The sequence below is a fragment of the Pseudoalteromonas sp. J2K-J031 genome (assembly GCF_058197095.2).
In genome coordinates, this window is record NZ_CM200279.1 from 1,361,545 (window position 1) to 1,476,887 (window position 115,343).

The following is a 115,343-nucleotide window of genomic DNA, read 5'->3' on the forward strand; positions in this document are numbered from 1 at the left end:
ATTCAACCTCAGACATAGAAACCCGAGTGGCCGCGATAGAAAACATGATCAAATCACGTAACTTGGTGCAAGTTGAATTACAGCAGCAGTTTCAAGTATTACAAGATGAAGTAAGCCAGCTTCGAGGTAGCACCGAAGAACAAGGCTATAAAATTGAAAAAATTCTACAGCGTCAACGAGAACTCTATCAAGAAATTGAAGAGCGTGTTTCTAATGTTTACGCAAAACCAGAACCACGCGATGTAGAGCCGGTTGGCGAAGAAGTGCCAATGATAAGCAGCAACTTATCTGAGAATGATGCTTATGACCGCGCTGTACAAATGATTATGAAAGATAAGCGCTATGATCAGGCTATTCCACAGTTTCAATCGTTCTTGCAACAATACCCACAATCCGTCTATGTCCCTAATGCACATTATTGGTTGGGTCAGTTACAATCGATGAAAAACGATCTTGATGCGGCTAAATCACATTTTGAAGCTGTGGTGAATGGATATCCTGACTCTAATAAACGACCAGATGCAATGTTAAAGCTTTCAGCCGTATTACAAAAACAAGGTAATGATGCAAAAGCTAAAACTATAATGCAGCAGCTTGTTGATCAATACCCAGATTCAACGGCAGCAAAATTAGCAAAAGATCGGATTTCTAAACCTTAACTTTTCAAATTAGACTGCTTTTTAGCTAAAGCGGTCTAAAATTAGTCAACCGAGTGTAAAAACTAAAGAAAAGTACAATTTTATATTGCACTCACCGTTTAAATAAGTATTATAAGCGCCCGCAGCCGCTCGTTAGTTCCTAACGGATAACTGCACCAAGATTAAAGAGATTTTCTTTAATTGGGTCATTAGCTCAGTTGGTAGAGCAGTGGACTTTTAATCCATTGGTCGATGGTTCAAGTCCATCATGACCCACCATCCTTTTAGAGGCAACTCGACAAAGGAAACCGAACGCTTTCATCGGGATATAAAACGAAACACTCAGAGCGGGTCATTAGCTCAGTTGGTAGAGCAGTGGACTTTTAATCCATTGGTCGATGGTTCAAGTCCATCATGACCCACCATCCTTTTAGAGGTAACTCGACAAAGGAAACCGAACGCTTTTATCGGGATATAAAACGAAACACTCAGAGCGGGTCATTAGCTCAGTTGGTAGAGCAGTGGACTTTTAATCCATTGGTCGATGGTTCAAGTCCATCATGACCCACCATCCTTTTAGAGGTAACTCGACAAAGGAAACCGAACGCTTTCATCGGGATATAAAACGAAACACTCAGAGCGGGTCATTAGCTCAGTTGGTAGAGCAGTGGACTTTTAATCCATTGGTCGATGGTTCAAGTCCATCATGACCCACCATCCTTTTAGAGGTAACTCGACAAAGGAAACCGAACGCTTTCATCGGGATATAAAACGAAACACTCAGAGCGGGTCATTAGCTCAGTTGGTAGAGCAGTGGACTTTTAATCCATTGGTCGATGGTTCAAGTCCATCATGACCCACCATCCTTTTAGAGGTAACTCGACAAAGGAAACCGAACGCTTTTATCGGGATATAAAACGAAACACTCAGAGCGGGTCATTAGCTCAGTTGGTAGAGCAGTGGACTTTTAATCCATTGGTCGATGGTTCAAGTCCATCATGACCCACCATCCTTTTAGAGGTAACTCGACAAAGGAAACCGAACGCTTTCATCGGGATATAAAACGAAACACTCAGAGCGGGTCATTAGCTCAGTTGGTAGAGCAGTGGACTTTTAATCCATTGGTCGATGGTTCAAGTCCATCATGACCCACCATCCTTTTAGAGGTAACTCGAAAAAGGAAACCGAGCGCTTTCATCGGGATATAAAACGAAACACTCAGAGCGGGTCATTAGCTCAGTTGGTAGAGCAGTGGACTTTTAATCCATTGGTCGATGGTTCAAGTCCATCATGACCCACCATTCTCTTAATAATCTTCATTTTTAAACTCTTCTTTATTATCTATCACAATACTGTCAATTAGTTTGTATTTTCCGTATAATTCGCAGCAATTTTTAACTGTGGACTTTGTGGTCGAGAATATGAGTCTAGCTGAACAGATTATGCCTGAGGATTATATATTTCCTCCAAAACCAACCCCGCTTTCAGGCACTGAAAAAGCTGAGTATAAAGCGCGGATAAAAGCACTCTTAATTGAAAAAAATGCGGTACTTGTTGCGCATTATTACACCGATCCTGAAATTCAAGCTTTAGCAGAAGAAACGGGTGGTTGTGTCGCCGATTCGCTCGAAATGGCCCGTTTTGGTAGCAAACATCCAGCAACTACTATTGTTGTTGCTGGGGTGCGCTTTATGGGAGAAACCGCCAAAGTACTTACTCCTGAAAAAACGGTGGTAATGCCAACACTTGCAGCGACCTGCTCGCTTGATATCGGCTGTCCTATCGACGAGTTTTCAGCATTTTGTGATCAATATCCAGATCGCAAAGTCGTAGTGTATGCCAATACTTCTACAGCGGTAAAAGCACGTGCCGATTGGATTGTTACATCAAGTTGTGCGCTTGAAATTGTTGAGCATTTAGATGAAATGGGCGAAAAAATCATTTGGGGACCAGATAAGCATTTAGGCGCGTATATTCAAAAGAATACAGGTGCTGATATGATTATGTGGAACGGTGCTTGTATCGTTCACGATGAATTCAAAACTAAAGCGTTAAAAGACATGAAAGCGCTGCATCCTGATGCAGCAGTGCTAGTTCATCCTGAATCACCACAAGAAATCGTTGATTTAGCTGATGCGGTGGGCTCTACCAGCCAGCTAATAAAAGCAGCGCAAAATATGGCGAATAAAAAATTCATCGTAGCAACCGATCGTGGCATTTTTTATAAAATGCAGCAACTGTGTCCAGATAAAGAGTTTTTTGCCGCACCAACTGCAGGAGAAGGGGCAACTTGTAAAACGTGCGCCCATTGCCCGTGGATGGCTATGAATGGCCTGAAAGCGATTGAAGAAGCATTAACGCAGCCGCAAGGTCGCGAAGTATTTGTTGATATGCAATTGCGTGAAGGCGCGTTACGTTCGCTTAATCGCATGCTCGATTTTGCCGCGACAATTACCTTGGCTAAAAATGGTTAACTGATTTAGCCGATAAGCTTGGTTTATTTCTTGATTCATACTTATCGTGCCTAATTGAGGTCAATTAATCACCGTTTAAACGCTGTAAACGAGAAAAACCTTGCAGCGTTTAAGTTGATTGCATACTATACCCACCGCACTGCAGCAGTGTTTTACAAAAAGAAATTAGCTTTTCAAAAACGGTGACGTGTCCGAGTGGCTGAAGGAGCACGCCTGGAAAGTGTGTATACGGCAACGTATCGAGAGTTCGAATCTCTCCGTCACCGCCATATTCTAAAAAAAGACGTCTTAGGGCGTCTTTTTTTACGCCTTAAGATTATCAAAATCAATGACTTATGTCCGCATGTATCTAGTGTTGTTCTACACCATCCGCGTTTTAGGTGTAGATTAAATAGTATGAAGATTCTTTAACCTATCTAATGACATACACTTTACATCCTGCCTTACGCTTAGAACCTCATCCATTTATGGCGATTTTTCAATGCTAAATTTCAACTTAATGTATTGAAATGTATGTATAAAAACTGAAAAGTGTATGTGGATTTTTGTGACTCAATTCGACCACTTAATCTATATACACTTTCGACTAAGGAGGTGCTCGTGGCAAGCTTAAACAAGTTGACTGCAAAACAAGTTCAAACTCTTAAAGCAGAACGTAATAAACCGATTCGCTGTTCAGATGGTGGTGGTTTGTACCTTTGCATCAGACCATCAGGCTCACGATATTGGGAGTTTAGGTACACCCGTCCAGTTTCCGGAAAGAAGACCTTTATGGGGATAGGGCCATACCCAGATATTTCACTGGCTAAAGCAAGAGAAAAGGCTCAAGAAATGCGTAGACTTCTGCTTGATGGAATTGATCCGCAAATAGATAAAATTGAAAAGAAAGCCCAAGTTAAACTCACTCAAGCTCAAACTTTGTTTCAAGTAGCCCTAGAATGGCGTGATTTTAAATCGAACCAACTTAAAGCAAAAACACTTCATGACAACTGGCGAAAACTCGAAATTCATGTATTTCCGAAGTTGGGCTCGATTCCGATAAAGTCGATTCGAGCGCCGTCAACAATTGACGTCTTAAGAGGTTTAGAGAGTCGAGGTAAGCTCGAAACTGTAAAACGATCCGCGCAATTGCTCAATGAAGTGATGAACTTTGCTCTAAACAGCGGTTATATCGAACATAACCCGTTGAGTGGAATCCGAGATGTTTTTAAAAAGCCGATTGTTGAGCATATGAAGGCGCTTAGCCCTGACGAAATCTCCGATTTAATGAGAGCTCTGGGCCACGCGAATTTATACATCACAACACGCTATCTTATCGAGTGGCAACTTCACACTATGACAAGGCCATCTGAGGCAGCGGGTGCTCGCTGGGATGAGATTGACTTCAACACCAAGACATGGATCATTCCAAGTACTCGAATGAAAATGAAACGTGAGCATAGAGTGCCACTGACCAGAGAGACGCTATCTATACTCGAAAATATCAAGCCTTTATCCTCGAACAGCCCATTTATCTTTCCCTCGAATCGGAGTCTTCGTCGTCATATTGATTCAGAGTCAATCAACAAAGCTTTGGGGCGAATTGGCTTCAAGAATAGAACAACTGCCCATGGATTTCGCTCATTAGCAAGCACAACGTTGAATGAATGGGCCGAAGACCCAGATTTGATTGAAGTCGCTTTAGCACATGTCGGTCGAGACAGAATACGAAACGCCTACAACCGAACTAATTATTTGGAGCGTCGCCGAGAAATGATGCAGAAGTGGAGTTCTTATATTTCAGATAACTCGATTGGTTCGTTCTCAGTTTTAAATGTTATGCAAGACAGATAAGTGCAAAAAGTGAGCATCTAAATGGTCTTCAGACAACACTGTTCTTTATAGAATAGTAATCATTCTAAACACAAGGAGATGATTATGACCGTTCGAATTATAAGAATGCCTGAGCTTAGTCAAAAAACTGGCTGCGCGCGTAGCACGATCTACGCCTTCATTTCACGAGGTGAATTTCCGAAGCCAATTCCGTTGGGAATGAGATCGGTTGGTTGGAAGGAGAGTGAGGTTGATGAGTGGATAGAAAAACGGCAGTCTTTACGAGATAGCCTATAATCGCGTGGTATCGCGCAAAATGAATTATGTATTGATGATAATTTTGACCCTATGCGCTTTGCTCTAGGGTCATTTTTTTACGCTGATTAGGGGAGAAGGTACTCGACCAAGTTTTACGATTATTGAAGGCCCAGCCCTAGTTTTGATTTTAATGATTGTTTACGTGATTCTGCTTTGGGTTCTAGCGCTGTACTCACAGAAGTAATTTCAACTTCTGGAGCATGGCCATCCACCGTTGCAGATGTCGTGGATAGATTGGGTTGGCTCATTTGAATTAACCCAAAGGTGGCCAGCATCCGCAGACGCTCAGCGCGTTCCCGTGGTGGCGTCTTTTCCAATTCTTTGAGCAGTTCAGGGTGGCTCCCTGGGGGAATGTTGACGACAACTCTCATAATCATGCCCCATAAAACCAGAAGCCTCGGACGTTCGCCAAAACAGATTGTTCCGGCACGATGATCTTGCTTCGTGAAAAAATCTCCTTTGCCGCTTCCTTATAAGCCATGGCTCCACCTCCGGCGATCAACACCAAGTCCGCATTGATGCTTTCGTCACGCATGGATTGGCGCATGGCTGTAAGAGCAACAGGCGCTACCTTTTTCATGGCAGCATTTAGATAAGGTGAAATATCGACCTTTTCTCCAAACAGCAGGACCTGCAAGTCGCCGGTTCTCATGGCTTTTTCAAGTCGATCCATACCTACTTTGGCACCGTGATCTTCCGAAATCAGCTTATCAATGGTTTCCAGTAGCACGGACATTGCCTGAAGACTGGTTCCTGATGAGCTGTAGCGAATTTCTCCGGCCTCAAGGGCAACCCAGTCAACAGAAAAAAAGCCGGGATCTATGACGACGACGCGACCTTCTTCAATCAAGCCCAAATCTCCACCTGTTTGAACCAGATCCATATAGGCACCGGCAGGCTGCGGCAGCACTTTGACGTCATGAACGGTGATGCTGCGCTTTGGCGTCACTTGATGGACACCTTTTAAACGCTTCACAAGGTCAGATTTACGTTGTGGTTCATGAAACTGGGAAACTGGTAATCCAGTGACAACCAAATCGATGGATTCTGTTTCAGTCATTAATAAGGCGGCATGAAAAAGCGCCTTATAGGTTTTTGTGGTCGGATATTCCGGGTGAAGCTCTCGTTCCCAGCCTTGAAGGCGTCCAGCAGGCACACCAGCGGCCCAACGCTCATTATCGACAGATACATACAAACAAGTTTCATCATCGCCTCCACTAATACGCTCCGGCATACGATCCGCAGGACCGGCCCCCGCAGGCAGAATAATAGTTTTCGGTTCACTGCCTGATTGGCCAATTGCCAACTTCAGGTTTGAGTAACCGATATCTACGCCTAGTACAAACATACTTATCTCCTGTGCACTCAAAGTGCTCTAACGGTTTTCAATCAACCGCACTGGTCACGCTTGGGCATGTCCAAGTGCTCTGGCGGTTCACTCAAATGTCATTATCAGGATTCGGTGTACTGGTGGTGGGCAGAAAGGTGACAAATCCTTTCATCTATCTGCCTATTGCATTTTCGCAAAAATATGAGAATAGGCTCTGTTTGGCGGCTGGTGACCTAGCCAAAAAAATCGAGACGCCAAACGTCGTTTGCATTTTGGCCTGAACTCGCCAAACGGTTTGTATCTTTATGGCGATACATCTTTTTAGATGTTTTTCAGTGAAATTGGCCTGTATCCCTTGTCAGGTATGGGATTGCGCGAGTTGATTTATATCGAGACGCCAAACAGTGATTGTTACGGCAGTTTTACGTTTGGCGTTTCGATCCAAAAGCCAAACGGATAGTGGTTTTGGCTTTTGGGGTTAATTGGATGGGGAAATTGGTTTGGTTGTAATCGTCAATGAACTATGGAAATCGGAAGTATCAAATTTATTGCAGCAAGAAACAGACAGGCTAAAAGCGCTCGCACGAGCTGAAGTTGATGACTTTTGGGTTAGCCATTACAAGGTTCGCGAGAATGTGCCCTTTAAAGATTGGGGGCTGCTTGGTGTACGTATTAGAGACTTTAAGTATGGCTTTGGCATAGAGTGGTATATCAACAGCTTTCACGGTCAAAGAGGCAAGCGAGTAGTCTTTAGTAAGGGACTGCGTATCTCAAAGACGAAGCTGAGATACTCATTTTTGGACTGCCAAGGTTTGGCCAAAGAATGGGAGTTAGCGCTGGCCATGGAGAAAGAAGAATTCTTCAGTGATGTTCGACGCCAGGTTGATAAGCTCAATATGCTGCGTCGCAGAGTGAATGCCTATTGAGCTTGTCGGGTTAGAATATCTAACCCAGCAAATTACAGGGAGTTAAATTCTTCCTTGCTCCTGTAACCACCAAGTTGGTGCCCAAGATGTGGCCCCAGTTGAGAGCCCTTGGTCACTGTTTTCTGGGTAGAGTTGCTTAAGTGTTTCTAAAACTTTTGAACTAGTTTGAGCGCCAGGGTGCATAGCTCGTAGCCAATAGCCGAAATAACTTTTAAAGTTAATATGCTCACCAATTTGGTAGCTACAATTATCCATTAAAGATCTATAGTAATGGCCAATGGCGACTAAAATATAGCCTAAATCCTCATACTGTTTGTTCTCGCCTTCACGACAAGAATATCCATGTTGTTTCAGTTTTTCTTTATCAATAGTCCATCTTGTCAATTGCTCAACATGTTTTAAATTTGAATCAGTATCGATGGCTGTGGATAGCAACCCCAAAAACTCATTAACTAACTCATCTCTGTGTTCTTTGTCTATGCAGTCAGCGAGCACTTTCTTGATGATTTCAGAGTATTTATCAATCAGACAAATATTAGCTTCGAGTTCAGAGCCTTGAATTTTATTTTGTTGAAGTAAATCGTTATAATCGCGAAATCCCAAATCTTGGGCGGTTTGAATCAACCACTGGCTGTGAGATTTTTCGGGAGAGGTTTTGTGGAGTTTTTTTGCTGTTTTTTTTGCGTGAGCAATTAAATTTTTTTTCTTAGCTAACATGGCGTTTTCCTCAATAGCCATTGATTAAAGTGCACCCCTCACCATATACGATGGCTGAAAAAAACGTTTAAATAAGGATAGTTGGTTCTCTGAAGAGATTTGCCTTTGGGGTGGGCTGGCATCCATAAAATACCTATGTAAATGATGCCTTGACGCAATGAGTTCTGTCAAGTAATTAATCTTGCCCCCTTAGGAAATCGAAAAGCTAACACCCTATATTCATACACACTAGGTATTTCCCTGCATGGCGGACTGGAGCATAAATCGCAACTACTTAACTCGCGGCAACTGGTCCCAGCGTGTTGTATAAGCGGGAGACAAATGCATTCGCTTCATCGACCAATCTTTCTTCGTACCTTGTCCAGCAAAGAAAACCTTTCCGGCACCGCTTTGGTTAATGGTGTCCAATACAGACATTAGCTGCTGGCTATTAGAGCGGGTCGATACTTCATCGAATAGCCCTGGTTGAAACATCCCAGGATCGTAAAAGTCAGACAGCATGACGCCCGCTTTGGCATAACGAAAACCATCCTTCCAAATCCGCTTGAGTAAGTGATTGGCCAGCTCGATAAAATCCCGCGTATCGCAACTGGGGATCAGCAACTCGCCCGATGCGGAGTTACTGTATTGCGGCTCGTTGTCCTTAAAGGGGCTGGTACGTATAAACACGGTCATCACTTTGGCTTGCTGCTGTTCTTTGCGTAGCTTCTCAGTGGCGCGGGTTGCGTATTCACATACGGCCTCACGTAACAATTCAAATTGCGTTACTTTTGCGCCAAATGAACGGCTACAGACGATTTGTTTCTTAGTTGGCGGGATCTCTTCAAGTTCAATGCACGACTCACCATTGAGCTCTCTGACGGTTCTCTCTAAAACCACTGAAAACTGGTCTCTGATGGCTCTAGGAGATGCATTGGCTAAGTCTAAGGCTGTGGTGATACCCAACGCATTTAATCGCTTAGAAAGCCGTCTACCAACGCCCCAAACATCATCAACCGGGACTAATGCGAGCAATCGACGTTGCCGATCTGGATTGGTCAGGTCTACAACCCCCTGAGTGGCGGGATATTTCTTGGCGGCATGGTTAGCCAGCTTGGCGAGTGTTTTAGTCGGTGCAATGCCTACACAGACGGTGATCCCAATCCAGTGGCCTATGCGCTCTCGCACTTGTTGCCCGAAGTCGACAAGGGATAGGACAGATTCAATACCGGTTAAATCCAAAAACGCTTCGTCAATAGAGTAAACCTCTAATCGTGGTGCCATCTCTTCCAAAGTACGCATCACTCGACTGCTTAAATCTGCATACAGCGCATAGTTTGACGAGAATGCCAAAATACCATGGCGCTGCATTTCAGCTTTGATCTGAAAGACGGGTACGCCCATTTTAATACCGAGTAACTTAGCTTCACGTGACCGTGCAACCACGCAGCCGTCGTTGTTGGACAGCACCACAACCGGCGTATCTTTTAAGTCAGGACGAAACAGCTTCTCACAACTGGCGTAAAAATTGTTGCAGTCCACCAAGGCAAATACAGGCATGGGATAGTCACGACTTACGGCGCATGTTTCGCACCACATTAGTGACCACACCAAAAATCTCTAACTCTGTCCCTTCAGGAATATGGATGGGTTCATATGCTTGGTTTCTTGGGATAAGCTTGACATAAGGTCTCAATTGAAGTTCTTTCACCGTAAATTCACCATGAATACCAGCAATCACAATGTCACCGTGTTCGGCTTGGACTGAGCGATCAACTACCAGAATGTCACCTGGGTGAATCCCGGCATCAATCATTGAATCGCCTTCAACACGGACAAAGAACGTCGCTGCTGGTCGCTTGATGCACAGCTCGTTAAGGTCGAGCGTTTGCTCAACATAATCCTGAGCTGGTGAGGGAAAACCAGCAGAAACACGTTCCATGAACAATGGAATACGTAGACGCTTTGCTTTGATGAAAGCAAGTGCGCCGCTACGGCCTATCAGCGAGACACTCATGACGAACCTCGAAAAATCATTATTAATACTGTATTTTTATACAGTATCTAGTGCTATGTTGATTTCTACAAGTAAAATTGTAGATAAAACTGGTGTTGTCCGAGTAAGACGTTGTGTTTTATGTGATTTATTTTTTGTAGTGAAAAGCTTGATGTGGGGATTGCTCGCCCTCGTCAAAGCCTGCAAGGCTTGGACAATACTGCTTCTGCCTACTGATCTTGTTTCTGTTACTGATCCTGTTACTGCTACTGGTTAACGCATGGGTCAAGTAACCGTCAGACAAGGCTTGTTGAACCCTTTGCAAAGGGTTTAAAAACAGTTAGTAAAATTCTGCTTCGTATTGAATTTACTGGCTTAAAGCGAAGTCATGAGCATCATTAAAATGCTAAGTCGAACTCAGTTCAAGCCTTTTGCAACCGTTTGAAAAGGAGTTGGCTAAGCCATACGTAAAGGGTATCGGTAAGGGTTACCTAAACGGTTTAGCTAAGACTTTCTGAAAGGCTTAGCCAAAGCCTTCATACATGGGTTCACCCAGTAGAAAGATTAAAAAAAACGCTGAGGTATCCAAGGTGCATTTTGTACAACCTGTGGCACAGTGAAATAACCCAAAGCGAACAATAGAATTGAAGAGGAACCATCAATGACAAGAGCCCCTGCGCCATTTCCGCTAGAGCGCCTCGCGGATATCCCAGAAAGACCAGAAGATTTTAGATTGCTGGAACGCATTCCTTTAACGCGTGAGCCGCAGACTTGGCCACTTGAACTTTCTCCTATGGTCGGTGATGAACAGCCAATGGTGCTGCTCGATACAGAGACAACCGGACTGTCTGCCGATGATGAGTCCATTATTGAGCTTGGTATGGTTAAGGTGCTTTACAGCCCATCAGCTAAGCGGATTGTGTCGATTGTTGATGTGATCAGCCTGTATGAAGATCCCGGCAAGCCAATCCCTGACCTGATTACCGAGTTAACCGGTATCACCGATGACATGGTGCAAGGCCAGCACATTGATGATTCACTGGTAGCGAGTTGGTTATCCGATGATCCGCTGGTGGTTGCACACAATGCACAGTTTGATCGTCCTTTCTTTGAAAAGCGGTTTGCGGCATTAGGCCATCTATCTTGGGCCTGTTCAGCCAGTGGCATAGATTGGAAGGCGCTGGGTTTTGAAAGTCGAAAACTTGAGTACCTGCTGCTTCGCTTAGGTTGGTTCTATGAAGGACACCGAGCTGCAACCGATTGTTTGGCGATGGCCTGGTTGTTTCAATTGTTGCCCGAGTCCGTTGCAAACTTGTTGTCTGAAGCAGACAGGCGAACTGTGTTAGTTCGTGCGTTTGGTGCGCCATTTGACGTAAAGGACTATTTAAAAGAGCGTGGTTACCGCTGGCATGACGGTGTTAAAGGTGCCAACAAACATTGGTGGCGCGAAATCAGCGAAGACGAGTTGCCGCAGGAACAAACTTACCTGGATGATTTGTATCATCGTGGTTCAGAACATGCCCACTATGACTACAAAGATGCCCGCAATCGATTTAAAGCTTTATCATAGCCCCTTGCATATTTGAAAACCTCTGGAAAATGGAAAGTGAACTTACGTTATACCCAAACTACTTGGTGTTGCAGCATGGCGGCAAGTGAGCGAGTCCCCATGAGCATAGATCTTCTATGTGATTGGGGTGAGCGAATGCAGGTAACACCGCTGCGGCTGCAAGTAGGAAGGGTATATAACCAACAAGAGGAATCTTTCCATGTACCAAGACACCTACATTGAATACTGGGGCGAAATCTTCGTCTCTGCCCGCATCATTGAATTTGGCATTACGTTCGAACGCTTTCTTAAAGATCCATGGAAGCACTTGATGTCCTGTGGCCAAGAGTCTGCACCGGACGCGATTGCTGAAGGGATGCTGCCATTGCTACCAGCCCAAGCAGAAGTTGCCAGGCGCATTCGAGAGAGTGAGCAACGAGCCCTGATGTCTACAGAGTCGGACAAAGGGGGATCTCATCGCGGTAACATCGTGGTGCCACTGGTTCGGGTAGCGCATTGAACTCGGCTATCACCAATGACACGAAACAAGGTCTTCATGCCCATACCTGAGCGGCAATTGCAATCAAGATCAAAAAGTTGCCGCTTAGTCTTCCCTACAAAATAATTTGTGATAGGATGATACCTAATAAAATTAATTAGGTTGAGGCCTATTCAGTGTTTTATGGCCATCTGGCCAGCTTCAACCGGTAGAGATTTCTATGTCATTGCGGATAAAGAGCAGCATTGAGTGATGCTTTTCAATGTGATTACGCGATGTCGGTCCGTACTTTATAAACAGAGTTTTAAGAATCTGGTTGAATTGGATAAACAAGACGCATGACAAATGATGGTCGGAAACAAAAGGTACCAGCGAGTTCACTCGCTAAAAAAAGTGCGAAAGGCAAGCCAGATAGGCTTTCGCAGATAGCGCAGTTGCCACAAGCAACCAGGGATCGTATTGCCCACATCGATTTCACCTTATTGTTTAAGGGAGAAGCGGTGCGGGCGGATTTAGTTGATCGCTTCAGCATTGCCGCTGCACAAGCAACGAAAGACTTCACAATGTACCGAGAGCTTGCACCAGGCAACATTGAGTATGACCAAAAGCTCAAATTGCATAAGCGTGGTGAAGCTTTTGCCCCATTGTTCGACTATGACGTTGTGAGAACACTGGCAACCATTAGCCAAGGGTACGGAGATGGCTTTACTGGCAAGGTAAAACCACCTCTTGCTTGTGAAGCGCCTTATCACCTTAACAAGCCGAGTTTATCGATAGTGGCGAAGGTCACCGAGGCCAAACACAAAGGCAAAGCCTTGAGTATCACCTATGTGTCGTTATCGAGCGGTGAAACCACGCGTGAAATTGTGCCGCATACGCTGGTGGACAATGGCCTGCGTTGGCACGTTCGTGGTTTTGACCGCAAACATGGTGAATTTCGAGACTTTGTACTGACCAGAATTAAAGCAGCGGTTGTGCTTGAAGATTCCACTTTATCTGAAACCGAGCTCGAAACCCAAGACCGGCAATGGAACCGATTTGTTGAGCTGGAGTTAGTGCCGCATCCACGTATTGAGCACAGCGAAGCGATTGAACTGGACTATGGCATGGCGGGTGGCGTTCTAAAGGTTGAGATTAGAGCTGCAACCGCTGGGTATTTGCTTCGCCAATGGCATGTGGATTGCTCAACTGAACACTCGTTAATGGGCCTAGAGTATCAACTTTGGTTGCGTAACAGCCAGGCTCTCTATGGTGTTGTTCACCTAGCAATTGCTCCAGGTTACAGATCATAGTTTTAGTCGGAGAAGGACCTTATGGCATCACCTAACAAGTATCAGCGACAAGCAATAGCTCATCACAAGGGACCATTATTAATTATTGCCGGTCCAGGTTCAGGTAAGACTTATACACTTGTTGAGCGAATTATCAATTTAATAAATCAACATGGAGCAGTGGCTGATAGGTTATTAGTTGTTACTTTTACCGAGAAAGCCGCACAAGAGCTTAAGACTCGAATCTCGAACCGAATTCTTGAGTTGGGGATGGATTTTAATGTAAACGAAATGTATTTAGGTACGTTTCATTCTATTTGTTTAAGAATACTAGAAGATCATCGAGAGTTTACGCGTCTAAAACGGTCTTTTGTATTGATGGATCAGTTTGACCAGCAGTATTTTCTGTATCAAAACTTGCGAGAGTTCAGAGATATTGAAGGTGTTGAACATATTAAAGGTGAGCATAAACTACCTGCTTGGGTAAAGTCAGAAAATTTGATGAGTTGGTTGAACAAGACGTCTGAGGAGGCTTTAGACGTTGAGGTGTTATGCCAATCACCAGACATTGCAATAAAGGCATTGGGCGATAGCTACCGCATATATCAAGCTCTGCTTAGTAAAAATAATGCATTAGATTTTTCATGTATTCAGCTCGAGACTTACCTTTTACTTCGCGAGAACCCAAGTCTACTGGGCGAGCTTCAAGAAAAGCTCGATTATCTAATGGTGGATGAATATCAAGACACAAACACCATACAAGAAAAGCTACTCTTTCTATTGATGGGACAGAAGAAAAATATTTGTGTTGTTGGAGATGATGACCAAGCACTCTATCGTTTTCGAGGCGCAACCGTAAGGAATATACTTGAGTTTCCGCAAAATTTCCCATCTGGCGATTGTCAACAAATTAGGTTATCCACTAACTATCGATCTCATCCAGAAATTGTAAACTTTTACGATACATACATGGGAGATAAACCGTGGCTTCGCGAGGGTATTAATTATCGCTACCCCAAAAATATAGTTGCGAGAGATGATAACTTTCCTGATGGACCTACTGTAATTAATGCAATCACTCCTGAAGGTGATGATTGGCATGAAGATGTATACCAACTCCTAATGCACTTAAGAGATAACGGAAAACTGAAAGATTGGAATCAGGTTGCTTTCCTATTCAGGTCAGTGAAAAGCGATAAAGTAAAAGCTTTAGCTCAATCGTTAGAAGATAAGGGAATACCAGTATATTCTCCTCGTGCAAATTTATTCTTTGAACGAGAGGAAATACGATTGGTTCTTGGGCTTTTTCATCTTGCATTCCCCATGGTTCTACCTGATCGTAAAAAACGTACAGAGGAAGGTAAGGCTATACCAATCTGGAAGTACTATGAGCAGCAGTGTATCGCTCCGCTTCTTAATGAATTGGCTAAGCCAGAACAAATTGAGCTGGTTAAATGGTGTAAGAAAAAAGCACATGAACACATTAATTTAACTAAAAACGCCGATAGTTCATTCTTGGGAATTTTTTATGACTTTTTGCAATTTCCATTATTTGCTAGATACCTTGATCAAGACAATGGACATGTGAGAGCTCAGAGAAACCTTGCTCAGTTTAGTCGGATGCTCGGAAAGTTTGAATATTTACATCGAGTTAGTGTATTAAATCCAAAGTACTTAGATGCTAACCTTCGAGATCTATTTGACAATTTCATCAGATTTTTACATGAGGGTGGGATTGATGAATACGAAGACATGTCAGAGTACGCACCTTCAGGTTGCGTTTCATTTCTAACGATACACCAGTCTAAAGGATTGGAGTTTCCAATTGTTTTCGTAGGTTCATTAGAGGCAACACCACGTAAGCAATATACTGAGCTAGATGAAATTATTGAAAATCAATATTTGGCCAAAAAGTCATTTGAGCCTTTGGAAGATACGAAGTATTTCGATTTTTGGCGACTCTATTACACTGCATTTTCGCGGCCTCAAAACTTACTGGTACTGACAGGACAAGAGAAATCTGGACATGGAAAAACTCCCTCTCATCATTTTACTGAATACACAGAGAAGTTAACGTATTGGCGATCAGTTAAATCTGAGCTTTCGTCTCTGCATTTTGAGTACGTGAAGGATGTTAACATAAAAAAAGAGTATGCCTTTACGTCACACATTACTTTATTCGAGACCTGTGCAGAACAATATAGGCTCTTTAAAGACCTTGAGTTTCAGCCTGTAAAGGCTAGTCCGATGTTATTCGGTACTTTGATTCATGAAACTCTAGAAGATATCCATAAAATGGCTATTAGAGGGCAGGAATCTCAGATTACGAGAGCGAATGTTCAATCTTGGTTGATGGATAACTATCAGAACTTGGCAAATAGAGAGCGAATGTATCTTGGTGAATCAACTTTAGGCGCAGCCCTTCAGCATGTAATGCGATATGTAGAAAGAAAAGGCGGCGATTGGTCAGAAATAAAAGAAACGGAAGTCGACATCTCATTAGTGAAAGGGCGTTATGTGCTTACTGGAAGCGTAGATTTAATAAAAGGCTCTGATGGAACCGTTGAATTGGTTGATTTTAAATCAGAGCGCAAACCCGATATGGAGCGAGATAAAGAGCGCATATTGCATCATAAAAGGCAGTTAGAAATATACGCTCATTTGGTTGAAGAACGTTATGGTTATCAAGTGAGTAAGATGCACCTTTATTTCACTGGTGAGACCAATGGGTTGCCTAACATATCATTTAATAAGGCTAGCGGAACAATTGATAAAACAGTTGCAGAGTTTGACCGTATTGTTGATCGAATTGAAAACAAAGATTTTTCATTGAAAGCAAGACCCGACAAGACGTGTGTCGACTGTAGTGCTAGGCCCTATTGCGATAAAAAGAATTGGAAATTTTGCAGCTAATAAAAAGACATTTTGATTATAGATTTGAGGCGAACATGAAAAACGAAGAACAAACTAATATTGAAAAATATGAATTTGAACCGATCAAAGGCTATCCAATGCTTAATTGGAAAGGTAAACGTCCTTTTCGGAGTACACAATATTTTCCGGCACAACTAAAAGAAGTCTATGGAAATGAAGATGAAAATGGTTGGATTAGTAAAATTTTCTGGGGTGATAACCTTCAGGTGATGAGTCATTTATTGAAATCTTTTAGGGGTAAAATTGATTTAATATATATTGACCCCCCATTTGACTCAAAAGCCGATTACAAGAAATCCATTAGAATAAAGGGTAAGTCTGTTAACAATGATCAATCTAGTTTTGAGGAAAAGCAATATACAGATATCTGGACTAATGATGAATATCTACAATTCATGTTTGAAAGGTTGACTCTCATTAGAGAGTTATTATCGGAAACTGGTTCACTCTATCTTCACTGTGATTGGCATAAATCACATTATTTAAGGCTAATTTGTGATGAGATATTTGGTGCTCAAAACTTCCGCAATGAAATTGTTTGGCAAAGGGGAAACCCACGAGTTAATGCGTCAGGTCACTTTTCGCACAATACTGACACGATACTATTTTACTCTAAGTCAGAAAATTATTACTTTGAAACTCAATATACGCCTTTGGGTGAAGATTATATTAAAAAATACTACTCGCAAACTTGTGAATTAACTGGGAAAAAGTTTATGCCTTCGCCACTGATAGGGCATGTTGGAACAAATAAAGAATATGAGTGGAAAGGTTTTGTCAGACCTTGGCGTTATCCAAAGCACAGGCTAGATGAACTTGACTCTATTGGTCGAATTTATTGGCCAACGTCTGGCGAAGGGGTTCCACGATTTAAGAAATACCTTGACGAAAGTATGGGCCGAGCAGTTCAGTCACTTTGGACAGATATTAGCTCGGTTAATTCACAAGCAAAAGAAGATACTCGTTATCCAACACAAAAGCCACTAGCACTATTGACAAGAATCATTGAAGCCTCATGTCCAATTAATGGCATTGTTTTTGACTGTTTTATGGGGTCAGGCTGTTCTGGTCAACTCCAACCGGACACTTTTCTAAAAGAGATTTCAAAATCTATCGGTGACTGATCAGCATTTGCCGAATGCAGTCGTTCTACATTGTAATATTTCATATATTCCGCCACATCATCACGCATATGTTGACGAGTTGGCTGTGGTACTTTTAACAACCAGTCATGCTTTAAACTACCAAAAAATCGCTCTACAACAGCATTGTCCCAACATGCTCCCACATCACCCATACTTGCTCGACAGCCCAATTGTTTTAATAAACGTCGATAACCTTTACTGGTATATTGCGAACCTCTATCGCTATGAAACACCAAGCCTTTAGGTGGTTTGCGCAAGTTGTAAGCCTTTATAAATGCTTTCTCAACTAAGCTTCGCGTCATTCGCTTAGATATGTTCCAGCCGACGATTCTGCGAGAATACAAATCCATTACCACTGCGAGATACAGCCAACCTTCGCCTGTTTTAAGATAGCTCACATCACCTGCCCAAACTTGGTTTGGCCCCACAGGATTAAAATTCATATTAAGCAAATTGTCAGCCACACTCTCACTGTGCTTACGCTTTGTGGTGACCTTATAAGCCAGACGTTGCGTCACATGCAGCTTCAGTCGCGCCATTAACTTAATGGTGCGATAACGTGTGATACTAAACCCTTCTTTGCGTAGCGCTTTAGCTAACTCTCGACTACCTAGGCTGTTCCGACTGGCCTTGAATAATGCTTTAGCTCGACGAAACAATGCGAGTGTATCGGCAGTGATAAGCTCACCAGGACTTTTAAGCCAAACGTAATACGCTGATGTACTGACCTGCATCACTTTGCACGCCATCGAAGTAGGATATTTCGACACAAGAGTCTTGATAAATGAGTACCTTACTTCATTTCTTTCGCAAAGAAGGCGCTGGCCTTTTTTAGGATTTCACGCTCCATTAATAAGCGTTTATTCTCTTTGCGTAACAGCATAAGTTCGGTGCGTTCATCGACAGATAAGGTATCACCTTGTGCCTGCTTTTTGTGTTTAGAAACCCAGCTGTAAAGGATTTTATCTGTGATACCTAAAGAAGCGGCTGCTTGAACTATTGTGTAACCTTGCTCAAGCACCAAAGCCACTGCTTCTTGTTTAAAATCGTTTGGATACTGCTTATTTATTCGTTTAGTCATATTCACCTCAATAATGGCATTATATTCCTTTATTAAAGTGTCCTGCTAATTCAACCACAACAGGCTCCACTCTTCATGCGGCCCTTTTAAAAGGTAGACGATTTATTGGCGCAGACATTAATTTAGGTGCAATACAGATAGCATCTAAAAGATTATCAATTGCGGGAGCTGACTTTGAATACAGAGTTGTAAATAACTACGAGGTTTTCAGAAATCCGTTAGAAGCTAAATCGCTTTTAATTGAAGCTTTAGAAATACAACCTCTAGATACAAATTCTGTATACGATGGTGAAAAAGACGGTTATAAAGTGAAGATAATGCCGGTTAACCGAATATCAACAAAAGAAGACCTAAATGAATTGTTAGCGAATTTTCCTTACAAGAAATTTGAGGAAAGAAAAGCTCAAAACCCGAACAAGCCTGTTGAAGAAATCATGTTAGTGTGTATGGGCCACGAGCCTGGCTTAGCAGCAGCCTTAGAAAATGAAAGTGGTTATAAGCTAAAGGTAGAAGTTGTTGATATTCTCCGTGATAAATCAGATCTCACTTTTAAATATGATTCAGAAGCAGTTCTAGAAATCCGTGATGGAAAACTCATTGTAGAAGCATTTTATCCTCGCAACCTTCTTCAAAAACTTAGTCAACAAAAAGAAAATGTTATCGACTGGCGTGAGATGGTTGAGTCAATCATGATTGACTGGAACTATGACGGTGCGGTTATGGAACCTGTAGTAATCGATATTCCAGAAAAAGATCAATTTGTACAAGGTCTTTATGATATACCTCAAGGCGCAAGTAACATAAAAATCAAGATTACTGATTTGTTATCTGAATCTTATGAAGAGGTAATTAATCATGGCTAAAAGTGCTCAGGATAATTTCGAGCTAAATAGCTCATTCTATCTACATCTGCATGAGTTTTATAAACAAAAACGTGGGTTAGTTCGTAAAAACTACACTCGGCTCAGTAAGGCGTTTCTTGACTATAATGATCCCTCTCGTCCTGGGAGTTTCCTTCGTGTTCCACAATTCGAAGCGCTTGAAATTTATGTTTTTCTTAAGGAGTTTTTAGAAAATAAACCTGTCTATCAACTTTTTGAAGATTGGTATTCAAGCAAGGGTAAGTTTGAAGGACGAGTGACAGGACTTGACTCCATTGATGGACAAATTCGTCAAGGCGACATGTTTTGGGAGATGTCCCAACAGGACTACAAAGGTATTTTCAAAAGCATGAAGGCCAGCAATGCTGGAAGGCTGTACCCAAATTACATTTTTGCGTTAACCATGGGGACTGGAAAAACCATTCTTATGGCAACCTGCATTTTTTATGATTTTTTGGCAGGTAATAAGAAAGGAAATGATGAACGTTTTATTCAAAACGCAATTATTTTCGCGCCGGATAAAACTGTTTTACAGGCGTTACGTGAGATTGAATCCTTTGACCACTCAAAGGTAATACCACCAGAGTATATGACTGTTGTTGCTGAGTTTAAGTTTCACTATCTTGAGGATGCGGGTGTATCACTAAACACTCTTGATGGTTCAAAGTTCAATATTATCGTATCTAATAGTCAAAAAATCATTCTTAAGCGTGACAGTAAAGGTAAATCTAACACCGATAAGCTGTTCAGTTCAGGTAAAGATATTTACCAAGGTCTTGGCGGCATTGGTGATGCAGTAGCTGGTCTTTTAGATATCGATCCTGAGTCATTGGCAGCAACTCCTGAATCAGAGGGTGACTTGGTTACCAACCAGCGCTTTGAGAAGCTTAAGAGATTGCCTCAGCTAGGCATTTTTGTTGATGAGGCGCACCATGCGTTTGGTGATCAATTAGCAAAGGACATGGGAGTTAAAAAAGCATCGAATTCATTACGTAAGACTATTGATGAGCTGGCCGTGAATCTTAAACATGCTGGTACTCGTGTAGTGGGCTGCTATAACTACACAGGTACACCATATGTGGGTAAAAGCGTCTTGCCTGAAGTTGTATACGCTTATGGATTACGTAACGCAATAGACAATAATTACTTAAAGCAAGTGCGCTTAAATGGCTATAGCAACACCCGACATGAAGATTTTCTAGAGATAGTAATTAATAATTTTCTTGATGAAATGGATCGTCTAAAGGAGTCAATATTAGACGAACATGGGCGAGAGGTAACTAAAGAATTTCGACCTGAGAATATGCTGCCAAAAATGGCTATTTTCGGCACAACTATTGAGGAAATAACATCCGAAGTACGCCCGGCAGTTGAAAGCATCTTGGCAAAGCGAGGGATTTCATCAAACAGAATATTAGTGAATGTTGGAGACGCCAAGCACACGACTGATGATGATATCAGAGAGTTCAATCGTCTTGATTCCCCTCATTCAGATAAACAGTTCATATTGCTAGTGAACAAAGGGCGTGAAGGTTGGAACTGCCGTTCACTATTCTCAGTGGCTTTATACAGAGAACCTAAGTCAAAAGTTTTCGTTTTACAAGCAACAATGCGTTGTCTTCGAGCAATTGGTAAGGCGCAATATACCGGCCATGTGTACTTGACGCAGGATAATTTAAAACTACTTGATAAAGAATTAGAGGCTAACTTCCGAGTTTCAGTTGACGACATTCGAGAACCAGATCCAAATAAAGAAGTTGTAAGAATACGAGTTCAGCAGCCTCCGATCAAAATTCCAATTAAGCGTGTAAGACGAACACATAAGTTAGTCGAGAAAGAAGAAATTGAGGAAGGCTATAAACTTGGACTTGATGAAGTAGAACTTGACGACTATCGCCTTATTCATGAAGTTCGAGACGGTATGAAGATGCCTGACGACCTTGGTGATAATAAGAGAGCGGTCAGAGACGACCTCTCATACTTAAAAGTACAACGAACTTTTTCCCGGATTTCTTTGGTTGCAGACATTGCGCGATATCTAAACAAACCTTGCGTTGAGATTGACAAAGTAATTGCATTAACAGAAGAAAATTTTGATGGAATCTTGTCACTAGTTAATAAATTTAACGAGGTGTTGTACGACCATGTTATTCCTCGCTTATTTAAGGCGATGTATGAGATTAACTCTGAAATCATTGAAGAAGAGTTCGAGGTTGAACTAGTCAAAGAACCACCAATTGACCCTGGTTATTACACTGTTACAGCTTCGAAGGATAAAATAATTCGTAAGTCAGACTCAGATGTAGCGAAGGTTGTAGATCGTAGCTTCCATCTGGATAATTACTGCTTTGATTCTAATCCAGAGAGACAGTTCTTCTGGGACATGTTACACAATGACAAAGTGGACAAGATTTGGTTTACGGGAATGCTGACACATGGTCAAAGCGATTTCGTCATTCATTATGTTGATTCTGATACTCAAAAAGTACGTAGTTATTACCCTGACTTCTTGATTAAGAAACAAGACGGGTCATATGTGATGATAGAGGTTAAAGGGGAACACATGATCGATTCGCAGAACGTCAAAGATAAAAAGGAAGCAGCTGAGCTAATGGGCGTTTCTGCTGGGATTGGTTATGAAATCATCGCTGGAAAATTGGCTGCGGAGGGGACCTATACCAGAGATTTCTTAATGTAAGGGATCTGTTAGGCGCAGATTTCTATAATCTCTCTAACTATTATAAATACAGTGAACCTTCACACTATCGTGTCGGAGGTTCACTATGTTCAAAAACCTATTTTTTCAAGCCAAAGCAATACCAGAGCTGTCATCTCAACTGGATGCAGACATTCCACGCTATCCGCCATTTCTGAAGGGGTTGCCTGCTGCGTCCCCCGAGGATTTGCAGTCCACACAAGACGAGCTAATTGCCAAGCTGCGCCAGGTACTTGGCTTTAACCTGCGTGATTTTCAAAGGCTAATTCAGCCCTGCATTGATCATCTGGCTGCTTATGTTCATTTGTTGCCAGCTTCTGAGCATCATCATCACAGTGGCGCTGGTGGTTTATTACGTCATTCGTTGGAAGTTGCTTTTTGGGCGGCACAAGCAGCTGAAGGGATCATTTTTGTTGCCAGTGGCACACCGGTTGAGAAAAAAGAGCTAGAGCCAAGGTGGCGTGTTGCAGCGGCTCTTGGCGGTTTGTTCCATGATATTGGTAAGCCAGTTTCAGACTTGTCCATCACAGACGAAGATGGACGCTATCAGTGGAACCCTTTTTTAGAAACCTTATCCCAGTGGACCACAAATAACAGCATTGAACGCTATTTCATTCGCTGGCGCGACGGACGGTGCAAGCGGCACGAGCAATTTTCAATTCTGGTGTTAAACCGGGTGATGACACCTGAGCTGCTCGCCTGGTTAACCCAGCCGGGCCCTGAGATTTTGCAAGCCATGCTGGAAGCAATTGGCAATACCGATCCCGAGCATGTCCTGTCTAAACTGGTCATTGAAGCTGACCAAACCAGTGTCCAGCGAGACCTGAAAGCTCAACGCATTTCCGTTGACGACAATGCCCTTGGTGTCCCAGTCGAACGCTATCTACTTGATGCCATGAGGCGATTACTTGCCAGTTCCCAGTGGCTGGTCCATCAGAGAGATGCCAGAGTCTGGATACGAAAATCGAATCAATCAACCAGTCTTTATCTGGTTTGGAAAAGCGCGGCTAAGGACATCATTGAGCTCTTGGCCAAAGACAAGATACCTGGCATCCCAAGAGATCCCGATACCCTTGCGGACATCCTCATTGAGCGAGGATTGGCCACTAAATCCGCCTCAAATGAGCGATACGAAAGCCTTGCCCCTGAAGTGCTGATCAAAGACGACAAGCCAATCTGGTTACCCATGCTGCATATTTCTGAGGCCGATTTATTGTTCAGCTCGAATGTACCAAGTGGTGTGACACTGTTTAACAAATCTGAGTGGGAAGCAACACAGAAAACACAAGAAGAGCCACAGAGTCGCTCCAGTGAGCATTCAGACTTGCCTGAAGAGTCATCATCAATCGAACATAGAAAATCGGATGAGTCACCATCGACAAACTCGTCCGAACAAGATGATGAACTTCGTCATGCCAGTGATGTTAATCACCTTGAGGAAAATGAAAACGTTCCGGGTGATGGATGTGAAAAGCCTAACAATTCATATGATGGCGCTATCTCAAATAACGTAAACCAGCACGATGCAGAAGCATTGAATCTCCCTGAATCTTTGGCGTGGCTCCCAGAGGCCAGCAGTGCGTTGGTTATGGTTGGTGAGCAAGTCCTGATCCGCTATCCCGATGCCGTAAGACATTGGTGTGCTCCCCGAAAACTGCTTGCTGAACTCAGTCGATTAGATTGGCTTGAATTAGATCCCGCAAACCCGACACGAAAGGCCAGAACTGTGACTACGAAAGGTGGCGTTCAGGAGCAAGGGTTGCTGCTGAAAGTATCGATTTCTAAAGGGCTAACTGCACTGATTGACCTTCCCAAACAAGACGCAGAACCGGCGGCAGCAATTCAGAACGGAAAGGCTTCACAGCGTCCGAGTCGAACTAAGACAACCAATGCCCAAGCAAAAGAGCCCGCCACAAGAGCGGAGCGTAAGCAAAAGCCGATTGCGCCCAATGCGAACTCAAGTACAGACCCCAAACACGAGGAGCGGCAACGGATGGTTAGTTTTGTGAAAGATTTGCCCATCTTACTGACCGATGGCGATTACCCGGGCGTGGATCATAGTGCCGATGGTCTTCGCGTCACAATTCAAACCTTACGCCAAGTCGCCAAGGAGCATGGCATTCCAGCCGGGCAATTGCTTCGGGGGATCTCGGCCAGTGACCAATGCCAGTTTGATGAGGGGGAAACGGTTCTGTTTACCGCTCACGCTGAACGTTAATCCATTTGAAATGAATCGGATTGCAAACGGTTATTTTGCGGAGCATGAATGAAAGAAAACGCATACGAGATGCCCTGGCGCACGAACTATGAAGCCATGGCAGCAGCAGGTTGGCTGATTGGTGCAACTGGGGCAATTGCCGCAGAAATGCTGACAGAGTTACCACCTGAACCATTTTGGTGGATGACAGGGATTTCCTCGGGCATGGCGTTGTATCGCCTGCCTGAGGCTTACCGTCTTTATAAGTTGCAGAAGGGGCTAAAAGGCAAACCTTTGGCTTTTATGGAGCTGTCGCATTTGCAAAAGGTGATGGCAAAACATCCTGATGAATTGTGGTTAGGATATGGCTTTGAGTGGGATCAACGTCATGCTCAACGCGCTTATGAAATATTAAAGCGGGATAAGCAAACCTTGCTTAACCAAGGTCACGGCAAACAAATGGGTTCGACCTGGATTCATGGTGTTGAGCCCAAAGAAGAAGATGTGTACCAGCCAGTTGGTCACACTGAGGGGCACACCTTAATTGTCGGTACGACCGGTGCGGGAAAAACACGATGCTTTGATACGATGATCACTCAGGCCATTTTGCGTAATGAAGCCGTGATTATTATTGACCCTAAGGGAGACAAGGAACTTAAGGATAATGCGCAGCGAGCCTGTATTGCCGCCGGTAGTCCTGAACGCTTTGTGTATTTTCATCCGGGTTTTCCAGAGCATTCAGTACGTCTTAATCCCCTGAGAAACTTTAATAGGGGCACTGAAATTGCCAGTCGTATTGCGGCATTAATCCCATCTGAAACCGGTGCTGATCCATTTAAAGCCTTTTGCCAAATGGCACTGAATAACATCGTGCAAGGTTTGTTGCTTACGTCACAACGCCCTGATCTGAAAACACTGAGGCGATTCTTGGAAGGTGGCCCAGAAGGCTTGGTAGTAAAAGCTGTCACGGCTTGGGGTGAGCAGGTATATCCGAACTTTAGTGTGGAGATTAAGCGCTTTACCGAAAAGGCCAACACCTTGGCTAAACAGGCCATGGCGATGCTGCTTTTCTACTACGAACGCATTCAGCCCGTTGCCGCCAATACTGATTTGGAAGGCCTTTTGAGCATGTTTGAGCATGACAGAACCCACTATTCCAAGATGGTGGCCTCATTGATGCCGGTGCTCAATATGCTCACATCAAGTGAATTAGGCCCATTGCTATCACCGATTGCAAACGATGTGGATGACAGCCGGTTAATTACGGATTCTGGCCGTATTATCAACAATGCCCAAGTGGCCTATATCGGATTGGATTCATTGACCGACGCCATGGTGGGCAGTGCCATTGGTTCGTTGCTTTTATCCGATCTCACCGCCGTGGCCGGTGACCGCTATAACTATGGTGTTGAAAATCGTCCCGTAAATATCTTCATCGATGAGGCGGCTGAAGTCGTCAACGATCCCTTCATTCAACTTCTCAACAAAGGCCGTGGCGCAAAAATGCGTTGTGTAATTGCTACACAAACCTTTGCTGACTTTGCAGCTCGAACAGGCAGTGAAGCTAAGGCTCGCCAGGTGTTAGGTAACATTAACAACTTGATAGCCCTTCGGGTGATGGACGCCGAAACACAGCAGTACATTACCGACAATCTGCCTAAGACTCGGTTGCAGTACATCATGCAAACTCAAGGTATGTCGTCCAACTCGGACAGCCCCGCGTTGTTTACCGGCAATCATGGCGAACGCTTGATGGAGGAAGAAGGCGATATGTTTCCACCGCAGTTATTAGGCCAGCTACCTAACCTGGAGTACATCGCCAAGCTTTCAGGTGGCCGTGTGATCAAAGGTCGCATTCCTATTTTAACCAGCTCTACACAGGCAGCATAAGGAGTCTGTATGCATCATTCTGTTTGTCTGAAAATGACAACACTTACCAGTAAAGAAATACTCGCTCAGTGGCAGCAACATAACCCTCAGTTCAAGGAAGCTTTAAGACTGCTTGAAACCGACTGGCCTCATGCTTTGGCTTCAGTACACTGTTTGGCGGACTATTTAACGGATGCGCTCACGTTAGATGGCCATTCCATCTTTGATTTGTGTCTGTGTAATGGCTTGGGCAGTTATGAAGAAGTCAGTTGTGATGATGACAGTGTACGTCTTTGGCATTTCATTGAGGCACTGACCTGGACTGCCGCTAGTGCTTTAACGGGGATTCGCCTGCGTGATCCTGACCATTTTGAGTGGGCCGCTGTGGATGGTGTGTATTTCTACTCCTGGATTCGTAATCGTCCAAATCGGATGGCGTATTTGGCTGAAGGACGCATCGATGTGCGTTATGTCAGTGGCCATACGACGACAAAGCGGCTTCAACAAGTGATTAAAGCCCGGATTATGACGCCAACCGTTGCAGCCATGCTGGCGCGAGTAGAAGAGGATGTTTGGCATGAGCAAGCATAAGTCGGTTTGGCTACTGTGTCTGGCGCTGATGCTGGAGATTATTGCCATTGGCGTGTTAGTGCCCGGTGATTGGACTGGCCTGGTCATTAGTAAAGAGAAGCAGATGATCCAAAACCAATTGGGCGCACAAACAAGTTATTGGATTGGTCAAACTAGCCATGGCTGGTATCAGTCATGGATTGTGGATACGCAGATGGAGCAATCTGTGCGAGATTTTCTAATCCCCACTGAAGAGCAACGACAGCGTTCTAAAGGGATGGAGAACATGGGAGGCTTTTGGTTTGTCTGGGTAGAAGACCGTATTCAAGCATTTTTTGATGTGTTGTACCAAGTGTTCACTCGATTTGCTTTACTGATGGTCTGGTTGCCCTTTGCGCTTATTCTCATGTTACCGGCGTTGTGGGACGGTTTGATGACCTGGAAGATTAAGAAGACAACCTTTGATTTTTCGAGCCCTATCATTCACCGCTACAGCATGATTATCCTGGGCTCAGGCGTCATCTTGCTGTTTATGGGATTGTTCGCCCCGCTGGCCATTCCACCGGTGGTGCTACCGTCGCTGATCATCGGCCTGGCATTGATGGCAGGGTTGGCGTTAAGCCACTTGCAGAAGAAGATATGAGGCCAGTTAGGCCTCATGAATGACGTTAACTCATTTTTTGTGGCTTGAGTGTTAGTTCAAAGCCACATGCGTGAGCATATTTTAGAAGAGTTGACCAACTTGGATTGGCATTACCTTTTTCTAAACGACTGACATTACTTTTTTGGGTATGCATTCTTTCAGCAACCTGTTCTTGAGTAAGCCCCGCCTTTGTTCTCATGGTAAGCAATTGGTCAATAAAGCTGAACTCACTTTCAAGCTTATCGTACTCATTCTTAACTTCAGCATTGGCTAAAGCACGTTGTGTTCAGTTTTTGCAGACTCATGATTTTTGAACCTCTTTTTGTCTATCTCTGGCAAGATTGAGCTCATTCTTGGGCGTCTTTTGAGATTTTTTTACAAAAGCGTGTAACGTATAAATACTCATTCCTATTAGGTTACACTGGGTCAATTTGTTCGATTGTCATCCATCGTTGTCCATTTTCTTCTTGTACCAATATGAGGCTATTTTTGAAGTCAAGAATAATTCCCTGACTAACAATATCACCTCGCTTCAAACTAGCTAGAAAATAGGCTTTATCTTTATAAATTTCGAACTTAGGATTCGCCCCATGTGCTAGCAAAAGTGCTGTTAGCTCAGGAGCACCTTTAACAGCCATAAAAACTGTTTCTGTGTAATTTATACTCAGTTCAGAACCATTCACAGTCTTTTGTATCCCAGCATTTGGATCTGCACCGTTTTCCAATAGTAGTCTGGCTAGTTGTAGTCTTTGGGCCAAATTATATTTGCGCCCTACTAATACTTCGTAAAGAAGAGGCTTTTGAGCAAATGAATAGTTAAGAACTATGGTGACAATGAATGGTTTGAATAACTCAAAAAACTTTAAAGATTTCTCGTAATCAGAATGGTAATGACCTGAAATGCCGACATAAAAAGCTTTGTTGCTCGGTCGCTTTCCTAATTTTAGTAGCTCTTCAACTATACCAATTTCTCCCCATGCCGCTGCTTCTTCTAGAGCGTCATTTCTTTCATATTTGGCTTCTTTGATAAACTCAGGGTTGGCTCCTTGTTGAAGAATAGATAGAGCAGATGTGAACTCCTTGTTAAGCATTAGACATTGGAATAAAGTTTGATGTTCACTATGTAAACTAGTCGAAAGTTGATATTCGCTTGTGATTACATACGCCAATGTGCAAAGGTTGTTTTCTAATGCTTTCTGAGCAATGATTTTTATTTCGGAATCAGAATATTTTCCATTTCGAATAGCATCCATTGTGGTGTTTATATTTTTATTGATAGTGGCGTCAAAAATTAACTGGTCTTGACTTTTTTTATTTGTAGTAGCACAGGACGTAACTAGCAATAAAAATGATAGACTTATAGCAGTTCTAGAAAAGATCATATGCATCCCTAAATATATAGTCCTTAAATGCCTAAATTAATGTTTTCTAAAAGACATTTCTAGGTGATTGGTTAAAAAGTTATCGTAAAAGATAACTTTGTCTCCTCTTTATGTCTATAACTGAATCATTTTGCCTTCATAACCCTCAAAACCTTCAAAAATTCGGCATCTAGCTGACCACCGAACCTGCCAATCCCAAGGCATTCTTCATTTCTCAATTCAAACAACGAGGAGTGACTATGGAACCTGTGAGTATTCCGTCCTATATCGATGATCCGCCGCACTTCCTGCTTTGGAGTGCCGATGAGATGGCTCCCATTCTGTTGGGGCTAGTGATCGGCATTTTTACCGGTAATGCCTTGGTTTTATGCCTGTTGGGGTTGGTGACAACCAAGCTCTATCGGCGTTTTCGTGATGGCCGCCCAGATGGTTTTATTCTTCACGCCATCTACTGGGCCGGACTGTTGCCAACCAAAGCCAAGACGATCCCTAACCCATTTATCAGGAGCTATCTGCCGTGAAGTTCGACGTATTTTTAAAATCATGGCAAGGCACGCAATTAGAGAACCGATGGCAACGGTTCCTGATTGCGGTGCTGGTGCTATCTAATTTGCTGCTTGCGGTAGCGGCATTTTCTCGCAATACCGTGGTAGCCATTCAACCACCAACTTTGTCTGAACCGGCTGAAGTGTCACGAAACCAAGCCACTCAACCTTACCTTGAATCCTGGGGACTCTACCTGGCTGAGCTTATGGGTAACGTGACGCCAGGTAATGTGTCTTTCATCCGGGTTGCCATTGAGCCGCTACTTTCTCCAGCGGTGTACCAGCAAGTGGTCGATGCACTGGAAATTCAGGCAAGGCAAATCCGAGAAGACCGAGTCACGCTCAAATTCCAACCCAGACAAGTGGAGTATGAGTATGAAACCGGGCATGTCTTTGTGACCGGCTATTCCTTGGTCTCTGGGCCATCTGGAGATGAACAGCGCCAAACTCGCACCTATGAGTTTGACATCGATATTGAGCAATACCGTCCAAAACTTAGCTGGATGGATACGTATGAGGGGCAAGCTAGAACGAAGCGCGTTCGTGAAAAGTTGACCCAAGAGCAAAACCGGAGGGTAAATGATGCGAACCAAAATTAGTCGATGGATGACACCAAGCTTAATCGCAATGAGCTTGAGTGGCGTCCTGTTATCTCAAGCGTCGTATGCAGACGTGGAATTGCCGATTGTGCCAGCCAGTGTGATGAAGCAGTCTGCTACTGCAAATCCACCGGTTCAAACCAATACGGTTTCAACGGATGTGCCAACAACGCTACTGATGACACCGGGGATTAATGAACTGATCCCTGTAGCACTTGGCCATCTGAACCGGATTGTGACGCCGTTTGAATCGCCTCAGGTGAGAACAACCAGTGATGCTCAGACGCAAATCAAGGGGAATGTTGTATATGTGGCCACGGACAAAGAATCACCGGTTTCACTTTACATCACTCCGCCTGGTCAGGAAGCTCCCGCATTATCTGTCACCTTAGTACCTCGTCGTATTCCACCGCGTGAAATCACCTTAGCTATTGATGGTCAGCAGTGGCCTATTAAGGGCGTCGTGAACCGAAAAGCCGCCACTTGGGAAACGGCTCAGCCATACGTCGATAGCTTACGTGATTTACTCAGACGCCTTGCACTAAATGAGTTACCACAAGGCTATGACATCCGTTTAGCTGGCCAAACTGACAAAAGCCCGAAATGTTTTCAGCCGGGCTTAAAGTTTGGTTTTAAGCAGGGGCAAATTGTGACGGGACATTACTTCACCGTCTATGTAGGACTGGTTGAAAGCTTTGCCGATGAGCCGATAGAAGCCAGAGAAATAGCCTGTCATGCACCAGATATAGTGGCAAGCGCCTACTGGCCTCGCAATATCTTGTTGCCGGGTGAAAAGACTGAGTTGTATGTGGTTGTTCGCAATCATCGTGAAGAAGCGGTGGAAAGTCAGCGACCATCGCTTCTTGTGGGAGGTGAATAACGATGAAAGCACAATGGGAGCAAATGAGCCCGAACATGAAGCGGGGTCTTTCGGTTGCTGGTATTGCTGGTGGTCTCATCCTTATGGTGATGGTGTTTTCACCTAATCCTGACGATGGCTCAAGTAGTCGGAACCGGCAGGAAACGATCCGGCACATTCTTACGGATACCAATACTCGTGATGTTGGGGTCGATAGTTTGGCTGCAAACGTAAAACTACTCAGTGAGCGCAATGAACAGTTACGTCGTGAAGTTGAGCGCTTGCGTCGTGACGTCGATTCAGGACGGCTAAGCCCAGGTTCGCCTTCTATACCAAGTGAGGTCAACGCGGAGCTGGCCCGCCTTAGAGCGGAACTTGATGATGTTCGCTCTGGAGGTGATGCAGCAGTTGAAGGCACAAATAGCCGCTTTGAAGTGCCTTTATCTGCCATGGAATTGCCTAAAGAAGAAAAGCCATTGCCGTCTAACCCAGACGACTATTTTGCCAATGCGCCACTTCCTGAACCGCTCTATCAGCAGCCAGCCAATGGCCAAGGTACACGAGCTCGGGATGTTCCATTGCCGCCAATCACGATTCGTATGATTGAGCCTGAAGTGGTTGTCGAACCAGACGTTGTTGTGCAAGAAGCGCCGCCTTTGTATCTACCGGCGGGCAGCATCATCTCGGGTACTTTGATCACGGGGTTGGATGCTCCTACTCACGAGTCCGCAAGACGCGAACCTTTTCCTGCATTGCTGAGGATTCAAAAGGAAGCCATTTTACCCAACCGATTTAGAGCGGATATCAAAGAGTGTTTCTTGATCGCCGCAGGTTACGGTGATTTGAGCTCAGAGCGTGCCTATTTGCGAGGCGAGACCATTTCATGTGTGAGAGAAGATGGTGGCGTCATTGAAACACGACTGGATTCTTATGCCGTGGGTGAAGACGGCAAAGCCGGTATTCGTGGCCGATTAGTGTCGAAACAAGGCCAACTGGTGGCTAAATCGATGATGGCCGGATTCCTACAGGGCTTGGCAGGCGCATTTGATGTGAATCCTGTACCAACGATTCAGACGGGTAATGCCGGTGATACTCAGCTGTACCAGCAAGTCATGAGCCAAGAAGCATTACAAGGCGCTGCGATTAAAGGCACAGGTAAAGCATTGGATCGAGTGGCCAAGTTCTATTTGGACATGGCTGAAAATATGTTCCCAGTTATAGAGGTAGACGCTGCAAGGAAAATTGAAGTCATAGTCACTCGTGGGGCCTCGTTGTCATTGGCCACTTCACAAGGGGTAGGTGCAAGAAGATGAAAAAATCCTGCATGTTGCTAACCGATCGAAGTCCGTTTCAGACAATAAGATGTGTATCCAGAGGAGAGTTAACCATGACGACATCAATGCAGAACAACCCAAAGCACCAGTCAAAACAGTGGTCTAAAGCTGGATTACTTTTATTGGCAGTCGGCTCAACCTTATTGTCTGGCTGTAGTTCATTGGGTCTTGGGAGTAGTGAATATGGATGCCCAGGTATGCCTGACGGTGTGCGCTGTTTATCCGCTCGTGAAGTCTATGAGCTTACCAGTAATGGCGCTGCACCCAAGACGATTGATGCTGTGGCGACTCGAATTGGTTCTCCCTCTGGGTATTCACAATCTGATTTAGAGACAGGACTGCTGAGCCATCCAGCATTACCTGAGACGCAGCAATCTGCACCTATTCGCATTCCTTCAAGGGTGATGCGAATTTGGATTGCGCCTTGGGAGGATGACCGTGGAGATCTGAATTTATCCAGCTACGTGTTTACCGAAATTGAACCGCGCCGGTGGGATATTGGGGTGTCAGCACCTCGAACGGTTTCGCCAGTGCTACGTCCACTTCAGACTCAAAGCGATTCAGCCTCAGCGGGAGCTGATGGTAAGCGCGATAACTTGAGTATCTACGGAGAAACTAACGAATGACAAATGCAGTTCGCACCATTCAAACTCAACGCCTAATGACCATTGGTGCGCTTGGTTTAATGGCGTTAATGATTTCGGAGCCCTCATTTGCGGGCACCGGTGGTGATGCTTTCACTGATGTGTGGGATACCCTAAAAGATTGGACCCAAGGTACTTTGGGACGGATCGTAGCTGGAGCCATGGTTCTGGTGGGTATTGTGGGCGGTATCGCTCGCCAAAGCTTGATGGCCTTTGCCTTGGGCATTGGTGGCGGTATGGGTCTCTACAACACACCAACAGTCGTTGAAAGTGTTATGTCTGCAACTTTACCTGTAGTTGCCAGCACTCAAGAAGTCATTGGCACAACAGTTCCAGCAATCAGCGCTGTTTTACTGGGCACCTGATAATATTGACGGCTTCTCTTGTGAAAGGGGAGCCGTCATCTCAGTCTATCGACAATGATTCTTCGATATCGCAGATCCTTGCCATGAGTACTAAAGGATCAAACGTCGATTCTTTGAAGCCAAATTTCTTGTAGAACGTTTGCGCACTACCATCAATAGCATGGACTAAGATTCCTGCTCCACCGACAGCGTTCATTGCTTGTACTGAGCGAATGATACAATCTTTTAAAAGACCTGCCGCAATGCCTTGACCTTGATAGGCGTTATCTACTCCAAGCCTGGCTAGAATCACCATGGGAATGGGATCTGGACTATTTCTTCTTAATGAACTGAAAGCTTGCTCTCTGGAAACTGATCCCATGGCAATGGCATAGTACCCGACCACTTGATGGGCGTCAGTGTCATTGACCACATACACCCTCGCGGTTCCCCGCTTTTGACTCTTTAACGCCTGTTTTCTTAACCAAGTATCGAGCTCTTCAATGCCACATTGAAAGGCATTAAGCTGGTGCTCATCAGTGAGGAGGGTTGGTGCACTTATTCCCAAGGCGCTTTCCTCTTAAACAGATCTTTCATACCTTCAAGAGTCTGTGGCTCTGCACGAAGTTCGTTATCAAACGCTTCAAAAGCCTTTGCTTCTAGAACAAAATCCCGCTGTTCTGCCAGTATACTATGCGCTTCATTGAGCGCTGCTTGCTGAATGAACACGGTTCTATCAACTTTTTTTAAACTTGCTGCGGCATCGATGATGTCTCTTACCGATGGCAGTACTCGCATGTTGATTGGGGCTGTCTTTGTAGCCATGACACCATCCTCTGTATATCTATTTAATACACAGTTTAAATGACTTTTCCGTGTAGTCAATGGATATACGAATTGTTGGGCATGAAACTTTGAGAGTAGGTCAGTTTGATTTCGAGGGGATGTCACTCTTTCTGGTTTAAAACATTGCAAAAATTAACACCTAAGGTATGAAAAAAAGGAGTCAGCTAAACCAGATGACTTGAGGGGAAGTCTGTAAGGCTGGCAGAATGAAAGCTATACCCTTACAAATAGTGCGTAACAACAAGTGGCACCCTAGCAAGGCATCCAATTCTTCAATCTATCTAACCGAGTCCACATAGGACAACTGCATAGACTGGAGCCTCGATTTACATTAACGAGGACTCCTCATGCGAAAACTATCTCCAATTATTCTGGCGCTTGCGCTGTCTCCTTTGGTTCAAGCTGAACCTGTGTCTGAAGTGTCGCCCGTTGGCAAAATTGACGGCATGGTTTCTTTACCTGTCACGGGTATGAAAGCGGTCGAAAGCAATGGCCGTATTGTTTTCATGTCAGACAGTGGCCGGTTCGTTATTGATGGCACGCTCTATGATGCCTGGTCGAAAAAGCCGCTTACTAACCTCGAAGAAATTCGTGAAGCTGGTAACACGCTGGACTTAAGTCGTCTTGGCTTAAAAATGGATGATTTGAACCCACTGACGCTGGGCGAAGGCAAAAAGAAAGTGGTGGTCTTTGTTGATCCACGATGCCCGCACTGCCATGAGCTTTTGAAACAAGCCTTACCGTTAACCAAAGAATACACCTTCCAAATTCTCCCTGTGCCAGTGCTTGGTCCTGATTCAGAGCGTCAGGTTCGCCAGCTTGGCTGTGCGCGTGACAAGAAAGCGGCCACAGATGCATTGCTGAATGGCCGGATTGGTAACCTAGAACAGGATGATGCCTGCAACTTGGAGCCAATGCAGCGTACTTTGGTGACGGCTCAAATTCTGGGCATTCAAGGTGTACCTTTCATCGTCGCCAATGATGGTCGCATCAGCCGAGGCCGTCCTTATGATCTTTCTGCTTGGTTGGAGGGGCGTTAATGAAAGCCTCTCTGTATTCAGGGCAACGCGCTTCAGAGCTGTTGCCAGTATTGGCCTATTCCGACGATGAGCAACTGTTTTTCATGGAAGACCAAAGCGTTGGCTTTGGCTTTCTATGTGACCCATTGCCAGGTGGTGATGAGTCTGTTGCAGACAGGGTTAATGTTCTTCTCAACAACGACTGGCCAAAAGACACTTTGCTGCAATTTGGCCTGTACGCATCCCCTGATATTCAAACCGACCTTCAGCGCATGATGGGCTTACGGCATCGTCAATCCGATCCATTGCTCAGGGCGTCGATACGCAAACGTGCGGATTTCCTCGATGGGGGCACGGTTCAACCGATAGAAGAATCGACCCAGACTCAGGTACGCAACTTTCAACTGATCGTCACCTGCAAATTGCCTTTGGAAAGTCCTATACCGACGGAGCGTGAGTTGAGTCGAGCATCCGCGCTTCGGGCTTCTTTCTCGCAAGCGCTGGCAACGGTTGGTTTTCGCGTCACGGAGATGACTGACCGAAACTGGCTCGCGGCATTAAGTGCTCAGCTTAACTGGGGAAAAGATGCTTCTTGGCGCAATCCATCACCAATCCGCAGTGAGGCAGATAAGCCACTTCGAGAGCAAGTGTTGGATTATGACCGGGCTATCAAAGTGGATAGTCAAGGTCTGATGCTGGGTGATTACCGAGTTAAAACCCTATCGTTTAAGCGCCTGCCTGAGCGGATCTGGTTTGGCCATGCCGCAAGTTTTGCGGGCGATATGATGACGGGCAGTCGCGGTTTACGCGGAAGCTTTTTGCTGAATGTCACCATTCACTTTCCTTCAGCCGAGGCCATGCGATCTCGTTTAGAGACGAAGCGTCAATGGGCGGTCAATCAGGCTTATGGCCCGATGCTCAAGTTTGTGCCGGTGCTGGCAGCCAAGAAAAAGGGGTTTGATGTTCTTTTTGAAGCCTTGCAAGAAGGTGATCGTCCTATTCGGGCAAATATGACCTTAACGCTGTTTTCACCAACAGAAGAGGCGTCCATCAGCTCTGTTTCAAATGCTCGAACTTATTTCAAAGAACTCGGGTTTGAGCTGATGGAAGACAAGTACTTCTGCTTGCCCATTTTTCTGAATGCCCTGCCATTTGGTGCCGACCGCCAGGCGATGAACGACTTGTTTCGATTCAAGACCATGGCGACACGACATGTGATCCCACTGTTGCCTTTGTTTGCAGATTGGAAAGGCACGGGCACGCCAGTGATTAACTTTGTTTCCCGTAATGGCCAGATCATGAGTGTGTCCCTTTATGACTCGGGCAGTAATTACAACTGTTGCATCGCGGCGCAATCGGGGTCGGGTAAGTCATTCCTGGTGAACGAAATCATCTCCTCCTACTTATCTGAAGGCGGCCAATGCTGGGTGATTGATGTTGGCCGCTCTTATGAAAAGCTGTGTGAAGTCTATGACGGTGAGTTCTTACAGTTCGGGCGTGACAGTGGCATTTGCTTAAATCCGTTTGAAATCGTTGAGGACTATGACGAAGAAGCGGATGTACTGGTTGGGCTATTGGCCGCAATGGCCGCACCTACGCAGTCATTAACCGATTTTCAGATGGCCAACCTAAAACGTCAGACCCGTGAACTTTGGGAGAAAAAAGGTCGTGCCATGTTGGTTGATGATGTGGCAGCGGCTTTGAAAAATCATGAAGACCGACGTGTGCAAGACGTGGGTGAGCAGCTCTATCCGTTTACGACACAGGGCGAATATGGCCGCTTCTTTAATGGCCACAACAATATTCGCTTCAAAAACCGATTCACTGTTTTGGAGTTAGAAGAGCTCAAGGGGCGCAAGCACCTACAACAAGTGGTGTTGCTTCAGCTTATCTACCAAATCCAACAAGAGATGTACTTAGGTGAGCGGGATCGTCGCAAGATTGTGTTCATTGACGAAGCTTGGGATCTGCTGACTCAAGGTGATGTCGGTAAGTTCATCGAGACGGGTTACCGTCGATTTCGAAAATATGGCGGCAGTGCTGTAACGGTAACGCAGTCGGTCAACGATTTGTATGACAGCCCTACAGGTAAAGCCATCGCTGAAAACTCGGCCAATATGTACCTGCTTGGCCAAAAAGCTGAAACCATCAACGCCCTCAAAAAAGAAGGCCGCTTGCCACTAGGTGAAGGCGGTTATGAGTACCTGAAAACGGTTCATACCGTCACGGGTGTCTATTCCGAAATTTTCTTTATTACTGAAATGGGCACCGGGATTGGCCGCCTCATCGTCGATCCGTTTCACAAGCTGTTGTACTCGTCCCGTGCAGAAGATGTAAACGCGATTAAACAGTTAACGCGCAAAGGCCTTTCTGTTGCTGATGCCATCTTTCAGTTGTTGAAGGAGCGAGGCTATGAATAAGACCACGCTTTGGCCATTTATGGCCTCTATTACCTTGTCTATTGCTGGTAGCGGTTTAATGACCAGTTGGCTCTTAATGAAAACACTCGAACCCATCCACAGCCAGTTGGCGTTAAGTACGCCCATTGCAGTCGTGGATTTTGGGGAGGCGGTGTTGTCACTGGGCCCCAATGCCAGCGAACAAGACATCGAATCCAGGTTGCTTCAGACCAATCAACAAATTGAAAAGTTAAAAGCAGCCGGTTTTATCGTGCTGGATGCCCAAGCGGTGGTGGGTGCTGATGATTCCATATTTGTGCCAGTAGGCTCAAAGGAGGTGTCTCATGCAGATACTCCGTAAAAGAATGCCTTGGCGGCCTTACCTCATCCGGCTGACCATTCTTGCGTTAATCATGGCCTTGGTAGGCACCTACGCCATGATGCGCTACCGAATAGGTATTGATACCCAGCAAGAGCGCTGCCTGCCTGATACCACGGTGTATCTAATTGACCTATGGAATAAAGAGCCCGTTAAGGATGGTTTGTATGCCTTCCACTCAAAAGGACTCGCTCCGTTATATAACGACGGTACTCGGATGCTGAAACGCCTAACAGGGATGCCTGGGGATGAAGTCAATGTGACGCCTGAGCATGTGCTGGTGAACGGTGCTGAAGTCTCTACCGGCATGGCATTAGCCCAGCGTCTTGGTGTGGCGGAATCACAATTTAGCCGCTCATTGACGCTGCAAGAAAACGAATATTGGTTTTCCGGCGAGGCTGCAACGAGTTTCGACTCCCGCTATTGGAATGCCGTTAAGCGCGAGCAGATTGTTGGTCGCGCTTGGCCGCTTTGGTAGGAGGTAGATGATGCAAAGACTATGTCTCTTATTTTTGTTGGTTGCTCCATTGTCTTGGGTTCAAGTGTCCTGGGCACAAGAGCCTTTTCTGTTGTCTGACGAAGACAAAAAGATCGTCGAAATGAGCCGCAGCATTTTACAAAGTGCTGTGGATGGTTCATCTGAATTTATAGAGCCTTTTGCACCGGTTGAACAATCTGCGTCGCTCAAACACAACGATGAATGGTTGATATTTGCGTCGTCCTCACTGGGGGATTCGTCGCTGAAGCAGCTTTTCAAAGAGGCCAGTGCTACCGGCGCTATTGTGTTGTTTCGGGGAATTCCTGAAGGAAAGACCTTGGGGGCGGCTATCCGTGATTGGCATACGCTGATGGTGGGACTTGATCCTGTTCCTCAGGTTCGAATCGATCCGAAAGCCTTTGTGCACTGGCGGGTGACTAGCGTGCCGGCCATTTTCCGCATAGAGGATGACAAGGTGACTGCAAGTGCACTAGGGGTTTACAGCAAGGACTGGTTGCAGCGTCAAATTGAAACAGGCAATACCGGTTCATTGGGTCAACGCGGTCCTATTCATTCCATTTTAGAACCGGATTTGATGCAAGTGGCGATGCAGCGTTTACAGTCGATTGACCTGGGCGCATTAAAGAAAAAAGCCATTGAGCGTTTCTGGTCTCGCCAAACATTTACTGAGTTACCCAAAGCCACGCAGTATCGGATAAGAATGGTTGATCCAACCATCGTCATGCAGCGGCCACTATTGGATGCCAATGGCCGAACATTGATCCCAGCAGGAACGCGTATTAACCCGCTCAAAGCCTTGCCGTTTACTCAGCAGCTTGTGGTGTTTAATGCGTCGAACGCTGAAGAAGTGGACGCAGTAGCGCATTGGCTTGAGACGCAAGATAGGACACTGCGCCGCATTACGCTTATCACCACGCAGCTCGACCGTGCACAAGGTTGGAATAGCCTCAATGCGCTCGAAAAGACATTGGACAGTCCGGTTTACCTTCTCAATGCCTCGCTAAAGCAGCGCTTTGATTTGCAAGTCACCCCATCGTTTGTGCAAGCAAAGGGACTCGCGTTTGAAATAGAAGAAATTCCAGCAAAGGAGCTTGTTCATGAAAAAGCTCAATAATACGTATCGTCTGTTGCGGACTCTCGTTGTCATGTTTGTCTTAAGCGCATCTATTCCTGCAAAAGCCGAATTGACCTGCCCAGATGCGGGGTTATTGTCCGGTAAGTTGCTGACGGATGTTTGCTGGTCATGCATTTTTCCTATCCGGGTTGCCGGTCTTCCTCTTGGCTCTGGCAATGTCCCAAGCGGCGCATCAAACAAGTCATTTTGCTTATGTGAAGACAACTTAGGTGTGCCAAGGCCAGGTATTGTTACCAGCATGTGGGAGCCAGCGCGTTTGATTGAACTGGTCAGAACGCCAGGTTGTTCGCCTTCACTGGGAGGGATTCGCTTACCGTTAGGTGATAGGCGATTGCAAGGTGGTCATGGTGAGGGTGAATACGATACCGGTGATCTTGCTTTCTACCATTACCATTATTACGCCTTTCCGCTTTTGGTCATGCTCGATTTGTTCATGGATGGCAATTGCAATGCCGATGGTTACATGGACTTTGACTTGATGTATTTGTCCGAATTGGACCCAACATGGCTGAACGATGAACTGGCCTTTTTTACTCAGCCTGAAGCGGCTGCCGTTGCCAATCCATTGGCTATATCTGCTTGTACCGCTGACGCTGCTTCATCAACGTTTGGTAAACCCATCGACCAGTTGTTTTGGTGTGCTGGCAGTTGGGGCCATCTCTACCCGTTATCTGGCCACACACTAGCCTTCGGCTCATTAGCAGAAAACACCAGCCATTTAGCGGCGCGAGCAATCGCGGCTCAACACAGGCGTGGTCTTGCAAGGCGAACAATGGGGAACAGTGCGCTATGCCGACCTGTTATCGAACCCATGCTGCCGAAATCCCAATACAAGATGAGTATGTTCTTCCCTGTACCTGAAACTGAAAGTGCACATGTCATCGGTGAAAGCACCATGAAATGGGGAGAGTGGCGAACAATCCCAGGTGCCGGTGAAGATGCACTCTACATTTTGTGGCGCTGGCAAGACTGCTGTAACTCGGGAGGTTAACTATGAAACCAACATTTTTTACCCGAGTGTTAGCGGGTATTTTATCTATCACTATGGCGTGCTTGCCCTTACATGGTGTGGCCGCTGATGTGCAGCGCCAATCCGGTCTAAGCGGACAACAGGAAGGTAAGCAATTGCTGCAAAACTGGACGATGCCCGCACTCAATGGCAATACATTGTCGGTGCCGAATGGCAGTGGTAATGAGTCCATTAACTTGCAAGAGCTTTTCCCTGGTATGGATCAGGGCTCATTGGATGTCTTAACGGGCGTTTATGGCTCTGATACCAGCATGAATCAATTGGGGACGCAGCGCCAAGAGAGCATGGCATCCGAAAGTGGCGCTACGGGTGAAGCGTTTCGTTCGCTACAGCAAATCAAAGACAGGTCGCGGCCAGATATGGTCAATGATCCGCTTTGGGCATTAACTGATGCGGTTCAAACTGACCCCAATCTATTAACCCAAAGCTTCCCCGGTTGTGAGTCTCAAGGTGAAGGCAGCCCAAATTACCAGCAATGTGACAGGCTCAATACAGCGGTTAACAGCTGCACTATTACTCACGATTACACGGCAGGCATCATTGAGCATGTTTCAGGACCAATGAACCTTCGCTCTTGTGGTGAGGGGTGTCTTGAAGTTTGGATAGGGCGAATTGGTGACAACTACTGGAGTGGACGTTGTAAAGTATTTGAACAGGCCATCACACTCAAAGTCGTGAATCCCGATGCGATTACCTCAGCCGTACTTGAGTACGCCAAATGGGATGACTACATGCAAGTGTGGCTTGGTGATCAGAAAGTCTGGTCTGGGCCGAACAATAACTTTCCACCAGAAACGGCAGGTCGTTGCGAGCTTAGTACCAGTTGGGAGCGCAATCCAAATACCGATCTCACTGCCAAGCTAAAAGCGGTAGAACCAGGTTTAGAAGTGCCGATAAAAATTCGCGTATCGGTTACGGGTAGTGGTGAGGGCTATGCACGCATAAAGGTGCGCTTTGATCCAACCAAGGTAGTGATGAATGATAGTTGGTCGCCACAATCCTGTATCGAACAAGCAGCGGATATCCCGACGAAGTTTTCAGACTACAGCATTCAATGCACGGATCAGCCTTCTTCAACCAACGGATGTACGGTGGTCAATGGTGTTTCAGTTTGTGAATCCTATTTTGCCCCAAGCCCAGTGACTGGCATATCGCCTTTGTGTCGGCGTGTACAAGTGAGTGTGGATGACGAAAGCTATAAGGGGATTGAAAATCAGGCCTGCCAAGTGCTTGAAGCGAATCCTTCCTGTGGATTCATGTCGTCAGAATGTGCCGAAACCAATGATAAAGGTGAATGCATTCGTTTTACCGATACCTATGACTGTGGATTGCAAACCAGCGATCCAAAGTGTGTGGTATCCAACCTTATGCCAAGTAGTTTTGAGGCCTGTGAGCCTACTCAGACGATTACGCCATTTATTGAAACCAAGCATGTACCGGATTACCAGGTGTGCGAGAAGATCAGCACGCTTACTCAGTGTCAGTTAGAGCGACGTGTATCCGCCCAAACACATCAACAAAGCTTGTCCATTGAGCGCGGTTGCTTTAGCTCTGAAACGCTCAGCTTTGTTCCACAGCACAGCAGTACTATGCAAACTGGAAACGCGACACTGAGGATTATTGATAATCAAAATACTGGGATAAAAATCACCGAGTCGCCATCCAAGGCAAATGGTTGGAAAACGACACTCTCACTGACGGGCAATAAGGAAACGGTGACTGAGACGAAACCGTCCATTAAATACCCTGAAATGACCTGTCCAAAAGGAACCTTGGTTGGCTCATTGTGTAAAGTCGTCAATGGGTCGATTATTTCGTGGCATGAACCTCAGGAAGTCACTCGTTCCAGATGTGAATCCGGCTGGAACAGAGTCGATTTTGATACCTGTAGCCGAGAAGTTCAGAAGTGTTTGGCTCCTGCGAAACTGAGCGCTTCATTGGCCTTCTCTGGCAAATACATAGAGCAAGACGTTGTTCATCAATCAAGTGATCCGGGCATAGACCAATGCTTGATGCAAACGGATCAGTTTACTGCGGTGCAGTGGCAGTGTTTGGATACGGGCACAAAACGAATCGACGGATTAACGGTTGGTAGTGGCGAGTTGGCGAAGCTTGGAAGTCTTTATCCGGCGGTTGTTTCGTCTCCTGCTCATTTAACCAGTCGCGGCAGTTCTGATGGACTGGGGCTCTCATGTTGGAGGGCAAGAGCGACCTACAATGCCTCGACTGCTCACCCAGAGTTCAACATGGGCAGCTCAGATAGCTGGGTAGATGCCAATGGTAATACGCAAACCATCGTCAATAACGGACAAAACACGACCACCAATTCGTGTGCCGCGCTAGAGCAAAACCCAGCCTGCCAGTCCGTCAGAACCGAATGCACTGAAGGCGGGGCTGGTCATGAAGGCTTCTGCTATATCCAAAGTTTGGTGTATGACTGCGGACAAAGCGTTGAAGTGCAAAACGCTCGAATGGAAACTCAATACAACTGTGAGGGGCCAGTTCGCTGTATGGGCACAGATTGTTTAGAGCCAGAGTCAATCAAGCAGGCTAACTTTGCAGAAGCCGCAGCGATGCTTAATGCGGCGCAGTTTATGACCAATGATATGTCATGTACGGGAGCTGATGGCCAAGATAACGTCGAGTGTACGGTCTTTAAAGGTAATGCTGGCCAGTGCAAAAAAGCCGTTGGCGGCATAGTGGATTGCTGTGAAAAGCCAAGTGGCGTGTCGTTATCGGATTACATCACGATGATAGTTGCGGTCAACAAGCTTGATACGGCAGTCATGGCCATGAATCCGTCTTCGGCAATCTATGGTTCGTGGAATACGCTCAGGGAGCCAATCACGAGCACTTGGAGTGCGGTCAAAGAGCCTTTTGTGTCTGCATGGGACTCTCTCATGGGGGCTGGGCCATCAACGGCTGCTGGCGCGGGAGCGGAGCAAGCTGCGACTGGCTTCATGCAGGTATTGACCAACAAAACGGCTGAATGGGTAGGTACGACCTTTGGTTCGGGGGCGCAATCGGCACTGTTTAGCAACGTTGGTGGCGCGGTTGGAGCCGATGGTGTCGTTTCGGGCGGTAACTTTGCCTTGGGTGGCGCTGCGGGTGCGGTTCTGAGTACGGTTATGACGGCCTACATGATTTATTCAGTCACCATGATCCTCATTCAGCTTATCTGGAAATGTGAGCAGAGTGAGTTTGAAATGAACGCCAAGCGGGTATTGAAGAGTTGCCACTATGTAGGCTCTTACTGCAAGTCTAAGTTTTTAGGTGCCTGTGTTGAAAAACGGCAGTCATATTGTTGCTTTACTTCGCCACTTTCACGGATCATTCAAGAACAAGTACGTCCTCAATTGGGCCTTGGTTGGGGCAGTGCCAAGTCACCAAACTGTGAAGGTTTGACCGCGAGTCAGTTAAACCAGGTAGATTGGAGCCAAGTCAATCTGGATGAATGGATAGGTATCTTGTCAATAACAGGCAACCTACCCGAAGTACCGTCACTGGATCTGGAAAGACTGACTGGCTCAGGAAGTACGCTTAACGTGGATGGAAACCGTCAAAGTGCCGCAGACAGAGCCATTGAACGGCTAAACGGAATGGATGCTCAGAAATTACGCCAGGAGGCGATGGAAGAAATTTCGGGAAATAATTGAGCATGCCCTTCTAAAATGGCTGCGCCAAAAATGTTCCATTTTGGTTACTTTAATGAACGTAATGTGCCTTAAGGTAACCAATTTGGCACTTTGTGGTGGTTGTGGTTTCCCTTCTAGGATAAATCGCAAAAGAACGATGTGGCCACTGATAGTACTCTTAACTTTTTACAATAAAACGAATTTGTTTATCTGTATAAGCTGGCTTTAGTAATTTGAATTTTTTTAAGTAAGCTAGAAATTTCTCACCATGGTATTCAGACAATGTTTTAGTCCCTACCGCGTTATTGCCTCCAAACTGACTACAGAAACGGTAAGATTGACCATTAATAGAATACTCTTTGACCCAATACCGTTCATGATAATTTTTGGACGCTTCCGTTGAAATCATGATCAACGGAAAAGATATACCAAAGTGTTCTTTGCTCCAGTCAAGGTTCATCAATAACTCCAAATGATCCGCTGTTTGACTGCAAAACCCGATAATGGCATCAATGTGTTCTTTAACTAATTTTCCAACTCGTAGCTCCACCATATCAACTTCCCCTTCATGTTTTAAAAATCTAAAAGCTTCAATATCAGGCTTTTCTGTTGTTAATGTTAATCTAACGATTCCTTTATTTTTCCAGCCTCTCAAGGCTCCAGACCAAATATTGGTTTTAAGGTTCGAATGCTCTCCAAATTGTTGAGCAGACCATTCTTCAGTTGAGACTCGGCCATCAGCATATTGAAAAACCTTCCAAGCTTGCTTTTGATTTATCAAGCATTGCCTAAACTCATCTTCACTTGGAATAAATACTAATTCTGGTTTTTCAGTCACCGTTCTGGATTCATAGAAATCAAGAAGCCTACAGATCACATTATCCGGTGTCTCAAATCCTATTACGTGTTTACCAAGGCGAAGGTAAGTTTCTTGCGATAGTTCAATTTGCATTGCTGACACTCATAAGTAATATTGCTTACAATTATTGTATTGATCATTACATTTTAAATCAACTGTATTTACAGTTGGGAAGTAACAGAGAGTTTTGGGATGATATCTGAATTGAAAAAGCCCCTTCGAGAGGGGTTGGTTGATGGGCCCAGTTGGCTAGTTGGAGGGGGTATCTGTTTCCTCTTCAGTGATATCGTCATCGGTTGAAGGCACCGCTTGTTCAACTTCTGCAGCAACGACACTTTCGTAATTTATTGCTAATTTTTCATACCGTGTAGTCACTTCTAGGTATTTCTTAATTATCGTCATTGCCCCGACTGCTATTTTCTTTCCTTGGTCGCAGCTGATACCAAATGCAGATGGTTTCAAAATACTCATTCCGACAATAATAAACTGCCAGCCTTGAGCGAGCTACTAGGTACTATTAGTTCAATTCAAAACGCTCTTGCCGTGGGGTATATCTACTCATAGAGATTGATTTATTGTGTTTTCGATCTAATACAAGTAAATTTGTGGTTAGTGGACTAGAATTTGTCGTGTTTTTGGAGTGGATGTGAACATTGTAGATGCTCTTGTTATCAAGAGGTTAATGCACGTTGGTGATGAAACTGTTCTGTCCATCTTAAAGTTTTCAGCGTATAACGGAGTGGCAACACTCGAAGAACTCGCACACCACGCCTCCAATCTAAAAATATCAAACGGTAAATCTCGAGCAACTCTCGAAAGCTTCTTAGATACTGCGAACTTCCAAGCACTCAGGGGCGAAGTACAAGCTGAGATTGATTCGTTCAAAAAAAAAGGTGTTGAGATTGTACTCTTCGGTACGAAAACCTATCCAATTTCGTTATACGGTCTCCCGAAACCTCCTCCTTTTCTTTACTGCAAAGGCAACCTGAATCTCTTAGAGAATAGGCTTTCATTAGCGGTTGTAGGCACTCGTGAAAACACCCCCAAGGGGGAAATCATAACGATTAAAACTATACAAAAATTTGCGACTTACGGCTTCACTATAGTCAGTGGACTTGCACTGGGTATCGATACTATTGCTCATCGTGCGGCATTAGACGCCAAAACACCAACAATTTCTGTTCTTGTCGATGTGGAGTCTATTTCTCCCGCAAGTAATCGGGAACTCGCTAAGGAAATTTTGGACGAGGGTGGACTTCTAGTTGCAGAGAATGCACCAGGGACTAAAGCAATACCTGCGTTCTTTGCTAAGCGAGACAGGATACAAGCAGGTTTATCTACTGCCGTCTTTGCTATTGAAACTTCGATAGATGGTGGGACGATGCACGCAGTCAAATCTGCTATCTCTATGATGCGTCCTGTCTTCGTTCCTGACGCACATAAAGCTATGTATCCAGATCTTACTATCAAGGCAATTTCAGGAACTCAACAGCTAGTTAACGAAGGAAGGGCGATACCCTACACGAGCGAATCTTATGAAGATATTCGTCTTCAATTAGAAGATATCGCGAGTTCATTTGGGGCGTTGAAAGCAAACGGTGGCCTGCTGTGATAAAGGTCATCGTCCTCGATCTTGATGACACGCTTATTGATACATCAAGCCTCGAACCACTTCGGTCAGCTGGCCGATGGAGAGACATACCCAGGTACTTTAATGGATGTGTCATCTATCAGGACGTTGTCGGCCTTGTTACAACGGCTCGGTCGGTTGGAATCAAGGTTGCTATCTTCTCGAATGCGCCTTCGAACTACGTTCAGGGTCTACTCAAACACTTCAGTATCACTGTTGATTATGTAGTAGCCTACCATGATGTAACGCACCATAAGCCGAGCCCTGAGGGCGTTATTCGTATTCTCGAGTACTTCGGTGTTAGCGCCGACGAGTCAATTTATTTAGGAGATAGTAACCTAGATCGAGATGCTGCTTCCAATGCAGGAGTTGAGTTTTTCTCAGTAGATTGGGGTTCAGCCTCGGAGATCGATTTGTCACATAAGGGAGTAATCAGTCTCTCCGAGCTTATTGGAAAAAATTCGATGCTGAGCTCTGCAACAACGGGACGTTCTGCGTTAATACAATCTGGAAATAAACTTCATCTGGGATTCTATTTAGATGGTATCAAACAGGAAGTTTGGTCTTTCAAAGATAACAAGAATCCTTCTGTACGCCGCTGGGTTAATAAGACTGTTGAGCTAGCTCCTTCATTCCCAGCCATAGATATTGTTGTCCGAGCGTTAGGCCATGCTGAGCTTAGGGCTGAAGATGGCGATAAAGCATTAGATACCTTGGGCAAATCGCTGGCTGTTGCTTTAGGGGCTTCTTACCAACCTAAGATATTAGAGAAAGATCACGTATTAGATAAATCGACTAATTGCACTGCAACACAAAGACTCCACCAGGTCAGAGGTGCCTATAAAGCCGATGTTGATTCAATAGAAGCTAATTCAAATCCGACATTTCTGATCGTTGACGACGTATTAACTTCGGGGGCTACAACTGATGAGATAACACGCTGTCTATCTCAAGCTTTTCCGAATTCAAGTATTTACATTTTTACGTTGGTTAAAACTCTCTATAGATTGGAGCTAGGCACTGACAGCCAAGAACAACAACACAATAACCAACTGTTTTCAGATTTGTACAGCCCAATCATCGACTCGCTCGCGGATGAAAATGAGCAATCTGGATATGGCAAGCTGAAGTCTAGTAGCAGGCTAGTCAGCAAGAAGTTTTCTGCTAACTACGCGAGAACCAACCATAACTTCATTTTCCATAATCTTCTCCAGTATTCGATCTCGTCTGAAGCAGCGTCTGGTCAGCTATTTGGTGCAATTCAAGTTCTTAAGAACATGCTCCAGAGAGGGAAGCCAACAATAGCCTCGCGGAAACTGAGGAAAGCATTTGGCATTGAACTGGAGCAGAACGTTCTTAATACACCAGTTCAGGCTCTTGTGTCAGATAAGCCAGTTTTTTGGAATAGATTGATTCGAGGCCACAAAGAGTCTGGAAACTACCCAGCGAAAAGGTTTTTTGATGAGCTGATACCGAAGTATTTCGGTGAGTACATTTTTGTAAAACAACTAATGCTCCCTGAAGTCCAGATTCACGATATGACTCAGGTCTACGTTGAACAATTCCAGAATCGACAGGTAGATTTTTACATTCCTCAAGTTGGTTTAATTATTGAGATAGACGGTCAGCAGCACCAAAATTCTCAGCATTTAGATGAAATGAGGGATGCGTTTACTGAAAGCCTGGGACTGAAGACTGTTCGATTCACTGTTCAAGAACTAGCATCTGAGAACCAGTCATTTATCAGTAAGATAAATTCGATTATTTCTCAAATTCAGATCGTTGATGGTCTAGAGCGAAATGGTGTCCTAACGCCTCCTAATGGTATTTCTTTATTGAATTACCAAGAGGCTTACGAGAATGGAGTCGATGTTACTGATTCGCGATTGAGGCTGACCTCGGCGTTGCGTTTCCAGATACTGTTATTAGAGCTTCTTGAACGCGGTCAGATCAGACTAGGGGAGTTGAAAAAACTATTCGTAGTCAATCGTGATGGAACTGATTTTGCTGAAGCGGCACTAGACGACCTGAACGATTTGTTATCGAATCTCTTTCGTCTCATAGGCATTGAAGAAAAGCGAATTGAGGTTGCGCTGTTCGAATCAGATGAGCTTCCGAGCGAACGGTCTGGTGAAAATATATTCATCGACTTCAGCTCACTGGAACGTTATGACGATTCCTTTCAAGTTAACCAAGACGTCATATATTCACGAACGGATTACTTCGATTTCTATCGATACTTCGAAGATTCTGATGCTGTTTCAATAGAAACCAGTCAATTGATTGACTATGACTTTTTTGAGCTTTCATGCAGAGATCCTATTGTCTATAAGCTAGACCTTAGCCCAGGCAGCGAGCAGCGAGAGTCTCTGAGATATTTCCTCAGCAACATGTTTCTACCATACCTAGAGGATGTAGATTTCAGGGAAGGTCAGGTTGGTATCATAGGATCTGCACTTTCGAGAAACGGCACAATAGGATTGTTGCCTACAGGTTCGGGTAAGTCGATTTGTTACCAGTTGTCTGCGATTCTACAACCAGCCGTTAGCTTTGTTGTATGTCCGATTAAGAGTTTGATGTATGACCAGAAAGCCGATTTGGATAGTATCGGCTTCACTCGAAGCAATTTTATTACCAGTGATTTGAAGGCTGGAGAGAAGGCCAAAGTTCAGAGAGATTTCGGACGTGGTAAGTACTTTTTCGTTTTCATATCGCCTGAGCGATTCCAAACCCATGCGTTTAGAAAAGAGATGTCGGCTATAGGACTAGATCTCTCATTTGCCTACGCGGTGATCGATGAAGCTCACTGTTTGTCTGAGTGGGGGCATGATTTCAGAACATCTTACCTGAACCTGGCAAATACAATCGAACGGTTTGCTCCCAGTGCAAGTTATATAGGCCTAACGGCAACAGCATCAGTTAACGTCTTAAAGGATATTCAAACAGAGTTTGATATCCCCGATGATTTTGTCCGTACCCCAATGGACTTCACTCGCGAGGAACTCTCATTCCACGTTATCGACGATAAAGGCCGTAAAGGTGATGCAGTCGTCGATCTTGTTTCTGAAATGGAGGGTAAATGGAATTCCGATGGGGAAGACGGCAATAAGGCGGGGATCATATTCACACCTACCGTCAACGGAGCTAAGGGTTGTCATAGCTTAGCGGGCCGAATTTCAACACTCTTGAAGATGGATGTTAGATATTTTTCGGGGTCGGCTCCGAAAATGGGTGGATTGCAGGGAGAGGCTTTCGATAGGTATAAGCGCCAAGTTCAAGACGAATTTAAAGAAAATAAATACCGCCTACTTACTGCCACTAAGGCATTCGGAATGGGCGTGAATAAGGGGAATATTGCCTATACGGTTCACTTCGGAATACCTGGGTCGATGGAGGCCTTGTATCAGGAAGCAGGCAGGGCTGGGCGAGATAAAAAACTTTTTAAGGAAGTACCCGCAGATTGCTATGTGCTTCTCACAAAAGAGCCCAATTCAGCTGTTCTCGACAAGATTTGGGACGCCAGCACGAATGTCAAAGATCTGAAGGAGTACGTGAAGTCATTGAGTCGCGATAGCGACCTGAACACAAATCTATTCCTGATGACAAACGGCTTGGACACAGTCAATGATGAGTTCAAGTTGATGGCAAACGTATACGAATTCTTTAAGTACAATCAGGAACACAACACGGTGACCATTACTGCCAGACAGTTTGGTACGGAAAAGTTTAAATTGGAAAAGGCTATCTACCGTCTTTCTCAATTAGGTATTGTCTCTGACTGGGTAATCGAAGATTTTTTTAATGGCACGCTCTATGTCGAGTTCCAGTGCCTATCAGAAGAAAGTTTGGAAAAGAAACTTGAGCATACCGTCAGAAAGTACGATCCTGAATTCAAGTTCGCGGATGTGTTTAGTAGTGATAACCAGTACTACAAAATTCTCTGCGACAAGCTGAGAAAAGGGTCTATCGATAAATCGCAATTTATCTTTCTTGTTCTTTTACTCTGGTCCTATGATCATTTTGTCTACAACCGTCGCCAGTCACAGAAGAACGTTTATGAACAATGTAGTTTATTCGCTGAAGGCAGGATGGATGACAAAGAATTTAAGGAAAAGCTAGAGGGTTATTTCAGGCACGACAAGTCGAGTCAACTTTTGCTCAATATGGCTGAGAATTCTGTGTCGGCGAATATGTGGCCATCAGTATTTTTTGAAACTGATGAAGATGATGGCACGGAACATCTAGTAGGCAGCGAGAAAATGACGATCCTACGAGGTCAGCTTTCTCGATTTCTAGAGTCATACAAAGATAATGCATTCTTGAACTACCTGAGTGGTGTGCTACGACTAGCTTCCGATGAGTTTGATGATGCAGATGGAGAGCGAAGAATGGCAGCGTCATTTGAACGGTTGATTAGTGATAATAGAGATGAAGCACTAGATTTGGTCCGAAAAACTATGCAGCTAAAGCCAATGTTCTCTGAACATGCACGAAGCCGCTTTGCTCGTTTGGTCCATGAGAAATTTGAAGATTTGGATGTTCTTGGGGAGGTAAATGAAGAGCTAGGGGATCCGTACTCCTATCACACTTTGTTAGCTCCACTTGCAAATAGACTTGAAAAACTTACCAGCCAATACAAGGGGATTAATTGGTGAATGACATACAGAAACTACACCGAGTAATCGATTCACTCGAAGAGCAATCGGCGCAAGTGGCCGAGTTTAATGGCCTGTTGAGCGCCGTCAACGATGCAAGAACTGCGATTGACGCAGCAAAATCGACGCTCGCAAATCTAGTTACTGAACAAGGTGAATTGGTTACAAAGAACTCTAAAAAATTTGAAGAGTTTGACGGTTGTCTGACGTCACTTAATGATCTTCTAGGCCAGATTAAAGATGATCAGTTGAAACTAAGTCGTGAGGTGGCAGCCTTGAAGTTTGTAACACCTGAACAGTTTGAACAAGGTCGCGCAGCAATTGATAGCTGCATTGCTAAACAATTTGCGGAATTGAGCAGCAAGTTAGAGGATGAGGCGGAGTCTCAGAAAAGATCGATAAGAGGGTTACGAACCATAGTTGTTTTAGCTATGTTGGTGTTGGCTGGAGGTGTTGGATTCCTTGCTATGAAGATTGTTCTTTAGTTTTCAAATTGTCATTCATTTTTAATTGTAATCAATAAGTTGGAATAAAGAATGGCGATTCGAGGTGTAAACCGTGTAATTATAGTTGGTAATGGTGATGACCTGTTGCGCCAACGCTCGCAATCCGTATCACTACTTCGCGCATCTACTCAGCGAATTCCACAAACTGACATCGTTTGATGATCTGTTAGTGATTTACTGACGTTGAATGTGGTGCTAAACGAGGCTGAATAAGGCCTCACTGGGTAACTTTGCGCTTACCAGACAGCGGCCTTTATTATTTTTGTATATGATAGTTTTTATTGCCTTGTAAGGCTTTAATTCGGTTGTCTCGTGTAATTTCCCATTCATCAACCGGGTCCATTCTTGCCCAAGCTTCAAATAGCTGAGTTTGTTGCCTGCTTAGTCTTAGGCCGTATTGGTCTCGCATGTAGAAATAAATTCTAGCAATATCACCCTGACGGTTAGCTGGTGGTTCTGCTCGACGGTCTTTGAAATTAACTTCGAAATCACATTGACCATAGGATCTTGGTTCGTTCGGAATCATGCCAAATCGAAAATTTGACCTATCCCCATTGAGCTCTCCTACAGATGGTACGAGGTTATGGAGATCTGAAACCATTTTAGAAAACTCAGGATCATTCTTTTCGCAGTTCCGACGTCCACCGTTTTGCCAGCATTGGCGTTGATGGCCAATTTCCCAGGCTGATACAACGTGCTCCCACTCTAAGCGTTCTCCTCGTTTCGCTTGCTTCCTTGGTTCATATCCGCAAGATCCAGCATCAATCGCACCATCATTGTTATAGCTACATCCACAGTAAAACGTACTCTGGTTGTCTTGGTAAATTTCTCGGGCAAATCGTTTTGCCTGGCTGAACGATGTTGGGTGTTCTGCAAATGCAGGGATAGCGAACAACGCTATTAAGAAGTTAATGCGCAAATTAGTTCTATTCATGTAAATTGGCCAAAAATAACAGTTTAATTCATTTTAACGATTTTGATAGAAAATACAGCAAGATGAAGAGCCCCTTCGTGAGGGGCTATGTTGAGGGGAGCCGAGCTGGCTAGTTGGAGGGAGTATCTGTTTCCTCTTCAGTAATATCGTCATTGGTTGACGGCACCGCTTGCTCAACTTCTGCTTCTTTACCCTTAGCTTGAGCTGATTTTCGTGCTCGAATTTCGATATCAATAATGCGTCGTGCAAGTTTGATAATGCGCTGTTGCCATGCGTAGTTGCCATCAACACGTTGCTTGTTGCTAAGCACGCTAGATAACCAGAGTGTGTCCATTGAGATCATCAACGCATCGAGTTTGCGCACTAAGCCAACAAACTGGCCAACCTGAGGCGAGCTGATTTTGGCGTTGAAGGTAATCGGATCGGTGTAGTCAGGTACTTCATCGATACCGTTGGACTCCATCAGTTTGTCCAAACGAGCTTGTTCTTTGTCTACCGCCTTAGCGCAATCCTCGATCAACTGGCTAATGATCTGTTCCACTTCATCGATTTCGTTCTCATCGCCAATGATGCGTAGGATGACATCGATTCCGTAAAGTGCACTGACCGTGCGCCTAAAAACACGGTCAACGACACGTTGCGCCTGTAAGCTGTTAATTGTGAATGATTGTTCAAAGATGGGTTTTGAGTAATTGGGTTTTGCTTGGGCCATAAGTTTGCTCCTGATATGACAATAATCAGTCCCTAGACTAATCCTCTGTGAGGTAATGGCCTTTCAGCTAGGTGGAAGAATTGAGCATCTTTCTAACTATCCTGTCTGGATAAGACGGTTACACTGACTATCAAATATTGCTGATCTGTTTCAGTGATATCTGCGCCTGAGAGCATGAGCTCAAAGGAAGCCCGCCGCTGAGTTTTCTCAGTGGTACTAAGAGGTAGCTAGCCTCCTTAAACAAATAGCCTGCATGTTTTTACATGCTCAACCATGCGTTCCTTGCGGTTCGCCTTTTCACCACCCAACTGGGGGAGTTTTCCCCAGTTGGGGGTGACTCCTTCACAACCTAATTAAGGAGTCACCAATGGAATATATCTTCGGATTTATTATCCAAGTCGCAGGCATTATGTTGCTTGCAAAACTGAGCTGGTCGCTTTTGCGATTGGTTGCTCGTCAAAGCGTGCGCCCGTTTCGATTTGTACTTACTCAAATCAAGCGATTGCTCACACCAACACCAAAACGTCGTCCAATGGCAGTGCCTAAAGCTCCTGGTATGCCCCGTTTGACATCTGCGTTTTACAAAGAGCCACATCAGTACGACATGGCTTTACTCGAAATACCAACCTATCTGCGCCGTCAGTCTTCTTTGCCCAGCCGGGTAGAAACGACTGTGTGCACAGAGTTCAACTAAGACGAGGAGAACATCATGAAAAACCAAGTAACACTCATAGGCTACGTTGGCTCTGAGCCAGAGACGCGAGCCTATCCATCAGGTGATTTGGTGACCAGCATTTCACTGGCCACTTCTGAGAAATGGCGCGACCGTCAATCCAATGAGCTCAAAGAGCATACGGAATGGCATCGGGTTGTTTTTCGAGATCGTGGTGGATTTAAGTTAGGGCTAAGAGCAAAAGATTTAATCCAAAAAGGAGCGAAGCTTTTTGTTCAAGGGCCTCAGCGCACGCGCTCATGGGAGAAAGATGGGATTAAGCATCGATTGACCGAAGTGGACGCGGACGAGTTTCTGCTTCTTGATAGTGTGAACAAAGCATCCGAGCCATCACCGGCAGATGATGCGGGCTCCCAAGGTAATTGGGCACAAACATATCCTGAACCAGATTTTTAACCGAGCGAAAACGCTTTAACCCAGCCGGGAGTACTTTCCCGTCAGGGGCAGACTCCCACTTTGATTGTCGGAGTCCATAATGGAAAAACCAAAGCTAATCCAACGCTTTGCTGAGCGCTTTAGTGTCGATCCAAACAAATTGTTCGATACCCTAAAAGCAACAGCATTCAAGCAACGTGACGGTAGTGCACCGACCAATGAGCAGATGATGGCGCTTTTGGTGGTTGCAGATCAGTACGGCTTGAACCCTTTCACCAAAGAGATTTTTGCGTTCCCTGATAAACAAGCTGGGATTATTCCAGTGGTAGGTGTCGATGGATGGTCTCGCATCATTAATCAACACGACCAGTTTGATGGCATGGAGTTTAAGACTTCAGAAAACAAAGTCTCACTGGATGGCGCGAAAGAATGCCCGGAATGGATGGAATGCATCATCTACCGGCGCGACCGTTCGCACCCAGTCAAAATCACTGAATACCTGGATGAAGTCTATCGACCGCCTTTTGAAGGTAACGGCAAAAATGGCCCTTACCGTGTAGATGGTCCATGGCAGACGCACACTAAGCGAATGCTAAGACATAAATCCATGATCCAGTGTTCCCGCATTGCGTTTGGCTTTGTGGGAATTTTCGATCAAGACGAAGCAGAGCGAATTATCGAAGGCCAAGCAACACACGTTGTTGAGCCATCGGTGATTCCACCCGAGCAAGTTGATGATCGAACCCGAGGGCTTGTTTACAAGCTTATCGAGCGGGCGGAAGCTTCAAACGCTTGGAATAGTGCATTGGAATATGCCAATGAACATTTTCAAGGTGTTGAGCTGACGTTTGCGAAACAAGAAATATTTAATGCACAGCAACAAGCAGCCAAAGCGCTCACACAGCCTTTAGCTTCTTAGCGCCACGCATTCATTTTACTAACCCTGGCGGGATTATTCTCCCGTCAGGGGGAAGGTCTCGTCTTTTTTTGGAGATCTTCCATGACTAAATCAGCCTCACTTTTTCGCTTGGTATTGGTTGTTGCCCTTGTCTTAGGTTCGATTCAAGCCGGTAAAGCGGCAATTGATTCGGTTCAAGCAAGTGTTGTTCAGCACCAAACAGCGTTAGCACAAGCAGCAAAGTAACCACTTAACCCTGAAGGGGAGTTCTCTCCTTCGGGGGAGTCTCCCCTCAAAGGAGGCAATATGAAGGTTATCGACCTATCACAACGTACTCCTGCATGGCACCAGTGGCGCATTGCAGGGGTTACGGCATCTGAAGCCCCAATTATTATGGGGCGTTCATCCTACAAAACACCTTGGCGATTATGGGCAGAAAAAACGGGATTCGTATTACCGGAAGACCTGTCTAATAATCCTAATGTGCTTCGCGGTATACGGTTGGAGCCTCAAGCAAGGCGAGCATTTGAGAATGCACATAATGACTTTCTTCTGCCGTTATGTGCAGAAGCCGATCATAACGCAATCTTTCGAGCCAGCTTTGATGGCATCAACGATGCGGGAGAACCCGTTGAACTGAAATGTCCTTGCCAGTCAGTTTTTGAGGATGTGCAAGCTCACCGAGAACAAAGCGAGGCGTACCAGTTGTATTGGGTGCAGGTACAGCATCAAATACTGGTCGCCAATAGCACGCGTGGTTGGTTGGTTTTCTATTTTGAGGATCAACTGATTGAGTTTGAAATACAACGAGACGCGGCGTTCTTAACTGAGTTGCAAGAAACAGCGCTTCAGTTTTGGGAGTTAGTACAGACCAAAAAAGAACCGTCAAAATGCCCAGAGCAAGATTGTTTTGTTCCCAAGGGTGAAGCTCAATACCGCTGGACATCGTTGTCTCGCCAGTATTGCTCAGCACATGCCGAAGTGGTCCGACTGGAAAATCACATCAAATCTTTGAAAGAAGAAATGCGAGACGCTCAGTCGAAATTGGTCGCTATGATGGGTAACTACGCTCATGCCGATTATGCTGGGGTCAAACTCAGCCGCTACATGATGGCGGGTACGGTGGACTATAAGCAATTGGCCACCGATAAATTAGGCGAGCTGGACGATCAGGTTTTAGCTGCTTACCGAAAAGCGCCACAAGAGCGGTTGCGTATCAGCACCAATAAGCCAGAGCAGCCCGTTGAAACACCAATCAAAATCAGCCTTGAGCAAGAGATCTTGGTTCTGCCAGGTGACTCGCCGAGCTCATTTTACTTTTAACGTTCACTTGGAGTCGATTTCGGCTCCTTTCTCATGCACTTACATCGAGTGCATCAGAAAGCAGTTTCACTCGTAGCCAATGCTGGGTACGAATGATAGAGCGAGCTGAACTCTTACATACACAGCCATACCACAATCAACACACCACCCGACGGGGACTTCATTCCCTGTTGGGGCATGGGGCCTCGTCAAAACTGATGAGGTTTACCATGACTGAACAATCCCCATTTTTGGTTCAAGTGAATCAAGCGTTTAATGTCCCGGCTCCTGATGCTTTCGTTCTGGAAGGATTTAGTGCCGACACTACCCATCCAAACATTCCCGTTCGCAAGGACGAGTATATTTTTAGAAAAGAAGACTTACGTGACGTATTGGCGTTTTTGTCTAACCCAGACGGTGACGGTTTGTATGTTACAGGCCCCACTGGATGCGGTAAGACCTCGCTAATTTGCCAAGTTGCTTCTCGATTGAATTGGCCTGTTCAGCAAATTACTGCGCACGGTCGATTGGAGTTGTCCGATCTTATCGGTCACCACACGCTGGTTAATGGCAACATGACCTTTGTGTATGGACCGCTGGCAATGGCTGTCAAGCATGGCCATTTGCTGATCATTAATGAAATGGATCTTGCTGAGCCTGCTGAACTGGCTGGGCTCAATGACATTTTGGAAGGTGCCCCGTTGGTCATCGCACAAAATGGCGGTGAGATCATCATGGCACATAACAAGTTTCGTTTTATCGCAACCGGCAACAGTGCGGGCAGCGGTGATCAAACGGGCTTGTATCAAGGTGTGCTTCAACAGAATTTGGCTTTTCTTGATCGCTTTAGAATCATCGAAGCGACCTATGCAGAGCCTTCTGTAGAGGAAGCCATTCTGGAGAACGTTGCGCCGGGCTTGCCTGAAGTCTTTCGCCAAAAAATGGTGAAGGTGGCTGGTGACATTCGTCGTCTTTTTATTGGGGGCGCGGATGGCGGTGCTGAGCTTAGTATCACCATGTCCACTCGGACCTTGGTGCGCTGGGCAAAGTTAACACTTGCTTTTAAAGGTGCTCCTAACGCAGTGGAGTATGCACTGGTTCGGTCTTTGACGGCTCGTGCTGAGTTGGAGCAACGTGAAGCCATTCACCGTATTGCCGCTGATGTCTTCGGTGATCACTGGGAGGATTGATGATGGAAAAGTGCTTTGCTCTTTACCGTTACAGTCATTCTGATGGGACAGCCAAAGAATGGGCCATTTATGTTGGATCAGATAACCAGGAGATTGAAGTTCGGTTTGGAAAAGCCGGTCAATTGTCGCAGCAGCGATTGATTGATTCGACTGATCCTAACGCTGAAGCAGACCGACGAATCAATGAGAAAATCAACAAGGGTTATCGATTGGTTGGACAAGTCGGCATTGATCATCAAGGGAGGCCATTTGAACTCTCAAATGCGCTAGATAGCGTCGCGTGCGCCAATAACGTCAGTTGGGAGTTTCGTACTCGCAAGGACGTCAATGGCCAAGTCTCGCTGGCTCAAAAAGCGTTGTTCGATATGGCAAAGCTGCTTGAAGCCTATGGCTTGGCTGTTATTGATGATAACCAGGTCAGGATTGGAGAATGGTCATTAGGGTTTTGCAAAAGCGGATTACCTAGTACCAATCAAATCAGCATGGTGTCGGGTGAAGGCGCTGGCATTGTTAACACTGATGATGGCCCGTGGCCATTGTTGCTGTTACTGGCCTTTAAGCGTCAATTACCACCACTGTGTTCGCTCACAGTAGCGAGTCCTGAAGGGATAGAAGTATCCGACCAACTGAAGTTGGAAAAAGATGTATTGCGGTTGCTAGGCAGTGATTTAGAGCGGGTTCGCCCGATAGCTGAAGCACTGGACTTAATGCCTGCGAAAATCGATCTCAACCAATCGTCGCCTGATTCGCAAAATTACTATTTCTGATAGTGATGTTGCCATTAGCGCGTCAATTACTACCACCCAAACGGGGGCCATTGCTCCTGTTGGGAGTGGTGCGTCCCCATCTCGCATGAGGATGCACTATGAGTATTCAAACCCTCGACAAACTTTTGATTTGTCACATCGACTGTTCCATCTGGAGCGGTAGAAAAAAACTAAGGCCTGAAGATTTCAGATTAGCCAATGGCAGCCAACTTCCACCGAAGGATGTTGCCAGCTTAGGGAGTAAAAAAATTTGCGACCCAGAGGCATTGGCGAACTTTGAAAGGCTTAAGAAAGAAGCGCAGCGCTTGTGTGAGCAAGTCGGTGTGCGGTTTTTAGGTGGCTATGCCGTCCCTGAGGGCCGAATTGATCAGATTGTTCCAGAGCTTGACCGGATCGGTCAGGAGTTTGCGCAGTGTAAGCAGTTGTTCTTGGACAACTATGATCAGGTGACGTTTGACTGGGTTGCAAAACACCCGGAATTTGCAGATGCAATCCGGCGTGCGCTGTCACCCATCGAAGACGTGGAACAACGGCTTCAGTTCGATTATGCCATCTATCGAATGAAACCGGCTGAACAAGCTGGTGGCTTAGATGACAAGGTCAATGGCATGGGACACACCCTCTTTAGGGAGGTGGCTCGTGATGCCAATGAACTGTTTGAGCGTTCCGTTGCAGGTAAGAATCAAATCAGCCAGCGAGCCCTTAATCCTCTCAAGCGATTAAGAGACAAGTTGGATGGTTTGTCATTCCTGGATCACCGAGTTCAGCCGATGGTTGAAGCGATGGACAATTTATTTGTTCGTCTGCCGAAGACCGGCCCTGTGACAGACAATCTCTATCACGAACTGATGGCGACCATTTTAATTTTGTCTGATCCAGACAAGATGAGAATGCACGGTGAAGGTCAATTGGATATCAGACAACTGATGCCCAAACCTGAACCTAAACCCGCACAGCCAGTATCTGCTCAGGCAGATAACTTACGTGCAATACCACAACCAACCGTCAGACCAAACCTTGGTTCGACTGTACCAAACTCATTTTATTTCTAATGTCCTTGAGGGCATGTTGCCCTGAAGGGCGCATGTCCTCTGAACTATGTAAGAGGAAATTATGCAATCAACTATCCATAACCCCAGCCAACTGAAACAGTTTGAACCACATTTTCGTGGTGTGACTGATGCTGTTGAAAGCGAATCGATACCAGAAGTGGCGTGTTGTCGAGCGTTAGTACAACGGTCGTACTCAACACATAGTATTTTGATCCCCAAGAACCCTGTGCTGATCGCAGATGCGGACGGGCAAGGTGTTTGGGTAACGGCCATGGTATTTGTTCCAAACATGGCATTGCAGCAAACCGCTTTTGAGCGGGCCTGGCTGCAATATCAACACGAGGTGTCTACTCAGTTACAAGACCAGTACGGTCTGACATTGGATGACATCCTGAGTTTAGACCAGCTTAAAACGTCATTTGAACAGCACGAGAGTCCAGCTCAATTGGTGGCTTGGTTAGGTCAAAAATACGACCTGGATAAGCTAAAAGCACAGGTTTAAACATCCACATTCCCAGCGGGGAAACGCTCCCGCTGAGGGAGTATTCCCCCTAATGATTAGGAGACTCCCATGAATCATCCATTAAAAAACGCACTGCCAATCGTTGCCGCCGCTTATGGCGAAAAGTTTGGTGTGAAGGTGCTTATTCAAGGACAAGATGCGTTTACCGATGGTGAGCGGATTGTGATCCCAACAGCAAACCCAGACGACCCACACTATCAACAGATAGCTTGGGGTTATCTGGCTCATGAAGCGGCGCATATTCGGCATACTAATTTTGACATGGTGCAGAAGGCGTCGTCCAAACCGATCCGTAAGGCACTTCTCAATATCATTGAGGACGTTCGCATTGAAAACGAATTGGCAAAGGATTACCCCGGAACCCGGCGCAGTATTTCGCAAGTGATTGAGTACATGGTGGACACTCAGCAAATGTGTGTACCTGAACAGCTTGAGCCTGCATCTAACTTGCAAGCCTGGTTGTTGTTCCGTTTGAGATGCCATTTTCTCGGTCAGAAAGCACTGACGCCTTTGTATCAAGCAGTTGATGAAAGAGTGAGACAACTCTTTCCTGCCGCAGCGATGAGCCGGTTAAGCGCCATGCTGACAGCAGTGCCTAGCTTAGGCTCTACAGGTGAAGTGCTGAAACTTGTCGATGCCATCGTTGCCATGTTGGAAGACGAATCTCGTCCACCACAGGATGAGTCGGATGCTGATAGCGGTAATGACATTGGACAAGCTGCGAGTAATGACAGCAGTAGTGACAGTCAAACCCCAGAAACAGACTCGTCTGCAACAGGGGATGCTGCTGAAACGGGTGATTCTGATAACTCTGCTCAAGCTGACAATTTGCGACAAGCCTTAGAGGCCAGTGCCGCTCAGTTTGAACCCGATACCTTTGCACAAGTGGCAGAAGTGTTGTCGGAACAAGCTGAAGGACATCAGGGTATCACTCCACTCAGTTTGCCCCAAGCAGAGCAAGCTATGTTGGGTGATGAGGCCATCTTGACCTTATCGGCGTCTGAGTCCGCTCAAATTCGAGCCCGACTTAGGGGCATGGTTCAGTCCAGTCAGGACAATCGGAATCATGCCAAAAGGCACGGTCTTCGAGTTGCAACCCATCGTCTTGCCGCTTCACAAGCCGGTGAGTCGAGATTGTTTATTCAAAGGCAACCTCGCATTGCGCCTAATGCTGCTGTGCACTTGCTGGTCGATATATCGGGTTCAATGGGTAAACCCATTGGCGAAGGTAATCGAAAGTACTTTCATGTTGCCAATGAAGCCGCTTTGGCTTTGGCCATGGCACTGGAAGGTATACCGGGTGTTGTACCTGCGGTCAGTTATTTTCCTGGTATTCATCAGGAAGTTTCTATCGCGTTATTGCCCAAGCAATCGGTTCGACATCGGGCCGCCTGTTTTGACCAAAAACCACGAGGTTGTACGCCTATGGCACAAGCAATGTGGTTTGCGGCAAACAGTTTGTTAGCGCAAAAACAGAAGCGAAAGCTAATGATAGTGCTAACGGATGGTGACCCAGATGATTGGGCTGCCACGCATGACATTGTTGACCGGTGCAGACGAAGTGGCTTTGAGCTTCTGGGAATAGGGATTCAAACACGCAGTGTTGAGAAATTCTTTCCTCAAAACATTGTGATTAACGATGTCAAAGATCTGAAGCGTGAGTTATTCGAAGTAACACAACAACTGTTAATTCAGTAACCACATCAACTTTACCACCCTGCGGGACGATTCCGTCCCCGTCAGGGCATGGGTTCGTCTCCGCTTTTTTTTGGAGACTCCTATGAAAAACAGAAAGTTCTTAGCTGGCGAAGAAGCCGGTACTTACATCGTTCCTGAGCAAGTGACTGAAGCGGATATTTTAGATATGGCGCTTAAGCTTGCCCGTGGTCGATTGAGTAAAGGTCGAAAAATTGAACAGCCATCGTCGGCGTTCTCATACCTGCAAACACTGATGCACGAGTATGAGCACGAGGTTTTTGGTGTGCTGTTTCTTGATACAAAGCATCGCGTCATTCGATTTGAAGAGCTGTTCAAAGGCACTTTAGATGCGGCGAGCGTGTATCCAAGGGAAGTAACAAAGCGAGCGCTAGAACTTAATGCAGCAGCAGTGATATTGGTTCATAACCATCCATCGGGTGATCCTGAGCCAAGTGAAGCTGATAAACGCATTACTCATCGACTCCGTGACGCCTTGTCACTTGTTGATATTCGAACGCTTGACCATGTTGTGGTCGCATCCGAGGGCTGCGTTTCGCTTGCCGAACGCGGTTATCTTTAATGAATGGGCGCATTGCCCATTCTCCTACATCACAAAAGCAGTCCCATCAACACACGTCATCACAGCTCGAATTTCTATTTGAGTTTGATGATGCCCCAGTCACTTGGTCTGACACGGAAATCTGGCAGTTACGCGAAGGCATTCTATTGGATGCAATCCGTGTATTGCTGGACGGTCGTGTCAGTACTCGATTGCGCAAGGATGTGTTGTCGTGGATTCAAAATGACGAAATAGCGCCATTTTGCTTTCGTGTTTGCGCGATGGCTGCGGTTGTCGATCCTGATGTGCTTCGTGAGTCCATCATGTGGCTATTAAGACGACATGGTATCCGGCTTGACTAACGCTCCTGCATTAACCGAACGGCTAATGCAGGACCTAAGCTGACTTTTACCACCTGTGGTAGGAGTCGGCATTTTACTTAAGGAGGTTATATGGCGTTACCTTTACAAATTGACACAGTAAGGCCATATCTCAATGGCCAATGGCTTCAAGTCTTGGCGGCATTGGTGCCAGAACTTGATGCCGCTATTGCTCGAAAAGGGCGTCATGTGGCTTGTCCTGTTCATGGCGGTCGTGATGGCTTTAGGCTGTTCAAAGATGCTGAATATACCGGAGGTGGCGTTTGTAACACCTGCGGTATCTTTCATGATGGCTTTGAGCTGTTGTCTTGGATTAATGGATGGAACTTTGCTCAGTCTATTGAAGCAATCGGCCAAGTTCTAGGTATTCAACCCGGACAAATACAAGCGCCTACTCGGCCAATACCGAGTAACGCTGTTGACTGGAAGACTAAAAAGCAGGTAGAGGACAAAGCGATTATCCAACGTTTGAATCAAACGTGGGGAGAAACGTTATCTCTTGCAGATACTCGTGCGCAACCTGTTTGGAACTACTTGCATCGTCGTGGCATTGTGACGCGGCTTCGTCCTGCATGGGATTCGGTGCTGAGGTTTCATCCAAGCTTGCCTTACCATGATGAAGATGGTCTGTTTATCTATAGCTACCCAGCGCTGCTAGGTAAAATCGTTACTCAGCAAGGGCGTTCGGCCACGTTTCATCGGATCTACCTAAGTGAAGATGGATTCAAAGCGCCGGTTGAAAAGCCTAAAAAGATGATGCCGATACCAAGTGACAGAACAATCACTGGTGGTGCTATTCCGATAGGTGAGCCTGGTGAGGTATTAGGTGTTTCTGAAGGCATCGAAACAGCTCTAGCGGTTACCAGAGCTACGGGACAAACATGTTGGTCGGTTGTGAATGCAACGCTACTGGCTAGGTTTGAACCACCAAGTAATGTGAAAATGCTGTACATCTGGGCAGATCACGATCTCTCTGAGACCGGCCTGAATGCAGCGAATGAACTCAAGAAAAAAGCCTGGCAGAAAGGCATTCTGACACAAGTCCTGATCCCTCCGATACCAACGTCACTTGGCGTGAAAAGTTGGGATTGGAATGACGTGCTTAATGTTTACGGTGCCATGGGCTTTCCGAAAGTTCATATCTGATCCAAGGGGCTTCGGCCCCTTTTTTTGCGCCTTGCATATTTGAAAAAACATGGAGAATGAAAAATAGATAACCAATAGGAAAACAAACATGATGGTTTTAACCCTGTTAACAAAGCAGATTGATGGTGAGTTTACGGTTTACTGGAAGACCGGCCTTCGAAGAGGTGGTGAGCTAAAGGTCGATTTAGGTGAGCAATACGACAAGCTACCTGAGCAGCAAAGTGAGCTTACGGCAAGTTAGCGTAACTCACCATCAAACATATGCTTGAGTCCAGAATTTAGTCTTTGCTTTGTGATTTGTAGTTCCAAGGCAAGTAAAGTTCTGGGTTTAATCGCAATTTGTCACTGTGCCGCTGTAGTTCTGTTAAATACTCTAGCGCATTGACGCCCGCATCTGCACAGGTGGCAATGAGTGAAGTCAGTACATCACCGATGTCCGCGCCCGCTTGTGTTTTTTTGAACATGGCGTTTTTTCTATCGCGTATGATGAGCTTTAATTGGTTTTCCATTGTGTTGTTGTCTAATTGGGCGCCTTCTATACAACAGAATGCACTGAGTCCAGCAAAGTGTTTTAGGTAATAGTTGATTGCTTTGCCCAAGCCACTATTTGCTTCAACTGTGCCTTTGTCTAAATGGGCTTGCCCCCAATTGGCAATACGGTACATCACCGGCAACGAATGTTGCTGGTGATAGGCTAACCGTTTATCTGCTGGCAAGCTCTGCGCTTGTACTGTGTTTTCGTGATGCCAAATTTTGCCATATTCTTCTATCACCCATGCGACTTCCTCTGGGAAGTGACTGTGTACATCATAAAATTGCCGTCGTGCATGGCTATTACACAAACTCGTTTTTACCATGACTTTGCTGGGTTTATTGGCTGAGAGTGCATCACTCATTAGTATCGGCTCGGCTAAATCGGCGGGTCTTTTTTGCAATATTTCATCTATAAACTCGCCCGCATGGCCTATGTTGGTTTGAAATAAAATGATGTTGTGCTGTGCGACTGTGGCAATTAATCCTGAGGTATAAACCCCTGTGCGCTCTCGCGTTTTGCCATCGCGCGATTTTTTCATCACTGCGGTTTGGTTTAAGATGCGGTTTTTGGTGTCATCTAAGTAGTAGTGCTCTGCTGTTGCAGCAAGCTCGGTTAAATATCTTTGCACTGGATAAACGGCGTTCGCTGCTTGCTCTATTTGGTCAAAAATGCTCGATGCACTAATAGATACACCTAATAAACCCTGCATACTGCCTTGGCGATAAAACGGCGAGCCTGCGTAGTATTTACTGATGCTCATTAAGGCACGGGCACTGTAACCATACTTTTGATGTAGTGCACCATCGGCAATCACCTCATCACTGACTGGCGCGGTAAAGTAGGCACCACAGGCATTACAGCGCAGTCGCTCCATCACGTGCTGTTCTGGTTTAAACGGGCTGTGTCCGGTAATTCTTAAAAAACAGCCTACACAGCGCGCTTTCCCCCATCTGATTAGAAACACCGCTATACTTCCAATGTTCCGGAAATGGTCGTTCGCCTTTTGGAGATGAAATATCCCGTCAAAAAACCTGACCTAGGGGAGCTGCGGACCCGATGTTGGTGGCTTTAGACCCCGTTTAGGAAAGTGATTTAATCCGTGCCCCATCCGGAAATTAACCTAGATGAGGTGCAACATGACTAAGCAAACAAAGAAATCTCAATCATTACCTGTCATTCATCCTAATTCCGCGGGTATTGATATTGGTGCCAGTTTTCATGTGGTGGCCATCCCACCCGATAAAACTGAAGAACCAGTCAAAACATTTAAAGCGTTTACGCCTGACCTCCACGATATGGCCAAGTGGTTAGTTAGCCATAATATTACTACCGTGGCCATGGAATCTACAGGCGTATATTGGGTACCCGTGTACGAAATCCTTGAGGAGTATGGGCTTGATGTTGTACTGTCAAATGCGCGAGATACAAGGTCGGTTCTGGGGCGAAAGACAGATGTGAATGATGCTCAATGGATACAGCGTCTACACGCTTGTGGACTGTTAAAAGCTAGTTTTCGGCCAACGACGTTAGTGATTGAGTTACGCAGTTATTTACGCGTGCGTGAACGGCTGCTCGATTATGCAGCGGCGCATATTCAACACATGCAAAAAGCCTTAACGTTTATGAATATCCAGTTGAATCTTGTGGTATCAGATATTACTGGCGTGACAGGAATGCGGATCATCCGTGCGATTGTTGACGGCGAACGCTCACCTTCTAAGTTAGCTTCTTGTCGAGATAATAGATGTAAATCAAGTGAAGAGACTATTGAGCATGCGCTTAAAGGAAATTATCAAGCCGAACATATTTTTGCACTTAAGCAAGCCCTTGTGATGTATGACGCATATCAAGTACAAGTGCATGAATGCGACATTGAAATTGAGGGCGTATTAGCCACAATGATAGTAGGCAAGGAAAAACCGACAGAGCCGCTACCCAAGCCGAAACACCGAACCAAACAACCGAATCAATTGCAATTTGATGTAAGAACATCCCTTTACCATTTGGTGGGAGCTGATTTGACTCAAATTCATGGGTTAGGTCCATACTTGGCGCTGAGAATGATTTCTGAATGTGGTACCGATATGACAAAATGGTCTACCGCTAAGCATTTTACATCTTGGTTGACATTGTGCCCTGGCTCCAAGATTAGCGGCGGCAAGAAGCTGTCATCACATTCCCGCAAAAGCAATAACCGTATCGTCGCTCACCTACGTTTGGCTGCTACGACTGTAGGCCGTTCATCGACAGCCTTAGGGGCATTTTACCGAAGATTATCCGCCAGAATAGGAAAAGCCAAAGCGGTCACCGCAACGGCAAGGAAGATAGCCATACTCTTTTACAATGCAATGCGTTATGGCATGCAATACAAAGATCCTGGTGCAGACCAATATGAAAAGGACTATCGAGATCGTGTTATAAAGAATTTAAAACGTAAGGCTGAAGAATTTGGTTGGGAATTAAAGCAAAAATCAGAATGTGTTTCTTAGGAAGTCGCTGGCTCAAATTTGTATAACTTACCTGTTGGGCATTCTGGGCAGTTATCACCTTTTTGTAAGTCTGCGTGTTTGTGGTGAATTACTTCTGGGTTTATTTGCGCTGCCTGAGCTTTGTTTTTTCGTCTATGCGGTTTGCTTTTTTTGCGCTTAGCTAGATTGGATTTTAAGCTTTCTGACGATTGAACGATGCCAGCCAGCTTTCTAAGCTTGCTGATGGTGATGTCGTTATCACTGAGTTTTTCTTGCATACTGGCTAGGGTCAATAACGCGCCTAACAACAATTCACAATCTTCTGGTGAAAGTGTTAATTGGTGCGCTTTGGCTTGAGTGATCCGTTCAATCAGAGCATCGAGTTCTTGGCTGCTGATATCAGTAAAAGTTTGCGTCATTATCTTGTTATTTTGCATGGGTATTTTGTTTAGTTGCCAGATCAGATCGCAGCTTGCTCAATTGGTTCAATTTATTTTATATTTTTTATCCACGGGTTTGGTTTCACCCTTTAATAGCTCTCTAAGCTCAGTGGCTAAGATGGACGATACGGTATTTGGTGACTTCGGCCAGTTTTGAAATCGTCCTTTAGATAAGCGTTTGGTCATCAGCCAATAGCCACTGCCATCGTAGGCCAATACGCGTAACATGGTTCGGCTTTTGTTAATAAACACAAAACGAATATCGGCACGTGGGTTTTGTTGCAGTGAATCGCGACAGACGGCAACAAAACCATCAATGCCTTTACGGAAATCTTGAGGCTGTGTGGCCAGCAATATGGCAGTTTGAGCAGAGAGTTGTAACATTAGTGTGCCTTTTAAAGAGATGCTGAAACGGTTAACGCTTGGGCAAGCACAGAGAGGACCAGGGCGCTGGCCTCGCCATTGAGGTGAATATTAGTCCCGTCGTTTAATATAATAGAGGCACTAGTAATGGCGGCATTTGCCTGTTGGGTGGTTGGCAATGCGATAAATGTATCCATGGGCTCAATGGTAGTTTGAGTATGTTTAAGCTCGGTGCGCCAGCGTTTAATGACAGAGCCACTTAAGCCTAGGGTAGTAACGACCTTGGAGACGGAATACTCTTGTGTAAGCTCAACGGCTTGCCTGCGCAATTCAACGGGGGTAAAAGTGCCTAACGTGTCTTTGTTGTGACGCCAGTGGTCAAATTGTGCTTTAATTTGCTCTAATGATGTTGTGGTATTCATTGATCACACCTTAGTTGTTTAGGTTGCAATCAAGTATGCCGGATGGTTTTTACTTATTTGCGCTATCTTGCCGTAAGGTCACGCAGCAAAAGCCAATTGCAGCTGAGCTTTATGCTATTCATCACCTACTGTCAGTGAAAGAGGTGATGGGGAGTAACCGAAGCGGAAATGGGCTTCAAATCCGGGTCAGTAAAGGAGCTATCAAAAAGTTACAGAAACAACGCTCAACTCAGCATTCACTTTACAGCCTGACCAGGTTCTTGCTCACCCGTTACCAGGAAGCACAGATCTCGGTAGAGAAGTGGGACGATTGGCTCTCACATTCCTTCGAAGAATACACCGTCGATAATGCTACAGTGAGAGAAATCGATGAGGTCATCAACGTTCCGAACATTGGACCTGTCGTGGTGACTCGTCATGCACTGGAACGGTTTGTGGAACGGCTTTCAGACGGTGTACCTAAGCATCCTTGGAAGGCTTTGTGCTCAATACTGCTATACGCGGTGCTAGAAAAAGCCAAATTGCCAGAAAAAGTTGCTTCCCGAAAGGCAAAAAAGTATGCACAAGAAGCCGAGTTTTGGCAGCATGTTGGGAGCACGATGTACTTTGTTATTGTTCCAGGCGGCTTAATTAAAACGTTAGTTACGGTTTTCGCAGGTAAGTGAAATAATGTTACATTAGTTAACCTCAGACCTGGTTAAGCCAACATTAGACTATTGCTCTCTAAAAGCTCAAGCTCCTTAGGCGTCAAATCCAATGATGGCTTTTATTCTTTTAAACAGTAGGCAATGAGTCCACCAAGCAAATTCAGCATAAAACCATGCATACTGCGATGCCGGGAATGTTCGATATCGGAAATATTCTTCAATTGGTCGTTCACTGTCTCAATAATGAATTGCTTTTTTAACATGGGCTTGTCCTACAGCGATATGAATTTTTTCTTTATGTTCTTTCGAACCGTTGTTATCAACTCAACACCCTTGTCTAGCAGTTCTCCAGACAGTGTTTTGCTGATGTAACCTTTGTCACAGTAGAGCTTGCCAATGTTTGATAAATAACTGAAAAAATCATCGACATCGCAGTAGGTTTCAACTAACTAATTCATGCTCATTCCTTTTGGTTTAATCACTCTTGGTCTAATGAACGGATCAGGGAACGAGCTTTTAGTTCCTTCGTTTTCTAAATTTCTTATCCGAAGTTTAGGCTAATAATGCTATGAATCAATCATAACATCTTCTAATTAGGTAGACAAAATCACCGTACCACTACATCAGAAAACAAGAACAAGCAGTAATAATAAAGGAGCTAAATGTTCCTTTTTTCATGATTGCTAATCGCAACTTCTTAACGACAATTAGCTATAACTCACTTGTGTTGGAATAGTGAGTATTTTTTTACCGAAGCGTTTTAACCAGAGGTAAAGAGTTAAAAATATTAAGACAACTACACCAATACTAATACTTGCTGTTATAGGGTCAGCGTTAATAGTTGCTATTTGATAAATAAATGTCGCACTTAAATATGCCAAGGCAAAACTCCATAAAGCAGCAAAACCAGCCCAGCGGCTACCAACTTCGTTCTTTATCGCCCCCATTGCCGCAGCGCATGGGGTATAAAGTAGAATAAACAGTAGGTATGAAAACGCACCTATTTTTCCTGCAAAAGCTGCTTGCATAACCGTGAATGTTGACTCCTCAACCCCTTGCTCTTGTGCAGCAACTTCAAGGGAGGTAACGTCACCAATATTTACACCTAAGGGGTCACCTGCTTTAATGCCAAGCAAATTTTCTTTTATTGAATCAGTAGCCTCTTGCCATATTTCTACAGGCGATGCGAGTTTAGCGCTTTCATCACTTTGAGTTGAATACAAACTATTAAAGGTGGCAACTAAGGCTTCTTTAGCAAATAAACCGGTAATAATACCAACGCTTGCTTGCCAGTTATCTTCTTTCACACCCATCGGCGCAAGCAAAGGCGTAACCACTTGAGCACTTTTACTCAATAATGACTCTTGCGAATCATGATGACCAAATTCGCCATCAGTACCTAACGAGTTAAAAAAGTTAAGTACACAAACTACAATTACAATTGTTTTACCTGCTCCTAAAATAAACGAGCGAGTGCGCTGCCAAACACGTTGAAGCAAAAACGACCACTTAGGCATTTCGTACAAGGGCAATTCCATTATGTTTACCGAATTATTACCCATTAATACAGTGTGCTTAAGTAAAAACCCAGTAAAGAGCGCTGCGGCAATACCAATTAAATAAAGTAAAAAGACTAAGTTCTGCCCTGACTCAGGAAAGAAAGCTGCAGCAAACAAGGCGTAAACAGGCAAGCGGGCACCACATGACATAAATGGTGACATCATTATTGTGGTAATACGTTCACGTTCATTATCAAGTATTCTGGCTGACATAACCGCAGGTACCGTACAACCAAAACCAACAATGAGCGGTACAAAGGCTTTACCTGGCAAACCGATTTTTTGCATCACACTGTCAACAACAAAAGCTGCTCGGGCTAAATAACCACTACTTTCAAGTAATGATAAGCCAACAAATAAACAGGCAATTACAGGTATGAAGGTAGCAACCGTTTGAATACCCAAACCAGCCCCTTCAATTAAGGCTAATAACCATTGAGGCAAGCCAAATTCAGTCAAAAATTTTTGCGGATAATCAACAAAAACAGCGCCAGCAATTACATCAAAAAAATCAATAAAAGCACTACCGACATTGATGGCAAGCATAAACAATAAGTACATTATGCCCAAAAAAATGGGGATACCTAACCAAGGGTGTAAAATGAAGTTATCAAGTTTATCGCTTAAGGTTTGTGGCTGGCTTTCATGATGTTGAGTACGCGCAATAGTTTGATGAATAAACTCATATCGCGACTGCATAATAGCCAGCGTATCTTTATCTGTTTGTTGGCAACCACTGTTATTGCAACTACTTAGCTCTAATGACAATAAAGACTTGGGCTGACATTGCTTGTTAGTTTCTAACTTAATTAATATGTCTTGCGGAATAATTAAATTTGCAGGTCTTTTTGCCGGTTGCGGTAACACGGATAATTTTTTCTCAACATTGGCAAGAGTGTTTTTATCTAAACTATTAGCAGTAAAGACCTGACAACCTAACTCTTTAGCCAAGCGTTTAGTATCAATGCCTAGCGCTTCATTGCGGTCAAATTTATTTAAAACCACAACAACTGGTAAACCTAATTCAAGGATTTGTGTGGTTAAATATAATTGACGTTTTAATTGAGTTGCATCTACAACATTAATAATACAGTCAATCGCTTGCTCAGCAATAAACTGTTGTGTAATTGATAAGTCTTTACCTTGCTGTGCTCTTGTCGTCAGTGAGCTTATCCCTGGTAAATCTGATAATAGCGTTGCCTGTTGATTAAATTGAAATGTTTGCTGTTTTACCACAACTGTTACGCCTGTTCAGTTACCTGTTTTTTGATTTGCACCACTTAAGTTATTAAAAAAAGTACTTTTACCAGAATTTGCAAAACCAACTAAGGCTAAATGTAAAGGTTTTGACATTAGACGATTTCTATCCCTATTTGCTGAGCAACATTTGGTGCTAAACACATTTTAGTACCGTGAAGATTAAACGCTAGAGGACCATTAAATGGTGCTTTATGCGCAAGCGATATTTCGGTTTTCAAAGCAAAACCTTGCTCTATTAATTTCGACGATAAGTCAAAATTGTCAGGTAAAGTACAAATGTAAGCTTTTTGAGAGCGCTGTAACTGAAAAAGTGTCATATTCTTACAAGGAAAATAAAAATGATTATCATTAAACTCTACTGGTTCAACAGGCTTTCAGCAATAGCAGAACGATTTCATATTGATCTATATCAGCTAAATGTTAGTTTCATAAATTAGGGCTGTTGATCTTTGTTTGAATTTTATACGTAGGTGGTAATTTCATATAAATTACTTCGCCAAAAACAAACCTTACCGAAATTACCATGGCCCGATTAATGTTCACTAATGAGTTGTGATCGAAGCTACAAGCTATCTAGCTTGAGCACTGACAAACGATGGAAGGGATTTTAATCGCTTGCGTGTCGGCTGCTCATAGGTCACCTCCCAGAGTCTTTATTTAAAAAACTCAGCTCATAAGAATGAATAAACAGCTCCTTTTCATAAAGCTATAAGCGACAGTTCTAAGAATAGTCGTGTATCGGTGATTAGATGCACGGGGTGAGGCAGAATTGCTCCCCCGTATTTTGCAGCAATGACAGATTATGATTTAGGGCGAAAAACTTGGATCACCGTATCATCGCAAGTTAGGAAGGGGCCTTCTAATAAATCAATGCAATAAGGGACAGCAGGAAAAACAGCATCTAAGCATTGTTTAATTGCTTTAGGTTTACCGGGTAAATTAATAATGAGGCTGTTATCGCGAATGCCGGCAGTCTGTCTAGATAAAATAGCAGTTGGGACATATTTTAAGCTTTCTTGGCGCATCAGTTCGCCAAAACCAGGCATCATTTTATCGCAAACAGCTTCGGTTGCTTCTGGTGTGACATCTCGTTTTGCTGGACCCGTCCCACCTGTTGTAATCACTAGAGCACATTTTTCATCATCGCAAAGTTCACATAGCGCTTGCTCGATTAAGGGCTGTTCATCTTCTACAAGTCGATAAACTGCTTGCCAAGGTGAGGAAAGGTAAGTGGTTAAGGTGTCCACAATTGCAGGGCCAGAGAGATCATCATATTGGCCACGGCTTGCTCTATCACTAACGGTTAAAATACCAATTTTAGTTACCATAAATACTCTTTTCAAAGCAAAAAAACGAGTCTAACAAATATTTTTGAGTATTGAACTCACCCTAAATGGGTAGTTGCTGCAAACAACTGCCAAAAGTGGGGTTAGTGTGTATCTAACTGTTCAATCAAACAATTTGTAATGGTTTTTGGGGTGACGTTTACCTACCTATAAATTGACTATTTAGTTCGTATTAAAGCTTGATTTAGATCAACAAACGAAATGGCGAAAAACTGATTGTCACTATATATTGTGTCTAAATTTTATTTTGTCACTATATATAGATTATGCTACGTACATTTGTTCCTCAGGTATGTTTTCAAGAAGTCCCGCAGGAAATTTCTTTAGGCTTTTTATGCACGGGCTGCCAGATAGGTTGCCGAGGTTGCCATAGCCCTCAGTTGTGGGATGAAAATAAAGGTGAACCGTTAACACTATTGACGTTTTCAAAGTGGTTGGTGCAATACCAAGGCCTTATCACTTGTGTCGTATTTTTTGGCGGTGAATGGGAAGAAGTATTGCTAATTCAGCTATTAAAAGAAGCTAAATTACAAGGGCTCAAAACATGCCTTTATACAGGCAGAAACGATGTCTCAATGTCGTTAAAAGCGCAGCTGACCTATCTCAAAACCGGGCCATATATTGATACGTTAGGTGGCCTCGAAACGCCGAATACAAACCAGCGATTTATAGAACTCTCGACTGGACAATTACTTAATGCACACTTTTTGAAGGAATAAACTATGTTGTTAACACCAGAACAATTAGAAAAAAAACACATTTTCATTGATAACTATGTTAATGCGAAGAATGCGGCTGATGGTTCGACTATGGATGCAAACGCTAATGTGACGTTAAAGAATATCGCAACATTAGAGTCGGAACTAATGAAAGATTACTTTATTCAGGTAAATAGAGCGCAAGTGAGTAAAAAAATCAAACAGTTGTATGGTGAAGCACTGAGTGAAGAGTATTTGCGTCAAATAAACCAACATGAAATTTATGTGCATGATGAAACGAGTCTAAAACCTTATTGTACCTCTATTACTATGTATCCATTTTTATTGGATGGTCTGACTAAGTTGGGGGGAGAATCAAAAGCCCCAAAACATTTAGAATCTTTTTGTGGCAGTTTTGTGAACTTAGTGTTTGCTATCAGTGCGCAATTTGCAGGCGCAATTGCGACAGTCGAGTTTTTGATGTATTTCGATTACTTTGCTCGTAAGGATTACGGTGAGGATTACCTCATCACCAGTCGAAAAAAGATTGAAAATCATTTGCAGCATGTTGTGTATGCTTTAAATCAGCCAGCGGCGGCGCGCGGCTATCAAAGTGTCTTTTGGAACATTTCGCTTTACGATCAACCCTATTTTGAAGCCATGTTTGGACATTTTGTGTTCCCAGACATGACATCGTCTATGTGGCAAACCGTCAAAGAACTACAGCGTTTTTTCCTCTGTTGGTTTAATGATGAGAGAAGTAAAGCGATTTTAACTTTTCCTGTGGTCACAGCAGCAATGTTGGTGACTGATAATAAACCAGTTGATCATGACTTTGCTGCTATGTGCGCAAAAAATTTGAGTGAAGGCGGGTCATTCTTTGTTTATCAATCCGAGAGTGCCGACTCGTTAGCATCGTGTTGTCGCTTAAGAAATGAAATTAATGACCATAGTTTTTCTTATAGTTTAGGTGCAGGAGGGGTCGCAACAGGCTCAATCAATGTTATTACCCTTAATATGAATCGGCTCGTCCAAGATGGCAGAGATTTGAGTGTCGAAATACAAAAAATACAAAAATACCAAATAGCGTATCGTCATTTGATGGAAGACTACCAATTAGCAGGTCTTTTACCTGTGTATGATGCGGGTTTTATTTCTTTTAATAAACAGTTTCTGACTATCGGCATTAATGGATTGGTCGAAGCGGCCGAGTTTTTAGGAATTAACATTAGTGCGAATGATGAATATACACATTGGGTAGACGCGCAATTAAAAGTCATTTACCAACAAAATCGTATAACAAGTAAAGAAACAGGGTTTTTATTTAATACAGAGTTTGTGCCAGCAGAAAACCTTGGGGTAAAAAATGCGAAATGGGATAGCAAAGATGACTATGTGGTGCCAAGAGACTGCTACAACAGTTATTTTTACCGTGTTGAAGATGAGGTTATAAATCACCTTGATAAATTTATCTTACATGGCAAGGCATTGACCCAATATTTAGATGGTGGCTCAGCTTTACATCTTAATTTAGAAGAGCATTTAAGTGAGCAGCATTACCTTCATCTTTTTAATGTTGCAGCTAAAACAGGGTGTAATTATTTTTGTATTAACGTCAAAACGACCATTTGTAATGACTGTGAACATATCGAGAAGCGAACACTTAATTGTTGCACTCGTTGTAGTTCGAGTAATGTTGATCATGCTACACGAGTAATAGGGTATTTAAAACGTGTCTCTGCCTTTAGTAAGGGAAGAAGAGAGGAGCATGCTGATCGGCATTACCACCGAAAGGCACGTGCGATAGCTTAAGACAAAAATGGCCACTTTTCATGTGGCCATTCTAATGATTAATAAATTAACTAGGATTTAGGTTAAAAGAGTTATTATCTAGCGTGCAGGTTGATCTTCTGCTTGAAATAAAATCTCGTTTTCTAGATGAATGTGGTCTTTTAAATCAAAATAGAGTTCGAGTAAATCTTTATAAAGTGTGATCCAGCTGTTACACGCATCTTTTGGAGGTGAAAACTCATTAGTGATAGTTCTTAGCAGTTCGAGTGCTTTTGCATGATCAATATGTTCTGACTCCATCACAGAAATCGGCCCTAGAGGGAACATCCCTTTTTCTAACATTGGAAATAAAATGAGCTCTTCCTTCATCATGTGTTCTTCAAGTTCAAACTGCATTTGCGCTAAATGTGATTCCAGCTCATGGGGAAAATCAGGGTGACTGGCGTGCGCGTTAGCTATTTTTTGTGATAAACGAATGGCATCTGATAATTGCACTCTATGCTTGGCATGATAGTTTTCTAGGATGTGGGCGATTAACTCTTGCTTCGATACAGCTTGCCACTGATTATGACGTGACATTGCATGTTCGTGTAGCAGAGAGTCTAATTTTTCGACTAGATTGAACAAGGTTATCTCACCCGAAATCTCAGTATCTTTTAATAACAGAGGCTGTTGAGCCGTAAAATCAATGTGGTAATTGTTAAATAGATCTGTTGCACCGGGTATATTCACAGCGAGCTCTTGAACAGCGTTGTGCATTATATTCATCGTGTGTCCTCTGTATTTATATTGTCGTTTTAATTTTATAGAGAACACTTAAATTAGATATGCCCATTTGTGGTTAGCCCTTGAGGCAACTTAGAGATAGATCGGATTACACGTCACTTAGTTTATGGGGAATGTTTTAAGATCTGTATTTATATAGATAAAAATTGCATTAATTAAGGCGTAGTGAGTTTTACTGGTTTAATTTTGTTCGCGATACAAATGGATATAGATTAAGCGCGGTGAGAGAGTGATCGCCTAGCAATCTGAGCACTCTTTGTTCGCAACAAGTTGCTCAGCAAAGCCGAATTCATTTATAGTTGCCTCACTCGGACGTGATTGTTGTTCATTTTAGTAATCGCGTCGGCTTTTTGTAGAATGACGATGCCACAAGCCTTAGACTAATATAAGAGAACAACAATTCGTTATAAACATCCTCGAAAGATCAACAGGTTCTAATGATAATCCTCAGCGCCTCCTTGTGGTTGAAACAACAAGGTGACTTGTGTACCTTGCTGTTTGCTTGGGTTGATGTTTAACTCTCCGCGTAGGTGCTTTGCTCTTTCTTGCATAATGGCCATGCCATAGTGGTTCATTTTTGTTGAACTCATTGCCATACCGACACCATCATCACTGACGTTCAATTGAAGTTGCTTGTCTGGTGTCATCATCAAATCAATCCAGACATTTTCTCCTTGGCTATGATGTACTGAATTTTGGCAGGCTTCGCGGGTGATTTGCAAAATATGAATTTCTTCCATGGGTGAAAGTGGGATTTGATTGATAGCAAAGTTGAGATGAAATTTAATGCTCGACTGTGCAGATAATTGTTCGATGGTTTTTTTCAATGCGGCTTGAAGTCCCTCACTGACCATTGAAAGTCGAAATGTGGTCAGTAATTCTCGCAATTGGCGATAAGCTGAATCTAAACCCATTTTGAGCTCATCGATGATCGGAGGTTGTAATTCAAACTTTTGTTTTTCGTGAGTTTTGGTCAAGCGAGTGACTTGAATTTTCAAATATGAAAGAGCCTGAGCAAGAGAGTCATGCAATTCTCGCGCAATGGCTGTGCGTTCGTTGAGTAATGCGATGCGTCGAGATTGATCGTGTTGGACTTCTAAATTCAGGGATAATGCTACTTGGTCAGCAACCGATTGTACGAGTTGGAGTTGCCAGGAATCGGCTTGATACTTATTGAGTCCGCGCAGGACTATGACACCATAGTTTTGCTCACCATAAACGAGTGGAAATTTCATTACAGTTGGTTGACTGAGCGAAACAAAAGCAGCGTTTCCTTCGCAATTGTCACAACTGCGTTCCCCGCAAGGCCCTATTTGATCGGATAAGGGTTTGACTTGTGCATAGGGGATCTCTCCTTCGGAGGTCATGGTACATAGTTCAATATCATCGACTTGGATAAGTTTGGACAAATCATCGATTATATGTTGAAAATCTGTCTTTTTCTCTTGTGTTTCTAATAATAGCCGTGCTGTTTTGAACAAAAAAGCTAATACTTGATTGTTGATTTCTAGCTCATGGGTTTGTTCTTTTACACGGCTTTCTAACTGGCCATACATTGAAGCAATCGCCTGGCTGGTATGATTGAATGTTGCACCCAGTAAAGCCAGCTCATCATCACCTTTTACATTGATCTGATGCGTAAAATTGCCTTTGCCAATAATATAAGCGGCGTGAGTGAGTTCGGCGAGGGGCTTTTCAACACGCAGAGTCAATAAATGGAGAATAAAAATTCCAAAGAGCAGGGTGATAAACAACGCTGCTATCTGAATCGTTCGTAATAACCTAATTTTTCCTTCGGCATGAGCTTGAACTGCAGAGACAAAATTATCTGCAAATGTGGCAAGCTCGATTATTTGTGCATTAAATTGATTGTGATTTTCAATAGGTAAATATAATAACGCGGGTTTTAAGTCTTGGTGCCAATGTGTCACCAACTTCAGCCATAAGGGTGCCAGTTCGGGGTCATTTTGGAGTTTAATAAAAATGGGGTCGTCTAACTTGTCCTCAAATTGCACAATCTGTTCATAGACGAGAGAGGCTTCTCCTTCAATCGCGTACATGCCAATTTCGTAGGTGTCCATGCGCAGCGTACCACTCACATTGATGGCTTTGGCATCCAGATCGGCCAATTCAGTCACCCAGTATGAGGCTAACAAGGTGCATATAGCTAAGCTGATCACACCAATAATCGACCCCTTGATATAAACCATTACCGAGCCATCGAAACGATTTTTAAGCTCTTTAAAACGCATACCCACAATAATTACCCGTATTTTTATGACTGCTAAACGATAACGCTTGAATGTTATCAACTCCAGTAATTTCGCCATATTTTAGGGGGAATTGCACTACCACTTATTAGGTATCTATAGATTTTTCAGTTAATTAGAGCAATTGAGTTATTGATCAAAATCAAGTTATTTTGTCTTAGGTCACTATATTTTGATAAGCAATGTAGCAGCCTGCCTAGTTAATGTGCCATTTGGCAGCGTGCATCAATCAAGCAGGATAGGAGAGTAAAAATATGAGCCATTTCTTAAATAAAATGCGCTTTTTTAAGACCAATAAGCAAAGTTTTGCTAGTGGTCACGGTGTCACCACTGATGAAAATCGCGATTGGGAAGACGGGTATCGCCGTCGCTGGCAACATGATAAAGTTGTTCGTTCAACACATGGTGTGAACTGTACAGGATCATGTAGTTGGAAAATTTATGTGAAAGACGGTTTAGTTACTTGGGAAACACAACAAACGGATTACCCACGTACCCGTCCAGACTTACCGAATCACGAACCACGTGGCTGTCCTCGTGGCGCAAGTTATTCTTGGTATATTTACAGTGCTAATCGTTTAAAACATCCTAAAGTACGTAAAGTGCTACTTCAGTTGTGGCGTGAAGCAAAAACAAGCTTTTCGGATCCTGTTAAAGCATGGGAATCAATCATCACGAACCCTGAAAAAGCCAAGAGTTACAAATCAAAACGGGGCTTGGGTGGTTTTGTCCGTGCAGACTGGGATGAAGTGAACGAAATCATCGCTGCTTCAAATGTTTATACCGCAAAAACATATGGGCCAGATCGAATTATGGGGTTTTCGCCGATCCCAGCTATGAGTATGGTTAGTTATGCGGCAGGTTCTCGTTACCTCTCTCTTATCGGTGGTAACTGTTTAAGTTTTTATGATTGGTATTGTGACCTTCCACCAGCATCACCACAGATTTGGGGTGAGCAAACAGATGTACCTGAATCAGCAGATTGGTATAACTCAAACTATATTATTGCTTGGGGTTCAAATGTACCTCAAACGAGAACTCCCGATGCTCATTTCTTCACAGAAGTACGTTATAAAGGGACTAAAACGGTCGTTATAACATCAGATTACTCAGAATGTTCAAAATTAGCCGATATGTGGTTAGCTCCTAAGCAAGGGACTGACGCAGCGTTAGCGATGGCATTTGGTCATGTAATTTTAAAAGAATTCCATATTGATAAGCCAAGTGAATACTTCACTGACTATGTGCGTCGTTACACCGACATGCCGATGTTAGTTGTTTTAGATAAAACGGAACAGGGCTATACCCAAGGTGCGTTTTTACGTGCAGCAGATCTTGCCGATAATTTAGGCCAAGACAACAATCCAAAATGGAAAACAATTGGTATTGATGAAAATGGGTCATTAGTCTCTCCAACTGGAGCCATCGGTTATCGTTGGGGTGAAAAAGGGAAATGGAACATTGAACAGCGTGATGGTAGCACGGGTAATGAAGTTAAATTAACCCTCAGTCTGAAAGAGCATGCCGATAAAGTTGAGTCGGTGCTCTTCCCATATTTTGGTGCGCAAGCTCATGAATTAGGGTACTTCCATCATACTAAACATGATGAAATCCAAAAACGAAATGTACCAGTTAAAACTATTACATTAAAAGATGGTTCTCAAGCATTGGTGGCAACTGTTTTTGATTTAATGATTGCGCACTACGGCGTTGATAATGGTTTAAATGACCCTGATGTCGCTAAAACGTTTTATGATGACGTGCCTTATACGCCAGCATGGCAAGAAAAAATCACTGGTGTGAATGCCGATCACGTGATTCAAATTGCGCGTGAGTTTGCGGATAATGCAAACAAAACCCGTGGCCGTAGTATGGTCATTGTTGGCGCTGCACTAAACCATTGGTACAACATGGATATGAATTACCGTGGTTTGATTAACATGTTGATGTTATGCGGTTGTGTTGGTCAATCTGGCGGTGGTTGGGCGCACTACGTAGGTCAAGAAAAATTACGCCCGCAATGTGGCTGGTTACCTTTAGCATTTGGATTGGACTGGCAGCGTCCGCCACGTCAAATGAATGGCACATCCTTTTTCTACAACCACTCTGATCAATGGCGTTATGAAAAGCTTGAAATGACAGAAGTACTGTCACCGCTGGCAGATAAAAGTAAATGGACAGGGTCAATTCTTGACTACAATACGCGCGCTGAACGTATGGGTTGGTTACCGTCTGCACCACAGCTAGGAATGAATCCACTGCAGTTATGTAAAGACGCAGAAAAAGCAGGCATGACAGCGAAGGATTATGCAGTACAGCAATTAAAATCAGGCGACCTAAAGTTTGCTTGTGAAGATCCGGATAACCCGAAAAATTTCCCACATAACATGTTTATTTGGCGCTCAAATCTGTTGGGTTCGTCAGGTAAAGGCCATGAATACATGCTGCGCCATTTCTTAGGGACTAAGCATGGTCTACAAGGTAAAGATCTTGGCGAAAGCGGGGATAAAAAACCTGAAGACGTGGTTTGGCATGACAAAGCACCTGAAGGCAAAGTTGATTTATGGGTCACATTGGATTTTCGGATGTCAACGACCTGTTTGTATTCAGATATCGTCCTACCAACAGCAACGTGGTATGAAAAAGATGATATGAATACCTCAGATATGCATCCATTTATTCACCCACTATCAAAAGCGGTCGACCCTGTATGGGAGTCTCGCTCTGACTGGGATATTTTTAAAGGGATTGCGAAAAAATTCTCTGAGCTGTGTGAGGGACACTTAGGTGTAGAGCAAGATCTTGTTACTGTTCCATTAATGCATGATACCCCATCTGAGCTGGCTCAGCCGGATGGTATTAAAATGTGGTGGAAAGGTGAATGTGACTTAATTCCGGGCTTAACGGCACCTAATATGGTCGTTGTAGAGCGTGATTATCCTAATACTTATAATCGTTTTACCTCGCTTGGTCCAATGTTAGACAAGCTTGGTAATGGCGGTAAAGGCATCAACTGGAATACGCAAAAAGAAGTCGATTTCTTAGGTGAACTTAATTACAAACACACAGAAGAAGGCCCGCATAAAGGCCGTCCGAAAATTGAAACGGCCATCGATGCAGCGGAAGTGATCTTAAGCCTTGCACCAGAAACAAATGGTCAAGTCGCGGTAAAAGCATGGGAAGCGCTGGGTGAATTTACCGGCCGTGACCATACTCACTTAGCCAAACCTAAAGAGGAAGAAAAAATTCGCTTTAGGGATATTCAAGCACAGCCACGTAAAATCATCAGCTCGCCAACCTGGTCTGGTCTTGAAGATGAACACGTGTCATACAACGCAGGCTACACAAATGTCCATGAGCTTATTCCTTGGCGAACAGTGACGGGTCGACAACAGTTCTACCAAGACCATCAATGGATGCGTGATTTTGGTGAAACGATGGTGTCTTACAAGCCGCCTGTCAATCTAAAAACAACCCAACCAATGCTGGGCAAAAAACCGAACGGTCATAAAGAGTTAACATTGAACTGGATCACACCACATCAAAAATGGGGTATCCACTCTACCTACTCTGACAACTTGTTAATGTTGACCCTCAGTCGTGGTGGTCCAATTGTATGGATTAGTGAAATCGACGCAAAAGAGGGAGGCATTAAAGACAATGACTGGATTGAGGTCTTTAACGTCAACGGTGCCATCGCGGCTCGTGCGGTTGTCTCGCAACGTGTACCGCAAGGCATGAGCATGATGTATCACGCACAAGAACGCATCGTTAACACCCCAGGATCTGAAGTATCAGGGACTCGGGGCGGGATCCATAACTCAGTGACTCGCGCCATTATGAAGCCAACCCACATGATCGGTGGTTATGCGCAGCAGTCTTATGGATTCAACTATTACGGCACAGTGGGCTGTAATCGTGATGAGTTCGTCATCGTTCGTAAAATGGACAAAGTTGATTGGTTAGATAACGAGTAGCCGAGGAAAATATTATGAAAGTACGTGCACAAATAGGCATGGTCTTAAACTTAGACAAATGCATCGGCTGCCACACCTGTTCTATCACTTGTAAGAATGTTTGGACAAGTAGAGAAGGGGTTGAATACGCCTGGTTTAACAACGTTGAAACAAAACCTGGTATTGGTTACCCAAAAGAGTGGGAAAATCAAGATAAATGGAATGGCGGCTGGCAGCGTAATAGCAATGGCACACTCGAGCCGCGCCAAGGGAACAAACGTCGGTTATTAGCAAACATTTTCGCTAATCCTGATTTACCAGAAATTGACGATTATTACGAACCGTTTGATTTTGATTATCAGCACTTGCATAACGCACCAGATAGTAAGCATCAGCCAGTTGCTCGCCCACGTTCATTGATCACTGGGCAGCGTATGGAAAAAATTAATTGGGGTCCTAACTGGGAAGAAATTCTTGGAACAGAGTTCTCAGAGCGTAAAAAAGACAAAAACTTTGATGATGTCGTTCAAAAAGATATTTATGGTCAATTTGAAAAGACGTTCATGATGTATTTGCCGCGTTTATGTGAGCACTGTATTAATCCTGCCTGTGTTGCAAGTTGCCCTTCTGGCGCAATTTACAAACGTGAAGAAGATGGCATTGTTTTGATAGATCAAGATAAATGCCGTGGTTGGCGGATGTGTGTATCGGGCTGCCCATACAAAAAAATCTATTACAACTGGAAAAGTGGTAAATCAGAAAAATGTATTTTCTGTTTCCCTCGCATCGAAGCCGGTCAACCGACTGTGTGTGCTGAAACGTGTGTAGGACGTATTCGTTACTTAGGTGTGCTGCTTTATGATGCCGATAAAGTAGAAGAAGTGGCCAATGTACCAAATGAGCAAGACTTATATCCTGCGCAGCTTAGTATGTTCCTCGATCCGAATGATCCGAAAGTTATTGCCGCTGCTAAAGCTGAAGGGATCCCTGAAACTTGGTTAGTTGCAGCAAGACAATCACCAGTTTATAAAATGGCGATGGAATGGAAAGTAGCTTTACCGCTTCACCCAGAATATAGAACCTTACCTATGGTTTGGTACATTCCACCTCTTTCACCGATTCAAACTGCGGTACAAGCGGGTCATGTTGGAATGGCAGGGGTGATCCCAGATCTGAAATCACTCAGAATCCCATTGCGCTACTTAGCAAATCTGCTAACTGCTGGGGATGAAGCTCCGGTTGTCAGAGCGTTGGAAAGAATGATTGCCATGCGTGCCTTCAAACGAGCGCAACAAGTCGAAGGAATGGAAGATCTTGAAGTGTTAAAACAGGTCGGCTTAAGCGCTGAGCAAGTGGAAGACATGTATCGATATATGGCAATTGCGAACTATGAAGACCGTTTTGTCATTCCAACAAGCCACAAAGCATATGCAGAAGATGCTTATGACATGAAAAATGGCTGTGGGTTTAGTTTTGGTAATGGATGTAGTGATGGCAATAACGGTGTGAATATATTTGGTTCTAAAAAGCAAACCGTTAAGCAAATCATCCCAGTATCGATGAAGGAGTAATGACTATGCATGTACTAAGCGTTTTATCACATCTGCTTGATTATCCGACAACTGAGTTTGTCGATGCAGAACATGAGTTACTTGCCATCGTTAATCAGAGCACATTAAGTGTTGAAACAAAGCAAGGGTTGTCGCGTTTTATTTCGAACCAATGCGCCAAAGATTTGATGGATTGGCAAGCTGAATACGATGGTTTATTTGAGCGCGGTCGCGCACTCGGCTTGTGGCTTTTTGAACACGTTCACGGCGAAAGCCGTGACCGTGGTCAAGCCATGGTTGATTTAATCGAGCAATACAAACAGGCGGGCTTAGAATTGTCGAAAAATGAGTTGCCTGATTACATTCCATTGTTTTTGGAGTTTTTAGCGACTCAAGGTGAGGCCAATGCTCAACATTGGTTAAGTGAAGTTGAGCATATTTTAGCCTTGTTACAATGTCGTTTAGAAAAACGAGAAAGTGAGTACGCCATTGTGTTCGTCACCTTACTTGAGATTGCACAAAGCAAGCTGGATTTAATTGCGCTTCGTGAGCAAATTAACGGTGAAAAACGCGATGACACTAAACAAGCCATCGACAAAGAGTGGGAAGAAGAAGCGGTCACTTTTGGTGCACCTGATGCACAAAATTGCCCGAGTTCAGTGAATCGTCCAACCGATGCACAACGTAAAGACCAGCATGTGCCAGTGACCTGGACTGATTTTAATCAGCAGGCCAGCTAAGGAGTAAAATATGAGTTACTTAAACACATTAATGTTCGGGATTTATCCCTATATTGCCCTCGCGATTTTTGTGATTGGTTCAATCATTCGCTATGACCGTGAGCAATACACTTGGAAAACAGGGTCAAGCCAATTACTTGAAAGTAAGCAGCTTAAGAAAGGTAGCCGAGCTTTCCATGTTGGCATCATCATGGTGCTTATGGGTCACTTTGTTGGCTTATTAACCCCAGCTGATCTGTGGCACATCGTTGGTATTGAAGCCAGCCATAAACAGTTGATCGCGATGGGATTAGGTGGAGTTTTTGGGGTGATTTGTTTTTATGGTTTGACCATATTAATCAAACGACGTTTATGCAACCCTCGCGTAAGAGCGACCAGCAGTACGATGGATATTGCAATCTTATTACTGCTTTATGTGCAACTTATCTTAGGTTTACTGTCGATTTTTGTTTCCGCAGGACATATGGATGGAGCGGAGATGCTAAAACTGATGAGTTGGGCGCAAAATATGGTGACATTTGATGGCACTGAAGCTGCTGCAGCAATTGCTGATGTTCATTGGATTTATAAGCTTCACGTCTTTTTAGGTATGACTTTGTTTGTAGTCTTCCCATTTAGCCGTTTAGTACATGTTGCCAGTGTACCAATTCAATATCTAAGCAGAAGCTACCAAGTGGTCCGTAGCAAGTAAATACAACATTAAACCCCGTTCTGCGGGGTTTAAGCCGAGGTTTATTATGATTACCGTCAATCAAACGACTATTAGCGAAGCGCAAATCCTGCAAGAGATGCAATACCATCCTGCCGAGGATCACCGCTCAGCCATGATTAATGCAGCTGAAAGCTTGATCATAGGTGAATTATTCAATCAAAGATTAGATGAACTTAAACTAAGTTGTTCTGTGTCCTCACAAAATAGCGAAGAGCAAAAACAAAATGCCATGCTCAATAAACTCATTGAACACGACGTGGCACTCCCACATGCCAGTGAGCAAGAATGCGAGCATTACTATAGCCAAAATCTCAGTAAATTTACGTCATCACCGTTGATTGCTGCACGGCATATTTTGATTCCAGCAACGATTGAGGATGAAAGTGCGCGGGCCAAAGCGTTAGAAACCGCCGAATCAATTTTGCAAGCATTGCAAGATGGAGGATCGTTCAGTGAACTGGCGGCTCAATTTTCAAAGTGTGATTCAGCAAAAATAAACGGCGAGTTAGGTCAGTTATCCAAAGGGCAAACGGTTGCTGAGTTTGAGCGTCAAGTATTTGCAGCTGAGATTGGATTGATGAAGCACCCAGTTGAAAGTCGATTTGGATTTCATATCGTCTCGGTAGATTACAAAGAACCGGGCGCTCAATTACCATTTGAGGCTGTAAAAGCACGAATAAAAGAATATTTAGAGAAAAAAGTAGAGCGAAAAGCAATTGCACAATATATCGAGCAATTAATTTCGAATGCAGAAATTGAGGGGTTTGATTTTAATGTCAGTAATAGCCCTTTAGTACAATAAATGAGGAAATAATAATGGGATGCTGTGGAGCATGTGGTGGACAAGATACAGTCCAAAACGAACAATTAAATGACACACAAAAACAAGAGGAACAAGAAAAAACATCTGAAACAACTTCAGATGACTCGATTAACCATTTTGTTCCATCAAGTGTTAATCAACCTAATACCTAAATTGTGATGCGCAAAAGCTCTGTATAATTTTCCCCAAAATTTTCAGAGCTTTTTTTATTTTTACGTGCTGATAACGACTGTTATTTTTCACAAAATCCAAGCTAAACATCCCTCCAACGCGCCTATTTTGATAGATAAAGTAGGTAGAAAAACCGCTATCCAGAGTGCATTGTTGGTAGAGGTTTATATTGCCTCGATTAATATGATCTAAATCAATAATGGATCGAGTCGACTCAGACAAAGTGTGCAAAATTAATGTTTATCTCAGGTAGGTAATTATGACGTTAGCTCGCAAGTTATTACAGATGCTTAAGGATGAGGGCGCAAAGCAAGTTTGGGGGATCCCCGGTGATTTTATTTTGCCATTTTTCAGAGAAATGGAGCAAAGTGACATCCTGCCAGTGTATTCACTTAGCCATGAGCCGAGTGTTGCCTTTGCTGCTGACGCCAGCGGACGATTAGAAGACGGCATTGGGGTGCTGGCAGTGACTTACGGAGCTGGGGCATTAAATACAGTGAATGCTGTCGCTCAGGCCTATGCAGAACGTTCACCTTTGGTTGTTCTTGCAGGTATGCCATCAGAAAGTGAATTAGATATGGGATTAAAGTTACATCACCAAGTCAAATCCATTGACAGTCAAGCCTTGATATTTAATGAAATCACCTGTGCGCAAGTTCGCCTTGATGATGTGAGTCACGCACTTGACAATATTGCCAAAGTATTAAATTACTGCAAAGAGATGTCTCAGCCTGTATTGATTGAAATCCCGAGAAATATGGCCACCGAGCTCTGTGATGAAGGACCTGCACGATTACCTATATTAGAAGTAGAGCATACTGCTACAGACAAATGCATCGAAGATTTTCAACAGATTTTGGCTGCAGCAACACGGCCAGTGGTCATTGTGGGTGTCGAAGTCAAACGCTACGATTTGGAAGGGATCTTTTGTGACTGGCTTAATCGACTAGGGATACCTTGTTTTTCAACGCTGATGGGCAAAGGGATTGCGGCCGAGCATGATAATTCACCTGTGTCTGGCACCTATTTAGGTGAAGCAGGAGATCCTGATATTGCAGCGATTGTTGAGCAATCAGACTTAGTTATTGTTGTTGGAGCTATCTTATCGGATAGCAATTTTGCAATCAGTGCACAAACCATCGCTGGTCGTCAGTCTGTATTTATTCAGCACCGTGAAGTCAACTTTGGTCATTATAGTTATCATGGGATTGCCTTAAAAACTATCTTGACTCAATTATGTCATGTTGCAGAGTCCAAAAAGTGGGCAATGCATCTCCCTCATCATCAGGCTAGCAAGCCAGTATTAATCCACGATCGTGACGTCATTGCACCCATGATGATTGCAACAATGTTAAATGAATGTTTTCAACGCTATGGAAAATTGCCTGTTGCTAGCGATGTTGGTGACTGTTTATTTGTGAGTCAAGGGTTGGCCCATACCTCAGTCGTTGCGCCTGGTTATTATGCGTCGATGGGTTTTGGTGTCCCTGCTGGATTTGGTATTCAGGCCACAACGGGACGCAGACCTATCATCCTTGTTGGTGATGGCGCGTTTCAGATGACAGGGATGGAGCTTGGGCACTGTCGTCGGTATGGTTTTACTCCCATAGTCGTATTGCTCAATAACCAAGGGTGGGAAATGATCCGAGCCTTTTCTCCTTACAGTCAAGCTGCTGATCTTGGTCATTGGCAGTTTGCACAAATGGCAGCAATCTTAGGGGGGAGAGGGTTGACAGCCTCAACGCCGAGTGAATTACAACATGCATTAAATTCTGCATTCGAAGATACCTCGCAGTTTTATTTGATTGATGTGCAAATCCCCAAAGGCGTGAGAACTCCAAGCTTAGACCACTTTGCTAAGGTATTGACACAAAAACAGAAAATGGCGAGAAGTTAGCTTTCTACCTATTAAGGGGTAGGGTAACTGCCCCATCGTTTGTATGGTTTAAGAAAGCAGGAGCGATTATTCTGAACATCATACGCTGAAGTGTTCCTTCCTAAACCGCAAAAGGCATGGAAAGTACACCGTGGTTTACCACCGGGTTTGCTCAGAAATGAGCTGGCCTCCCGATTTGGAAAGGCAAAAAATGCTACAAGATTCGTTTAACCGCAAATTTAATTATTTACGCTTATCGGTCACGGAAGTATGTAATTTTAAATGTAATTACTGCTTGCCGGATGGGTACGACTGTCACACGCGTCCCACTACGCTGACTTTAGCGCAAACTCAAACCTTGCTGCAGGCATTTGCTTTAGTCGGGACTCAGAAAGTACGCTTGACGGGGGGGGAGCCTACATTACGCAAAGAGTTGCCCGATATCGTAGCCTTGTGTAAACAAACCTCAGGGATCGATTCGATTGCGTTAACGTCGAATGGCTACCACTTAGCTCGAAAACTTCCGCGATTGGTTGATGCTGGACTAACAGCGCTTAATTTGAGTGCGGATAGTCTTAACCCTTACACTTTTAATCAAATCACTGGCTCTGATAGTTTAAATGAGGTCTTAGAGTGTATTGATGTCGCTCTAGCGCTTGGTCTTAAAAAAGTAAAATTAAATGCTGTGCTCCTTAAGCAATACAATGGTAAGCAGTTAAGTCAGTTTCTCCACTTTATTAAAGATAAGCCGGTCACGTTTCGCTTTATTGAATTAATGCGTACCTCCGATAATCAAACGTACTTTAATGATCAGCACTTATCTGGGCACAGTATTTATTCATCACTTGAGAACGCCGGATGGACATTACAGCCAAAGGTGGCTGATGCAGGACCTGCCTTGGAATTATCTCATCCAGATTATCTCGGTCAAATTGGTTTAATCATGCCTTATAGCAAAGATTTTTGTACCAGTTGTAATCGGTTACGTATCTCCGCTGATGGCAAATTGCATTTGTGTCTGTTTGGCGAAGCGAATGATGACTTAACACCTTGGTTAAATGATGGCGATGCTAAAGGCTTAGCTGGGTACCTGACAAACCGTGTCTTAACAAAGTGGCAAGGGCATCAATTAAATCAAGGCAATTCAGGTTTAACTAAGCATTTAGCGATGTTGGGTGGTTAATATGTTGCTTGGTATTATTTTAGCCGGTGGACAATCTCGCCGTATGGGGTCTGATAAAGCCTTATTGCCGTGGCAAGGAGGGACACTTTTAACTCATGCACAGCAATTACTAATAGACGTTGGTTGCGATCGTGTGTTGGTGAGTCGTAATGAGCCCGACTATATCGAAGACCATTTTCACGGACAGGGCCCATTAGCTGGGATCCACGCCTGTTTATCACACACAGTGTGCGACGAAGCTATCGTCATTCCAGTTGATATGCCTTTATTATCACAAGCGTGTTTGAATACGTTGATTAGTCAAGGCCGTTTGCTTAAAAACAGCTGTCATTATTCAGACTCTGTCATGCCGAGTTATTTGGCTCACTATCATGATTTGGAGGCTATCAGCAGACATCGACTAGAGCATGAACAACGTTCAATAACCGGGTTTATGCGAGCAATGAGTGCGACAATCATTGACCCTCCGCAGCACATAGATAAGCATTTTTTTATCAATACTAATACCTCTGAGCAATGGGCACACGCCCAGCAATTAAAGAACTTATAAGCAGGAGTATGCATGAGCCGGATGACGTTTGAACATTTTGTACCTTTAAATATTGCAATATTAACGGTTAATAATCGCCGTACATTGCAAGACGATACGACTGGTAATCTACTGAACGCTAAAGTGACTACTGTAGGACATGTCGTCAGTGAAAGAGTGGTTATTCCAGCGAATAAATATCAAATTCGCTCAGTGATTAGTGATTGGGTTGCGAGTGACAATATACAGGTCATTTTAATTTCTGGTGGCACTGGCTTAACAGAAGATGACATTACTCCTGAAGCGATAGAAGTTTTATTTGATAAACAGGTCGCTGGGTTTGGTGAGCTATTTCGTCAGCGTTCATTACAACAAATTGGCTACTCGACTTTGCAATCGAGAGCGTTGGCAGGTCTTGCAAACAAAACTTTGATTGTTGCAATGCCAGGTAGCCCCAAAGCATGTGATATTGCTTGGGATGAAATAATCAGTGCACAATTGGATGCACGCCAAGGACCTTGTAATTTTGTGCCACAACTTAAAGCATCGGACGGCGTGATGTGTCCATCAAGAGAGAAAGACGCATGCAATTAACTCATATAGACCAGCAAGGTCACGCAGCCATGGTTGATGTTGCTGACAAACCAATAACTGTACGCGAAGCCAAAGCTCAAGCATGTGTTGAAATGAAACCTGAAACACTCAAATTAGTGATGGAGAATCAACTAAAAAAAGGGGATGTGTTGGGGGTTGCTAGAATAGCGGGGATCCAAGCTGCAAAAAAAACAGCGGACTTGATCCCTTTGTGTCATCCACTTGCGCTCAGTAAGGTGTCGGTTGATTTTGAAGTTGACCAAGCAAACGCTCAGATTTGGGTTTTTAGCTACTGTAAATTAGCTGGTCAAACTGGGGTTGAAATGGAAGCATTGGCAGCAGCCTCGATTGCCTCACTTACCATTATCGATATGTGTAAAGCCGTTGATCAAGATATGGTCATAACAGCATTATGTGTGACACATAAATCAGGTGGAAAACGGGGAACTTATCAACGACATAAAATAGGAGAAGATAATGAATAAAATTCTATTTTTCGCTCAGTTACGTGAGCGACTTGAATGTGAAAACGTGCTAATCGATGTATCAGGCCTTTCTGTGAGCGAATTAAGAGAATTTCTTGCACAAAAAAATGAACATTGGAAAACCTGGATATTAGACAAAGACGTACTAGTGGCCATTAATCAGACATTGGCTGCGGGTGATAGTCGCATTGAAAGTGGTGATGAAATAGCGATGTTTCCACCGGTAACAGGAGGTTAGCTATGATCCGTGTTCAAGAGGACGATTTTGATTTAAACCATGAATATCAGTTATTGTTAAATGATGACAGTTGTTCTGGCGCGGTTGTCATGTTTGTTGGGCGAGTGCGAGACTTAAACCAAGGTCATCAAGTCGATCAGTTACATTTAGAGCATTATCCTGAAATGACAAGCAAGTATCTTACTCACCTAGAGCAACAAGCTAAAGAGCTGTGGCCATTAGAAGGTGTGACGATTATACATCGCGTTGGGCCTTTGAAAATTGAAGATAAAATAGTGATGGTCGCGGTATCGAGTGTGCATCGCGAATCGGCATTTGAAGCGGCTCAATATTTGATGGATTTGCTAAAAGCTAACGCCCCTTTTTGGAAAAAAGAGGTGATAGAGGGCGGAAAAAGTCGCTGGGTCAATGCGGATCACAAAGATAAAATTGCCGCTTTACAATGGTATTAATGAGTGACTTGGGACATAGCATGAGCGATATGCGTGTGAAACTGATCATGATTTTTGCAGTTTTATGTTTGCTCATCACTCCTTTGTCTCAAGCGGAGCCTGCTAGATTAACGATTGCGTGTGCTGCGAATTTTAGCGCGACCATGAATAAACTGGTTGAGTTATATTTAACTCAGTCACAGCAAAAGCTTGATATCCGCGTGTCGGTGGGATCCTCAGGCGCTTTAGCCAGCCAAATTCATCATGGTGCTCCATATGATCTCTTTTTTTCAGCAGATACAGATTTTATTGATCAGTTGCTTAAAGCTGGCAAGGGACGTGAACGTCATACCTACGCAGTCGGTGATATCGTGTTGTATTCACTGCAGCAACCGGATGGTGGGCTTTCGGATTGGTTAACTAAGATACCAGCAGCAACGGTTGCCATTGCTAACCCTCAACTTGCACCATATGGTCGAGCTGCTCAGTCAATTTTAGAGCACCAAGGGCTCACACCACGAAAACAAGTACAAGGAACTTCTGTATTACATGCATTTCAATTTGTTGAAACTGGGCATGCTGAATATGGCTTTATTGCGAGAAGTTTATTGCAACGAGAAGTAAAAGGGAGTTGGCATGCCATTCCGCCAGACTGGTATGAGCCAATATCACAAGACGTGATGTTAATAACCAATTCATCAAATGCACGAACCTTTTTTGATTTTATCAAAAGTGAACAAGCGCAATTATTAATACGCGCATCGGGCTATAGGTAAAAAACGATGTCAGCAAATGATTGGCAAGCCATTATTCTGACTGCGCAGTTAGCCAGTGCTACCACGTTTATTTTAATTGTACTCTGTTTGCCTGGAGCGTACTTTTTGTCGCGTAGTCGTAGTGTTATAAAACCTTTGCTTGAAACAATTGTGACTTTGCCATTAGTGTTGCCACCCACTGTGATGGGATATTACTTTTTAGTGTTATTTTCACCAAATGATGGGGTTGGTTTGTGGCTGCGTGAAGTCGTTGGGATAGAGCTGGTGTTTAGTTTTTCTGGGATTTTATTGGCATCAATGATTTATAGTTTACCTTTTACTTTTAGGCCGTTGCAAAGTGCATTTGAACAATTACCTGATGATTTGTATCAAGCCGCGGCCTTGTTGGGTTTTTCACCTTGGAAGCAATTTACATGTGTGATACTGCCAGCGATTAAACCTGCTTTATTAACCGCTATAACGCTAAGTTTTGCCCATACAATTGGTGAGTTTGGAGCCATTTTAATGATAGGTGGAAATATTCCTGGAGAAACACAAGTGTTATCGTTGGCATTATTTGAACACGTTGAAAGCTTAAACTTTAAAGCAGCTGAAAACTTAGCAATGGTGATGTTAGTATTTTCTTTTTGCGTTGTATTTGCTTGCCAATGGTGGCAAAAGCAAAGCGTTCAACATAACTACGGCAATAATCGCACATCATGAATGATATCTGTTTGTTTTCACTTGCCGAATATGTACAGCTATTAGTCGATAACAAGTACTTTGTGTCAGAGCGATAACGATGACCGATATCAATTTAGTATTAACTGCCCCAGTAAAACAACGCTTTCGTTGCCAATTACATCCAGATCAGATAGGGGTATTGCTTGCGCCAAGTGGTGCGGGCAAAACATCGTTATTTCAGGCTATTGGCGGCCTAAGTTCAGCTGAAGGTTGGATAAAAGTAGGAGATGGGCACATTGATCAAATCAAGTTGCGCCCTCACCAGCGTCAGATTGCCTATGTGACACAAGCCCCATTATTGTTTAGCCATTTAACTATTAATAAATTAATTGCGCTTGTTACTGCTCAGCAGCGTTATCCAGCAGATATTCATTGGGCAATCGCACCATTGAAGTTGCAAGATAAACTTGAGTGTTATGCGCACCATTTAAGCGGTGGTCAAAAGCAACGTGTCGCTTTATTGTTGGCCATGATAAAAGGAGCTCCGTTGTTATTACTTGATGAGGCACTCACAGGCCAAGATCAAGCGACTAAACAAGCCTGCATAGTGGTGATAAAAGAGTATTTAAAACGTCATCAGGGATCGGCTCTGATCGCTTGTCATCAGATAGAGGATGCCATTGCCCTTGGTGATGTCGCATTGTTGCAATGTGACGATAACCAAGAGAAATATTGGCAATCAATCCCAATAGCTCAAGGGATCCATCAGTATCAGCAGCAGTTGATTGAAACAAACTCGTGTAAAGAGCCACCCCAATCATTGGTAAATGCCAATGAGTTTTTATCAGTTTTGCATGCCACACCTTTGAGTCATCATCGCTCTTTGGGGCTTACGGAATACAAGGTGGCTGGGCAAACGTGTTTTACTGCACTTGCCCCAACGCTTGCGTGTGATCAAGCCGTTTCATTGGTATTAAAAGCAAATCGCGTTGGCCTGTCGAGAACTTTACAGCCAGAAACAAGCTTTGTTAATCAATGGCAGGTGATCATACTGGGTCAACGCAGTGTTGGTTGGGATGGTGAACAAGGGATATTGTTAGATGTTGCGCTTGTAGATACGTGCGATGAAACAAAAAATGACAATTCGGATAGGCTATCTGTGTGGATCACACGTTTGTCTTACAATCAATTGCAACCAAACATAGAGGAATACTGGTACTTAATTGGCAAAGCGGATGCATTAAGTGTCAATGCTAATTGACTAAATTATTCCTGACTAATCCCCGTTTTACGTTCTTACAAAGTTTGGCAAATCTTGAAATGTCATCGAAAGTTGGGATCTCGCCAATAGATAAGCGATGTTCCCAATAGGTTAAGTCAGTATCAACCAGCTCCATGAGCTTTTTAGGGCAGCCAATACAGGAACCTTTTGGGCCACAAAAAAATGTATCTGGTTCATACAAAGGGAGTTCCTGTTTCACTTGTTCAATAAGTAACCGCATGGCGGTTACTCTATCCGGTTTCCTTGAGTGCACTCCTCATGCACCTACGACAGGGCTTGATCAAAGGGTAAATAGGGAACTAAATCATTTTCTTGCCAGTTTGATCCATCGGCTTCTAATACTATATAGCCACAACTTGAAGAAAAAGTGCTTAATATGCCAGAGCCTTGTCCTTGCAATGGTTTAACCTGAGTACCTGATGAGCTCGTTTCAATGGACGCTCTTACGAATTCTAAGCGACCGGGCTTCTTAGAAATCGCGCTCACCAAAGGCAAGTACTGTAGTTGCGGAGCTTCGACCTGTTCGCCTGCTAATTTGCGAAGCGCAGGTAATGCCAGCTGGTGCAGCGTGACGACACTCGAAACGGGGTTGCCGGGTAAGCCGAAAAAGCGTTTTGGGTGGCCGTCTGAAGTACAGCTATGAAAATGACCATAGGCAAAGGGTTTACCTGGTTTGATAGCGACTTTCCAAAATTGCATGTTGCCAAGTTCATTGAGTATGGTTTTAGTATGATCCGCTTCTCCAACTGACACGCCACCAGAGGAAATGATGACATCGGCATTGGCTAATGCATTACTGAATGTTTGAGTTAATAGATCGGGGCAATCAGGCACGATACCAAAATCAATTACCTCAAATGCTAGGTTTTCAAGCATTGCGCGTATTGTAAAGCGGTTAGTATCATAGATTTGATTAGGCCCTTTAATATTACCGGGATCACATAATTCATCGCCAGTCGATAAAATAGCGACTTTTAATGGTTCGAATACACGAACACGACCAATTCCAATAGATGCAAGTAAACCAATATCGGTCGCTTTTAGTCTTGCACCTTGCATGAAGAGGGCTGTACCTGATTGAATATCTTCACCTTGTTTTCTGACGTTTTGAAACGGCTTGATCTCACTGGTAAAGCTGATGGTTGATCCCTGTTCTGTTTTTTCTTCGCTGGCCTGTTCTTGCATAATGACCGTATCAAAGCCATCAGGTACGGGGGCACCTGTCATAATCCTTATGCAACTTCCTCTTTGCCACTGGCCATTAAAAGGGTGACCAGCAAAGGCATTACCAATTAATTCAAAATGTTGGCAGTGAGTCACATCCTCAAATCGAATTGCATAGCCGTCCATACTTGAATTGTCATAACTTGGTACATCAAACGGGGCGATAATATCAGCAGCTACAATCCGTTGTGCAGCTTGGTGCAAGGGGACAGTCTCACTTGATACAAAAGGCACATTGTCATTTTTTAATGCACTTACAGCTTCATCAAAAGGTAAAAAAGATGCAGCAACCATAATTAGGCCTCTTTTTGTTTGTTGATCATCCAAACCGCGGCTTCAACACGTGAACGTAAATTGAGTTTTTTAAGTAAATGTTTAACGTGGACTTTGACGGTACCATCAGAAATATCGAGTTCTCTTGCGATAAGTTTGTTAGATAAGCCTTTGGCGATCAGTTTAAGAATTTCAAACTCTCGACTTGTTAACGAATTAAGGATATTGGCTTTTTGCGATACATCGGGTTTACGGATGGCTTGTGCTAACACACTGGTTAGTTTTTCACTCAGTACCATTTTTCCTAAAGCAGCTTGTTTTATTTTTTCTAAAATTTCTTCAGGATCCATGTCCTTGAGTAGATAACCATCAGCACCATAACTGATAGCAGTCAGGACATCTTCATCATTATCCGATACGGTGAGCATAATGATACGAGAGGTCACGTCATTCGCTCGCATTGTTTTAAGTGTCTCAAGGCCATCCATACCTTGCATATTGAGATCGAGAATAATTAAATCTGGATCTGTTTCAATCGCCAGTGCTAACCCTTCTTTACCACTGGCGGCTTCACCAATCACGGTCAGTTCATCTTCAAACTCAATTAACTGTTGTAAACCTTTACGAAGTAATGGGTGATCATCAATTAATAATATTGAAGTCGTTAGATCATTCATTGTGGGCTCTTTTATAAACACGTCAGTCATTTTATGAATGTTATCATAACGTTTAAAAAAGTAGCATTCACTATAAACACTGGCTGTTACTCCAAAAGACTTGATTCCAAATATTTATTTTTCAATTATTTCAATTGCTTAAAATCACGCTTACCTAGTTGGTGGTAGGTGTTTTGCTTTTTTTTCATTTGGTTTTACCCATCAATGTGAATTGTTGTTGTTGTTTTTTAAGCACATAGTGATGTTAATTAGAACTAAAAGGAGTGGCAGATGGCTGATCTTCAAAAGTGGGAACCCGAAAACGAAGCTTTTTGGGAATCCCAAGGCAAAAAAATCGCACAGCGGAATTTGTGGATTTCGATCCCAAGTTTACTCTGTGGATTTGCGGTTTGGCTTTATTGGGGAATTTTGACTGTACAAATGATGAATGCGGGATTTAAGTTTTCCGCCGATGAGTTATTTACCCTAACTGCAATTGCAGGTTTGTCTGGTGCAACGTTAAGGATCCCGAGTAGTTTCTTTATTCGTTTTTGTGGTGGACGAAATACAATTTTCTTTACTACGTCATTATTGCTGATCCCGGCATTTTTTACTGGTTTAGCATTACAAGATCCCACTACACCACTATGGCAATATCAACTTCTTGCGCTGCTTTCTGGTTTTGGTGGAGGTAATTTTGCTTCTTCGATGTCTAATATCAGTTTCTTTTATCCTAAGAAGCAACAAGGTTTAGCGCTGGGTCTAAATGCTGGTTTAGGGAACTTTGGTGTAACAAGCATGCAGATTCTGATCCCACTATTTATGACTTATAGTGTCTTTGGTGCATTGGGTGGGGATCCGGTGACGTTGGTCAGTACATCAGGTAGCTTGATAGGAAAAATACCTGCAGGATCAGAGACGTGGATTCAAAACGGCGGCTTCTTGTGGTTATTATTACTTGTCCCATTATTTTTTGCGACTTGGTTTGGGATGAGCAATATTCGAACACCTGAAGTCTCGCCAAATTTAGGTAGCCCAATTGGTGCCTTTGCAATGATTTCAGTGATGTTAACGATTGGTTTAGCTACTGCTGCAGCTGGGTTGTGGTTAATGCTCCCTGAAAAAGCAAACGGTTCGGGATTTGGTGTGCCAAAAGAGCTCGTACTCGTTCTTGTCGTAGCCAGTACGGTCTTTTTATTAAAAATGTTACCCGGCGCGATAGGTGATAGCCTAACTAAGCAGTATCAAATTTTTAATAATAAGCATACATGGGTCATGAGTGTTATTTATACCATGACATTTGGCTCATTTATTGGTTTTGCAGCTGCTTTTCCTTTAGCAATTAAAGTTATTTTTGGCTTTCAACATGTCGTTGTCGATGGTGTGATGACACATAATACACCTAACCCTAATGGACCAAGTGCGCTAATGTACGCATGGATGGCGCCGTTTATTGGTGCACTTATTCGCCCTGTTGGTGGTTGGATTGCTGATAAATTTGGTGGCGCATTCGTCACGCAAGTATGCTCGATTATTATGGTTGTCTCATCTTTAGGTGCAGCCTATTACATGCGTGAAGCTTATCAATCAGCGACACCAGAGGCATTCTTCATACCATTTTTTGTGTTGTTCTTAATTCTATTTGCTGCAACTGGGATTGGTAATGGTTCGACTTTCCGCACAATTGCGATGGTTTTCCCTAAAGAGCAAGCAGGTCCTGTACTTGGGTGGACATCAGCGATTGCGGCTTACGGCGCATTTTATATTCCAATGGTTTTTGGTCAGCAAATCAAAGCAACAACACCAGAAGTTGCGTTAATCGGTTTTGCAGCATTTTATGTCGTGTGTGTGTTCGTCAACTGGTGGTTTTATCTAAGAAAGGATGGCGAGTTCTACAACCCATAATAGTACAGTCCACTTATCAAGAGTCATAAACTACAGGTTATGGCTCTTTTTCCCATTATAAAAGAGAAGTCAATATGAGCAAGTTTCAAGAATTATTAGCCATGGCACGTTATCAAGCAGAGCCAGTAAAACTGTTGATGTTATTTACAAAATCTAGCATTGAAACCGCCTCAAAAGAGGTCAATAAAGGGTATATTCAACCGGTAATGTGCGTGGATAAATTACCTGAAGAGTTAAGCGATTTTGCCAGCTTATCTAAAGAAGCGGATGTGATAAATCCAGATTGGGATTTGATTTTTATTACCAGTATTAGTGCCAATGTAGATAGCAGTATTATTGACCAAAGTATGAAATCAATTGTCACTGATGTACAAACAGGTAAAAATACCTCTATGTATGTAGTATTAGATCGTGAAGATAACCTTGTTGAAATGGTGGGCAGTTAAGTTATTTATTTAAATAATTTCACTATCTAAATTCAAGAGTCAAATGGCAGCCTAGCTGCCATTATTTTTTCCTAGAAATAAACCGTGTGTTACCGCAACTACCAAGCAAATCCTAAGATCCCCAGCCACAAACAAATAAGCATGCTTTATAATTAATTTTCTTGGTCATGTATTGTCTATTGCTGATGCGACATAGTCTTGTAAGCTCGAATAGATTGTCGTCGGTAAGGAGCTATGCGGATCTTGAGTATCGAGCCAATTTTTAAATATCAAACACAGTTCGGTGTCCCCTTCAATGGTGAGTTGACGCCTAAAAAATAGAGTATCAGGATCCGATTGACCAGAAATGAGCTGTAGAAAACTGTCGCTTGAACCACTCAGTTTGCCATCAAAGCGAGTCATATTTTGTGTAATATAATTGGACTTTAATACTAAAACTTGAACTTTTTTCGATGAGTTATCTAATGAAATAAATAGATTAAGCGGAATGTTTTTGATTTCAATACAAATACATTTATCGATCAAAAATTCTAGTTCGCCATCATTAATTTGCGACTTAAATGTATGGTTTAAATGATGCTCGATGAGGCGTTTAATCAGTGAGCTTGGAGTCCCGTAAGTAAGGTTTTGTAACCATTTAGGGGTAAATAGAACACGTGTTTTGTGCTTAATAATATCGTTCAAACTATTCATTATTGTAGATTACCTGAGTTATCAAATTCTCTTAGTATTATTGAAAATTTTTTTCCAAGTTTAAATAATCAGGAGTGGGTATGGAGCTACTTTGCCCTGCAGGGAATTTACCCTCTTTGCGTAAAGCCATTGAGCATGGTGCCGATGCTGTTTATGTGGGTTTAAATAACGATACTAATGCTCGACATTTTAAAGGGCTCAATCTGAATGAAGCGCAACTCATTGAGGCCGCCAAATATTGTCATCAACATCAGCGAAAATTACATGTCGCGATCAATACCTTTGCCCACCCAAGCCAATTTCCGCGATGGCAGCGTGCTATCGATCAGGCCGTAAACAGTGGGGTCGATGTCTTGATTGTTGCAGATATTGCAGCTTTGGAGTATCTGGCTACCCATCACCCCAAACAAGCAATCCACTTGAGCGTTCAGGCCTCGGTAACCAATGCCAGTGCCATTGAATTTTATCAGCAACAATTTGGCATTCAACGGGTTGTTTTGCCAAGAGTGCTGAGTATTCAGCAAGTGAAACAATTATCACAGCATACTTCAATTGAGCTAGAGCTGTTTGCGTTTGGTAGCCTCTGTATTATGGCTGAGGGTCGCTGTTACTTGTCCTCTTACATGACAGGGGAATCACCCAATACGGCCGGAGTGTGCTCGCCAGCTAAGTTTGTTCGTTGGGAACAAGACAACGACATGCTCACATCACGGTTAAACGGTGTCTTAATTGACCGTTTTGCACCGACCGAACAAGCAGGGTACCCAACATTATGTAAAGGGCGATTTAAGGTAAATGATCATACTTATCACGCGCTTGAAGAGCCTACCAGCTTAAACACCTTGGCACTGTTACCGCAATTGCTCAACTTGAATATTGCCTCAGTAAAAATCGAAGGACGACAACGTAGCCCTGCTTATGTAGAGCAAGTGACAAAAGTGTGGCGACAAGCAATCGATAGTGCGAAACGTAACGTCACGAATTTTGAAGTGAATTCAGCTTGGAATGAGACCCTGTCCTCATTGTCCGAAGGTCAGCAGACCACTTTAGGCGCGTATCATCGCAAATGGAAATAGAAATAGGATTCAACATGTCATCATTTCGTACATCCCTAGGCCCAATGCTCTTTCTTTGGGACAAAGAGCGATTAGATTCATTTTATAAAAACGTTGCACAATCAGATGTCGACATTGTGTACTTGGGAGAAAGTGTTTGTGGCAAGCGTCGACTATCACGCTTGGATGATTATCTTCACTGGGCACAGTTGCTCGCACAAAGTGGCAAAGAAGTCGTACTTTCAACTTTGGTACTTTTAGAATCACCAATGCAGCTCAAAGAACTGAAGCGTTTATGTCAGGCTGATGTGGCCTTATTTGAAGCCAATGATCTAGCCGCTGTTCAGGTTCTTAGTGAGTTAAAGTTGCCATTTGTGATTGGGCCTGCGATTAATGTATATAATGGCTATACGTTAATGAAGCTGGCTAAAATGGGTGCCAAAAGATGGGTGATGCCCGTAGAGTTATCAAGAGATTGGTTAGTAGCCTTAAAAGCAGAGTTTAACTCTTTATGTGACTTACCGATGGAATTTGAAGTCTTTAGTTATGGCTACTTACCCTTAGCGTACAGTGCGCGATGTTTTACTGCTCGTTATTATGACTTAGCCAAAGATCAATGTAATTTAATTTGCCAAAATCATCCGCAAGGCCTGACAACACTGAGTCAAGACAATCAAGAATTATTTACTCTTAATGGTATTCAAACCATGTCTGGAAAGGTCTATAACTTGTGTGAAGATGTGACAGATTTGGCGAAAGAGAGTGATATTGCACGTATAAGTGCGCATCAATTTGAAGATTTGGCATGGATAGAGTGCTTTTCTTTACAGCAAAACAGCCGTCGGCCTGCAGATCATGTTAATGGTTTTTGGCATCAGATTGCAGGCATGCAGGTGGTGGATTAATTAGCAGAATTAACGTGTTGATTGACTGAACAGGTATAACATCAATATTAATGTGATGAACCAAAAACCACTGACAATTTTCCAAAAGACTAAACTACTGGCTTCTTGGGGCTCAGGATCAGGTTTTAAAAAAATGGGATTTGGCTTGGTGAGATCAGCGAGCATAGAATCAATGGTTTCATAGCGGCTTGTTAAATCAAAACTCACCCCTTTTTGTAATGCTTTATCAAACCAAACTGGAATGATAGGGTTGTGTTTTGATGCACTTTTATAGCGTAATTTATCGTAATCAAACATACTGGTGCATTCTTCTATTTTGTCACCATATGGAAGCTGACCAGTAAAAATTTCATAACAGATAGTCGCTAAGCTATAAATATCGCCTTGAATTGCTGCATTTTTACCCATTAAGTAATTAGGATCTGAATACGTGGCAGTGCCTAATGCCCCAAAATGTTCTATGGGTCGATACAGCTCTGCAACTCCGGCGACAAAAACGGATCCAAAATCGACTATTTTGATGGTGCCATCAGCTAATACCATGATGTTGCCTGGTTTAAGATCTTGATGAATAGCATCATTATTGTGAAATGCTTTTAACCCTTCGGCAATGGCTTCAACTATTGAAATAGCGTGCTTAGGTTTGACTGGTGCGTGTTGTTGCAACCAATGATCGAGGCTGTTGCCTGCTAGATGCTCCATTAAGTAATAAAGAGCAGTGCGAGGGCGGCTATGTTGAATAATTTTCACCACATGTGGTGAGTTAATTCGACTGCCTATCCATTGCTCTTTTAAAAACCGATCGATGTAATGTGTATCATCTTCAAAATTCTTTGAGGGGGTTTTCATCGCAAAACGCTGGCCACTATGTTCATCTTCGACCAGATATAATTGGCTCCGAGGAGAGGAAAATAGCTCGTCTATGACACGATAGCCATCGAGCTTCATACCAACCGTTAACGCAGGTGGAAATGGTAGGCGAAATAATTCATCCGTGAATTCATTTTCATCTTGATGTGCTAACGATTGTATCTTTAAAACAACACAGCTAATGTTATCATCACTGCCATTTTCTGCGGCTTGTGCACATAGCTTAGCTGTTATTTCGCTAGCTGGTTCATTTAAGTAAAGGGTTTGCAACAACTGTGCTGTCGGAATAAAATCATGCAGCCCGTCAGTACACAACAGATAGCGATCGCCTTCTTTTAGTTCAAAATTGCAATAATCAATGTGTAGATTATTGTCCATGCCCAGTGCACGAGACAAAAATGATTTTCCTTGCCCTAAATAGGTGACGTGATCAGAGGTCAGTTGTTCAAATTCACCCTCTCTTAATCGAAAAACACGACTGTCGCCAACATGAAAAAGGTGGCCATGAACGCCTTTTAAAATAAGGCAACTAAGGGTGGTCAAATATCCTTTGTTGTCTTGTTTGAACTCATGACTTTTACGATATAATCGCAGGTTGATTGCCGATAGGACTTGCTCGCCACAACGGCTAACAGACCAAGTATCCGGCGTTTTGACATATTCTGATAAAAACCGTTCAACGGCAGTCTCACTGGCTTCTTTACCGGCTTCTGCTGAACTGACGCCATCAGCAATGCAAAATGCCATTCCTTTCACTTTAGCCAGGTAGGGGTCGTTTGGAATTAAAAAGCCAGCGTAATCTTCATTAATCTCTTTGATCCCTTGCGTGGCTTTTGCGCCAGCATCAACCGTTGTATTGTGCATGTACCTGAAACTCCAAAGACTGATGAATCATAAAATAGTGCAAGATCTTGAGTGTATTATTCAACATAAAATGATGCTGATTGTATGAAAAATGAAATAGTTAGCATCTTTTACTTTTCTTTCTACCACTTTGTGGGTAGTTCAAAAAATCATAATTACTTGATATTTATATTAAAAATAAAATATATGTCCTGTAATAAGCGTTTTATATTTAGGGCGGGTTATTGGAGGTAGATTTCCACATTCTATCAGCAACTTAGGTATGATATTTACTTTCGTTATGACTTCTACTTTTACGTTATTGGGTTCGCTTGTATGTCAGAGAAAATTGCTCAACGTGCTTTGATCCTCGCTACTTTTTCTTTTGCTGCTAATTTTTCCGTATGGACCCTTTATGCAGCGTTAGTGATACCGATTACTGCTTTATGGCATTTGAACGTGTTAGAGGTCGCAGGCTTATTATCCGCGCCTATGTTAAGTGGTGCTTTATCTCGAATACCAGCAGGGATAATGGCAGACAAAGGTAATCCCAAAATATTATTTGTCTGTCAAATGCTGATATGCCTGCCACCGTTAGGTCTATTGTTTTTTATTGAAAATTACAGCCAGTTATTACTTCTGGGTTTTTGGCTTGGCTTAAGTGGTAGTGCATTTGTGTTTGGCAATCGATACGTCAATGATTTTTTCCCGCGCAATCGGCAGGGGACAGCCATGGGAGTGTTTGGCGTAGGTAATGCAGGAGCGGCGATTACGTTAGTGCTCGTACCTATATTACAAGAGCATTTTGGCTGGCATTCTGTCGGACCTATCTACTTGCTTGGCTTGCTTCTTGTCGCGTTGCTTTTTTTGTTTTTTGCGCCAAATAGACCGTCTCATGTGACAGATAAAGTGGTTCAACCGCTCTGTTGGTATGGATTATTTAAAGAGAGCCAGATCTGGCGTCTTGGCCTGTATTATTATTTTGTTTTTGGTTCATTTCTCGCCCTTTTGTTGTGGCTGCCTTATTACTATACCCAAGCCTATCAATTGCCCTTACCTCAAGCGATGGCTTTTACACTTTTTTTTGTAACGACTTCATCTGTTGTTAGAGCATTAGGCGGGTGGTTTGCTGATAAGTATGGCGGAAGAAGCGTTAATTGGAGTGTATTTTGGGTGTGTCTGGTGTGTTTGTTCTTTTTAAGTTACCCGCCAACGAGTATGACCATTCATGGTGTGGAACATGACGTACATCTAGATATAGCAATTAATGTGTGGGTTTTTTCAGTTTTAATCTGTGTTATTGGCCTAGCGCAAGGTTTTGGCAGAGCAAGTGTGTTCAAAATGATTCACGAGTACTACCCAGATAATATGGGGCGAGCGGGCGGAATTGTGTCTGCTATCGGCGCATTAGGTGGTTTTACATTACCCATACTATTTGGTATGGCGGTTGATATTTTGGGATTTTACAGCGCCAGTTTTATGCTGCTTTACGGTGTACTCGCGATTTGTATGATGGCTATGTACTTCGCTATCAGAGCAGAGCGTTATCACCGTAAGTTACAAGAAGCGGCCAGTTATAATTTTTTAGAGGACGATGATTTATGATGCAAATATTTGACGCCGAAAAGGAAGAGCGTTTAGCGCCTATTTTCCGTTTGGCTTTTAGGCCGTTATTTTTACTGGGTGGGCTGTTTAGCTGCATTGCAATTTTGCTTTGGGGAGCAGCATTAGGTGGCTCAATTGAATTTGCGCCGTACGGCAATATTTTGTTTTGGCACAGCCATGAAATGTTATTTGGTTTTGTCAGTGCCATTATTGTGGGTTTTCTATTAACCGCAGTACAAAATTGGACCGGGTTACCCAGTATAAGGGGGAAGAAACTCGTTATATTGACATCTTTGTGGCTGGCAGCACGGGCTGCGATGCTTTTTTCGGTTAGCCCGAGTTGGTTAGTAATCGCAATCGATTTACTCTTTTTACCTTTATCAGGTTATTGGCTGGCCAAACCTATCATAGCCACTGGACAAATGCGTAATTTATTTTTTGTGCCTATTTTAGTTTTGCTCAGTGCCATGAATTTGATTATGCATTTAGGGATCGTCTTAGCGATGCCTTCGCTTTATCAGCATGGTTTTTTGTCTGCGATATGGTTAATTACACTTTTAATGAGTGTTTTAGGTGGGCGAGTCATTCCATTTTTTACAGCTAATGGCACCAAAACCCGTAAAGTTGAACCATTACCTTGGCTTGAAAACGCAACTCTTGGTTCAACATGGTGTATTTTTGCAGTTTATGTGTCAGGGTTGATTTATTACATGCCCAATTGGCTAATAGCCAGTTTATTGCTTGCGTGTTCGCTGTTGCAAGCAATTCGGGTTGGACGCTGGAAGATACAACAAACGCTGAGTGTTCCGTTGTTGTGGAGTTTACATGTTGCTTACTGGTTTATTCCGATAGGGATTGGCTTGATTGGTATTTCTTATCTATCTGATCAGATCACGCTATCTACAGCATTTCATGCCTTAACAGTCGGTGCTATGGGTAATATGATCCTGAGTATGATGGCGCGGGTAAGTCTAGGTCATACGGGTCGACAATTAATGGTCAAAAGCATGATTATCGCTGCATTCGCTGCCATATTGGTTGCTGCGTTAATTAGAGTCTTTGCTATTATCTTTTATCCTGAATTAAGCTTTTCTTTTATTGTAATTTCAATGATTGCTTGGTGTGTCGCTTATGGCTTATTTACCCTCATTTATTTCCCTGTGTTAACTCAGCCTAGAGCGGATGGCCGACCGGGCTAAGTAAAAAAGCACTCATCTACGGATGTGTTAGGTAACTCTAAGGAGTTACCTGCTACCTCTTTTGCGTATTTATCCTTATTCTGGCAGTTGATGTAGATCAAATCACCGCTGACGATGCAATCTAGACTAGATATACAAAAATAACTTCAATTATGAACCAGAGATTGTGCAATAAAATCTATATTTTTGTTGCGTTTCTCGTATCAGCTTAAGTTTTGGTGTGTATTCTCGGTAAAGCTAAAAAGAGGCGAGCTATGAAAATTAATCCTTATTTACCTCTTGTTGTAAGTTGCTCAGGCTGTTGTTATGGCGGTGAATTGGCAGACGATATTGCCAGTATTTTAAAGCAACAAGGTAAAGTTGAACAAATCTCGATTGCGGCCATTGCGGCTCAATCTCCGATGCATATGTCTAGAGTTAAGCGAGCTCGGCATTTAATCGCATTTGATGGTTGCGCCCTGCAGTGTGTCAAAACGTGCTTAACAAGGAATGGGATAGATAAATTTATTCATTTTGACATCACTGATGTCATAAAAGAGTTTTCGCAGCCATTTCATAAAAGTAACTTACAGCGAGAATTGCAAGTGACTTCGATAATATGTCGGAATCTTGCACCTATTTTAACCTGTTTTGATAGACCGCAACCTAAGCAAAGTCAGACAAACATAATTGCCTTATTTCCATGTGCAGAATATGAAGGTGCTTGATTTTCTACTATTAAATTTTTTCTTAGATACAAGAGTGTTTCTCTACCGAGCAATATAGCCTAGTCATTTTAAGCAAATACAGCACAGCAATTAGAAATACACTTTTCTCTGGATCTTTGGATAGCATTTGTTGTGTATTGCTAGGCATTATCACTTTTTCGAAGAGCAATCGATACTGTAAAAAAACTGCAGGGCATAAAGACTCTGCAGTTCACTACAAAAACAATCACTAAAAATCACCACTTCCTAGTCTGTTGCTCTTATTGAGCAGATAGGACAATCGGATCTTTTGTTGATATCAAAAGTGTTGAATTGTAAATACCTAGCATCATAAAGTGTCATTGACACTTTTTCAGGGGGCAAACAGAGAAGGCTTTTCAAAGCCTCTGTAGCTTGTATGGTACCAATTGTTCCGACAACGGGTGATAGCACACCCGCTTCCATACAAGTTAATGATTGTTCACCAAACAAGCTTGTGATGCATGCATAACAAGGATCTTGCGCTCGCATTGGAAAATGGATGACTTGACCTTCCATTCTAATGGCGGAACCTGAAATCAACGGAGTTTGGTAACGCCAACATAATTCGTTAAGCAATAAGCGGGTCTCTAAATTATCGCTGCAATCAACGATCACATCTGCAAGTTCAATGATGTGAGTGTATTCTGCTGAAAATGCTTTATCGATAATATTTAATTGGATAGTGCTGTTGATTTGATTGAGCATTTTATGAGCGGAATGGGCTTTATTCACACCAACACTTTGCTCAGTGTGGAGAATTTGTCGCTGCAAATTGGTTATATCGACTTCATCATGATCAAAAAGAGTGAGAGTACCAATTCCTGCGGCAGCTAAATAGGGTAAAACTGCGCAACCGAGTCCGCCGGCACCAATAACAACAACATGACTTTCTAAAAAGCGTTCTTGACCTTCTTCCTGAACCAAAGGAAGTAAGATATGGCGGCAATATCGCATCGTGTTTTTATGATCTAATTCCATCTCATTTCAACTTAATTATGTCGTTTCAGTAAGGTTACAACAAATGTGGCACAGATGTTATACCTACAAAGTAAGCCCAGCACTTAGAATAGGTAGCAAGGTGTAAATATTGATTTAAATCAAATAAAACAAAAGGTATGACCTTTACGCTACCCTACGAGCAAGATCAATAAGTAGCTAGGGATAAATGATGAAGACACAACTTTCGACAATCGCCATTTTTGTTTTAACTGGGTTAAATAACCAAGCACATGCAACACTTCATGAAGGTTTTGATACGGCTTTATCTAATGGTACATTAAACGGTTTATTGCGATATCGGTATGAGCAAGTTGACCAAAATGGTATTGATAAGACTGCACACGCTTCTACGCTATTAACCCGTTTAACTTATACAACAGCGCCTGTAGGGGGCATTAAAGCTGTCTTTGAAGTCGATGATGTGACTAGTGTGGGAAATGAGCTTTATAATAGTACCGTCAATGGCAATACTTTGCGGCCAGTTGTAGCTGATCCTACAGGGACTGAAGTTAATCAGGCCAATTTACAGTTTAATCGTGATGCATTCACATTCACCCTTGGAAAACAACGTATTAATCTTGATGACCAACGTTTTATCGGTAGTGTTGCTTGGCGTCAAAATGAACAAACCTTCGATGGTTATCGGGCTGCATACCAAGTAAATGATGCACTCAAAGTAAACTACAGCTATGTATATAACGTTAATCGCATTTTTAGCGAAAAAAGCGCAGCAAGTGATTTGCACGGCAAATTGCATCTAGCAAATACGTCATATAAAGTGCATCCATCTCTAGCTCTGAGCGGTTTTGCCTATTTGCTAGATTTTGATCATGCAGCAGCTCTATCTACTCAAACACTAGGGATTAGATTATCTGGTAAATTGGTCAATGATCTGGCTTACACATTGAGTTATGCAAATCAGCAGGAACATGGTGACAATCCCAACGATTTTAATGCCGATTATTACCTTGCTGAGCTAAAGGGGAAGTGGGAAATGCTTGGATGGACTGTCGGTTATGAGTCTCTCGGTTCAGATAATGATGTTGGTTTTAGTACGCCTTTGGCTACAGGTCACAAGTTCCAAGGTTTTGCTGATAAATTCTTAAAAACGCCTGCTAATGGCGTGGCAGATTGGTATGTAGGTTTCAATGGGATGGTTTCCGGTATCAAGTTGGCAGTCACCTACCATCAATTTGATAGCGTTAAGAATCATCTTGATTATGGTAGTGAAATAGATTTTACAGCGGCTTACAACGTGACTGATAAGTGTAACGTTGTACTGAAATACGCCCAATATGATGCCAAAGAGTTAGCGACTGATACTGATAAAGTATGGTTTATGGTGACCCATAAATTCTAAGTTGCTTCATTTGCATCATTCTATGTTCCATAAAGCCTCAAAGAGGCTTTTTTTTGTTTCGGTTGATAATACTTATCTACTTCATCTGATTGTTATCTCTTAACAATGGAGCGTCACTATTAATCATCCCAACATAGAAGGTGAGGTGCTAGCTAGGTTCATATCTTTCAAATCTGAAATTACATTTTCTATCACTCTTGAGTTCACCTGACATTAAAAATAAGCAAAGGATACTCTTTTGTAGGTATGGAGGCTTGAGTGGCCTCAAGATTACTCGTTCAGGTTTAGAGCAAAGTGGGTAGATGAAAAATTGCATTCAGTTTGCTGTCACAATTAGCTTGATTTACATCAATTATTTTTATGATGTTCGCGCCACTATTGCTTGTGAAATACTACTTTGGAGAAAAACATGGCAAGTGAAAAATTCAATATTTTTTCCATGCATGGGAAAATGAAAGTGTTGCATTTGAGTTGGCTCGCATTTTTTATAACATTTGCGGTCTGGTTTAATTTTGCGCCACTATTACAAGCAGTCAAAACAACCCTTGGCTTAACCACTGAGCAAATAAAAACACTTTTGATCCTTAACGTGGCATTGACGATTCCTGCTCGGGTGATCATTGGTATGTTAACCGATAAATATGGCCCAAGATTAGTATATTCGAGTCTATTAGTTGTTTGTTCGATACCCTGTTTTATGTTTGCGTTCGCTGATAGCTTCATACAAGCGGCTATTGCACGTTTTTTGCTAGGTTTCATCGGTGCTGGTTTTGTAATTGGTATTCGCATGGTATCGGAATGGTTTCCTCATAATGAACTGGGCACAGCAGAAGGCATTTATGGTGGTTGGGGTAACTTCGGTTCAGCTGCGGCCGCATTTACACTACCAACGATAGCGTTGCTATTTGGTGGTGATGACGGTTGGCGATACGCTGTAGGTGTTACGGGTGTGATTAGTTTAGTTTTTGGTTTTATTTATTACGCCAATGTAACCAATACTCCAAAAGGTTCGACTTATTTTCGTCCTAAAAACTTAGGAGCAATGGAAGTCACTTCTAAAGGCGATTTTTTCTTACTTTTGGTCATGAAAATTCCAATGTATGCTGCGTTAGCATTACTTGCTTGGAAACTGTCACCATTAGGTGTCAATATGTTAGATGAAGTTGTGGTCCAACTTATCTATATAGCATTAGTACTGCTGTATTTATTTGAAGTTCAAAAAGCCTGGTCAGTTAATAAAGGGGTTTTTGAAAAAGAAGTTCCAGAATTACATCGCTACAGCTTCAAGCAGGTTGCTGTACTTGATATCCTCTATTTTACAAACTTTGGCTCTGAGTTAGCTGTTGTGTCAATGTTACCGTTATTTTTTGCAGAAACATTCTCACTGGATCCTGTCATGGCTGGGATGGTTGCTGGAGCGTATGCTTTTATGAATTTAGTCTCTCGTCCTGCAGGTGGTTGGATTTCAGATAAGTTTGGCCGTAAAACAACATTGCTTATTTTAACTGCTGGTTTATCAGTGGGTTATTTTTTCATGGGCATGGTTAACGCACAGTGGCCATTATGGCTTGCGGTTGCTACTGCGATGGGCTGTTCTTTCTTTGTTCAATCAGGAGAAGGGGCTGTGTTTGCTGTTGTTCCTCTAATAAAACGCCGTTTAACAGGACAAATAGCGGGTATGACGGGGGCTTATGGCAATGTTGGTGCTGTAACATTTTTAACAGTGCTGTCATTTGTTGATTACGCAACATTCTTTTATGTGATTGCAGGCACAGCTTTAATCGGTTTTGTTACTTTGTTTTTTATGGATGAACCAAGAGGACAAATAGCTGAAATACGTGAAGATGGAACAGTCGAACTGATTGATGTATCACATAGTAAAGCGTAAGGTTAAGTAATATATTCAAGCCAGTGCAATGTCACTGGCTTTTTTTGCCCAGCAAAGCTGGTAAACCGGATAGGCTGAAAGATACTTTATCACCTTGACTAAGGGGAAGATAATAATAATGGTAAGGGCTTCACTAGCCAACGCTGGGGTCTGCGACTAACTGTATTCTGTTTCGGCATTATAGGGGAGCTCGCGTGCAAAATAGCGCAACACCTTATATTAAGCACTATAATTCATTCAAAGGGGAAAACCATCAAAATCAATTTTATCTATGGCTCATTAGCTTTCTTTGCTGTTCATATCAGCTAGTCAGAAACACACACGATTTCTTAATCTATCTGGCCAATCGCTTTGACGGGGATCTTTAGCATGTTAGCTCTATGACAATTTCTGGAGCTGACAATGAGAACGCTTTTGTTACCTTGGTTCATCCGATGGGTGACCATTCCAATCATTATTTTCTTTCTCTTCATCTTGCCGGCCCATGCCAGTGATGATCCATTCTATCAGCGTGGTCAGGAAGGCTGGTTTTGGTATCAGGTCATTCCTGAACCTAAACAGCCTGGTGAGCTTACAAAGCCAGAATTTGGTGCGGAAGAGTCGAGTCAGAGCGAGATAAAGCCTTTCAGTGCTGCCTGGTTTCGTGAGCACATGCAGTCGTTCATGGACAAGGCAATTGATGAGCCGACGAATGAGAACGTCAGAGCCTATCTGTATCTCCAGCGAGTCATGATGGATAAGGGCTCACTATTTGCAGATGTTAGTCAGCAGGTGGTCATGGGCGATCCTGTTTTGGATGAAATCAGTCGCAGACCCTTGGCGACCTACGCTGCCAATCGGATGGACAGAGAAGCTGGCGCTCAACGGGATGTTGCTTTAGGTGAGGTAGCAAAACGGGCTGGCTTGTTCTTTTTCTATCGTTCAGATTGCCCTTACTGCCATGCTCAAGCGCCAATTATTAAATCAATGGCTTTGAACTACGGTTTCGAGGTGTTTGCTATCGCTGTCGATGGCTTGCCTTTACCTGGTGGAGAATTTCCTTATTACAAAGTCGATTCAGGACAAGCTCAATCACTGTCCGTTACGACTGTTCCAGCTGTGTTCTTAGTTGACCCGCCTAATGTCATCACTCCGATTGGCCAAGGCGCAATGAGCCTTGATGAGCTCAATAATCGAATCATTCTTGCAGCCCATCAAGCCGGTTGGATTGACGATCAAACTTACTATGCCACCAGACCTGTTCAACCCGGCGTGTCACTTGCGATGTCAGCCCAAGAGCTTAATGAAAAGATATTACAGGACCCTGAGTTCCTTGTTCGCTATCTGCGTGCAAAAGGAGGGTTATAACGATGAAAAAAGTATTCCAAGTATCGCTAATCGCCTGTGCGATTGGTTTTTCATCTATGAGCCAAGCAAGCTTGCAACAGGAGATGAACCAGTTGTTTGGTTCAATGACCAACAGCACAGCGCCTGGTGTATTCGAGAGTCAGCGGCGTGGCGTTATATCTGGCGGAAGCGTTGTTGTTCGTAACAGGATCATGAACGAGAACCTCGTCTCTATGGTGCCTCCGTCATTCCAAGCCGGTTGTGGTGGCATTGATATGTTCGCGGGAAGTTTGTCATTTGTTAACGCGGATCAGTTTGTTCAATTACTTCGCTCTGTTGCTGCAAACGCCAAGGGATACGCATTCCAATTAGCGCTCAGTGCTATGTGTGAGAAATGCTCTCAGCACATGGAGACACTGCAAAAGAAAATCCAGCAGTTGAACGAGTATTTTGGCAATTCCTGTCAAATGGCTCAGGGGGTCGTGAACGATACCCTGGCTGCTTTTGGTAAAAAGGGGCAAACAGAAGCCAGCATGTTGAGCTCACTTAAAGGGGCTGGAGACGTTTTTACCAGTTGGAGTGAATCCAATGGTAAGAACCCATATGAGAACGCTTCGAGTGTCGCGGCAACTGATGTGAACAAAACGATTAAAGGTAATTTGGTTTGGCGAGCACTGAAACGTCACTCGGCATCAAGCTGGTTTGCTTCGGGGGATGACCGTTTTCTTGAAGCGGTTATGTCGGTGACTGGTTCGATCATTGTTGGTGATCTTGCTAATGCCGCTGATGGCCAAGGTAAAGCCCCAAAACTGACCAGACTGAATGGCAATAAAGTGATTATTGAGCATCTAATTCATGGCGGTAACGTCGCTATGTACCGATGTGACACAGTGACACAAGACGGATGTCTGAATCCGACAATCACTAACGTGACCCTAACCGGGTTATCAACCCAGGTAGAAAATATACTTCTTGGTACAGGTTCCAGTAACGGTATTATTTTTAAGTTTGCTCGAAATACAGGGGCTGCTAGCACCACCGAAAAGGCTTTTATGACCTCGGCTCCCGCGAGCATTGGCGGCATGATTCGAACTCTTTCTGCATTAAATGAAGGGGCCGCTAGGTCGTTTGCTTCACGAGCGGCACCATTTATTGCTGTTGAGATGGCCCGAGCATTGGTTGAAGACATGCTCAATGCAGCTAGAAGTACCTCCGGTGTGGAAGATCATGCCTATGCGAAGTTATTAACGGAAGACCTTGAACGTGCACGTCGCCAAATCAATGAGGAGTACGCCGCGTTGCAGCGAAGATACGGCTCAGAGCAAGAGTTGCTGGCACATTTTAACCAGGTGATTCAGACCATTCGCAAACAGCGTTATTACACCGTTAAATCTACGGCGCTGGGGGAATAGGTCATGTGGGAAATCTATTCCATCGGGGATTCGGCTTTTTTAGAGCAGGTCCTGAACGCTGTCGCGATGATCACTGGTACAGGCGATTTTACTTCAATGGTTCGCATTGGCTTGCTCATTGGGGTATTGATAGTCTCTGTCCAGGCCTTAATGCAAGGCGGTCGTGGGATTAACTTTCAACACGTTTTAGTCTCATGGCTAGTCTTTGCAACCATGTTTGGACCCAGTACCCGAGTGAGCATTGAGGATGCGTACACGGGACAAGTTCGAGTGGTTGATAATGTGCCCATCGGTGTTGCTGCCGCAGGCAGTACGATTTCGACTGTTGGCTTTCAAATCACGCGATTGTTTGAAACGGCGTTCTCAACTCCCGCCATGACGGAATACGGCTTTGCATCCAGTTTACAGTCCCTGATTAAAGTGAGAAAACAGGTGATGGATCGCTCTGGGTTGGGTGATGCAAATCGTGTTGGTGGCTCAGATATCGAGCAATCGTGGTTTAACTACATCAAAGAATGCACCTTGATTGGCATCGACATCGGCCAAAAGAACCTAGATCAGGTGCTGAGTGATCCTAACCCGATGACTGCGATTAGGTTTGATTCGCGCATATATGGCACACGCATCATGCTCAGTGGTAGCAGTAGCGATCTGGACTGCACCGATGCCTATAGCCAACTGAAACTCATGACAGAATCAACCTTCATTCCAAGGCTTAAACAGGTTCTGTCAGCCTCATTGGGGACTTCGTCAGCAACGGATACTGATGACGTGATCCGAAATGCACTGAATAACCTTGGTTTGGCTTCAGTAAACACCCAAGAGTACATTACCGCGTCGGTGCTTTTGCCTATTTATGAGCAAAGCGTGACGGGCAAGTATATGGATGATCAAGCTTTCACAGCAGCCGTGATGGTTAACCAAGCGATTGAGCAGCGCAATACGCAATGGGCGGCGGAGCAGACCCTGTTCCAAAGTATCGTTCGTCCGATGATGACGTTTTTTGAGGGTTTCATTTACGCCATCACCCCATTGATGGCCTTTGTGATTGCTCTTGGCCAAATCGGGATGCGAATGGCCGGGAAGTACTTGTTAATCCTGCTTTGGATTCAACTTTGGATGCCTGTCATGGCCATCATTAACCTATATATCCATTTAACTGTTGCTGGGAAAATGTCGGCTCTTGATGCCTTTGCAGGTACAGAAGTGCCATCTTTTGCTGGGATGATGCAGATGGATTCAGTGCTGC

At 43.7% G+C, this 115,343-nt stretch carries 107 protein-coding genes, 9 tRNA genes, 2 pseudogenes and 1 riboswitch (2 of these 119 only partly in view); of the genes and pseudogenes, 88 read left to right on the top strand and 30 right to left on the bottom strand.

Annotation, left to right across the window (positions count from 1 at the left end; all coding sequences use genetic code 11):
- The 13 genes from ybgF to AC3KZC_RS06430 form a co-directional block, all read left to right on the top strand.
- On the top strand, positions 1-659 hold the 3' portion of the coding sequence (gene ybgF / locus AC3KZC_RS06370) for a tol-pal system protein YbgF (protein ID WP_490580334.1). 88 nt of this gene lie to the left of the window's left edge; 659 of the gene's 747 nt are visible here — the last part of the coding sequence; the start codon falls outside the window, past its left edge; it ends in the stop codon at positions 657-659.
- Positions 660-841: 182 nt separating this feature from the next.
- A tRNA-Lys gene (locus AC3KZC_RS06375) sits at positions 842-917 on the top strand.
- Between the two features lie 70 nt (positions 918-987).
- Positions 988-1,063 (top strand) — tRNA-Lys (locus AC3KZC_RS06380).
- Positions 1,064-1,133: 70 nt separating this feature from the next.
- Positions 1,134-1,209, top strand: a tRNA-Lys gene (locus AC3KZC_RS06385).
- Positions 1,210-1,279: 70 nt separating this feature from the next.
- Positions 1,280-1,355, top strand: a tRNA-Lys gene (locus AC3KZC_RS06390).
- A 70-nt stretch (positions 1,356-1,425) separates the two neighbouring features.
- Positions 1,426-1,501: transfer RNA gene (locus tag AC3KZC_RS06395), tRNA-Lys, on the top strand.
- A gap of 70 nt (positions 1,502-1,571) precedes the next feature.
- Positions 1,572-1,647, top strand: a tRNA-Lys gene (locus AC3KZC_RS06400).
- Between the two features lie 70 nt (positions 1,648-1,717).
- Positions 1,718-1,793 (top strand) — tRNA-Lys (locus AC3KZC_RS06405).
- A 70-nt stretch (positions 1,794-1,863) separates the two neighbouring features.
- Positions 1,864-1,939: transfer RNA gene (locus tag AC3KZC_RS06410), tRNA-Lys, on the top strand.
- Positions 1,940-2,059: 120 nt separating this feature from the next.
- Positions 2,060-3,112 carry a quinolinate synthase NadA gene (gene nadA / locus AC3KZC_RS06415; RefSeq protein WP_490580411.1) on the top strand — a complete coding sequence of 351 codons (1,053 nt, stop codon included), beginning with the start codon at positions 2,060-2,062 and terminating at the stop codon, positions 3,110-3,112.
- A 181-nt stretch (positions 3,113-3,293) separates the two neighbouring features.
- Positions 3,294-3,381: transfer RNA gene (locus tag AC3KZC_RS06420), tRNA-Ser, on the top strand.
- Between the two features lie 331 nt (positions 3,382-3,712).
- Positions 3,713-4,945, top strand: coding sequence for a tyrosine-type recombinase/integrase (locus AC3KZC_RS06425; protein ID WP_490580410.1), 1,233 nt, complete (start codon positions 3,713-3,715; stop codon positions 4,943-4,945).
- Positions 4,946-5,050: 105 nt separating this feature from the next.
- Complete coding sequence (locus AC3KZC_RS06430; protein WP_518525922.1) at positions 5,051-5,221, top strand: AlpA family phage regulatory protein; 171 nt, start codon at positions 5,051-5,053, stop codon at positions 5,219-5,221.
- A gap of 119 nt (positions 5,222-5,340) precedes the next feature.
- Here the strand turns inward: AC3KZC_RS06430 and AC3KZC_RS06435 are convergent, their stop codons facing one another.
- Entirely contained in the window at positions 5,341-5,613 is a 273-nt protein-coding gene (locus AC3KZC_RS06435; RefSeq protein WP_490580412.1) for a hypothetical protein, read from the bottom strand.
- Positions 5,614-5,615: 2 nt separating this feature from the next.
- The gene (locus AC3KZC_RS06440; protein ID WP_490580408.1) at positions 5,616-6,590 is read right to left on the bottom strand and encodes a ParM/StbA family protein; all 975 of its coding nucleotides are present in this window, start codon (positions 6,588-6,590) and stop codon (positions 5,616-5,618) included.
- Between the two features lie 482 nt (positions 6,591-7,072).
- Here AC3KZC_RS06440 and mobI point away from each other — a divergent pair, with 482 nt between their 5' ends.
- Positions 7,073-7,498 carry a conjugative transfer protein MobI(A/C) gene (gene mobI, locus AC3KZC_RS06445; RefSeq protein ID WP_518525917.1) on the top strand — a complete coding sequence of 142 codons (426 nt, stop codon included), beginning with the start codon at positions 7,073-7,075 and terminating at the stop codon, positions 7,496-7,498.
- A gap of 42 nt (positions 7,499-7,540) precedes the next feature.
- Here the strand turns inward: mobI and AC3KZC_RS06450 are convergent, their stop codons facing one another.
- The 3 genes from AC3KZC_RS06450 to umuD all read right to left on the bottom strand — a co-directional run bounded on the left by AC3KZC_RS06450 (position 7,541) and on the right by umuD (position 10,211).
- Complete coding sequence (locus AC3KZC_RS06450) at positions 7,541-8,215, bottom strand: hypothetical protein (RefSeq protein ID WP_490580406.1); 675 nt, start codon at positions 8,213-8,215, stop codon at positions 7,541-7,543.
- A 270-nt stretch (positions 8,216-8,485) separates the two neighbouring features.
- Positions 8,486-9,754, bottom strand: a complete 1,269-nt coding sequence (umuC, locus tag AC3KZC_RS06455) for a translesion error-prone DNA polymerase V subunit UmuC (protein WP_490580405.1) — start codon at positions 9,752-9,754, stop codon at positions 8,486-8,488.
- A 7-nt stretch (positions 9,755-9,761) separates the two neighbouring features.
- Positions 9,762-10,211 (bottom strand): translesion error-prone DNA polymerase V autoproteolytic subunit, encoded by a 450-nt coding sequence (gene umuD / locus AC3KZC_RS06460; protein WP_490580404.1) that lies wholly within the window; start codon positions 10,209-10,211, stop codon positions 9,762-9,764.
- On the opposite strand from umuD, the gene AC3KZC_RS06465 reads away from it, so the two are divergent.
- The 6 genes from AC3KZC_RS06465 (at position 10,210) to AC3KZC_RS06490 (ending at position 17,567) form a co-directional block, all read left to right on the top strand.
- The gene (locus AC3KZC_RS06465; protein WP_490580403.1) at positions 10,210-10,467 is read left to right on the top strand and encodes a hypothetical protein; all 258 of its coding nucleotides are present in this window, start codon (positions 10,210-10,212) and stop codon (positions 10,465-10,467) included. The genes umuD and AC3KZC_RS06465 overlap by 2 nt on opposite strands.
- A 384-nt stretch (positions 10,468-10,851) precedes the next feature.
- The gene (locus AC3KZC_RS06470; RefSeq protein WP_490580402.1) at positions 10,852-11,760 is read left to right on the top strand and encodes a 3'-5' exonuclease; all 909 of its coding nucleotides are present in this window, start codon (positions 10,852-10,854) and stop codon (positions 11,758-11,760) included.
- Between the two features lie 310 nt (positions 11,761-12,070).
- Positions 12,071-12,259, top strand: coding sequence for a hypothetical protein (locus tag AC3KZC_RS06475; protein ID WP_490580401.1), 189 nt, complete (start codon positions 12,071-12,073; stop codon positions 12,257-12,259).
- Between the two features lie 317 nt (positions 12,260-12,576).
- Positions 12,577-13,530 carry a WYL domain-containing protein gene (locus AC3KZC_RS06480; RefSeq protein WP_490580400.1) on the top strand — a complete coding sequence of 318 codons (954 nt, stop codon included), beginning with the start codon at positions 12,577-12,579 and terminating at the stop codon, positions 13,528-13,530.
- 21 nt (positions 13,531-13,551) lie between these two features.
- Complete coding sequence (locus tag AC3KZC_RS06485; RefSeq protein WP_490580399.1) at positions 13,552-16,422, top strand: ATP-dependent helicase; 2,871 nt, start codon at positions 13,552-13,554, stop codon at positions 16,420-16,422.
- Positions 16,423-16,457: 35 nt separating this feature from the next.
- A complete protein-coding gene (locus AC3KZC_RS06490) occupies positions 16,458-17,567 on the top strand; it encodes a site-specific DNA-methyltransferase (protein ID WP_490580398.1) in 1,110 nt (369 codons plus the stop codon).
- On the opposite strand, the gene AC3KZC_RS06495 is transcribed toward AC3KZC_RS06490, so the two are convergent.
- A protein-coding gene (locus AC3KZC_RS06495) for an IS3 family transposase (protein ID WP_518525900.1) occupies positions 17,513-18,669 on the bottom strand; the annotation gives its coding sequence in 2 pieces (ribosomal slippage) (positions 17,513-18,423 and positions 18,423-18,669; 1,158 coding nt in all). The genes AC3KZC_RS06490 and AC3KZC_RS06495 overlap by 55 nt on opposite strands.
- A 317-nt stretch (positions 18,670-18,986) precedes the next feature.
- On the opposite strand from AC3KZC_RS06495, the gene AC3KZC_RS06500 reads away from it, so the two are divergent.
- The 6 genes from AC3KZC_RS06500 (at position 18,987) to AC3KZC_RS06525 (ending at position 27,545) form a co-directional block, all read left to right on the top strand.
- Positions 18,987-19,532, top strand: coding sequence for a hypothetical protein (locus AC3KZC_RS06500; RefSeq protein ID WP_490576692.1), 546 nt, complete (start codon positions 18,987-18,989; stop codon positions 19,530-19,532).
- Positions 19,525-22,248 carry a DEAD/DEAH box helicase family protein gene (locus AC3KZC_RS06505; RefSeq protein ID WP_490576693.1) on the top strand — a complete coding sequence of 908 codons (2,724 nt, stop codon included), beginning with the start codon at positions 19,525-19,527 and terminating at the stop codon, positions 22,246-22,248. Before AC3KZC_RS06500 ends, AC3KZC_RS06505 begins: the two co-directional genes overlap by 8 nt.
- An 85-nt stretch (positions 22,249-22,333) precedes the next feature.
- Positions 22,334-24,484, top strand: coding sequence for a MobH family relaxase (gene mobH, locus AC3KZC_RS06510; RefSeq protein WP_490576694.1), 2,151 nt, complete (start codon positions 22,334-22,336; stop codon positions 24,482-24,484).
- A 48-nt stretch (positions 24,485-24,532) separates the two neighbouring features.
- Positions 24,533-26,353 carry a conjugative transfer system coupling protein TraD gene (gene traD, locus AC3KZC_RS06515; protein ID WP_490576695.1) on the top strand — a complete coding sequence of 607 codons (1,821 nt, stop codon included), beginning with the start codon at positions 24,533-24,535 and terminating at the stop codon, positions 26,351-26,353.
- A 9-nt stretch (positions 26,354-26,362) separates the two neighbouring features.
- On the top strand, positions 26,363-26,923 hold the full coding sequence (locus AC3KZC_RS06520) for a conjugative transfer protein (protein WP_490576696.1): 561 nt from the start codon (positions 26,363-26,365) through the stop codon (positions 26,921-26,923).
- On the top strand, positions 26,910-27,545 hold the full coding sequence (locus tag AC3KZC_RS06525; RefSeq protein WP_490576697.1) for an IncC plasmid conjugative DNA transfer DtrJ family protein: 636 nt from the start codon (positions 26,910-26,912) through the stop codon (positions 27,543-27,545). Before AC3KZC_RS06520 ends, AC3KZC_RS06525 begins: the two co-directional genes overlap by 14 nt.
- Positions 27,546-27,570: 25 nt before the next feature.
- On the opposite strand, the gene relB is transcribed toward AC3KZC_RS06525, so the two are convergent.
- The 3 genes from relB to AC3KZC_RS06540 form a co-directional block, all read right to left on the bottom strand.
- Positions 27,571-27,744, bottom strand: coding sequence for a type II toxin-antitoxin system RelB family anti-toxin (gene relB, locus AC3KZC_RS06530; RefSeq protein WP_490576698.1), 174 nt, complete (start codon positions 27,742-27,744; stop codon positions 27,571-27,573).
- A 102-nt stretch (positions 27,745-27,846) separates the two neighbouring features.
- Positions 27,847-27,951, bottom strand: coding sequence for a type II toxin-antitoxin system RelE/ParE family toxin (locus AC3KZC_RS06535; protein ID WP_193265770.1), 105 nt, complete (start codon positions 27,949-27,951; stop codon positions 27,847-27,849).
- A gap of 10 nt (positions 27,952-27,961) precedes the next feature.
- Positions 27,962-28,927, bottom strand: coding sequence for a hypothetical protein (locus AC3KZC_RS06540; RefSeq protein WP_490576699.1), 966 nt, complete (start codon positions 28,925-28,927; stop codon positions 27,962-27,964).
- A 239-nt stretch (positions 28,928-29,166) separates the two neighbouring features.
- On the opposite strand from AC3KZC_RS06540, the gene traL reads away from it, so the two are divergent.
- The 6 genes from traL to traA all read left to right on the top strand — a co-directional run bounded on the left by traL (position 29,167) and on the right by traA (position 33,273).
- The gene (traL, locus tag AC3KZC_RS06545; RefSeq protein WP_000433891.1) at positions 29,167-29,448 is read left to right on the top strand and encodes a type IV conjugative transfer system protein TraL; all 282 of its coding nucleotides are present in this window, start codon (positions 29,167-29,169) and stop codon (positions 29,446-29,448) included.
- Positions 29,445-30,071 (top strand): TraE/TraK family type IV conjugative transfer system protein, encoded by a 627-nt coding sequence (locus AC3KZC_RS06550; protein WP_000667167.1) that lies wholly within the window; start codon positions 29,445-29,447, stop codon positions 30,069-30,071. Before traL ends, AC3KZC_RS06550 begins: the two co-directional genes overlap by 4 nt.
- On the top strand, positions 30,055-30,951 hold the full coding sequence (locus AC3KZC_RS06555; protein ID WP_140077957.1) for a type-F conjugative transfer system secretin TraK: 897 nt from the start codon (positions 30,055-30,057) through the stop codon (positions 30,949-30,951). Before AC3KZC_RS06550 ends, AC3KZC_RS06555 begins: the two co-directional genes overlap by 17 nt.
- 2 nt (positions 30,952-30,953) lie before the next feature.
- On the top strand, positions 30,954-32,243 hold the full coding sequence (locus AC3KZC_RS06560) for a TraB/VirB10 family protein (protein WP_490576700.1): 1,290 nt from the start codon (positions 30,954-30,956) through the stop codon (positions 32,241-32,243).
- A 74-nt stretch (positions 32,244-32,317) separates the two neighbouring features.
- Complete coding sequence (gene traV / locus AC3KZC_RS06565) at positions 32,318-32,890, top strand: type IV conjugative transfer system lipoprotein TraV (RefSeq protein ID WP_001944091.1); 573 nt, start codon at positions 32,318-32,320, stop codon at positions 32,888-32,890.
- Positions 32,887-33,273: a TraA family conjugative transfer protein gene (gene traA, locus AC3KZC_RS06570; RefSeq protein ID WP_000180225.1), complete on the top strand. Its 387-nt coding sequence runs from the start codon at positions 32,887-32,889 to the stop codon at positions 33,271-33,273. The genes traV and traA overlap by 4 nt, the downstream gene beginning before the upstream one ends.
- 40 nt (positions 33,274-33,313) lie before the next feature.
- Here traA and AC3KZC_RS06575 read toward each other — a convergent pair whose 3' ends face one another.
- Positions 33,314-33,820: a GNAT family N-acetyltransferase gene (locus AC3KZC_RS06575; RefSeq protein ID WP_419408015.1), complete on the bottom strand. Its 507-nt coding sequence runs from the start codon at positions 33,818-33,820 to the stop codon at positions 33,314-33,316.
- Complete coding sequence (locus tag AC3KZC_RS06580; protein ID WP_000212004.1) at positions 33,811-34,077, bottom strand: type II toxin-antitoxin system TacA family antitoxin; 267 nt, start codon at positions 34,075-34,077, stop codon at positions 33,811-33,813. The genes AC3KZC_RS06575 and AC3KZC_RS06580 overlap by 10 nt, the downstream gene beginning before the upstream one ends.
- Positions 34,078-34,445: 368 nt before the next feature.
- On the opposite strand from AC3KZC_RS06580, the gene AC3KZC_RS06585 reads away from it, so the two are divergent.
- The 7 genes from AC3KZC_RS06585 to traN are packed head-to-tail and all read left to right on the top strand — an operon-like array spanning position 34,446 to position 44,215.
- Positions 34,446-35,138 carry a DsbC family protein gene (locus AC3KZC_RS06585; protein WP_490576701.1) on the top strand — a complete coding sequence of 231 codons (693 nt, stop codon included), beginning with the start codon at positions 34,446-34,448 and terminating at the stop codon, positions 35,136-35,138.
- On the top strand, positions 35,138-37,537 hold the full coding sequence (gene traC, locus AC3KZC_RS06590; RefSeq protein WP_490576702.1) for a type IV secretion system protein TraC: 2,400 nt from the start codon (positions 35,138-35,140) through the stop codon (positions 37,535-37,537). Before AC3KZC_RS06585 ends, traC begins: the two co-directional genes overlap by 1 nt.
- Positions 37,530-37,877, top strand: a complete 348-nt coding sequence (locus AC3KZC_RS06595) for a hypothetical protein (protein WP_024008830.1) — start codon at positions 37,530-37,532, stop codon at positions 37,875-37,877. Before traC ends, AC3KZC_RS06595 begins: the two co-directional genes overlap by 8 nt.
- Positions 37,861-38,373: a S26 family signal peptidase gene (locus AC3KZC_RS06600; RefSeq protein WP_180949878.1), complete on the top strand. Its 513-nt coding sequence runs from the start codon at positions 37,861-37,863 to the stop codon at positions 38,371-38,373. The genes AC3KZC_RS06595 and AC3KZC_RS06600 overlap by 17 nt, the downstream gene beginning before the upstream one ends.
- Before the next feature lie 7 nt (positions 38,374-38,380).
- Positions 38,381-39,508, top strand: coding sequence for a TrbC family F-type conjugative pilus assembly protein (locus AC3KZC_RS06605; protein ID WP_490576703.1), 1,128 nt, complete (start codon positions 38,381-38,383; stop codon positions 39,506-39,508).
- A 13-nt stretch (positions 39,509-39,521) separates the two neighbouring features.
- Positions 39,522-40,520 carry a TraU family protein gene (locus tag AC3KZC_RS06610; protein WP_518525918.1) on the top strand — a complete coding sequence of 333 codons (999 nt, stop codon included), beginning with the start codon at positions 39,522-39,524 and terminating at the stop codon, positions 40,518-40,520.
- 2 nt (positions 40,521-40,522) lie between these two features.
- Positions 40,523-44,215: a conjugal transfer protein TraN gene (gene traN, locus AC3KZC_RS06615; protein ID WP_490576704.1), complete on the top strand. Its 3,693-nt coding sequence runs from the start codon at positions 40,523-40,525 to the stop codon at positions 44,213-44,215.
- A 157-nt stretch (positions 44,216-44,372) separates the two neighbouring features.
- On the opposite strand, the gene AC3KZC_RS06620 is transcribed toward traN, so the two are convergent.
- A complete protein-coding gene (locus tag AC3KZC_RS06620) occupies positions 44,373-45,146 on the bottom strand; it encodes a hypothetical protein (protein WP_490576705.1) in 774 nt (257 codons plus the stop codon).
- A 156-nt stretch (positions 45,147-45,302) separates the two neighbouring features.
- Positions 45,303-45,515, bottom strand: a complete 213-nt coding sequence (locus AC3KZC_RS06625) for a hypothetical protein (protein WP_269666074.1) — start codon at positions 45,513-45,515, stop codon at positions 45,303-45,305.
- Between the two features lie 184 nt (positions 45,516-45,699).
- Between AC3KZC_RS06625 and AC3KZC_RS06630 the strand changes: the two genes are divergently transcribed.
- The 3 genes from AC3KZC_RS06630 to AC3KZC_RS06640 are packed head-to-tail and all read left to right on the top strand — an operon-like array spanning position 45,700 to position 51,823.
- Positions 45,700-46,665: a DNA-processing protein DprA gene (locus AC3KZC_RS06630; RefSeq protein WP_490576706.1), complete on the top strand. Its 966-nt coding sequence runs from the start codon at positions 45,700-45,702 to the stop codon at positions 46,663-46,665.
- Positions 46,662-51,338 (top strand): RecQ family ATP-dependent DNA helicase, encoded by a 4,677-nt coding sequence (locus AC3KZC_RS06635; RefSeq protein WP_490576707.1) that lies wholly within the window; start codon positions 46,662-46,664, stop codon positions 51,336-51,338. Before AC3KZC_RS06630 ends, AC3KZC_RS06635 begins: the two co-directional genes overlap by 4 nt.
- Complete coding sequence (locus tag AC3KZC_RS06640) at positions 51,335-51,823, top strand: hypothetical protein (protein WP_490576708.1); 489 nt, start codon at positions 51,335-51,337, stop codon at positions 51,821-51,823. Before AC3KZC_RS06635 ends, AC3KZC_RS06640 begins: the two co-directional genes overlap by 4 nt.
- 277 nt (positions 51,824-52,100) lie before the next feature.
- Here the strand turns inward: AC3KZC_RS06640 and AC3KZC_RS06645 are convergent, their stop codons facing one another.
- Positions 52,101-52,778 carry an endonuclease gene (locus AC3KZC_RS06645; protein ID WP_490576709.1) on the bottom strand — a complete coding sequence of 226 codons (678 nt, stop codon included), beginning with the start codon at positions 52,776-52,778 and terminating at the stop codon, positions 52,101-52,103.
- A gap of 109 nt (positions 52,779-52,887) precedes the next feature.
- Positions 52,888-53,490, bottom strand: a complete 603-nt coding sequence (locus AC3KZC_RS06650; protein ID WP_490576710.1) for a hypothetical protein — start codon at positions 53,488-53,490, stop codon at positions 52,888-52,890.
- 367 nt (positions 53,491-53,857) lie between these two features.
- Between AC3KZC_RS06650 and AC3KZC_RS06655 the strand changes: the two genes are divergently transcribed.
- From AC3KZC_RS06655 to AC3KZC_RS06720, 14 genes are all read left to right on the top strand, one after another.
- Complete coding sequence (locus tag AC3KZC_RS06655; protein WP_045611045.1) at positions 53,858-54,184, top strand: hypothetical protein; 327 nt, start codon at positions 53,858-53,860, stop codon at positions 54,182-54,184.
- Positions 54,185-54,199: 15 nt separating this feature from the next.
- Positions 54,200-54,619 (top strand): single-stranded DNA-binding protein, encoded by a 420-nt coding sequence (locus tag AC3KZC_RS06660; protein ID WP_040132793.1) that lies wholly within the window; start codon positions 54,200-54,202, stop codon positions 54,617-54,619.
- 79 nt (positions 54,620-54,698) lie between these two features.
- Positions 54,699-55,517: a phage recombination protein Bet gene (gene bet, locus AC3KZC_RS06665; protein ID WP_000414662.1), complete on the top strand. Its 819-nt coding sequence runs from the start codon at positions 54,699-54,701 to the stop codon at positions 55,515-55,517.
- An 81-nt stretch (positions 55,518-55,598) separates the two neighbouring features.
- Positions 55,599-55,742 carry a hypothetical protein gene (locus tag AC3KZC_RS06670; protein ID WP_015066581.1) on the top strand — a complete coding sequence of 48 codons (144 nt, stop codon included), beginning with the start codon at positions 55,599-55,601 and terminating at the stop codon, positions 55,740-55,742.
- Positions 55,743-55,802: 60 nt separating this feature from the next.
- Positions 55,803-56,819, top strand: a complete 1,017-nt coding sequence (locus AC3KZC_RS06675; RefSeq protein ID WP_490576711.1) for a YqaJ viral recombinase family nuclease — start codon at positions 55,803-55,805, stop codon at positions 56,817-56,819.
- A 209-nt stretch (positions 56,820-57,028) separates the two neighbouring features.
- Positions 57,029-57,988: an AAA family ATPase gene (locus AC3KZC_RS06680; protein WP_490576712.1), complete on the top strand. Its 960-nt coding sequence runs from the start codon at positions 57,029-57,031 to the stop codon at positions 57,986-57,988.
- 2 nt (positions 57,989-57,990) lie between these two features.
- Positions 57,991-58,755, top strand: a complete 765-nt coding sequence (locus AC3KZC_RS06685) for a hypothetical protein (protein WP_490576869.1) — start codon at positions 57,991-57,993, stop codon at positions 58,753-58,755.
- Between the two features lie 98 nt (positions 58,756-58,853).
- On the top strand, positions 58,854-59,807 hold the full coding sequence (locus AC3KZC_RS06690; RefSeq protein ID WP_490576713.1) for a DUF3150 domain-containing protein: 954 nt from the start codon (positions 58,854-58,856) through the stop codon (positions 59,805-59,807).
- A 61-nt stretch (positions 59,808-59,868) separates the two neighbouring features.
- On the top strand, positions 59,869-60,309 hold the full coding sequence (locus tag AC3KZC_RS06695; protein WP_490576714.1) for a hypothetical protein: 441 nt from the start codon (positions 59,869-59,871) through the stop codon (positions 60,307-60,309).
- 69 nt (positions 60,310-60,378) lie between these two features.
- Positions 60,379-62,028 (top strand): VWA domain-containing protein, encoded by a 1,650-nt coding sequence (locus AC3KZC_RS06700; RefSeq protein WP_490576715.1) that lies wholly within the window; start codon positions 60,379-60,381, stop codon positions 62,026-62,028.
- 82 nt (positions 62,029-62,110) lie between these two features.
- Positions 62,111-62,608, top strand: coding sequence for a RadC family protein (radC, locus tag AC3KZC_RS06705; RefSeq protein WP_000797298.1), 498 nt, complete (start codon positions 62,111-62,113; stop codon positions 62,606-62,608).
- Entirely contained in the window at positions 62,608-62,949 is a 342-nt protein-coding gene (locus AC3KZC_RS06710; protein WP_490576716.1) for a plasmid-related protein, read from the top strand. Before radC ends, AC3KZC_RS06710 begins: the two co-directional genes overlap by 1 nt.
- A 90-nt stretch (positions 62,950-63,039) precedes the next feature.
- Positions 63,040-64,113, top strand: coding sequence for a DUF7146 domain-containing protein (locus AC3KZC_RS06715; protein ID WP_490576717.1), 1,074 nt, complete (start codon positions 63,040-63,042; stop codon positions 64,111-64,113).
- A gap of 88 nt (positions 64,114-64,201) precedes the next feature.
- Positions 64,202-64,354: a hypothetical protein gene (locus AC3KZC_RS06720; protein ID WP_490576718.1), complete on the top strand. Its 153-nt coding sequence runs from the start codon at positions 64,202-64,204 to the stop codon at positions 64,352-64,354.
- A 37-nt stretch (positions 64,355-64,391) separates the two neighbouring features.
- On the opposite strand, the gene AC3KZC_RS06725 is transcribed toward AC3KZC_RS06720, so the two are convergent.
- Positions 64,392-65,612 (bottom strand): IS66 family transposase, encoded by a 1,221-nt coding sequence (locus AC3KZC_RS06725; protein WP_490576719.1) that lies wholly within the window; start codon positions 65,610-65,612, stop codon positions 64,392-64,394.
- 172 nt (positions 65,613-65,784) lie between these two features.
- On the opposite strand from AC3KZC_RS06725, the gene AC3KZC_RS06730 reads away from it, so the two are divergent.
- Positions 65,785-67,137: an IS110 family RNA-guided transposase gene (locus AC3KZC_RS06730; protein ID WP_490576720.1), complete on the top strand. Its 1,353-nt coding sequence runs from the start codon at positions 65,785-65,787 to the stop codon at positions 67,135-67,137.
- Here the strand turns inward: AC3KZC_RS06730 and AC3KZC_RS06735 are convergent.
- From AC3KZC_RS06735 to AC3KZC_RS06745, 3 genes are all read right to left on the bottom strand, one after another.
- Entirely contained in the window at positions 67,134-67,535 is a 402-nt protein-coding gene (locus tag AC3KZC_RS06735) for a hypothetical protein (RefSeq protein WP_490576721.1), read from the bottom strand. The genes AC3KZC_RS06730 and AC3KZC_RS06735 overlap by 4 nt on opposite strands.
- A 66-nt stretch (positions 67,536-67,601) precedes the next feature.
- A complete protein-coding gene (gene tnpB / locus AC3KZC_RS06740) occupies positions 67,602-67,940 on the bottom strand; it encodes an IS66 family insertion sequence element accessory protein TnpB (protein ID WP_490576722.1) in 339 nt (112 codons plus the stop codon).
- 11 nt (positions 67,941-67,951) lie between these two features.
- The gene (locus AC3KZC_RS06745; protein ID WP_490576723.1) at positions 67,952-68,341 is read right to left on the bottom strand and encodes a transposase; all 390 of its coding nucleotides are present in this window, start codon (positions 68,339-68,341) and stop codon (positions 67,952-67,954) included.
- Positions 68,342-68,376: 35 nt separating this feature from the next.
- Here AC3KZC_RS06745 and AC3KZC_RS06750 point away from each other — a divergent pair, with 35 nt between their 5' ends.
- A complete protein-coding gene (locus AC3KZC_RS06750) occupies positions 68,377-69,006 on the top strand; it encodes a hypothetical protein (RefSeq protein WP_490576724.1) in 630 nt (209 codons plus the stop codon).
- Between the two features lie 32 nt (positions 69,007-69,038).
- On the opposite strand, the pseudogene AC3KZC_RS06755 reads toward AC3KZC_RS06750, so the two are convergent.
- The 4 genes and pseudogenes from AC3KZC_RS06755 to mog all read right to left on the bottom strand — a co-directional run.
- Positions 69,039-69,383: pseudogene (locus tag AC3KZC_RS06755) on the bottom strand (transposase); the annotation flags it as partial.
- Positions 69,384-69,695: 312 nt separating this feature from the next.
- Positions 69,696-71,900 (bottom strand): annotated as a pseudogene (feoB, locus tag AC3KZC_RS06760) (ferrous iron transport protein B).
- Positions 71,900-72,124, bottom strand: coding sequence for a FeoA family protein (locus tag AC3KZC_RS06765; protein WP_490576725.1), 225 nt, complete (start codon positions 72,122-72,124; stop codon positions 71,900-71,902). The pseudogene feoB and the gene AC3KZC_RS06765 overlap by 1 nt, the downstream one beginning before the upstream one ends.
- A 483-nt stretch (positions 72,125-72,607) precedes the next feature.
- On the bottom strand, positions 72,608-73,135 hold the full coding sequence (gene mog, locus AC3KZC_RS06770; protein WP_490576726.1) for a molybdopterin adenylyltransferase: 528 nt from the start codon (positions 73,133-73,135) through the stop codon (positions 72,608-72,610).
- Positions 73,136-73,419: 284 nt separating this feature from the next.
- On the opposite strand from mog, the gene nrdG reads away from it, so the two are divergent.
- A complete protein-coding gene (gene nrdG / locus AC3KZC_RS06775) occupies positions 73,420-73,872 on the top strand; it encodes an anaerobic ribonucleoside-triphosphate reductase activating protein (RefSeq protein ID WP_086744541.1) in 453 nt (150 codons plus the stop codon).
- A gap of 3 nt (positions 73,873-73,875) precedes the next feature.
- The gene (gene nrdD / locus AC3KZC_RS06780; RefSeq protein WP_490576727.1) at positions 73,876-75,663 is read left to right on the top strand and encodes an anaerobic ribonucleoside-triphosphate reductase; all 1,788 of its coding nucleotides are present in this window, start codon (positions 73,876-73,878) and stop codon (positions 75,661-75,663) included.
- A gap of 78 nt (positions 75,664-75,741) precedes the next feature.
- Here nrdD and AC3KZC_RS06785 read toward each other — a convergent pair whose 3' ends face one another.
- Positions 75,742-76,410 (bottom strand): hemerythrin domain-containing protein, encoded by a 669-nt coding sequence (locus tag AC3KZC_RS06785; protein ID WP_138686514.1) that lies wholly within the window; start codon positions 76,408-76,410, stop codon positions 75,742-75,744.
- Positions 76,411-76,862: 452 nt separating this feature from the next.
- The gene (locus AC3KZC_RS06790) at positions 76,863-78,680 is read right to left on the bottom strand and encodes a histidine kinase (RefSeq protein ID WP_490576728.1); all 1,818 of its coding nucleotides are present in this window, start codon (positions 78,678-78,680) and stop codon (positions 76,863-76,865) included.
- Between the two features lie 272 nt (positions 78,681-78,952).
- Here AC3KZC_RS06790 and AC3KZC_RS06795 point away from each other — a divergent pair, with 272 nt between their 5' ends.
- The 16 genes from AC3KZC_RS06795 to AC3KZC_RS06870 all read left to right on the top strand — a co-directional run bounded on the left by AC3KZC_RS06795 (position 78,953) and on the right by AC3KZC_RS06870 (position 94,686).
- Positions 78,953-82,675 (top strand): nitrate reductase subunit alpha, encoded by a 3,723-nt coding sequence (locus AC3KZC_RS06795; protein WP_490576729.1) that lies wholly within the window; start codon positions 78,953-78,955, stop codon positions 82,673-82,675.
- A gap of 14 nt (positions 82,676-82,689) precedes the next feature.
- Complete coding sequence (narH, locus tag AC3KZC_RS06800; RefSeq protein WP_086742391.1) at positions 82,690-84,225, top strand: nitrate reductase subunit beta; 1,536 nt, start codon at positions 82,690-82,692, stop codon at positions 84,223-84,225.
- 5 nt (positions 84,226-84,230) lie between these two features.
- Positions 84,231-84,944, top strand: coding sequence for a nitrate reductase molybdenum cofactor assembly chaperone (gene narJ / locus AC3KZC_RS06805; protein ID WP_490576730.1), 714 nt, complete (start codon positions 84,231-84,233; stop codon positions 84,942-84,944).
- Between the two features lie 10 nt (positions 84,945-84,954).
- Positions 84,955-85,635: a respiratory nitrate reductase subunit gamma gene (gene narI, locus AC3KZC_RS06810; protein WP_490576731.1), complete on the top strand. Its 681-nt coding sequence runs from the start codon at positions 84,955-84,957 to the stop codon at positions 85,633-85,635.
- Between the two features lie 46 nt (positions 85,636-85,681).
- Complete coding sequence (locus tag AC3KZC_RS06815; protein ID WP_086742389.1) at positions 85,682-86,458, top strand: peptidylprolyl isomerase; 777 nt, start codon at positions 85,682-85,684, stop codon at positions 86,456-86,458.
- A 14-nt stretch (positions 86,459-86,472) separates the two neighbouring features.
- Positions 86,473-86,631 (top strand): hypothetical protein, encoded by a 159-nt coding sequence (locus AC3KZC_RS06820; RefSeq protein ID WP_176365103.1) that lies wholly within the window; start codon positions 86,473-86,475, stop codon positions 86,629-86,631.
- A 278-nt stretch (positions 86,632-86,909) separates the two neighbouring features.
- Positions 86,910-88,547 carry an indolepyruvate/phenylpyruvate decarboxylase gene (ipdC, locus tag AC3KZC_RS06825; protein ID WP_490576732.1) on the top strand — a complete coding sequence of 546 codons (1,638 nt, stop codon included), beginning with the start codon at positions 86,910-86,912 and terminating at the stop codon, positions 88,545-88,547.
- A gap of 71 nt (positions 88,548-88,618) precedes the next feature.
- Positions 88,619-88,749, top strand: a riboswitch (molybdenum cofactor riboswitch).
- Entirely contained in the window at positions 88,738-89,709 is a 972-nt protein-coding gene (gene moaA, locus AC3KZC_RS06830) for a GTP 3',8-cyclase MoaA (protein WP_490576733.1), read from the top strand. It overlaps the preceding riboswitch by 12 nt.
- Position 89,710: 1 nt before the next feature.
- The gene (gene mobA / locus AC3KZC_RS06835) at positions 89,711-90,259 is read left to right on the top strand and encodes a molybdenum cofactor guanylyltransferase (protein WP_490576734.1); all 549 of its coding nucleotides are present in this window, start codon (positions 89,711-89,713) and stop codon (positions 90,257-90,259) included.
- A 12-nt stretch (positions 90,260-90,271) separates the two neighbouring features.
- Positions 90,272-90,832 (top strand): molybdenum cofactor biosynthesis protein B, encoded by a 561-nt coding sequence (moaB, locus tag AC3KZC_RS06840; protein WP_350314541.1) that lies wholly within the window; start codon positions 90,272-90,274, stop codon positions 90,830-90,832.
- Positions 90,823-91,317, top strand: coding sequence for a cyclic pyranopterin monophosphate synthase MoaC (moaC, locus tag AC3KZC_RS06845; RefSeq protein WP_217895785.1), 495 nt, complete (start codon positions 90,823-90,825; stop codon positions 91,315-91,317). The genes moaB and moaC overlap by 10 nt, the downstream gene beginning before the upstream one ends.
- On the top strand, positions 91,310-91,555 hold the full coding sequence (locus AC3KZC_RS06850) for a MoaD/ThiS family protein (protein WP_086742382.1): 246 nt from the start codon (positions 91,310-91,312) through the stop codon (positions 91,553-91,555). Before moaC ends, AC3KZC_RS06850 begins: the two co-directional genes overlap by 8 nt.
- A 2-nt stretch (positions 91,556-91,557) precedes the next feature.
- Positions 91,558-92,007 (top strand): molybdenum cofactor biosynthesis protein MoaE, encoded by a 450-nt coding sequence (locus tag AC3KZC_RS06855; protein WP_490576735.1) that lies wholly within the window; start codon positions 91,558-91,560, stop codon positions 92,005-92,007.
- A 20-nt stretch (positions 92,008-92,027) separates the two neighbouring features.
- The gene (gene modA, locus AC3KZC_RS06860) at positions 92,028-92,762 is read left to right on the top strand and encodes a molybdate ABC transporter substrate-binding protein (protein WP_490576736.1); all 735 of its coding nucleotides are present in this window, start codon (positions 92,028-92,030) and stop codon (positions 92,760-92,762) included.
- Between the two features lie 6 nt (positions 92,763-92,768).
- A complete protein-coding gene (gene modB, locus AC3KZC_RS06865) occupies positions 92,769-93,464 on the top strand; it encodes a molybdate ABC transporter permease subunit (RefSeq protein WP_490576737.1) in 696 nt (231 codons plus the stop codon).
- Positions 93,465-93,543: 79 nt separating this feature from the next.
- On the top strand, positions 93,544-94,686 hold the full coding sequence (locus tag AC3KZC_RS06870) for an ATP-binding cassette domain-containing protein (protein WP_490576738.1): 1,143 nt from the start codon (positions 93,544-93,546) through the stop codon (positions 94,684-94,686).
- Between the two features lie 285 nt (positions 94,687-94,971).
- Here AC3KZC_RS06870 and moeA read toward each other — a convergent pair whose 3' ends face one another.
- Together moeA and narL are read right to left on the bottom strand one after the other, a co-directional pair.
- Positions 94,972-96,225 carry a molybdopterin molybdotransferase MoeA gene (moeA, locus tag AC3KZC_RS06875; protein ID WP_490576739.1) on the bottom strand — a complete coding sequence of 418 codons (1,254 nt, stop codon included), beginning with the start codon at positions 96,223-96,225 and terminating at the stop codon, positions 94,972-94,974.
- A gap of 2 nt (positions 96,226-96,227) precedes the next feature.
- Positions 96,228-96,881: a two-component system response regulator NarL gene (gene narL, locus AC3KZC_RS06880; protein ID WP_086743174.1), complete on the bottom strand. Its 654-nt coding sequence runs from the start codon at positions 96,879-96,881 to the stop codon at positions 96,228-96,230.
- 270 nt (positions 96,882-97,151) lie between these two features.
- Between narL and AC3KZC_RS06885 the strand changes: the two genes are divergently transcribed.
- Together AC3KZC_RS06885 and AC3KZC_RS06890 are read left to right on the top strand one after the other, a co-directional pair.
- Positions 97,152-98,765 carry an MFS transporter gene (locus tag AC3KZC_RS06885; protein ID WP_490576740.1) on the top strand — a complete coding sequence of 538 codons (1,614 nt, stop codon included), beginning with the start codon at positions 97,152-97,154 and terminating at the stop codon, positions 98,763-98,765.
- Positions 98,766-98,839: 74 nt separating this feature from the next.
- Positions 98,840-99,211 (top strand): hypothetical protein, encoded by a 372-nt coding sequence (locus AC3KZC_RS06890; RefSeq protein ID WP_086742371.1) that lies wholly within the window; start codon positions 98,840-98,842, stop codon positions 99,209-99,211.
- 165 nt (positions 99,212-99,376) lie between these two features.
- Here AC3KZC_RS06890 and ubiT read toward each other — a convergent pair whose 3' ends face one another.
- Positions 99,377-99,904 (bottom strand): ubiquinone anaerobic biosynthesis accessory factor UbiT, encoded by a 528-nt coding sequence (gene ubiT, locus AC3KZC_RS06895; protein WP_490576741.1) that lies wholly within the window; start codon positions 99,902-99,904, stop codon positions 99,377-99,379.
- An 80-nt stretch (positions 99,905-99,984) separates the two neighbouring features.
- On the opposite strand from ubiT, the gene ubiU reads away from it, so the two are divergent.
- The gene (gene ubiU / locus AC3KZC_RS06900) at positions 99,985-100,980 is read left to right on the top strand and encodes a ubiquinone anaerobic biosynthesis protein UbiU (RefSeq protein ID WP_490576742.1); all 996 of its coding nucleotides are present in this window, start codon (positions 99,985-99,987) and stop codon (positions 100,978-100,980) included.
- Between the two features lie 14 nt (positions 100,981-100,994).
- Positions 100,995-101,864: a U32 family peptidase gene (locus AC3KZC_RS06905; RefSeq protein WP_490576743.1), complete on the top strand. Its 870-nt coding sequence runs from the start codon at positions 100,995-100,997 to the stop codon at positions 101,862-101,864.
- A 9-nt stretch (positions 101,865-101,873) separates the two neighbouring features.
- Here the strand turns inward: AC3KZC_RS06905 and AC3KZC_RS06910 are convergent, their stop codons facing one another.
- Positions 101,874-103,598 carry a bifunctional protein-serine/threonine kinase/phosphatase gene (locus AC3KZC_RS06910; protein ID WP_490576744.1) on the bottom strand — a complete coding sequence of 575 codons (1,725 nt, stop codon included), beginning with the start codon at positions 103,596-103,598 and terminating at the stop codon, positions 101,874-101,876.
- A 315-nt stretch (positions 103,599-103,913) separates the two neighbouring features.
- Here AC3KZC_RS06910 and AC3KZC_RS06915 point away from each other — a divergent pair, with 315 nt between their 5' ends.
- From AC3KZC_RS06915 to AC3KZC_RS06925, 3 genes are all read left to right on the top strand, one after another.
- On the top strand, positions 103,914-105,182 hold the full coding sequence (locus tag AC3KZC_RS06915; RefSeq protein ID WP_490576745.1) for an MFS transporter: 1,269 nt from the start codon (positions 103,914-103,916) through the stop codon (positions 105,180-105,182).
- Positions 105,179-106,381, top strand: a complete 1,203-nt coding sequence (locus AC3KZC_RS06920; RefSeq protein ID WP_490576746.1) for an NnrS family protein — start codon at positions 105,179-105,181, stop codon at positions 106,379-106,381. The genes AC3KZC_RS06915 and AC3KZC_RS06920 overlap by 4 nt, the downstream gene beginning before the upstream one ends.
- Before the next feature lie 254 nt (positions 106,382-106,635).
- Positions 106,636-107,088, top strand: a complete 453-nt coding sequence (locus AC3KZC_RS06925; RefSeq protein WP_490576747.1) for a putative zinc-binding protein — start codon at positions 106,636-106,638, stop codon at positions 107,086-107,088.
- A 246-nt stretch (positions 107,089-107,334) separates the two neighbouring features.
- Here AC3KZC_RS06925 and AC3KZC_RS06930 read toward each other — a convergent pair whose 3' ends face one another.
- On the bottom strand, positions 107,335-108,087 hold the full coding sequence (locus AC3KZC_RS06930; protein WP_490576748.1) for a HesA/MoeB/ThiF family protein: 753 nt from the start codon (positions 108,085-108,087) through the stop codon (positions 107,335-107,337).
- A 190-nt stretch (positions 108,088-108,277) separates the two neighbouring features.
- On the opposite strand from AC3KZC_RS06930, the gene AC3KZC_RS06935 reads away from it, so the two are divergent.
- The 5 genes from AC3KZC_RS06935 to AC3KZC_RS06955 all read left to right on the top strand — a co-directional run.
- Entirely contained in the window at positions 108,278-109,468 is a 1,191-nt protein-coding gene (locus AC3KZC_RS06935; protein WP_490576749.1) for an alginate export family protein, read from the top strand.
- A gap of 409 nt (positions 109,469-109,877) precedes the next feature.
- Positions 109,878-111,356: a NarK family nitrate/nitrite MFS transporter gene (locus AC3KZC_RS06940; protein WP_138686493.1), complete on the top strand. Its 1,479-nt coding sequence runs from the start codon at positions 109,878-109,880 to the stop codon at positions 111,354-111,356.
- Positions 111,357-111,758: 402 nt separating this feature from the next.
- Positions 111,759-112,703 (top strand): thioredoxin family protein, encoded by a 945-nt coding sequence (locus AC3KZC_RS06945; RefSeq protein ID WP_490576750.1) that lies wholly within the window; start codon positions 111,759-111,761, stop codon positions 112,701-112,703.
- Positions 112,704-112,705: 2 nt separating this feature from the next.
- Positions 112,706-114,094: a conjugal transfer protein TraH gene (locus AC3KZC_RS06950; protein WP_490576751.1), complete on the top strand. Its 1,389-nt coding sequence runs from the start codon at positions 112,706-112,708 to the stop codon at positions 114,092-114,094.
- Between the two features lie 3 nt (positions 114,095-114,097).
- Positions 114,098-115,343, top strand: the beginning of a protein-coding gene (locus AC3KZC_RS06955) for a conjugal transfer protein TraG N-terminal domain-containing protein (protein ID WP_490576752.1). It continues 2,324 nt past the right edge of the window; only the first 1,246 of its 3,570 coding nucleotides appear in the window; its start codon is at positions 114,098-114,100; its stop codon lies off the right edge, out of view.

What these genes read in the sequence shown, in the direction of transcription:
- AC3KZC_RS06540 (WP_490576699.1), bottom strand. Translation starts at nt 28,927, where the DNA reads ATGATCTTTTCTAGAACTGCTATAAGTCTATCATTTTTATTGCTAGTT.
- AC3KZC_RS06560 (WP_490576700.1), top strand. Translation starts at nt 30,954, where the DNA reads ATGAAAGCACAATGGGAGCAAATGAGCCCGAACATGAAGCGGGGTCTT.
- AC3KZC_RS06605 (WP_490576703.1), top strand. Translation starts at nt 38,381, where the DNA reads ATGATGCAAAGACTATGTCTCTTATTTTTGTTGGTTGCTCCATTGTCT.
- AC3KZC_RS06580 (WP_000212004.1), bottom strand. Translation starts at nt 34,077, where the DNA reads ATGGCTACAAAGACAGCCCCAATCAACATGCGAGTACTGCCATCGGTA.
- AC3KZC_RS06490 (WP_490580398.1), top strand. Translation starts at nt 16,458, where the DNA reads ATGAAAAACGAAGAACAAACTAATATTGAAAAATATGAATTTGAACCG.
- radC (WP_000797298.1), top strand. Translation starts at nt 62,111, where the DNA reads ATGAAAAACAGAAAGTTCTTAGCTGGCGAAGAAGCCGGTACTTACATC.
- AC3KZC_RS06520 (WP_490576696.1), top strand. Translation starts at nt 26,363, where the DNA reads ATGCATCATTCTGTTTGTCTGAAAATGACAACACTTACCAGTAAAGAA.
- AC3KZC_RS06795 (WP_490576729.1), top strand. Translation starts at nt 78,953, where the DNA reads ATGAGCCATTTCTTAAATAAAATGCGCTTTTTTAAGACCAATAAGCAA.
- AC3KZC_RS06905 (WP_490576743.1), top strand. Translation starts at nt 100,995, where the DNA reads ATGTCATCATTTCGTACATCCCTAGGCCCAATGCTCTTTCTTTGGGAC.
- AC3KZC_RS06695 (WP_490576714.1), top strand. Translation starts at nt 59,869, where the DNA reads ATGCAATCAACTATCCATAACCCCAGCCAACTGAAACAGTTTGAACCA.
- AC3KZC_RS06790 (WP_490576728.1), bottom strand. Translation starts at nt 78,680, where the DNA reads ATGCGTTTTAAAGAGCTTAAAAATCGTTTCGATGGCTCGGTAATGGTT.
- ubiT (WP_490576741.1), bottom strand. Translation starts at nt 99,904, where the DNA reads ATGAATAGTTTGAACGATATTATTAAGCACAAAACACGTGTTCTATTT.
- AC3KZC_RS06660 (WP_040132793.1), top strand. Translation starts at nt 54,200, where the DNA reads ATGAAAAACCAAGTAACACTCATAGGCTACGTTGGCTCTGAGCCAGAG.
- modA (WP_490576736.1), top strand. Translation starts at nt 92,028, where the DNA reads ATGAGCGATATGCGTGTGAAACTGATCATGATTTTTGCAGTTTTATGT.
- narI (WP_490576731.1), top strand. Translation starts at nt 84,955, where the DNA reads ATGAGTTACTTAAACACATTAATGTTCGGGATTTATCCCTATATTGCC.
- AC3KZC_RS06525 (WP_490576697.1), top strand. Translation starts at nt 26,910, where the DNA reads ATGAGCAAGCATAAGTCGGTTTGGCTACTGTGTCTGGCGCTGATGCTG.
- AC3KZC_RS06870 (WP_490576738.1), top strand. Translation starts at nt 93,544, where the DNA reads ATGACCGATATCAATTTAGTATTAACTGCCCCAGTAAAACAACGCTTT.
- AC3KZC_RS06890 (WP_086742371.1), top strand. Translation starts at nt 98,840, where the DNA reads ATGAGCAAGTTTCAAGAATTATTAGCCATGGCACGTTATCAAGCAGAG.
- AC3KZC_RS06465 (WP_490580403.1), top strand. Translation starts at nt 10,210, where the DNA reads ATGACGAACCTCGAAAAATCATTATTAATACTGTATTTTTATACAGTA.
- AC3KZC_RS06675 (WP_490576711.1), top strand. Translation starts at nt 55,803, where the DNA reads ATGAAGGTTATCGACCTATCACAACGTACTCCTGCATGGCACCAGTGG.
- AC3KZC_RS06670 (WP_015066581.1), top strand. Translation starts at nt 55,599, where the DNA reads ATGACTAAATCAGCCTCACTTTTTCGCTTGGTATTGGTTGTTGCCCTT.
- AC3KZC_RS06555 (WP_140077957.1), top strand. Translation starts at nt 30,055, where the DNA reads ATGCGAACCAAAATTAGTCGATGGATGACACCAAGCTTAATCGCAATG.
- AC3KZC_RS06945 (WP_490576750.1), top strand. Translation starts at nt 111,759, where the DNA reads ATGAGAACGCTTTTGTTACCTTGGTTCATCCGATGGGTGACCATTCCA.
- umuD (WP_490580404.1), bottom strand. Translation starts at nt 10,211, where the DNA reads ATGAGTGTCTCGCTGATAGGCCGTAGCGGCGCACTTGCTTTCATCAAA.
- traC (WP_490576702.1), top strand. Translation starts at nt 35,138, where the DNA reads ATGAAAGCCTCTCTGTATTCAGGGCAACGCGCTTCAGAGCTGTTGCCA.
- nrdD (WP_490576727.1), top strand. Translation starts at nt 73,876, where the DNA reads ATGTTGTTAACACCAGAACAATTAGAAAAAAAACACATTTTCATTGAT.
- AC3KZC_RS06620 (WP_490576705.1), bottom strand. Translation starts at nt 45,146, where the DNA reads ATGCAAATTGAACTATCGCAAGAAACTTACCTTCGCCTTGGTAAACAC.
- AC3KZC_RS06855 (WP_490576735.1), top strand. Translation starts at nt 91,558, where the DNA reads ATGATCCGTGTTCAAGAGGACGATTTTGATTTAAACCATGAATATCAG.
- AC3KZC_RS06710 (WP_490576716.1), top strand. Translation starts at nt 62,608, where the DNA reads ATGAATGGGCGCATTGCCCATTCTCCTACATCACAAAAGCAGTCCCAT.
- moeA (WP_490576739.1), bottom strand. Translation starts at nt 96,225, where the DNA reads ATGGTTGCTGCATCTTTTTTACCTTTTGATGAAGCTGTAAGTGCATTA.
- AC3KZC_RS06480 (WP_490580400.1), top strand. Translation starts at nt 12,577, where the DNA reads ATGACAAATGATGGTCGGAAACAAAAGGTACCAGCGAGTTCACTCGCT.
- AC3KZC_RS06700 (WP_490576715.1), top strand. Translation starts at nt 60,379, where the DNA reads ATGAATCATCCATTAAAAAACGCACTGCCAATCGTTGCCGCCGCTTAT.
- tnpB (WP_490576722.1), bottom strand. Translation starts at nt 67,940, where the DNA reads ATGTTACAACTCTCTGCTCAAACTGCCATATTGCTGGCCACACAGCCT.
- nadA (WP_490580411.1), top strand. Translation starts at nt 2,060, where the DNA reads ATGAGTCTAGCTGAACAGATTATGCCTGAGGATTATATATTTCCTCCA.
- moaB (WP_350314541.1), top strand. Translation starts at nt 90,272, where the DNA reads ATGAGCCGGATGACGTTTGAACATTTTGTACCTTTAAATATTGCAATA.
- AC3KZC_RS06910 (WP_490576744.1), bottom strand. Translation starts at nt 103,598, where the DNA reads ATGCACAATACAACGGTTGATGCTGGCGCAAAAGCCACGCAAGGGATC.
- AC3KZC_RS06500 (WP_490576692.1), top strand. Translation starts at nt 18,987, where the DNA reads ATGCCGGTTAACCGAATATCAACAAAAGAAGACCTAAATGAATTGTTA.
- traN (WP_490576704.1), top strand. Translation starts at nt 40,523, where the DNA reads ATGAAACCAACATTTTTTACCCGAGTGTTAGCGGGTATTTTATCTATC.
- umuC (WP_490580405.1), bottom strand. Translation starts at nt 9,754, where the DNA reads ATGCCTGTATTTGCCTTGGTGGACTGCAACAATTTTTACGCCAGTTGT.
- traL (WP_000433891.1), top strand. Translation starts at nt 29,167, where the DNA reads ATGGAACCTGTGAGTATTCCGTCCTATATCGATGATCCGCCGCACTTC.
- AC3KZC_RS06950 (WP_490576751.1), top strand. Translation starts at nt 112,706, where the DNA reads ATGAAAAAAGTATTCCAAGTATCGCTAATCGCCTGTGCGATTGGTTTT.
- AC3KZC_RS06925 (WP_490576747.1), top strand. Translation starts at nt 106,636, where the DNA reads ATGAAAATTAATCCTTATTTACCTCTTGTTGTAAGTTGCTCAGGCTGT.
- moaA (WP_490576733.1), top strand. Translation starts at nt 88,738, where the DNA reads ATGCTACAAGATTCGTTTAACCGCAAATTTAATTATTTACGCTTATCG.
- mobA (WP_490576734.1), top strand. Translation starts at nt 89,711, where the DNA reads ATGTTGCTTGGTATTATTTTAGCCGGTGGACAATCTCGCCGTATGGGG.
- ubiU (WP_490576742.1), top strand. Translation starts at nt 99,985, where the DNA reads ATGGAGCTACTTTGCCCTGCAGGGAATTTACCCTCTTTGCGTAAAGCC.
- nrdG (WP_086744541.1), top strand. Translation starts at nt 73,420, where the DNA reads ATGCTACGTACATTTGTTCCTCAGGTATGTTTTCAAGAAGTCCCGCAG.
- traA (WP_000180225.1), top strand. Translation starts at nt 32,887, where the DNA reads ATGACAAATGCAGTTCGCACCATTCAAACTCAACGCCTAATGACCATT.
- traV (WP_001944091.1), top strand. Translation starts at nt 32,318, where the DNA reads ATGACGACATCAATGCAGAACAACCCAAAGCACCAGTCAAAACAGTGG.
- bet (WP_000414662.1), top strand. Translation starts at nt 54,699, where the DNA reads ATGGAAAAACCAAAGCTAATCCAACGCTTTGCTGAGCGCTTTAGTGTC.
- AC3KZC_RS06435 (WP_490580412.1), bottom strand. Translation starts at nt 5,613, where the DNA reads ATGAGAGTTGTCGTCAACATTCCCCCAGGGAGCCACCCTGAACTGCTC.
- narH (WP_086742391.1), top strand. Translation starts at nt 82,690, where the DNA reads ATGAAAGTACGTGCACAAATAGGCATGGTCTTAAACTTAGACAAATGC.
- AC3KZC_RS06765 (WP_490576725.1), bottom strand. Translation starts at nt 72,124, where the DNA reads ATGACACTTTTTCAGTTACAGCGCTCTCAAAAAGCTTACATTTGTACT.
- AC3KZC_RS06470 (WP_490580402.1), top strand. Translation starts at nt 10,852, where the DNA reads ATGACAAGAGCCCCTGCGCCATTTCCGCTAGAGCGCCTCGCGGATATC.
- mobH (WP_490576694.1), top strand. Translation starts at nt 22,334, where the DNA reads ATGTTCAAAAACCTATTTTTTCAAGCCAAAGCAATACCAGAGCTGTCA.
- AC3KZC_RS06680 (WP_490576712.1), top strand. Translation starts at nt 57,029, where the DNA reads ATGACTGAACAATCCCCATTTTTGGTTCAAGTGAATCAAGCGTTTAAT.
- AC3KZC_RS06450 (WP_490580406.1), bottom strand. Translation starts at nt 8,215, where the DNA reads ATGTTAGCTAAGAAAAAAAATTTAATTGCTCACGCAAAAAAAACAGCA.
- AC3KZC_RS06505 (WP_490576693.1), top strand. Translation starts at nt 19,525, where the DNA reads ATGGCTAAAAGTGCTCAGGATAATTTCGAGCTAAATAGCTCATTCTAT.
- AC3KZC_RS06645 (WP_490576709.1), bottom strand. Translation starts at nt 52,778, where the DNA reads ATGAATAGAACTAATTTGCGCATTAACTTCTTAATAGCGTTGTTCGCT.
- AC3KZC_RS06745 (WP_490576723.1), bottom strand. Translation starts at nt 68,341, where the DNA reads ATGAATACCACAACATCATTAGAGCAAATTAAAGCACAATTTGACCAC.
- AC3KZC_RS06720 (WP_490576718.1), top strand. Translation starts at nt 64,202, where the DNA reads ATGATGGTTTTAACCCTGTTAACAAAGCAGATTGATGGTGAGTTTACG.
- AC3KZC_RS06600 (WP_180949878.1), top strand. Translation starts at nt 37,861, where the DNA reads ATGCAGATACTCCGTAAAAGAATGCCTTGGCGGCCTTACCTCATCCGG.
- AC3KZC_RS06585 (WP_490576701.1), top strand. Translation starts at nt 34,446, where the DNA reads ATGCGAAAACTATCTCCAATTATTCTGGCGCTTGCGCTGTCTCCTTTG.
- AC3KZC_RS06475 (WP_490580401.1), top strand. Translation starts at nt 12,071, where the DNA reads ATGTCCTGTGGCCAAGAGTCTGCACCGGACGCGATTGCTGAAGGGATG.
- AC3KZC_RS06815 (WP_086742389.1), top strand. Translation starts at nt 85,682, where the DNA reads ATGATTACCGTCAATCAAACGACTATTAGCGAAGCGCAAATCCTGCAA.
- AC3KZC_RS06820 (WP_176365103.1), top strand. Translation starts at nt 86,473, where the DNA reads ATGGGATGCTGTGGAGCATGTGGTGGACAAGATACAGTCCAAAACGAA.
- mog (WP_490576726.1), bottom strand. Translation starts at nt 73,135, where the DNA reads ATGGTAACTAAAATTGGTATTTTAACCGTTAGTGATAGAGCAAGCCGT.
- relB (WP_490576698.1), bottom strand. Translation starts at nt 27,744, where the DNA reads ATGAGAACAAAGGCGGGGCTTACTCAAGAACAGGTTGCTGAAAGAATG.
- AC3KZC_RS06650 (WP_490576710.1), bottom strand. Translation starts at nt 53,490, where the DNA reads ATGGCCCAAGCAAAACCCAATTACTCAAAACCCATCTTTGAACAATCA.
- AC3KZC_RS06935 (WP_490576749.1), top strand. Translation starts at nt 108,278, where the DNA reads ATGAAGACACAACTTTCGACAATCGCCATTTTTGTTTTAACTGGGTTA.
- AC3KZC_RS06535 (WP_193265770.1), bottom strand. Translation starts at nt 27,951, where the DNA reads ATGAGTATTTATACGTTACACGCTTTTGTAAAAAAATCTCAAAAGACG.
- AC3KZC_RS06940 (WP_138686493.1), top strand. Translation starts at nt 109,878, where the DNA reads ATGGCAAGTGAAAAATTCAATATTTTTTCCATGCATGGGAAAATGAAA.
- modB (WP_490576737.1), top strand. Translation starts at nt 92,769, where the DNA reads ATGTCAGCAAATGATTGGCAAGCCATTATTCTGACTGCGCAGTTAGCC.
- AC3KZC_RS06730 (WP_490576720.1), top strand. Translation starts at nt 65,785, where the DNA reads ATGACTAAGCAAACAAAGAAATCTCAATCATTACCTGTCATTCATCCT.
- AC3KZC_RS06750 (WP_490576724.1), top strand. Translation starts at nt 68,377, where the DNA reads ATGCCGGATGGTTTTTACTTATTTGCGCTATCTTGCCGTAAGGTCACG.
- AC3KZC_RS06785 (WP_138686514.1), bottom strand. Translation starts at nt 76,410, where the DNA reads ATGAATATAATGCACAACGCTGTTCAAGAGCTCGCTGTGAATATACCC.
- traD (WP_490576695.1), top strand. Translation starts at nt 24,533, where the DNA reads ATGAAAGAAAACGCATACGAGATGCCCTGGCGCACGAACTATGAAGCC.
- AC3KZC_RS06690 (WP_490576713.1), top strand. Translation starts at nt 58,854, where the DNA reads ATGAGTATTCAAACCCTCGACAAACTTTTGATTTGTCACATCGACTGT.
- AC3KZC_RS06595 (WP_024008830.1), top strand. Translation starts at nt 37,530, where the DNA reads ATGAATAAGACCACGCTTTGGCCATTTATGGCCTCTATTACCTTGTCT.
- AC3KZC_RS06715 (WP_490576717.1), top strand. Translation starts at nt 63,040, where the DNA reads ATGGCGTTACCTTTACAAATTGACACAGTAAGGCCATATCTCAATGGC.
- AC3KZC_RS06920 (WP_490576746.1), top strand. Translation starts at nt 105,179, where the DNA reads ATGATGCAAATATTTGACGCCGAAAAGGAAGAGCGTTTAGCGCCTATT.
- AC3KZC_RS06885 (WP_490576740.1), top strand. Translation starts at nt 97,152, where the DNA reads ATGGCTGATCTTCAAAAGTGGGAACCCGAAAACGAAGCTTTTTGGGAA.
- AC3KZC_RS06485 (WP_490580399.1), top strand. Translation starts at nt 13,552, where the DNA reads ATGGCATCACCTAACAAGTATCAGCGACAAGCAATAGCTCATCACAAG.
- AC3KZC_RS06930 (WP_490576748.1), bottom strand. Translation starts at nt 108,087, where the DNA reads ATGGAATTAGATCATAAAAACACGATGCGATATTGCCGCCATATCTTA.
- narJ (WP_490576730.1), top strand. Translation starts at nt 84,231, where the DNA reads ATGCATGTACTAAGCGTTTTATCACATCTGCTTGATTATCCGACAACT.
- AC3KZC_RS06655 (WP_045611045.1), top strand. Translation starts at nt 53,858, where the DNA reads ATGGAATATATCTTCGGATTTATTATCCAAGTCGCAGGCATTATGTTG.
- AC3KZC_RS06735 (WP_490576721.1), bottom strand. Translation starts at nt 67,535, where the DNA reads ATGACGCAAACTTTTACTGATATCAGCAGCCAAGAACTCGATGCTCTG.
- narL (WP_086743174.1), bottom strand. Translation starts at nt 96,881, where the DNA reads ATGAATGATCTAACGACTTCAATATTATTAATTGATGATCACCCATTA.
- AC3KZC_RS06685 (WP_490576869.1), top strand. Translation starts at nt 57,991, where the DNA reads ATGGAAAAGTGCTTTGCTCTTTACCGTTACAGTCATTCTGATGGGACA.
- AC3KZC_RS06915 (WP_490576745.1), top strand. Translation starts at nt 103,914, where the DNA reads ATGTCAGAGAAAATTGCTCAACGTGCTTTGATCCTCGCTACTTTTTCT.
- moaC (WP_217895785.1), top strand. Translation starts at nt 90,823, where the DNA reads ATGCAATTAACTCATATAGACCAGCAAGGTCACGCAGCCATGGTTGAT.
- ipdC (WP_490576732.1), top strand. Translation starts at nt 86,910, where the DNA reads ATGACGTTAGCTCGCAAGTTATTACAGATGCTTAAGGATGAGGGCGCA.
- AC3KZC_RS06430 (WP_518525922.1), top strand. Translation starts at nt 5,051, where the DNA reads ATGCCTGAGCTTAGTCAAAAAACTGGCTGCGCGCGTAGCACGATCTAC.
- AC3KZC_RS06440 (WP_490580408.1), bottom strand. Translation starts at nt 6,590, where the DNA reads ATGTTTGTACTAGGCGTAGATATCGGTTACTCAAACCTGAAGTTGGCA.
- AC3KZC_RS06850 (WP_086742382.1), top strand. Translation starts at nt 91,310, where the DNA reads ATGAATAAAATTCTATTTTTCGCTCAGTTACGTGAGCGACTTGAATGT.